Raw genomic sequence first — 115,091 nt, 5'->3', positions numbered from 1 at the left:
CGCCCATTCCTGCGCGTGCGGGTAGGGAGTATCCCAACCGGTCACGCGCTCGACGGGCGCCTCCAGGTGATGGAAGCAATGCTCTTGGACCAGCGAAATCAGTTCCGCGCCGTACCCGCAGGTGCGCGTGGCTTCATGCACCACGACGCAGCGGCCGGTCTTCTTCACGGAATTGACGATGGTTTCCAGATCCAGCGGCCACAGGCTGCGCAGGTCGATGACCTCGGCGTCGATGCCGGTTTCTTCGGCGGCGGTCAAGGACACATAGACCGTGGTGCCGTAGGTCAGCACCGTCAGCGCATTGCCCGGCCGCACGATGGCGGCGGAGTCCAGCGGCACGGTGTAGTAACCGGTGGGCACCACGCTGCCGGGGCGGCCAGTCCATGGCGTCACGGGGCGATCATGGTGGCCGTCAAACGGGCCGTTATACAGCCGCTTGGGTTCCAGGAAGATCACCGGGTCATCGTTCTCGATGGACGCGATCAACAAGCCCTTGGCGTCGTAGGGGTTGGACGGCATTACCGTGCGCAGCCCGCAGACCTGCGTGAACATGGCCTCGGGGCTTTGGCTGTGGGTCTGGCCGCCGTAGATGCCGCCGCCGCAGGGCATGCGGATCGTCATCGGGGCGATGAATTCGCCCACCGAGCGATAGCGCAGGCGCGCGGCTTCGGACACGATCTGGTCCGAGGCGGGGTAGAAATAATCCGCGAACTGGATTTCGCAAACGGGCCGCAAGCCGTAGGCGCCCATGCCGACGGCGACGCCGACGATGCCACCTTCGGAAATGGGCGTGTCGAACACGCGCGAGCTGCCGTACTTGGTTTGCAGCCCTTCGGTGCACCGGAACACGCCGCCGAAATAGCCGACGTCCTGGCCGAACACCACCACGTTGTTGTCTCGCTCCAGCATCACATCCATGGCCGAGCGCAAAGCCTGGATCATGGTCATCGGCGCCGAGGCCGGACCAGCGTTGTTATCGATTGCCATGGTCAGACTCCGAGCTGCTGGCGCTGCCGGCGCAGATGCTCCGGCATGTCCTTGTAGACGTCTTCAAAGATGCTGGCGGCGCTGGGGACGTGGCCGTCCACCAGGGTGCCGTAGCTTTCCGCTTCCTTTTGGGCGGCAACGATCTCGGCGTCGAGCTCGGCGCGCACGGCGTCGTGTTCGGCGTCGGACCAGATGCCAAGGCCGATCAGGTGCTTCTTGAAGCGCTCGATCGGGTCGCCCAGCGGAAAGTGCGCCCAGTCATCGCCAGGCCGGTACTTGGAAGGGTCGTCGGAAGTCGAGTGCGGGCCGGCGCGGTACGTGACCCATTCGATCAGGGTCGGGCCCAGGTTGCGGCGGGCGCGTTCGGCGGCCCAGCGCGAAGCGGAATACACCGCCAGGAAATCGTTGCCGTCCACGCGCAGCGACGCAATGCCGCAGCCCACGCCGCGCCCCGCGAAGGTGGCGCCTTCGCCGCCGGCAATCGCCTGGAACGTCGAAATGGCCCACTGGTTATTGACCACGTTCAGGATGACGGGCGCGCGATACACGTGCGCGAAGGTCAGCGCGGTGTGGAAGTCGGCTTCGGCGGTGGCGCCATCGCCAATCCAGGCCGAGGCGATGCGGGTATCACCCTTGATGGCCGACGCCATCGCCCAGCCCACCGCCTGGATGAACTGCGTGGCCAGGTTGCCGGAAATCGTGAAGAAGCCGTTGGGTCGGTCGGAATACATGACCGGCAGCTGGCGGCCCTTGAGCGGGTCGCGCTCGTTGGACATCAGCTGGCACATCATCGTCACCAGCGACACATCGCGCGACAGCAGGATGCTTTGCTGGCGATAGGTGGGAAAACACATGTCGCCCTGTTCCAGCGCCAGCGCGTGGGCGGAGCCGATGGCTTCCTCGCCCAGGCTTTGCATGTAGAACGAGATTTTTTTCTTGCGCTGGGCCGTCAGCATGCGCCCGTCGAAGATGCGCGTCTTCAGCATGGCGCGCATGCCGGCACGCATCAGATCGTTGCTGATCTCGGGCGCCCATGGCCCGACCGCGCGGCCATCGTCGTCGATCACGCGCACCAGGCTGTACGCCAGCGCGCCGGTATCGACCGGGGCAACATCAATGGGGGGTTTGGGCACCTCGCCGGGCGGCGATAGATGCAGATAGGAAAAGTCTGTCTTGCAACCCGGACGCCCCGTGGGCTCGGGGACGTGCAACTTCAACGGCCCATACTGGCTCATATATTGTCTCCACGCTTGATCGTGTCACGCGTTTTCTTCCTACCAAGGCATTGCCAAAGGCGTGTGACCTCAAGCGCAGCCATCGTCGGCACGCGCATAGGGATAAATATGCGTGGCCGTCGACGAGATTAGCACAGGGGACAGGGTCGTTGAGAGGGCCTTGGCGGCCTGCCGGCCCGCGTTGCGCTAGGGGTTTTCCACGGTTTACCAGCGATAGCTCAGGGTGGCATACAGCGTGCGTGGCTCACCGTAACGGCACCCTGTCGCGCCGGCGCACGCCAGGTATCCGCGGTTGAAAAGGTTGCGCGCGTTCACCGTCAACGACAACCCCGACATGGACGGATCCAGGGCGCCGAAGTCATAAGCCGTCATCGCGTCGACCAGGAATTGCCCCGGCACGTTGGCGGGATAGCCGGGCAGGTTCGTCGAACTGGCGTAGCGCACACCCGCGCCGACGGTCAGACCGGTCACGCCGATGGCGCTCAGGTTGTAATCGGCCCAGACCGAGGCGCTGTGCAAAGGCACCAGCGCGATGCGCTGATCCACCAACGAGGGCACGGTGCTGCGCCTGGTGCGCGCATCGGTGTACGCGTAGCTGGCGGTAAGGTTCATGGCGCCAAGGCGCGCCTTGGCCTCCAGTTCCAGGCCGCGTGATCGGGCACGCCCGCTTTGCACGGAGTACGTGGCGTCGGTCGGATCGCTGGTCAGTGCATTCGTCTGCGTCAGGTCGTAGACGGCGGCGCTGTAAAGCATGTTGCGGCCAGGCGGTTCATAGCGCAGGCCCAGTTCAAATTGCGTGCCTTTGGTGGGTTTAAAGGCGTTGCCCGCCCGGTCAACACCCACGGTCGGCGCGAACGACTGGCTGGCGCTTGCGTATGGCGCCAAGCCGTTGTCGGCCACATAGACCAGGCCGACACGCCCGGTCGTGGCGGTATCTCGCAAGCGCGTGGTGGCGCCGGTGGTGTAGCTCTTTTGGTCCGTATCGGCCCAATCCTGGCGGCCACCCAGCACCAGCACCCATTTGTCCTGGATCTTGATCTGGTCTTGCAGGTACAAGCCCAGCGAACCGCTGCGCGTGTTGATCCCGTAATCGGCTGCGGTGTTGATGATCGGAACCGCGCCGTAGACGGGGTTGTAAATGTTGGCCAACGGGGCCACCGTACCTGCATGACGGTGCGAATCGTAGCCGCTGCGGTAATAGTCCAGGCCGGCCAGGACCGTGTGCTGGAGGGCTCCCCCGTCCAGCTTCAGTTCCAGCGATGTATCGGTCGCAACGCCGTAAGAGTGTTCGTCGCGGCTGACGACGCCGCGTCGCAACGTCTGGCCGTTGGCCTGCAAGGCGCCGAAACTCAGGTAGTCCCAATTGCCGTCGGCCGTGAAATAGCGGGCGCTTTGGCGCAGTTTTACGCGGTCGTTGAAGGCGTGTTCGAACAGATAGCCGACCGTGTAGGTGTCGGTGTCGTAGCGGTCGAAATCCGGCTCGCCGATGAACAGGTCGCGCGGCACCTGGCCGTTCAAGGTGTTGGCGGCGGGCATCGGCGCGGAAAAGCGCGTGCGAATGCGCTGGTAGCTGGCCAGCAGGGTCAGCGATGTGGCCGCCGAAGGCTGCCATGTCAGCGCGGGCGCCAGATACGTCCGGTCGTCCGGCACATGGTCCACCCAGTTGTCGGCATTGCGCGCAAGGCCGGTCAAGCGGTAGCTCCATGCACCGTCTTCAGACAGTGCGCCGGCGAAGTCGCCCGAGACCTGGCGGCGGCCGTAACTGCCGCCCTCTACGTTCAGTTCGCGCAGCGTGTCGGCCGTTGGCCGCTTGCTGACCGTGTTGACCACGCCGCCCGGGCTCAACTGCCCATACAGCACCGACGAGGCGCCGCGCAGCACTTCAACACGCTCAAGCCCATAGGGTTCCTGACCGCCATCGTAGACGCTGGATTGCAGCTTCAGGCCGTCGCGCAGTTGCCCCGAATTGCCGGCGGCCACGTTAAAGCCGCGCAGCATCAGGTCGTCCACCATGCGGCTGAACGCGGGCGATTGCGCCGACACGCCCGGCGTGTAGCCCAAGGCGTCCGCCACCGAACCCGCCTTGATGACGCGGATCTGGTCGCTGGTGACGACGGATACCGATTGCGGTGTTTCGATCAGCGCCGTGTCGGTCTTGGTGCCGGCCATTGCGCGCTGCGCCACGTAGCCGTCAACGTGACCGGTGGGAGACTCCAGCATCCCTGTGACGCGCACGGGTTCAAGCACCGTGGTGCCTTCCAGCACGCGCCGCGCGCTCAAGGTGCCGTTGGCCGTGACGGCCAGCTCCAACCCGCTGCCGGCAAGCGCGCGCCGCACGGCGTCTTCGGCCGAGTAATCGCCCACGATAGCCGGCGCATTGCGGTCGGCTACCAAGGCAGGGTCGACGGACACCGCGCGGCCGCTCTGGCGCGCGATGCGGGTCAGCGTGTCGCCCAGCGCGGCCGGCGGCAAATCAAAATGCAGGGCGGCCGGGGCCGACGCGGCGGGCGGCCTTGTCTGGGCATACGCCGAGGGAAGGGTCAGGACAATGAACAGCGCGGCAGCCAGCGGCCGCAGCGGGGGACGATAAAACATGGATTCTCCTGCAACAGTGTGGTGTTTCAGGAGGGATGTCGCACGACGCGGGCAAAAGTGTTCATTTATTTTCAGGACGCGCGAGGCACCACGTCGATGCTGACGAACCAGCCGCCCAGCGAACTGACGTCGATCGGCAAGGTCTGGCGCAACGATTCCAGCGCGCGGTCGGTGTCGTCCAGCGGAAACGCGCCCAGTACACGCAGCCGTGCGGCCGCCGGCGTTATCCGGATGATGCCGCGTCGGTAAGGCCGCAGCGCGTCGACCACTTCGCCCAAGGACCGGTCATGAACCACCAGCATGCCCGCGTGCCAGGCGGCGGCGTCCCGCAGTGCGGGGTCCGGCGAGCCCAGGCCGTGCAGATCAAAGCGCACGCCCTCGCCCGCTTGCAGGGTCCGGCGCTGGCCCGCCGCGCGTACCTCGACGCTGTGTTCGACCACGCTGGCGATGCAGGCCTCGGCCTCGCGCGCCACACTGAAGACAGTGCCCAGCGCCTGCACTTCACCATCGCGGGTGGCGACGATGAACGGACGCGCCGCATCCGGGGCCACCCGCGCATAGACCGCGCCTGCCCGCAAGCGCACCCGCCGCACGCCCGCGCTGAAATCCACGTCCACGGCCGACCGCGCGTTCAGCGTCAGCTGACTGCCATCCGGCAAGGTATAGGTGCGGCGTTCGCGCGTGCCCGTGCGCAAGTCGGCGGCCAGCGTGCGCAGGGGAATCTGGCGGTCGACCAGCGCCGCCATGCCGCCCGCGGCCAGCGCCACGGCCAGCGCATTGCGCAACGCCCGGCGCCGCGCCGGCGCGGTAAGCAAGGCCGCGCCGGCAGCGTGACGCTGCTGCACGTCGGTCAGCGTGGCAAAGGGGTCTTTGACGGCGGCGTTGACGGTTTCCCAGGCTGCCTCGTGCCGGGGATCGGATTGTTTCCATTGTTCGAAACGCGCCCGGTCGGCGCGCGGCACGCTACCGGAGGACAGCAGCACCATCCAGTCCACGGCCGATTGCAGGTCGGCGGGCAACACCGGCATGGGGGACGTCATGCAGCCAAACGCGCCGTCACGCACAGCGTGATGGCCTGCTTCATATAGCGGCGCACCGTCATCACCGATGTGCCGATGCGCGCGGCGATCTCGCTGTAGCTGAGCTCATCAAGCTGGCTATACAGGAAGGCCTGGCGCGCCTTGGGCGGCAGGCGTTGCAATGCGCGGTCGATGTGTATCAGCGCTTCGATCACCTGGGCGCGGGATTCTTCGCTGGGTACGCTGGCTTGCGGCATGGCGGCCAGGCTATCGAGATACGCGCGTTCCAGTTCGCGGCGACGCCAGAAACTGAAGAGCGTGCGTTGCGCCAGCGTGGTCAGGAATGCGCGCGGTTCGCGGATGGCGTCGGTATGCCGGCCAGCCAATACGCGCACGAACGTATCGTGCGCCAGATCGGCGGCATCATGGCGGCAACCCAGTCTGCGCCGCAGCCACTCTTGCAACCAGGAGTGATGCGCTCGATACAACTCGGCAGGGGAATGCTCCGAGGGCTGCGCGGAGGAAGACATGGAAAAACGCCAGGCAATAAATAACAATAAGAATTATTGTTATTTATTGCCTGGCGCGCAAGCGCCTCGTAAGGCGCCCTGCCAAACAACCCGCCCTTAGACGGGTCCGGTCCACTCCGTGACGAATTCGCGGAAGTCCGGGCGGTTGGCGGGCGGCACGGCGCAGCCCGGCGTGCCGATGGCCAGGTAACCCAGGAAGCGGTAGTCCAGCGAATCCAGGCCCAAGGCGTTCTGCACGTCTTCGACGTAGGTGCCCACGCCGGTGCTCCAGAACGCGGCGTAGCCCAGCATGTGCGTGGCGTTCAGGATGTTCATGACCGCGCAGCCGGTGGCCAGCAGTTGTTCGTGTTCGGGGATCTTGGTGTTGTCGTGGGCGATCTTCTGCGCCACGCCAATGAACAACGGCACGCTGGCCATCCATTCGCGCACCGACTTTTCTTTCTCGGGCGTCATGCGCGGGTCGCCGCTGCGCTTGACCGCGTCCAGTGCCACATCCGCCAGCTTGCCAATGGCCTCGCCCTGGATCACGACAAAGCGCCACGGGCGCAGCGCGCCGTGATCGGGCGCCGACATGGCGGCTTGCAGAATCTGTTCCAGCTCGTCCGGCTTGGGGGCCGGCGCGCGCAGAAATTTGAAGGAACGGCGCGAGGTCAGCGCGTGCAGCGGGGTGGCGGTGGGAGTGGTGGCAGCAGTCATTGATTCAGGCGCTTTTGTAAAAAAGACAGATTCTCATATTACGCGATGGCGTCGGGCGGATTGGGGTATCCCCTGACCGGCGGCAAGGGCATCGCGGCGAATGGAGGGTGGTTGCCCGGGGGTTCAGCCAAGATGCGTATGCCGTTCCTGGCGCTCTTCCACCTGCATTTCAGACAGGCCGTGCAAGATGCCGCAATCGTCCGTATCCGGCCGCGCCGACAGGCAGCGCTGGCGCAGTTCGGTCAGTTGGGCTTTCAGTTGCAGAAGTTCGGCGATACGTTCATCCACATGCGAGATGTGTTCGTCGAACAGCTCATTAATAGGGCCACAACCCTTTTGGTGGTTGTCGGCCAGGGACAGGATGGCGCGGATTTCGTCCTGCGTCATGTCCAGCGCCCGGCAATTGCGGATCAGCCGCAGACGCTCCAGATGGGCCTGGCCGTAACTGCGGTAATTATTAAGCCCGCGGTCGGGCGCGGGCAAAAGGCCTTCTTTTTCGTAATAACGGACGGTTTCGACCGTAGTGCCGGCCGCCGTCGCCAATTCGCCGATTCGCATGACGCCTCCTGGAACGCATTCCGAGTGAAATTTTGGGCTTGACCCTATAGTAACTCCAAGGTGTGCAATGGCGTCATCCGTTTCAACAAGGCGCAGAAGATGGCTTTTCCTCCGATCAAATCGCACGATCACCGCGCTGCCGGGCAGCCCGACGCCTGCTGCGGCGGCCATGACCATGACCACGGGGATAAGAGGCGCGACCACGCCACGCATGATCACGGCGCGCATGGCCACGCTGCGCACGGCCATGATCACAGCCAAAAACACAGCCATGACCATGGCTCGGGCAAGGATGGCCATGACCACAGCCCCGGCCATAGCCACAACCACGACCACGGGCCTGGCCACAGTCACGCCCCCGCCCCCGCCCCCGCCGCCTGCTGCGGCCATGACCATGGCGGCCAGGCCTTTGCCGCGTCGGCCGGCAGCGCGGCGACGCTTACGGCCGGCCCCGGCCAGGCGCTGGCGCGCTTGCGCATCGGGCAGATGGACTGCCCCACCGAAGAAACCCTGATCCGCAAAAAGCTCGACGGCCTGGACGTCGTGCACGCGCTGGACTTCAACCTGATGCAGCGCGTGCTGACGGTGGTGCACGCCGAAGGCGCGCTGGACCGCGTCATCGCGGCCATCAAGTCGCTGGACATGACGCCGGAACCCCTGGCCGACGGCGCGGCGGGCACCCCTGCCCCCGCTGCCAGCCGCGTGAACTGGTGGCTGATCGGCGGGGCCGGCGTGCTGGCCGCGCTGTCCGAGTTTTCGCACTTCGCGGGCTGGCATTGGGGCGTGACCGCCGCGCTGGCCGTGGCGGCCATCCTGGCTTGCGGCGTCACTACTTACCGCAAGGGCTGGATCGCCGTGCGCAACGGCAACCTGAACATCAACGCGCTGATGAGCATCGCCGTGACCGGTGCGGTGCTGATCGGCCAGTGGCCCGAAGCGGCCATGGTGATGTTCCTGTTCAACGTGGCCGAGTTGATCGAAGCCCGGTCGTTGGACCGCGCCCGCAATGCCGTGCGCGGCCTGCTGGACCTGGCGCCCGAAACCGCCACCGTGCGTCAGGCCGATGGTGCCTGGCACGAGGTGCCGGCCGCACAGTTGAACGTGGGCGACGTGGTGCGAGTACGCCCCGGCGAACGCATCGCGGCCGACGGCATCATCGTCAGCGGCCGTTCCACCGTGGACCAATCGCCGATCACCGGCGAAAGCCTGCCCGTGGAAAAAGCACAGGACGACCCCGTCTACGCGGCCACCGTAAACGCCGCCGGTTCGTTCGAATACCGTGTCACCGCGGCCGCCGGCAACACCACGCTGGCCCGCATCATCCATGCCGTTGAACAGGCGCAAGGCGCGCGCGCGCCCACGCAACGCTTCATCGACCGCTTCTCGCGCATCTACACGCCCGCCGTGGTGGCGGTGGCGCTGCTGGTGGCGACCGTGCCCCCATTGCTGTGGGGCCAGCCCTGGTTTGACGCCATCTACCGCGCACTGGCGCTGCTGATCATCGCCTGCCCCTGCGCCTTGGTGATCTCGACGCCGGTCAGCATCGTCAGCGGCCTGACGGCGGCCTCGCGTCGGGGCATCCTGATCAAGGGCGGCGTGTATCTGGAAGAAGGCCGCAACCTGAAGTGGCTGGCGCTGGACAAGACCGGCACGCTGACCCACGGCAAGCCGGTGCAGACGGACCTGCAAGACTGGGACGTATCCGACGCCACCCGCCACCCCGCGGCGTTGATCGCGGCAAGCCTGGCGGCGCGCTCGGACCACCCGGTGTCGTTGGCCGTGGCGAACGCCGCGCGCGATGCGGGCAAGACGCTGCTGGACGTGGACGCCTTCACCGCCCTGCCCGGCCGTGGCGTCAGCGCGCGGATCGACGGCGTGACCTTCCAATTGGGCAACCGCCGCCTGATGCGCGACGCGGGCGTGTCCAGCCCCAAGCTGGAAGCCCGTATGGACGAATTGGAACGCCAAGGCAAAAGCGCCATCGCGTTGACCGACGGCCAGCGGGTGCTGGCGCTGGCCGCCGTGGCCGACACCGTCAAGCCCAGCAGCGCCGAGGCCATCGCCGACCTGCACGCGCTGGGCGTGCGTACGCTGATGCTGACGGGCGACAACACGCCCACCGCGCAAGCCATCGCCCAGCAGGTGGGCATAGACGAAGCGCGGGGGGATCAGTTGCCGGAAGACAAGCTGGCCGCCATCGAAAGCAAATTGAAGGCCAACGAGGCAAGCGCCGGCAAGGTGGGCATGGTGGGCGACGGCATCAACGACGCCCCGGCGCTGGCGCGCGCCGACATCGGCTTTGCGATGGGCGCGGCTGGCACGGGAACGGCAATTGAAACGGCGGACGTCGCGTTGATGGACGACGACCTGCGCAAGATCGGGACATTTTTGCGCCTGTCACGCGCCACCCATCGCGTGCTGATCCAGAACATCGTGCTGGCGCTGGGGATCAAGGTGGTATTCCTGGCGCTAGCCATGACGGGCAACGCCACGCTGTGGATGGCCGTGTTCGCCGATGTGGGCGCCAGCCTGCTGGTGGTGGCCAATGGGTTGCGCCTGCTGCGCGCCGCGCAGTGATGCAGGCGCAGCAGCGTCGCAGTGATGCAGTGGCCCAGTGACGCAGTAACGCAGTGATGCAGTGATGCAGTGACGCGTTCGGCGGGACGGGCTTGCTTAGCCCGTCTGCTCTTCCTGCGGCCAGTCGCGCAGCACCGGCGCGTCGGGTGCGCCGGGGCCGACGTCGCGCAGGTGCTCATGTTGCAGCAGCGCCATGCGGTAGGCGTCGCGATAGGCGCCGTTGGAAAAGAACTCTTCTTTCATCAGCCCTTCGATCTGGAAGCCGCAGCGTTCGTACACGTGCACGGCGGCGGTGTTGTCCTTGTCGACAACCAGATAAACCTTATGCATGTTCAGCACGCGAAACGCATAGCCCACGGCGATGCGGGTGGCCGCCTTGGCGTAACCCCGGCCCTGGTAGCTGGGCGCAATGATGATCTGGAATTCGGCACGGCGATGGATGTAGTCGATTTCAACCAGTTCGACCAGGCCGGCGGGCTGCCCGGTATCGTGCTCGATGATGAAGCGCCGTTCGTTTTGATCGTGCAGGTGGCGGTCATAGAGTGCGACCAATTCGTCATAGGCCTCGTAAGGCTCTTCGAACCAGTAACGCATGATGACGTCGTTGTTGTTGATCTTGTGCACAAAGTGCAGGTCGCCGCGCTCTAGGGGGCGAATTTTGATATCGGATATGACCGACATAGGAACCTCCGAAAGTGTCGATATTGTATTCCGATTCGCCTCGAAACCGCCGCGCAATGGGAATTTCAGAAAATTCTTGAGTGTTCATGCGGCTTTCCGGGCGTTTATGCCTGGAAAGCCTTGTCTCTGCTGCATTTAACTATCAAGAATTTCTAAATACACCTTGCCGGCGGGCCTGGCGCGGCAGTCGGGCAACCCGGACGGCGCGGCGCTGTGTGGCGCTATTGCCAAACCCCGGCACGTCTCCAATAATCGTCCGGTCGGCAACGGCTACGCCGCAAGGCCACGACACAGATTCAAAAATCCAAGAGGAAGAAACATGCACATCCTGGTGGCTGGATTCCAGCACGAGACCAATACCTTTGCGCCGTCCAAGGCGGGGTATGACAACTTTGTCCGCGGCGAGGGTTTTCCCGCGATGGTGCGCGGCCAGGACATGCTGGCGCTGCGTTCGGTCAACATTCCGGCCGGCGGCTTCTTCAACGCCATTCAGGCAGCGGGCCACACCGTGCACCCGGTGATCTGGGCCGGCGCCAGCCCATCCGCGCACGTGACGCGCGATGCCTTTGAACGCATTGCTGGTGAAATCCTGGACGCCGCGCGGGCGGGCGGCTACGACGCCGTCTACCTGGACCTGCACGGCGCGATGGTCACTGAACACCTGGACGACGGCGAAGGCGAACTGCTGGCGCGCTTGCGCCAGATCGTCGGCCCCGCGGTGCCCGTGGTTGCCAGCCTGGACCTGCACGCCAACGTCACCGCGCAGATGCTGCAACAGGCCGACGCGCTGGTCGCGTTTCGCACCTACCCGCACGTGGACATGGCCGACACGGGCGAACACGCGGCGCGCCTGCTGCTGGCGCGTATCGCGGCGGGCGACCACTGGGCGATGCACGTGCGCCGCCTGCCCTTCCTGATTCCGATCAACGGCATGTGCACCATGCTGCAACCGTCCAAAGGCGTGTACGACGCGTTGGCGCACCTGGAGCAAACGCCGGGCGTCACATCGATATCGTTCGCGCCGGGTTTTCCGGCAGCGGATTTTCCGGAGTGCGGCCCCGTAGTGTGGGCGTACGGCACCGACGCGGCGGCCGTCGAACACGTCACCGAAACCCTATACCGGCAGGTGCTTGAGCTGGAACCGCAATGGTCGCCCGACTTCCTGGAGCCAGCCGACGCCGTGCGGCGCGCACAGGCGCTGGCCGTGGGTGCGTCGCGCCCCATCGTCATCGCGGATACGCAAGACAACCCGGGCGCGGGCGGCGACGCCAACACCACCGGCATGCTGCGCGCGCTGGTTGAGGCGGATGCACAGAACGCCGCGCTGGGACTGCTTTACGACCCGGACGCCGTGCGCGCCGCCACCGCCGCCGGCATCGGCCAGACCGTCACGTTAAGCCTAGGCGGGCAGTCCGGCGTTGCGGGCGATTCCCCGTTTACCGGGGACTTCGTCGTGGAAACGCTATCGCCCGGCAAGCTTCGTTTTGATGGCCCGATGATGCACGGCATGGACGTGGATCTGGGCGCCGTGGCGTGCTTGCGTATCGGCGGCGTGCGCGTGGTGGTCAGCGCCAGCAAGGCGCAGATGCTGGACCGCAACCTGTTTCGCGTGGGCGGTGTGCAGCCAGAGGAAATGGGGATATTGGTCGTGAAAAGCTCGGTGCACTTTCGCGCCGACTTCCAGCCGATTGCGCACGAAGTGCTGGTGGCCAAGGCGCCCGGCCCGATGCAGGCCGATCCGGCGGATTTGCCCTGGAAGCGCTTGCAACCGGGCATCCGCGTACGCCCCGAGGGGCGGCCGTTCGGGCAATGAGGCTAAAAAAAACCGTCCGGGGCGCGCGCCCCGGCCACGTTATTTCAGCTTGCCCTGCGGGCTGACAAAGTCTTCCAGCGTCAGCCCCTTTTCCTTCAGGATGGCTTCCAGCAGCGGTTGCAGCTTGCCCAGGCTTTCCTGCACCGTTTCACGCACCGTATCGACCATGACCTGCGTGCTGCGTTCGATTTCAATGTTGACGAAGTCGCCCACCTGCTTGTCTTCAAACACGGTCATGCGGCGCGTTTCGGGAATCAGCCACACTTCAAACCAGCCTTCGGTGCGGTTCACTTCCGACACGGTCAGGCTGGCGCCGTTGATGGCGATATAGCCCTTGGCGAAGACGTATTTGCGGAAGGCTTCGGGAATGCTGAAACGCATCAGGCGATTGGTGTCGGACGACTTCACCATGATGACTTCAGAGGTGAAATCCACATGGCCCGACAGCGGATGCCCACCGATCTCGGCCCCATCCTTGGCGGCGCGCTCGACGTTGGCGCGGTCGCCTTCGGCGTAGCTGCCCAGCGTGGTGATTGCCAGGCTTTGCAGCATCACGTCGAACGTGGCCTGGTTTTCGGACAGTAGTTCAGTGACGGTCAGGCAGACGCCGTCCGTCGATACGCTGGCGCCGATGGCCAGGTCAACGCAGAAACCAGGGGGAAAATCCAGCGTGAAGGTGCGCAGGCCTTCGCGGTCCGCGATCTTTGCGATCGTCGCGGTGCCTTGAACAATACCGGTGAACATACGGATCCTGAATACGGGGCGGCGGGCCCCAGAAGCAAAACATCAACGTTAACCGATATTTTGCTGCGGGCCGCCGCGCCGCATGCGGGTGGCGAGCGCCACCCGGCCGGCCATCAATGACGGATGGCGATGGTCTTCAAGGTGGTGAAGCCATACAGCGCTTCAAAGCCTTTTTCACGGCCATAGCCCGACTGGCGCGAGCCGCCAAACGGCAGTTCCACGCCGCCGCCGGCGCCGTAGTTATTGATGAAGACCTGGCCGGCGCGCAGTTGGCGGGCCAGACGCATCTGGCGGCCCCCGTCGCGCGTCCAGACGCCCGCCACCAGGCCGTACAGCGTGCCATTGGCGATTTCCAGCGCCTCTTGCTCGGTGTCGAACACCATGGCGGCCAACACAGGGCCAAACACTTCTTCCTGCGCCAGGCGGCTGTTGGGCGGCACGTCGCGGAACAGCACGGGCGGCTGGTAGTAGCCCGACTCGGGCGCACCGTCCTGAAGCTGGCCGCGCGCGGCAACCTTCAATCCTTCCGCTTCCGCTTCGGCCAGGAAACCGCGCACGCGATCGTGCTGGCGGCCGCTGATCAGCGGACCCACGTCCAGGTCCTTTTCAGCCGGGCCGGTAACGGTTGCGGCGAAGGCGTCCGACAGGCGCTTGAGCACCGTTTCGTACACGCCACGCTGAATCAATACACGGCTGCCCGCCGAGCACGTCTGGCCTGCGTTCTGGATGATGGCGGCCAGCAGCACCGGCATGGCGGCGTCCAGGTCGGCGTCATCGAACACGATCTGGGGCGACTTGCCGCCCAGTTCCAGCGTCACCGGCACGTGGTTGTCGGCCGCGGCGTGGGCCACCATCTTGCCCGTCTGCGGCGATCCCGTGAACGAAATATGGTCGATGCCGGGATGCGCCGACAGCGCCGCGCCCGCTTCATGACCGTAGCCGGTGACGATGTTCAGCGCGCCCGCCGGCAGGCCGACTTCAGCGGCGATCTCGGCCAATTTCAGCAGCGACAGGCACGCGTCTTCGGCAGGCTTGACCACGCAGGCGTTGCCGGCGGCCAGCGCCGCGCCCACGCTGCGGCCAAAGATCTGCAGCGGGTAGTTCCAGGGCACGATGTGGCCCGTCACACCATGCGCTTCGCGCACGGTCAGCACGGTGAAGCCCGGGGTGTAGGGAATGGTCTCGCCATGCAGCTTGTCGACAGCGCCGGCATAAAACTCGAAATACCTCGCCACGGCGGCGGCGTCGGCGCGCGCCTGCTTGATCGGCTTGCCGGTGTCGGCGGATTCCAGTTGGGCCAGTTCTTCCTGGCGGTCCAGCAGGGCGAAGGCGATCTTCATCAGCAGGCGGCTGCGCACGGCGGGCGCCATCTGGCCCCACTCGCCCTCAAATGCCTGGCGCGCGGCCTGCACGGCTTGGTCCACGTCCGCCTGGCCCGAGCGGGCGATCGCTTCGAAGGGTTTGCCATCGGACGGGTTCACGACGGCAATGGTTTCACCGGTGGCGGAGGCCACCCATTGGTTGGCGATAAAGTTCTTCTGAGTCACGATGTGCGGAGTAAAGTAGCGGCCGAACGGCCAGTTGCGGGAAAGGCGCCGACGCGCGCGCAGCGTTCCTGGCGCGATAAAAAGTGCCGGGTAGCAGTAGGTGTGCGGCAGCCCATATTGGCGGTGATGCGTGTTGTCTCGGATGCAGCCAGGCGGTCAGTCCGGGTTTGCCGGTTTTTGCCGAGGGCCAGGCGCCGCGGGAAACCCCGTGTCGCCGTCCGCGCGTCAGCGGCGCGGGCGATGTCGTTTACGGCAAATTACGGGAGGCCGGCATAACTTGTCAATTGAATTGACAGCTTTCTTCCCAATGCTGGGAATTTATGACTGAAGATTCGGGTAATCCCTTATCTATCAGAGGGTTACTGATCTGTACTTGCCCAGGGTCTTTGCCCGAGCGCCGCGGTGTTGTCATGGCGACTGACAAACTTCCGTTTTCTTCACGCCATTCACTTTCAGGAACGCGCCAATGAGCAACGAGCGTGACACGCAGTGGGATGCACTGCTGGAATCCGCCTCCCGCCCCCGCCCTGAGCTGGACGTGCTGGCGGACGTGGCATCCGGCCTGGGCTATGTACGCGCCGAGCGTTTTGCCGAGCGCGTCTACGAAAGCCTGTTCTATGCCATCGCCACCGGCAAGATCGCGCCGGGCAACAAGCTGCCCACCGAATTGGAACTGGCCGCGCTGTTCGAGGTGTCGCGCCCGGTGGTCCGCCAAGCGCTGGACCGCCTGCGCGAAGACCGGTTGGTGGACTCCATCCGAGGCTCCGGCACCTACGTGCGCGCCAAGCCCGATTTGATGGGCGGCATGCCCGCCGTTGACCCGGCGCGCCGCGTCGGCCACATCCTGGAAGGCCTGGAACTGCGCATGGTGATCGAACCCGAATGCGCCTACCTGGCCGCCCTGCGCCGCGGCAGCGACGACTTGCACGACATGGACCGCATGCTGACAGGCTACGAAGAGGCCGACGCCTCCGGCGCCATCGCGCATCACTACGACTACGGTTTCCACCAAGCCATCGCCGCCGCCACCAGCAACCAGCGCTTCGTGCAAGTGCTCAAGTCACTGGAGTACGACGTCAGCCACGCCGTCAACGTCATGCGCCACCTGGTCCACAGCGAACCCTGGAAACGCACCCGCGCCGCCATCGACGAACACCGCCACCTGTACCGCCTGATCCAGGCCCAAGACGCCGACGGCGCCCGCAACGTAATGCGCGCCCATATCGAAAAGGCCAAGAGCCGCATGCTGAATAGCGGGTCCGAGCATTGACTGCGTCACGACAGGCCAGTGGCGACCGCGTGTCACGCCCGGGGTCCCAGGCCCCAGGCCCCAGGTCCCAGGTCCCCATCCGGCCTTCCGCCTTCCGCGTTCCGAGCCGTCGCCACGGTATCATCTGCCCCTATTCCTGGCGCCCGCCGACGCCCCCGGAAAACTGGCCAGTCAAGTGACTGGCCCGGCTTCGGGAGGGCGGCATCGCCAAGACTCGCATGAATAAATAAAGGCCCTACTAGACACATGAAATTAGCCACCTGGAACGTGAACTCCCTGAACGTACGCCTGCAGCAGGTGCTGGATTGGCTGGCTGCCAATCCGGTCGATGTGCTGTGCATTCAGGAACTGAAGCTGACCGACGACAAGTTTCCCGAGGCGGCGTTCAAGGAAGCCGGTTACCACGCGGTCTGGGCGGGGCAGAAGACGTATAACGGCGTGGCCATTGTGTCGCGCGTGCCGGGTACTTCGATGGTGCGCAATATTCCCGGCTACGAAGATCCGCAGCAGCGGGTGTTGGCGCTGACGTTTCCCAGCCCCGAAGGCGACGTGCGGGTCGTTTGTGCGTACTGCCCCAATGGGCAGTCGGTGGATTCGGACAAGTATTTGTACAAGCTGGCCTGGTTCGATGCCATGCGCAACTGGCTGGCCGAGGAAATCAAGCAGTATCCCCGCCTGGCGGTGCTGGGCGACTACAACGTCGCCCCGGCCGATGAAGACGTGCACAACCCCGAAAAATGGGAAGGCCAGGTGCTGGTGTCCGAACCCGAACGGGCGGCCTTGCGCAGCCTGATGGAGTTGGGCCTGACCGATTCGTTCCGCCTGTTCGAGCAGCCCGAAAAGTCGTTTTCCTGGTGGGATTACCGTCAATTCGCCTTCCGCCGCAATGCCGGCCTGCGGATCGACCACGTGTTGTTGTCGGCCCCGCTGGTCAAGCGCTGCGTCGCCTGCGTCATCGACAAAGAGCCGCGCCGCAACGAGCAGCCGTCGGATCACGCGCCGGTGGTGGCCACCCTGGAATTCGTCTGAAAATAATTGCCGCACGCCGTATTGCGCGGCGCTTTATTGTTCAGGTATAGTTTTGCTCTTGCTTCATTGGGGCGGTAGCTCAGCTGGGAGAGCGTCGCGTTCGCAATGCGAAGGTCGGGAGTTCGATCCTCCTCCGCTCCACCAATATTCCAGACAAGAAAGCCTTGGACACCGCAACGTGTTCCAAGGCTTTTTTGTTTTGGCTGCCCGCCCCGGGGTCAGGCCGGAACTTAGGCCGGAACTTAGGCCGGAATTTAGGCCGGAATTTAGGCCGGATTTCAGGCCGGATCTCAGGCCGGAATTCAAGCCACCATCAGGCCGGGTCCTTGTCCAAACGGCGCACCGCCGCGCTCAGCGTAGACAGATCAAACTCCTTGGCGCCGCGACGCATGCAGCGCATCACCGCTGTGACCAGCACCGGAACAAACGCGGCAAGCAGGAACGATTCCAGCAAGAACGTCGGCTTGTCGCCCGGCGCCGGAAAGCAGAACAGGCCGGCCGCCAGCCCCGCCACGGTCGCGGTTGTTGCGGTGGCGCCATCGTGCTTGCGGCTGAACAGGCCATAGAACACCGGAAAGGCAGCGGCCGAGCACAGCAGGTCGGCCAGCAGGAACAGATACAGCACGCTGTAGCCCTGCGAGGCCACGATCATCACCGGAATCGCCAGCAGCAACACCGCCCAACGGGCAAGACGCTTCATATCCATGCCGGTGGCGCGCGGCATCAGGCGGCGCATATCCACCGCCACGATGCTGGACACGGCGCTGATGGCGGTGTCGGCCGTGCTCATGACCAACGACAGGCCCAACGGGATCAACGCAATCACGAACCAGGCGGGCGCGTGCGGCATGATGACGCTGAACAGCGCGATGGAACTATCGCCCTGCGGCGCCAGCCCCACGAACGCCAGGCCGAACAAGCCCATCAGGAAGATGAACGGCGCGGCCAGGATGCCCCCCAGCAAAAAACCATTGCGCATCGACCGCGTGTCTTTGGCGGCATAGATGCGCTGCCAGTTGCCCTGGTGAAAGATGCCGGTCAGCAAAATCGCCACGAAGAAGGTCAGGCCGGCTTTCACACCCACGGGATCGGTCAGATCCAGCAACTGTGGCGCCTTGGCTTGCAACGCTTCGATCGTCGGTAACGCCCCGCCCGCCGCCTGCCAGCCGACCACGCAAAGCAACACCAGCAGCGGCACGATGACCATCATCTGCACCTGATCGGTGAAGATCGATGACCGCAGGCCGCCATACGTGGTGTAGAGCAGCGTCGTGCCCATCACGATGGCGGCCGTGGCCCACAGCGGCACGGGCGCCAGCATGGTGACCAGCTTGGCAATGGCCGTGACCTCGGCGGACAGCGCGATGAACAGGTAGAACAGCATGATGAACAGCGCCAGCCCGTACATGGGCCGACCGTAGCGCGCCATCAGGAATTCGGTCAGCGTGTGACCATGCGGGATCAGTTCGCGCATGCGCCGGCCCAACGGAATCATGACCAGGCGCGGCGACATGGACCCCAGCGCGTAGCCGATGACCGCCGCCAAGCCGCCCCAGGTGGCGGCCTGCGCCGGCGAAAACAGAATCCACGCACCCAGCGTTGACGCCATCAGCGTCAGGATGGTGCCAAAAGCGCCCTGGCTGTTGCGCGCCACGATGTAGTCTTCCAGGGTGCCGCGCTTGCGTCGCGTATACAGCACGCTGGCGGCGGCAAAGCCACCCGAAAAAAGCAGCAGCCACATCAAGGCCGTGGTTTGGGTCAGCATGGAAAGCGGTCCTCCCTAGCCCGGCAAACGGCCGGACGCGCGTCGCGGCACCGTTCGCAAGGCGGGCCGCTGATGGATCAAAGCACTAGGGAGGGCGCGCGAGTGGCGCGATGTCCTTCCCTTCGCCGGCATTACCCGGATCAGGTTCAAAGGGTTACCGCGACGACGCGGAATCTCAGCCAGACAGGCTCCCCCAGGAATTGCCGCAAGATTAGGGTCGCGGCAAGGCATTGTCAACGCATCGATTTATGCTAAGTTCGCCCGCTTGCGGCACCTGATTGCACGCGTGCCGGTGAACCGACGAGCCCACCATGCCCATTGCCCACCCCGCCCCCGCCTTGAATGAACAACTGGTTATCGTGACGGGAGGCGCCCGCGGATTGGGCGCGCACATCACGCGGGCCTTTCTGCGAGAAGGCGCAAAGGTGGTCATCAATTACCTGAACAGCGCGCAGGCCGCACAAGCGCTGGCCGCCACCGCGTCCGACCGGACGCTGGCGGTTCAGGCCGACGTGCGCGACGCGACGGCGGTGGCCGCCATGATCGCGCAGGCGCAAAACCACTTCGGCATGCCCGTCACGACGGTGGTCAACAACGCCCTGCCCGCCTTCGCCTTCAACGGCGACGCGCGCCCGCATGCCGACACCTTGACGTGGGACCACTTGAACCAGCAGATCGAAGGTAGCGTGCGCGGCGCCCTGAACACGACGCAAGCCGCCCTGCCCGGCATGCGCCAGGCAGGGGTGGGCCGCATCATCAACATCGGCACCAACCTTGTTCAGAACCCGGTGGTGCCGTATCACGACTACACCGCCGCCAAGGCCGCGCTGCTGTCGTTCACGCGGACGCTGTCGCAGGACCTGGGGCCGGACGGCATCACGGTCAACATGGTGTCCGGCGGCCTCTTGCGCACCACCGACGCGTCGGCCGCCACCCCCGAAGCCGTGTTCGACCTGATCGCCGCCAGCACGCCGCTGCGCGCCGTCACCACGCCGGAACAATTCGCCGATGCCGTTCTGTTCTTTGCCAGCCCCTGGTCGCGCAGCGTCACCGGCCAGAACCTGGTCGTGGACGGCGGCCTGGTGAAGAACTGATCACCATGTTGCACCTGAACCTGTTCATCTTCGGCTGCGGCCACCACCGCGCGGCTTGGCGCCATCCGGCCTCGGCTGCTGAACGCCTGGGCGACATCCGCTATTACGAATCGCTGGCGCGCACGGCGGAGCGCGGCAAGCTGGACGCCATTTTCTTTGCCGACGGCCAGTCCACCGACAACATCGGCGACGGCCCGCGCTGGTACCTGGAGCCGCTGACGACCATGGCCGCCATCGCGCGCGCCACCACGCACATCGGCTTGATCAGCACGGTATCCAGCACCTTTTTCACGCCGTTCCACGCGGCGCGCATGGTGGCGTCGCTGGACCACATATCGGGCGGACGCATGGGTTGGAACGTCGTCACCTCGATGTTCGACGCCGAAGCCCGCAACCACGGCTTTGAAGCCATGCCGGGGCACGACTGGCGCTACGCGCGCGCCGAAGAATTCGTGGACGTGGCATTGCGCTTGTTCGATTCGTGGAAGGATGACGCCCTGGCCATCGATCGCGACGGCGTCTATGGCGTGCCCGAGCGCGTGCGCCCGATCCACCACCACGGCGACCACTTCGTGGTAGACGGCCCGCTAACCGTGCCGCGCCCGCCCCAAGGCCACCCGGTCCTGTTCCAGGCCGGCGCATCGGACCAGGGCCGTGACTTGGCCGCCCGGCGAGCTGAAGCGATATACGCCGTGGCCTACGACCTGCCGGCCGCGCAATCGTATTACCGCGACATCAAGCAACGCGTACGCGCCGCCGGGCGCACCGCCTTCGTGCCCATCATGCCGGGGCTGGTTACGTACGTGGGATCAACCGAAGCCGAAGCCCGCGCCAAGCAGCGCGAACTGGACGAGTTGCTGCCCAGCGACGCGTCGCTACGGCAGCTGGGCACCTTTGTGCTGCAGGATTGCAGCGCCTGGGAGCTGGATGCCCCCGTGCCCGCGCTGGTACCGCTGCCTGAGTTCACGGGCCCCAAGGGCCGCTACGCCACCATTTTGCGCATCATCGAAACCGAACAACCTACCGTGCGGCAACTGCTGGGACGCCTGGCGGCGGGCGGCGGCCATTGCACGATGGTGGGCACGCCGGAGCAAATCGCGGACCGGATGGAGCATTGGTTCCGCAACGAAGGCGCCGACGGTTTCAACCTGATGCCGCCGTCGTTGCCGGCCGGCATCGACGACTTTGTGGAACAGGTGGTGCCGGTGTTGCAGCGGCGTGGCTTGTTTCGTACGGACTACGAACACACAACGCTGCGGGGACATCTGGGGCTGGAACGGCCGGCGGGGTAGGCAAAATCGACGCCCGAAACATCATGCGTTGACGGCGGTGTAAACCGCTTGCAACGCGTGGGGCTAGCCGACGGAAGGCGCCGGTGCCGGCTGCACGTGCTTGGGCAATTGCGCTAGACGCCGCCGCTCTTGGGCGGCCGCTTTTCGATTGACCCGTTGCGTCGCGAGCAGGTCGTACAACACGACGCCAGGGTGACGGAACAGCATGGCGCCAATGGCGACCGCAAGAATGCAGGTAATGACCAGCGTCAGCCAAAGCATCTGACGCCCTCCTTAAAAAACCTACCGGTTCGGATACCGGATGAAAAATCGCGTTCAGAAAATTAACATCTGCACGCTGGAAGGTAATTTACTGCATAACCATGAAATTGGCGTGAAATGTGCACTGGAAAACACTGTTCCGTAACGCGGAGAAACTGCTCCCTTGCGCGGAGGGGTCGTCAACGGCGCTACGGACCTTCGCTTCTGATCCGCCTCGAAAACCCCACCGCATCGTCACCCGGCGCCGACAGAGCCCCTACCGCCGCCCGCTTGCGTAGCATGTCCAGCGGCCCGTGGGTGTCCAGGCCGCCCTGCTCGTAGAGGTATTCGGGCAGATAGCCCGACAGCAGCAGCCGGTAGTCCAGCGGCAGGCCGGGCACGATGGCGTTGACCATGTGATAGACCAGCGTGGTGCAGTTGGCGGTGACCGTGTGGTAGAAGCGCGGCGTGGTGGTCAGGGCGTTGGCCGTGTCCACGTAGGACAGGAACAATTGGCGCATGGCGTCGGGTGGCATTTGTACCGGGTACAGGTAGACGCTTTCGCCACGCGGCCCGGCTCGGACATACAGGATGTCGCGCTCTTCGGCGGCCACGACGCTGAGTTCGAATTGCTTGAAGAAGCCGCCTATTTCCGAGAACTGCTCGCCGCGTTCCTTGCGGATTTCAACCGAGAAGACAACGTGGCGGCCGTCGGCAAAGCCGAAGGACACCAGCGTATGGGCAATGGCCGGGCCGTCCCAGTACGACAGCGCCATGTCGACGGACACCAGCTGGTTCAGATCGTATTGGCGCGTTTCCCAGCGCACGGTGTAGTCGTCGTCGGCACGCCAATCAAAGTTGCGGACGTTTTCCAGGGTGACGACGGAGCCTTGCACGGACCCGCGCAACATGCGGGCCACGTCGTCGGCCCAGATGCGGTCGTTGGATGGCGCCAGCGTTTGCCACCAGGCACAGAGCAACGCCAGCCCGACCACGTAGGCCCAGCCGGCACGCCGCCGCCACGCGGTGGCGCGCCACACGGCAGCGATCGCCGCCACGCAAAGCGCCGTCCACGCGACGCAGGCGACGCCCTTGCCCCAGGCGCCGCCGGGCGCCTGATAGGCCAGCGCCAGGCATCCCCACAACGCGGACGCGGCCAACAGCAAAGTCAGCAACGCGCGTCCCACCATGGCCGCCGCGCGGCGCACCGCCCGCTTAGCCAACGGCATGACCACCCACGATTTCCATGACGCCGTTGATGACGAATTGCACGCCCATGCACACCAGCAAAAAGCCCATGACGCGGGAAATGGCCTCGACGCCGCTTTGTCCGATCACGGCAACGATACGGCCCGCTGATCGCAGGCACACCCAGAACAACAGGCCCAGCAACGCGAACACGATGACCGGCGTCACGGCGACGACCCACGGCGCGTATTGCGGCGTGATGGAAGCATCCACCGACGCCGCGCCGCTGATGATCATGGCGATGGTTCCCGGCCCCGCCGTGCCGGGCAAGGCCAAAGGCACGAAGGCGATGTTGGGCGTTTGCCGTGTCTGGGCGTCGGCGGCGGCTTCGGCGGCCAAAGTGCGCGGCTCGGCGGGCGGAAACAGCATGCTGAAGCCGATACTGACCACGATCAGGCCGCCCGCGATGCGCAAGCCGGGAATCGATATTCCAAAGGTATGCATGATCCACGCGCCGGCGTAGTACGTGACCAGCATCACCCCCACCACGTAGAACGCCGCTTGCGTGACCTGGCGTTCGCGTTCCTTGTAGGGAATCTGCGCGCCCAGCGACAGCAGCAGCGTCATGGAAGTCAGCGGATTGGCCAAGGGCAGCATCAGCGCCAAGCCCAGGCTGATCAGCTTGCCCAGTTGGATCAGGTCATCAATCATGGAACTCCTGATAAAAAAATGCGCAATTCGCGACAGGCGCCTTGCCGGGCGCAACGGTTCAATCGTGTAGTGCCCGCTACCTTACACACTTCCGGCTGCGTACGGCGCCATGTCAGGCGCCCTGCCAGGCGCAATGGCGGCCCGCCTCGCACCGATCCGCTTCACGAATCCATGATTATCAACGTCTATTAAACTGCTGCAATTGTCGCGGTGGCGCGCGTTGCCCAGGACCGGCGCTAAACACAGGCGCGAAATACAGGCGCAACACACGGGCGCCAGACACGGGCGCCAGACACGGACGCCAAACACGGGCGCTAAACACGGCGCCAAACACGGCGCCACACCGCAACCGTGAAGCTTGCCGCATTTTTATTTTGTGACCCGGAGTTTTCCCTTGAGCGATCTTTTTCATTTCAGCCGTGGCACCGCTCCCCTGCTGATCTCCATTCCTCACCTTGGCAGCCAGATTCCCGATGCGCAGCGCCCGCAGATGACGCCGCTGGCCTTGCAGTCCGGCGACACCGACTGGCATCTGGATACGCTGTACCAATTTGCGCAGGCGCTGGGGGCGTCGGTGCTGGGCGCGCGTTATTCGCGCTACGTGGTGGACCTGAACCGCCCGCCCAACGATGAAAGCCTGTATCCCGGCCAGACCAAAACCGGCCTGTGCCCGACGCAGACCTTTCGCGGCGAAGCGCTGTACCAGAACGAAGGCGTGCTGACCGACGCCGAGCGCGCGCACCGCCTGCAAACCTATTGGCAGCCGTATCACGCCCAGCTGCGCAGCGAACTGGATCGCATCAAGGCCGAGCACGGCACCGTGCTGCTGTGGGAGGCGCATTCCATCGCCAGCGTGCTGCCGCGCCTGTTCGAAGGCAAGCTGCCCGACCTGAACATCGGCACGTCCGACGGCGCGGCCTGCGCGCCCGACATCCTGGCCGCCGTGCAGGCGCAACTGGACAGCTGCAAGGACTACACCTGGGCGGTGAACGGACGCTTCAAGGGGGGCTACATCACGCGTCACTACGGTTCCCCGGGCGACAACGTGCACGCCATCCAACTGGAAATGTGCCAGTCCACCTACATGGACGAAACGTATCCCTACGGCTACCGCCCCGACCTGGCCGACAAGGTCATCCCGGTGGTGCAGGCGATGGTCGGCGCTGCGCTCAAGCAGACGACGGCGCGTCGCGGCTGAGCGCTGACTTTGGCTTCCTGGCCGGCGGGCGCGGCCGGCTCGTCGCCTGCACCGGACGTGGCGCCGCTTGATGCGCGCGCATGATGGGCGCGCATGATGGGCGCGCATGACGCCGCGCATGAACCGGGTGTCGGACCCGGGCGTCGGACCCGGGCGTCGGACCCGGACGTCGGACCCGGGCGTCGGACCCGGGCGTCGGACCCGCGCTAGGGACTCTTGCGGATGATGCCGACGCTGACGTTGAAGCTGGAAATCTGGCCCCACTGTTCGCGCGGTAAGCGTGGCGTTTCGACGCCCATGCCGATGTCGTAGGCCACGCCGCCGGGTCCCGCGCGCCAAGCGAACGGGGCCGGGCTGGCCCAGCCGCAGCAGACATATTCCAGCGCGGGCATGCCGAATTCGTGCATCAGATAGCCTTCCAGCTTGGCGGCGAATGAACCGCTGACGCGATAGTGCGCCTGCATCGGCTGGATGTAGGAATCGTCGTCCTGCTCGCAGCCCAGGTATTCAAGATAGACCGGCTTTTTGCCCAGGGTTTGCAGAAAGTCCTGGCACGGCGTGTCGGGCGGCGCCACGCCGGCGGCTTGGTCGCTGGCATCCCACCGTACCAACGCAACGTCGGAAGAAGCGCCGTCAGTTGCGCCGTCAGTTGCGCCGGCCGTTGCGCCGGCCGTTGCCCCGCCCGCCGCAACGCTCAGCCACAACCCGAAACACCCGACTGCCAGCGCCCCGCGAACGTGGCCCGCCCCATACCCGTTCGATCTCATCGTCATTTCCTTGCAGCGCCCGCCGCATCTCCCACACGCCAGCCCTGCGGCGCCCCATGATGCTGCGCATCAAGCTTGCCGCGCCCTTCCTCGGCCAGGAATTCCACCAGCGCGGGCAGCGATGCGTCCATGGGGCGATTAGCGTGCACCCGCATGACATAGCCCCACGACCCAGGCATCCGCAAATGCGGCACCAGCGGCACCAGCCGGCCGCTGGCCAGGTCTTCGTCGATCAGCGGCGCTCGGCCCAAGGCAATGCCCACGCCCGCGGCGGCGGCGGCCACCACGGTGCTCAGCCCGCTGAGCACCATCGGTTCCTGCCAATCGGACTCCGCCAGCCCCAGGCGCGGGCTCCAGGTTCGCCAATCGGTTTCGGGGCTGTCAATGTGCTTTTCCTCCAGCCAGCGATGCCGCAGGAACACGCGCGGGTCGTTGCGGTCGGCTTCGGGGATCAAGGCCGGGCTGCACACGGGCACCACGGTTTCGGTCATCAGCGCGATGTCGCCGGCCTCGGCCACATGCGGCCCGCCGGTGCGCACGTGCAGAAACGCCAGGTCGATGTCCTGGCTTTTCCAGGCGGGATCCTGGCTGGCGTGCAGATAGACCTGCACGCCGATGTCGGGGTGCAGTTCGATGAAGCGGCCGATGCGCGGCGCCAGCCACAGCGCCGCCAGCGACGGGTTGGCCGACACGTTCAATGTGTAGCGGCGCTTGCCCCGCGCCGTGGCGCGGACCTGGCGGCAGGCGGTGTCCAAAAGGGTCAAGGCCTGTTGTACGGAAGCCAGAAGCTCGCCGCCCGCCGGGGTGGTTTCGGCGCGGCGTACGGTGCCGCCGCGCCGCAACAGCGATACGCCCAGATCCGCCTCCAATGCCCGCAGCTGATGGCTGACCGCGCTCTTGGTGACATGCAGTTCGGCAGCCGCGCGGCTGAGGCTGCCCAGGCGGGCAACGGCTTCAAAGGCACGCAGGGCGGCCAGGGGCGGCGTGTGGCTGGGCTGATCGGACATGGGTTGAGTTTATCTCAACCCATGATTGAAAAACACTCGCTATCGCGAAGCCGGCGGATCAGCGACCATGCTGGCTCTGGATGGAGCATAGACATGTATTTCGACTCTCGGTTGTGGCGCTTGACGGCAGGATTGCGCGCCGGCATGGCGGGCGGCATTTTCCTTGGCCTGCTGGCGCTTGGCGCGGGCATTGCGCGGTATGTCTTCCTGGGCCAGTTGCTGGCCCGCGTGTTCAACGGCGCACCCTGGCAAGACTGGATCACGCCCGCGCTGTGCGTGGGCGCGATGGTGCTGCTGCGCGCGCTGTTCGACCACTGGCGCACCGTGCAGGCCAACCACACGTCTGCGCAAATACAGCAAAGCCTGCGCGGCAAGCTGTATGACCGCATCGTCGCGTTGGGACCCGCCTGGTTTGCCAACCAGCGTACCGGCGGCGTCATGTTGACGGTGGTCGATGGCGTCGAGCAGCTGCAAACGTTTTTCGGCCAGTACCTGCCGCAAGTGGCCATCGCGGCCGTCGCGCCCTTTGCGATCTTTGCCGTGATTGCGTTCTGGGACGTGCCCACGGCGCTGGTGTTTCTGGCGGCGGCACTGTTCGCCCTGTTCGGCCCCATGGCCGTGCACATGCTGGACCGCCGCGCCAGCCAGGCACGCACCCGTGCGCTGAATGCGTTCGGCGAAGACTTTCTGGATGCGGTGCAAGGCCTGCCTACCTTGAAGTCTTATGGGCAGGGCAAGGCGTGGGGCCGGCGGTTGGCCGAGCGCGCCCGCAGCCTGTCCGACAACACGTTCTGGGTGCTGTCGGTCAGCTTGCTGACGCGCGGCATCAGCGATCTGGGCGTGGCCCTGGGCGCCGCCCTGGCGCTGACCCTGGGCGCGTGGCGCGTCGCCGCCGGTGACATGAGCGTGGAAGCGCTGCTGATCGTGCTGATGGCCGGCACCGAGATTTTCCGGCCGTTGCGTGACCTGCGCTCGGTCTTGCATCGCGGCATGCTGGGCCAATCCGCGGCGGTCAGCATCCATGCGTTGATGGATGCGCAACCGCTTACGCCCGTGCCTGTGGCCGCCACCTCGTCCGTGCCCGCCTCCGTGCCCGGCTCCGTGCCCGCCTCCGTAGCCCGAGACGGCGCACAAGGCGACCGCGCCGTCGCCGCCGCTCCGGCATCCGGAAAGCTGGCGCCCACGATCGAATTCGACGACGTGGCGTTCGCCTACACGCCCGAACGCCCAGCGCATCAGGGGCTGGCGTTCAGCATCGCGGCCGGCGAACGGGTCGGCGTGGTGGGCCCCAGTGGCGCGGGCAAGTCGACCATCGTGCGCCTGCTGCTGCGCGAATGCGTGCCGCAGGCGGGCGTCATCCGCGTCGGCGGGCACGACGTCAACACGCTGGACACCCAAACGCTGCTGTCGCAGATCGCGCTGGTCAGCCAGGACATCACGCTGTTTCACGGCACCATCGACGACAACCTGCGGCTGGGTCGGCCGGACGCCACGCATGAACAGGTGCGCGCCGCCGCCCGCGCCGCGAATATCGATGACTTCATCATGGCGCTGCCCGCCGGATATGCCACGCGTATCGGCGAGCGCGGCCTGCAATTGTCGGGCGGCCAGCGCCAGCGCGTGGCCATTGCCCGCGCCCTGTTGCGCGACGCGCCGATCCTGATCCTGGACGAAGCGCTGTCATCGGTGGACACCGAAAACGAAGCGCTGATCCAGCAGGCGCTGGACCGCCTGATGGCGGGCCGCACCACGCTGATCCTGGCGCATCGGCTGGCCAGCGTGATCGGCGCCGACCGCAACCTGGTGCTGGACCACGGGCGCATCGTTGAAGCCGGCCCGCACGCGCAGTTGATGCGGCAGCGCGGGTTGTACTACCGGCTGATGCACGAACAAGCCGAGGCGCACGAGAACCCGTCGGCGGGGGTGGGGTTCGCGGCGCGGCAAGGCATGGAAGCGGGCAATGACGCAGCCGCCAACACCACCCACACCCGCGCCGCCGACCCCGCCAACCCCGTGCAAGACAACGACGACCGCACCCAAGGCCCTGCCCTGCGCCCGCTGGACGCCGACGCCCAACAAGTCGGCTGGCGTGCCACGCTAGGCACACTGTTGTCCGTGGTCAAGCCATGGCGCGGCACGTTGACGGCCACCATCCTGCTGGGCGTGGCGCGCGTGGCGGCCTTTATCGGCGTCGGCGTGTTCAGCGCCCTGATCGTGGCCGCAATCCGCGACGGCCGCGATATCGGCGGCCTGGTGGCGGGCCTGCTGGTCTGCGCGCCACTGGCCGCGCTGTTCCATTGGCTGGAGTCATGGTTGGCGCATGCGATGGCGTATCAGTTGCTGGCCGACATGCGGGTCAAGCTGTTCGACAAGCTGGAACGGCTGGCGCCCGCCTACCTGTTGCAGCGCCGTTCTGGCGACCTGGTGGCACTGGCCACGCAGGACGTCGAAATGGTCGAGTATTTCTACGCGCACACCATCGCCCCGGCCATCGTGTCGGTGCTGGTGCCGCTGTCGGTGCTGGGCTTTTTGGCCGTTTACAGCTGGCCGGTAGCGCTGGCGCTACTGCCCTTCCTGGCCTACGCGCTGATCTCGCCCGTGCGCGGCCGCCGTCACGTTGACGCCCTGGGCGACAAGGCGCGCCAGGCCTTGGGCGAAATGAGCGCGCACGCCACGGACACCATCCAGGGGCTGGCTGACCTGACCGCATTCCAGGCCACCGGCCGCCGCCGTGCCGAATTCTTGAAAGTAGCCGACGCCTACCGCGTGCGGCGCCTTGCCATCCTGCGGGACCTGTCCAAGCAGAACGCCTGGTTTGAAGTGGCGATGGGCCTGGGCGGCTTGGCGGTGGCGGTGGTGGGCGCGTTGCAGGTGTCAGCCGGCGCACTGTCGGCCGGCATGCTGCCGTTGCTGGTGCTGATCGCCATGGCGACCTTCCTGCCCGTTTCGGAAATTTCGCAGGTCAGCCGCCAGTTGGCCGACACCATCGCGGCCACGCGCCGGCTGCACGTGGTCAGCAACGAACCCGAGCCCGTGGCCGACGGACCGCTGTCGCCACCTGTCGCTACACACGGCCTGGCGCTGGCGTTTGAACACGTCAGCTTCGCGTATCCCGGCAAAGCGGAAGACACGCTGAAGGACCTTAGCTTCAAGGTGCCGGCCGGCGCCACGGTGGCCATCGTGGGCGCATCGGGTGCGGGCAAAAGCACGGTGGCCAGTCTGTTGCTGCGCTTCTGGGACCCCCGCCTGGGCGCGGTCAAGCTGGACGGCATGGACGTGCGTCAACTGCAACTGGATGGCCTGCGCGAACGCGTGGCCCTGGTTACCCAGGACACCTATCTGTTCAACGACACGCTGGAAGCAAACATCCGGCTGGCGCGGCCCGAGGCCACGCCCGACGAGGTGGGGCGCGCGCTGGCCCAGGCGGCGCTGACCGACTTCGTCAAGCAGCTGCCCGACGGCCTGGCAACGCCCGTCGGCGAACGCGGCATGCAGTTATCGGGCGGCCAGCGCCAGCGCATTTCGATTGCGCGGGCCTTCTTGAAAAATGCACCCGTGCTGATTCTGGACGAAGCGACCTCGCACCTGGACACCTTGTCCGAGCTACAGGTGCGAGGCGCGCTGGACGCGCTGATGCAGCACCGCACGACGCTGGTGATTGCGCACCGCCTGTCCACCATCCGCAATGCCGACCTGATCCTGGTGCTGGACCGCGGCACGCTGGCCGAGGCCGGCACGCACGACCAATTGCTTGCCAGGCAAGGGGCTTATGCGCGCCTGGCAAGCCACCAGGGTGGGTACGCGGTCAGTAGCGCAACGTCTCTACCGACTTAGCGTTGGCGCGCACTTCGGCGGGCGTGAACCAGACACGCTTGCTGCCGAAGTCCCGATACATGTCGAACTGGTCACGCGTGTGCGCCGACGCCGTGCCGTCCGGGGCGACAAAGCCGCTTTGGCCCGGCGCCACCACGTCCACCGCCCGCACGCCCTTGCCGTCGAACACCGTCATGTTGTTTTCGGTGCCCCGGTTCTGGGTGGACGGAAAGCTCAGCACCGCCTTGTCGTCCGCCTGCGGCACGCCCAGGAAGTTCTTGGGCGCAAACACCATCGGCGCGGCCGGGATGCGCCACGCGGCCGGGTCCTGTCCATAGGTCTTTTGCAAGTTGGCCAGGGCTTCGTCCAGTGCGGCAAGGGTCACGGATTCCGGGCGCTTGCCGTTGAAGAAGTCGTAAGTTTGCGGCACGCCGGCAGCGGGGCCGGCCAGCGCGTTGAACAACACCTTCACGCCCACCGTCAGGTTCAGTGACCCCACGGCCGGCGCGGCCGGCGTGGGGTACCCGGTAGCGCTGTACCACTTGAAGAAGTCGGCCGGCATGTCGTCGGCCAAGGTCGCGCGCAGCATGGCGCGCAGCCACGCGTCCATCACGGCCGGGCCGTTGTTGTCGTAGTAGCCCGGCTGCTTGTCGCTGGTGCCCATGCCGTCCCAGGCGGTCAGCCCGGCCACCAGCTTGGCGCGGGCATCATCGGCCGGCAAGCCCGCCACCGCCCGTTGCAGGAACGGCAGGAAATGGCGGCGGTTCACGTCGGCGTAGCTGGTGGTGCGGATCAGGTCCCACATCTGCTGCGCGCTGACCTTGCCGCCGTTGGCCGTCATGGCTTTCAGCCGCGTTTCGATTTCGGCGTAGCGGTCGGCCTGGCCCCATACGATGGCGAACAGGTCGGTTGAAGGATAGCCGCGCATGGGCTGGTTGTTCCAGTTGCCGATAAAGCCCTGGCGCGGGTTGTAGACCTGCGGATTGGTGGCAAACGGCAGCATGCCGTCCCAGTCCATTTCGCCGGTGCCGGGCACGGGCAGGCGCGGGTCGTGGCCGGGTTTGCGCTTGGGATAAAAGCCGGTGTGGGCGTAGCCGATGTTGCCGCGATCGTCCGCGTAGTACCAGTTGATGGTCAGCGCGTGGCGCGCGGCCTGCTGCTTCCATTCGTCCCAATTGCGCACCTGCGTCTTGTGCGTCCAGGCCATCAGCGATTGCAGCTCGTAGCCTTCCCAGGCGCGCGCCTTGGCGTAGGCCACATGCTGCTTGTCGTCGAACTTGGTGACGATGCCGTGCACCGTGCGGTAGACGTCCATCAGCACCGGCTGGCCGCCCTTGACCAGGATAAGCTCGGTGCGCTTTTCCATCGTCTTCCATTGGCCGTCATGGAAATAACGGGTGCGGTCGGCGGGGTCGAGCTTTTCGGCATAGATGTCGACGTCGTCGCCAAAGCCTGCCGTCGAGCCCCAGGTGACGTGGGCGTTGTGGCCGAACAGGATGCTGGGATAGGCGAACGGGGTGTTGCCCACCACGTCGAACCCTGCGCCGTGCAGGCCGATGCCATAGGTGTAGGCGGGGTTCCACCAGCCGAATTGCGGGCCGTTCAACAAGATGGACTTAGCGTCCTTGGCGTGCTCGCGGCCCACGATCCACATATTGCTGGTGGTGGGAAAGCCGGCGATGCCGGGTTGGCCTGATTCAGCGAACTGCGCCAGCATGCGGGCTGGCGCGTCGGTGGCCACGTCGTTGGACTGGTCGGACAGCACACCGCGCGTTTGCGGGTCGCGCGCCACGCGTTCCAGCATGGGCGGCGTGCCGTCGTAGCGCGGCAAGGCGTACGACAGCTTGGCCGGCGCCGGCGCCCCGGCGGACGGGGTTCCCGGCTGATACACGCCCTCTTCTTCGGGCACGGTGGTGGGCGCGCGGCTGTCGGTCATCCAGCGCAGCTGGTTGAAGATCTGCATCGCGCGAGCCTCGCCGTGCCTGTCTTTCAAGGCGGTCAGCAGGGCAAGGTTGTCGACTTCGCTGTTGGCATCCGAGAACCGGTTGGCCATGGTGCCCACAAACACCATCGCCACGTCATAGGCCGTCCAGTTGGCCGGCTGAAATTGCAGGTCGTTGAATTCCTTGGGCATCAACGTGCCGGGATCGGCCCGCACGCGCGCGATCCACGCATTCATGCCGGCGGCATAGCCGTCCAGGATCTGGCGTTCGGAATCGGGCAGCGCGGCAAGCTGGCGCTGGATGCGTTCGGGCGAAAAGTTGCCGCGTATGGATTTGTCGAACGCCACCATTTTTTCGCCCAGCACTTCTGCGACCAGGCCCTGCGTGCTGCGGCGCGCCATCTCCATCTGGAACAAGCGGTCTTGCGCGACCGCGTAGCCGTAGCCGTAGAACAGGCCATACACCGTGTCGGCGTACACGTGGGGCATGCCGTAGCCATCGCGACGGATCGTGACGGCCTTGGACGCGGCGCGGGGCGCCTGACCGGTGGCGGCGGATACGGGCGCCGAGCCTTGCATGGCCGGCGGGGCGGAATTCGCGTTCCGGGATGGCTCCAGGGCCCAGGCCGGGGCCGCGCCCACGCTGGCGCAGGCCGCCAAGACGGCGGCCGACAACAAATGCTGCTTCATTGAATCTGTCTCCAAATTGATAAGCCGCGCCCATCGTGCGAGTGCCCGGGCGCGGGATGCGGCGCCTCTGCCGAGCGCCGTCGGGGACCATGATAAGAAGGCATTACTTATAATGCCAATGCATTTATGTCATGACTTTGATGCGGAAAGGTTATGGATTTTCAAAAGCTCAAGCACTTGCTGGCGGTGGTGGAATACGGCACTTTTTCGCTGGCGGCGCAAAAGGTGAATTTGTCGCAGCCCGCCTTAAGCCGCAGCATCCAGGCGCTGGAGGCCGAGCTGGGCTTGCCGTTGCTGGACCGTGGCACGCGCCAGGTCCACCTGACGCCTTATGGCGCCTGCGTGGCGGAACGCGCGCGCCGCATGCGCTTCGAAGAAGCCGAGCTGCAACGCGAACTCAAAGCGCTGCATAGCGGCGATTCCGGCACGTTGACCATCGGGCTGAGCCCAACGCCGGCCTCGTTGCTGCTATCGCCTTTTCTGGCGCACATGGCGGCCAATCGCCCGCAGGTGCGCGTGGGCGTCGAACTGGGCGCCACGGCCGCGCTGCTGGACATGCTGCGCGCGGAACGCATCGACGCCATGGTCTGCGATGCGCGCATGCTGTATGACGCCGCCGACATCGACACGCGCCCGCTGGCGCCGCTGCGCGCCGGCATGGTGTGCCGCCCCGGCCACCCGATCCTGGCGCACAAGCACGTGGGCATCGAACACATACGGCAGTACCCGGTGGCGTCCAGCACGTTAAGCCCCGAAGTATCGCTGCGGCTTGCCGAGACGCTGGGCCCGGGCGGCGCGCCCGAACAGATGGTCACCTTGCGTTGCGAAAACCTGGACCCGCTGGTGGACCTGGCGCTGCACACCGACACGCTGCTGCTGGGCGTGATTTGCGTAACGCAGCGTGAACAGCAAGCGGGGCAACTGGTCGAAGTGCCGCTGCCGCCCGACCCGCAGCGCCAAGGCCATTACGTATTGGCGCGCCTGGCCGGGCGCACACCGTTGACGGCGCAAGATGCGCTGTACGACTTCACGCAGCAATGCTGGGCCGGCTTCGCCGCCTTCCAGCCGCGCACCCGTCGCCGTTGAAAAAAACCCACATCGAAAGCGTGTGCGCGCGGCGCCCCGTTGATTCCCTTAACTCATCTCTATAGAATCAGCAATTCGGGCGTTTGCCCATTTCTTTTTCCCTCACTTCACTTACCGCCAGGGAGGCCGCATGATGTATCACCCCATGCCGTACGCCGTCCCGCGCGTGTCCCCGCGACGCCATTAAGTCGTCGCCCGCGCGGACCCATCGCTAGACCGTTACCTAGCGACTGGTCCTCCGTGCCCGCCCCAAACACATAAACGCAGTCGCCGGCGCTCATTGCGCCCGGCATGTCATTCCCTCTTTCATCACAAGGACATCCTGGCGTGTCTTGTGCCGCCAGGCCATTGTTATGGCTAGAAAAAAAATCGACTTACGAGGACAGGCCTTCAAGGACGTCCTGGGCTTTACCTTTCGGCATTGGGCCTTCCAACCGTGGCGCACGGTCGTCATCGTGCTGCTGGCCTTGCTGTCGGCCGTGGCCGACATTCTGACGCCGATGTATGCCGGCCGCCTGGTTGACGCCGTGGCGTCCGGCTCGTCCGGCGACGAACTGGCCTGGAGCGCCGCCATCACCGCCTTCTGGCTGTTGGTGGCGCTGGGCGTGGGCGGCACGCTGCTGCGCCAGGCGGTGTTCCAGAACATCATCACGTTCACGTTGAAGATGATGAACGGCATTGTGTCGAACGCCTTTTACCGGGTGCAGCGCTTTTCGACGGATTGGCATGCCAACAGCTTTGCGGGTTCCACCGTACGCAAGATCACGCGCGGCATGTGGGCCGTGGACATCCTGAACGACACGCTGCTGATCGCGCTGTTGCCGTCGGTGGTCATGTTGGTGGGCGCCACGGCGTTGTTGGGCGCGCACTGGCCGGTGATGGGGCTGGTGGTCGGGCTGGGCTCGGTGCTGTACATCGCCGTCACCGTGGCGCTGTCGCTGGGTTATGTGGCGCCGGCCGCGCGCCTGGGCAACGCCTGGGACACGCGCATGGGCGGCGCGCTGGCCGACGCCGTCAGCTGCAACGCGGTGGTCAAGGCATTTGGCGCCGAAACGCGTGAAGAGGTGCGGCTGGATCGCGTGGTGAACAAGTGGCGCAACCGCACGCGCCGCACCTGGGTGCGCGCGACGCTGAACGGCGGCATCCAGGGCGCGATGCTGGTGGCGATGCAGGCGGCCATCCTGGGCGCCTCCTTGCTGCTGTGGTCGCGCAACCAGGCCACGGTGGGCGACATCACGTTCACGCTCACGATGTTCTTCGTGCTGCAAGGCTATCTGCGCGACGTGGGCATGCACATCCGCAACCTGCAACGCTCGGTCAACGACATGGAAGAACTGGTGGCGATGGAACGCCAGCCCTTGGGCGTGGCCGACCGGCCGGGCGCGGGAACCATCCAGGTCAAGGCGGGCGAGATCCGTTTTGAAGACGTGACCTTTCGCTATGGCGCACACAACACGCCGCTGTACGACAAGTTCTCGGCGCGCATCGCGCCGGGCGAACGCGTCGGGCTGGTGGGCCATTCCGGGTCGGGCAAGACCACGTTCATCAAGCTGATCCAGCGTCTGTATGACGTGAACGAAGGCCGCATCACAATCGACGGGCAGGACATTGCCCAGGTGAAGCAGGCGTCGCTGCGCGGCCAGATCGCGATCGTGCAGCAGGACCCCGTGCTGTTTCATCGCACGTTGGCGGAGAACATCGCCTATGCCCGCCCCGGCGCCACGCAGGCCGACATCGAAAAAGCAGCCCGGCTGGCCAGCGCGCATGATTTCATCATGTCGCTACCGAAGGGTTACGACACGCTGGTGGGCGAACGCGGCGTGAAGCTGTCGGGCGGCGAGCGCCAGCGCGTGGCGATTGCGCGGGCCTTCCTGGCGGATTCACCCATCCTGATCCTGGACGAAGCCACGTCCAGCCTGGACAGCGAAAGCGAGGTGCTGATCCAGCAGGCCATGGACCGCCTGATGGTGGGCCGCACGACGCTGGTGGTGGCGCACCGGCTGTCGACGGTGCGCGCGCTGGACCGACTGCTGGTGATGGACCATGGCCGCATCATTGAAGAAGGCAGCCATGACCAGCTGATTCGCTTGAAGGGTGGCCTGTACCGGCGCCTGTTTGAACGCCAGGCCCTGGAACTGACCAAGGGCATGACGCCGGCTGAAATGCTGCAAGACGGCGCCACGCCCCCGCCCGTGCAAGAACAGGTGGACAACGACGACGTGGACACCGGGGAATTTGCTTTCGGCAAGTAAGGGGCAAGACGCGGAAAGCGGCCGGCGCGGGGCGTCTGGCCAATGCCCAACGTCCGCCCCGCTTCCCGGCTTCAGGCCGGGCGCTGCGCGAAGGTCAGGCGCAGGCCGAAGGCAATCAGCGCCGTGCCGAAGACCATGCCTTGCACCTTTTGGGCACGGGGGCTGGCAGACATCCAGCGCCCCACCGCCCCGCCCGCCAAGGCGCATATCACATCGAACGTCAGCCCCAAGCTGACGAGTATGACGCCCAGCACCGCAAACTGTTGCCCGATGGACCCATGCGCGGGCGACACGAACTGCGGCAGCAGCACCGAGCAAAACAGCAGGGCCTTGGGGTTGAGCACATTGGTCAACACGCCGCTTAGCAAGGCGGCGCCCAGGCCCTTGCCGCGCGCGGCCGGCTGGCCGGTGGCATCAAGCACGACTGGCTTGGCGCGCAACAGCTTCACGCCCAACCACATGAGATAACAGCCGCCCACCGTGCGCGCGGCGTCGAAGGCCCAGGGATGGGTCTTGAACAAAGCTGCCAGGCCCAACGCGGCCAGGGTCACGTGCGCGGCGCGTGCAAGGGCCAGCCCCACGGCCACCGCCAGCGCCTGCCCGCGCCCGCGCAGCACGCCCGTTTCCAGCAACAGGATCATGTCCGGGCCCGGCACCACGTACACAATCAGCAACGCCCCAAGAAACAACGCCATATCGGCCATATCCGCGCTCCCGCGTATGCTCTTCAACGCGGTGATTCTAGAGAAATCGGGCTAGCATGTGCTTGCGATTCATGCCAAGCAAACTATGATGGTTGGCACATTGCGCTAATAAACTATCCCTTTGCTAAATTCCATGCCAAAACATGAACTGGACGCCTACGACCGCCGCATTCTTGAAGCCTTGCAGAAGAACGGCCGCCTGACCAATGTTGAGCTGGCCGAGCAAATTGGCCTGTCGCCATCGCCCTGCCTGCGGCGGGTGCGCATGCTGGAAGAATCGGGCGTCATTCAGGGCTACGAAGCCCGGCTGGCGCCCGACGAAGTGGGCCTGGGCCTGACCGTATTCGTTGGGGTGAAGGTCGAGCGGCACCACGAGCGCGACGCCGAGCAGTTCCGCAAGGAAGTCAGCGCCCTGCCCGAAGTCATTGCGGCGCACCTGGTATCGGGCGAGTCTGACTTCCTGCTGCAAGTGGTGGTGCCGGACCTGCGCGGATACGAGCGCTTTTTGCTGGGCACGCTATTGAAGCTGACCGGCGTGAAAGACATCCGCAGCAACTTCGCCATTCAAACCGTCAAGCCCCAAAGCCCGCTTCCGCTGGACCACCTGAGCAAGTAGCCCACGCTGTCTTCACGACGGCATATTGGCCGCCGCCTGATCCACCCGCGCGGCGCGACGGTCAAAGCGCGCCTGCGACATCGCCAGATAACGCTCGACCACGGCGGGCTCGGAGGTGCGGGGCGTGCCGCCGGGGAACGGCGGTTTGGGGTCGTATTCGATTTGCAACTGGATCAGCTTGGCGACGTCTTCCCCGCATAGCGCCGCCACCACCTTCAAGCCCATGTCGATGCCCGACGTGACGCCACCGGCCGTGTAGATGTTGCCGTCCACGCACAAGCGTTCTTCGTTGGGGATCGCACCAAAGCGCGACAGCAGTTCGCGGGCGCGCCAGTGGCTGGACGCGCGCTTGCCGCGCAGCAGCCCCGCCGCGCCCAGCAACAACGAACCGGTGCAGATGCCGAACAAATAGCGCGCCGCCAAGCCCTGCTGCCGCGTGAAGGCCACCCAATCGGCATCGACGATGGCATCATCCGTGCCCGGCCCGCCCGGCACCACCAGCAGGTCGCATTGCCGTGCCGACGCCAGCGTTTGCGTGGGCACGAATTGCAAGCCGCGATCGCACCGTACCGGATCGCGGGTTTTTGCGACAAAATCCACCGTGAAGCCCGGCGCGTTCGCCAAGACCTCGTAGGGCCCGGTCATATCCAGCTGGGTCAGCCCTTCGAACAAGAGAAAATTCACATGCATGACGATGCTCCCTTGAAAACGCCAGCGTCCAGCATAGGCGGACGCGCCCGCGCCGGTGCGCCAGAAGCGGATGAATTTGCGCCACAACGCGTGCTGTTCCTGCTGTACGACGGCTTCCAGCCGCTGGATCTGGCGGGCCCCTGGCAGGCATTCACGTCCGCCAACGAAGAGGCCGGCAAACCGCTCTACCAACTGCGCACCATCGCGGCAACGCCGGTGGTCGCCACCTGGGAACAGGGCCTGCGCATGCAGGTGGATGGCACCTTCGAACACGATGCCGATGCACCGATCGACATGATGTTCGTGCCGGGCGGCCCGGGGGTGGACCGCGCCAGCGCCCACGCCGAAACCATGGCCTGGCTGCGACGCCGCGACGCCCTTGCCCCGCGTACGTGCAGCGTTTGCACGGGCGCCTTCGTGCTGGCCGCCGCCGGCCTGCTCAATGGCCGCGCGGTCACCACGCATTGGCGGTCCGCGGACCGACTCCGGCTGATGTATCCCGCGCTGCGCGTGCAAGACGACCGCATCTTCATCGAAAGCGGCAAGTACTGGACGTCGGCGGGGGTGACGGCGGGCATCGACCTGGCGCTGGCGCTGATCGAACGCGACTTTGGCGCGGCGCTATCGCAGCAGGTGGCGCGGCGGCTGGTGGTCTTCATGCGGCGCGATGGCGATCAGCGCCAATACAGCCAGACGCTGCGCTTGCAGGACCGCGTGTCCGCGCCGTTCCGGGACCTGGTCGAGAAGATCGAGGCAAAGCTGTCGGCCCGCTGGACAGTGGACGACATGGCCGATGCCTGCCATATGTCGCGCCGCACGTTCCAGCGTAAATTTGCCGCGCACTTCGGCGTGGCGCCCACCGAAGTGCTGCGGCGCTTGCGCCAGGAACGGGCCAGCGCGTTGCAGGCGACCGGTAAGATGTCGAAAAAATCGGTCCGGCAACTTGTCGGGCCACTCCACAACAGGCCCGCTCCATGACCACACCCGCTGCCCCTTACACGCCCTTGCGCCGTGCCGTTGCGCTGTTGGCCGTGGGCCTTGCCCTGCCGCTGCTGGCCGGTTGCGATGACCCCGCCGGCCCGCCCAAGCTGACCCTGGAACAGCGCTTGTTCAAGGACCTGACGCCCAGCCGCGAGTTCAAAGGCGATCTTAACGGCCAGCCGGTGCACCTGATCGTCAACGATTGCGAGGTCTACCTGAACGAAGCCGATCCGGAAAGTTCATCCGGCGCGCGTCGCTGGACCAAGGTATTGGAGCCGGAGTTCTACCCGTCGTTCATGGACTGCCAGCGGCAGTCGCTAAGCCGCGTGGGCAAGATGGTGGAAGCCGAGATCGGTGAAATGGCGATGGGCGCGGGCGGATGCTGCGCGACCGGCGGCCGCTTCCGTTCCTCGGATGGCCGCGTATGGAAGCCGCAATAGGCCGCGTGCGCCGCGCCCGGATGCCGGGCCGCGCCGCGCCGCGACCCCGGCGCCCCGACCCGCGTCAGCCGGCCAGACCCACCGACATCCCGCCGCAGACATACAGCAGTTGCCCGGTCATGAACCCCGCCTGCCGGTCCAGAAACATCGCGACGCTGTGCGCAACTTCTTCCGGCTGACCCACCCGCTGCACCGGAATGGACGCTTCCAAGGCCAGCGTCTTCGGCGCCCCCGGGGGGTTGGACTGGTTGAACAATTCAGTGGCGATCGGCCCGGGCGCCACGGTGTTCACCGTGATGCCGTCCGCCGCCAGTTCCAGCGCCCACGTGCGCGTCATGCCGGCCAGCCCGGCCTTGGACGCGCCATAGACCGTGCGCCCGCCCTTGCCCAGCGCCGCGCGGCTGCCGATATTGACCACGCGCCCGTACTTCGCCTCGCGCATCGCAGGCAGCAGCGCCTGTAGCAGCAGCACGGGCGCGGTCAGGTTCAAGGCCAGCGTGCGCTGGAGATCGGCCTCGGTCACGTCTGCGATATCCGCCACCTGAATCATGCCGGCGTTGTTCACCAGGTGCAGCACACGGCGCTCGGCCGCAAGCGCTTGCGCGGCCTGGCGCGTGGCGGCCGCATCGCCCAGGTCGACCGAACGGAAAGTCTCGCCCGGCAGCACCGCATCGGGCGGACGGCGGCTGAAATTGACGACCTGATAGCCGTCGCGAAGCAGGCGGGCGACGATGGCGCGGCCGATGCCGCGGCTGCCGCCGGTGACAAGTGCGATGGGCGTGTTCATTGCGCGGTGATTCCTTGGTCTTTGATGAGCCCGCCCCATTTCTTGCGCTCGGCGCGTTCGAAGGCGGCCAGGTCAGGGCCGAAAAGCGTACCGGGTTTTGCACCCATGGTGGCGAAATTCGTCGCCACGGCAGCGCTTTGCAAGCCGCTGCGCGCCGCCTCGATCAGCTGCTTGACCACCGGCGCCGGCGTGTCGCGCGGGGCATACAAGGCGAACCACGCCGTCACGTCAAAACCGGGCAAGCCGGATTCGGCAACGGTCGGCAGATTGGGCACCGACGCGTCGCGTTCGGCCGACGTCACGGCCACGCCGCGCACCAGGTTGCCGTCCTTGATCTGCGCCAGCGCGCCGGGCAGGTTGTCGAACAAAAGGTCCACCTGCCCGCCCGCCACGGCCGGCAGCGACGCCGACGTGCCCTTGAACGGCACGTGCAACATCATCACGCCCGCCATCGCTTCGAAGTAGGCGCCGGTCAGGTGCACCGACGAGCCGATGCCCGGCGACGCGTAGGTCAGCTTCTTGTCGGGCGACTGCTTGGCCGCGCGGATGACGTCGGCCACCGTCTTGTAGGGCGACTTTGCGCTGACGGCAATCACGTTGGGCGTGGTGGACACCAAGGCAATCGGCACCAGATCGCGTTCGGGATCAAACGCCATGTTGCTGTACAGGAACTGGTTGATGGTCTGCGTGCCGATGGTGCCCAGGCCCAGCGTGTAGCCGTCGGCCTTGGCGCGCGCCACGTAAGCCATGCCGATGTTGCCGCCCGCGCCGGGCTTGTTTTCGACCAGCACCGTCTGCTTGAGCCCGGGTTGCAAGGCATTGGCGATGGCGCGACCAAAGATGTCGGCGCCGCCGCCCGGGGGATACGGCACCACCACGGTCACAGGGTGGTCGGGATAGCCCGCGGCATGCGCCACGGGCAACGCCAACAGCGCCAGGGCGGCCAGCGCCAGCCGGCGCCGCCCGACGCGCGGGGAAACGGATTGGGTCATGAACTTGTCTCCTGTCGAACCCGCTGTTTGCGGATTTCTTTTGAATTGAACGAGGGCGAAAACGGCAGCTTGTTACGACGCCCGCTCAAAGTACGTAAATACGTACTATAGTTATAAAAACATAGAAATCGAATAGGAGACAAGCAATGAAACGCTGGACGCAACGCCCCGAAGGATCGACCTGGGGCGACTTCGGCCCCGACGACGAGTTGGGTCGGCTGAACCTGCTGACCGAGGAAAAGGTTTTGCAGGCGGTGCGCGAAGTGCGCGCGGGCAAGGTGTTCTGCCTGTCGCTGCCGCTGGACCTGCCTGGCGGCAACGTGCTCAACCCCCGCCGCCATGCACCCACGCTGAAACCCACGTTCCGTGAAGGCACGCCGTACCTGAACTTTGCGATGTCGCAGTTGCAGCCCGAGGCCGTTGACGTGCTGTCCGACGACCAGGTCACGCTGTCGATGCAATATTCCACGCAATGGGATGGCCTGTGCCACGTCGGCGCGCTGTTCGACATCCAGGGCGACGGCGAAGCGCGCCGCGTCTACTACAACGGCTACGCCGCGGGCGTGGACGTGTTTGGCGGCACTGACCCGGATACGTCGGCCGACGCCTGCTGCCCACCCGGCGGCTCGTTCGCGCGCAAGCTCAGCGTCAGCCGCTATGCCGAAAAGGGCATGCAGGGGCGCGGCGTGCTGGTGGACCTGGAACGCGCGTTCGGCCCGGGCCGCACCTTGGTCGGTCATGAGCAGCTGCAAGCGGCCATGCGCGAACAGAATGTGCAAGTAGAAACGGGCGACATGCTGGTGCTGCGCACCGGTTTTGCCGAACGCCTGATCGAAATGAACGGCCAGCCGGACCCGCACGCGCTTGAACAGACCGGCGCGGTGCTGGACGGCGCCGACAGCGCCTTGCTGGACTGGATCAGCGCCAGCGGCGTGGCCGCCATCTGCGCCGACAACTACGCCGTGGAATCGTACCCGGCCCGCACATCCGGCCCCGGCCATTCCATCCTGCCGCTGCATCACCATTGCCTGTTCAAGCTGGGGGTGCCGCTGGCCGAGCTTTGGTATTTGAAGGACCTGGCCGATTGGCTGCACGCCAACGGGCGCAACCGCTTCCTGTTGACCGCCCCGCCGCTGCGCATGCCCGGCGCGGTGGGTTCACCCGTGACGCCCATTGCCACGGTGTAAGCCATGACGCAGCCTTTTTCGACCTTTGCCGCGCACCTGGACGCGCTGGCAGACCGCCGCCCCGACGCCAGCCTGCTGATCGACCAGAACGTGCCGATCAGCGCGCGGCAGCTACGCGATCAAAGCCGCGCGTTGGCGGCGGGCCTGGCGCATATCGGCGTGCGGCCCGGGCACCGCGTGGCGCTGTGGTTGCCCAACTGCGCCGCCTGGGTAGAGTCCTTTCTGGCGTGCGCGCATCTGGGCGCGCTGGTGCTGGCCGTCAACACGCGCTTTCGCGCGCTGGAAGTGGCCGACATATTGGGACGGGGCCAGGCAGACTGGCTGGTGTTCTGGCCGGGGTTCAAGGGCATTGATTTCGCGGGCATTCTGGCCGACGTGCCGGCACAGGAGTTGACGCGCCTGCAAGGCGTCGTGGCCATTGCCGACTCTGACGCGGGCGCCCCCTTCGCATCCCTGCATGGCAAGCCCGCGCATCGCTATGCCGACCTGCTCGCCACCCAGGCCCGGCCCCCTTCCCCGCACGGCAACGCCGGGGTGCTGTGCTTCACCACGTCCGGCACCACGTCCAAGCCCAAATTCGTATTGCACGACCAGCAAACGCTGCTGCGCCACGGTGCCACGGTGGCTGACGCTTTCGAGTACGACGACGACAGCTGCATCCTGGCCAGCGCACCGTTTTGCGGCGCGTTCGGCTTTGCCACCTTGGTGGGTGGCCTGGCGCGGGGCGTGCCGGTGGTATGCGCGCCCGTATTCAACGCCGCCGAATCGGCCGACGCCATCGCCCGCCATGCCGTCACGCACACCTATGCCAACAATGAAGCGTTGGTGGGCATGATGCAGGCGGCGCCGGCCAGCGCGTTCCAGTCCGCCCGGCTGTTCGGCTTTGCCAGTTTCACGCCCGCGCTGGACAACATGCTGGACCTGGCGCGCCAGGCCGGCGTGCCCTTGACCGGCCTGTACGGCTCCAGCGAACTGATCGCGCTGGTGGCGGGCCAGCCCCGCGATCCGGCCCAGGGCGACGTGGCGGCCCTGCACCAGCCCGGCGGCACCCTGATCTACCCCGACGCCCGCGTGCGCGCCCGCGACCCGGACAGCGGCCAAGTGCTGCCGCACGGCCAATCGGGCGAAATCGAAATCCTGTCGCCCAGCCTGATGCAAGGCTATCTGGACAACCCTGAGGCGACCCGCAACGCCGTCACCGCCGACGGCTATTTCAAGACGGGCGACCTGGGCTACACGCTGACCGAACGCCAGTTTGTGTTCCAGACCCGCATGGGCGATTCGCTGCGCTTGTCGGGCTTTCTGGTGAACCCCGTGGAAATCGAACAGGTGGTTGAAACCCTGCCTGGCGTGCGCGCCTGCCAGGTGGTGGGTGCCATGCGCCATGGCAAGTTCGTGCCCTACGCCTTTGTGCTGCTGCAAGACGGCGCGCATGCCGATCCCGCCGCCTGGACCGCCGCGTGCAAGGCGGCGATGGCCGGCTTCAAGGTGCCGGTGGGTTACACGGTGCTGGACGCCTTTCCCTCGGTGGAAAGCGCCAATTCGGTCAAGATCCAGAAACATCGGCTGCGCGACATGGCAAACGCTATGCTCTCGGATCCCTCCTCACCGCCCGCGCCCTGACCCCATGCCCGCCCGCAAGCTTTTTTCGCGCAGCCCCCAGCCGCTTTACCTGCAAGCGGCGGCGCTGTTTCGCAGCCATATCCAGAATCGAACCTGGCGGCCGGGGCAACAGATTCCGCCGCTGGAATCGCTGATGGAAACCTATGGCATCTCGCGGGCGACCATCCGGCAGGCGTTCGGCCTGTTGGAACAGGACGGGTTGATCCGGCGTTCACGCGGGTCGGGCACCTTCGTCAACGCCGAACTGCCGGAAACGCCCACGCTGCTGATACCCAAGACCTGGGCCGAAACGGTAGAACTGAGCAACCAGCTGGGCACCGTGTCGCTGGTGGAATCCAGCGCCGATTCCCCCTTGCCCGACACGCTGGGCATGCCTTGCGAGGCAGACCGCAGCGGGCTGTTCCAGTATTTGCGGCGCGTGCACACCACGGATGCCGGCCCCTTTTGCTACAGCGAAGTGTTCCTGGAAAGCGGACTGTTTCGCAAGCATCGCACCCGCATCCAGAAAAGCACCGTGGCGCCCGTGCTGGACCAGTTCTACGGCACCCGCATCACCGAAGCGCGCCAGGTGTTGAACGTGATTGAAGCCGGCCAGGAGTCGGCCGAATCCTTGCAGATTCCCGTGTCGTCCCCGGTGGCGGAGCTGCGTCGCTACGCCTGCATCGACGGTCGCGTGGTGTATTTCGCGCGGCTGGAATTTCCGTTTCGCAAAGTGCGGATGGAATTCGATTTGCTGGCCCAGCGCTGACGGGTCAAGGCCCAGGCCCCGCCCCGCCCTCGCCACCATCGCCCAAGGAGCCCATCGCCCGTCCACGCCACTTTCGCGGCCCGCCCCAAAAAAGCCAGAGCGCCATCAAGGCGCCAGCAGGTTTTCACATGATCCGGCACAAGAGGAGACAAACCATGGCTTACGCCAAGATGCCCCGGATTTCCATGCAATGCCGCAGCACGATTACCCGTTTGTTCGCCGCTTCCGCCCTGGCGGCGGCGGCTGCCACCCCGGCGTGGGCGCAGCAGCCGGCCGCCATCTCTGACGACATCGTCAGGCTGGGCCTGATCCTGGACATGAGCGGCGTGTACGCCGACGTGACGGGCAAGGGCAGCGCCACCGCCGCCGAGATGGCCATCGCCGATTTCGGTGGCACGGTGCTGGGCAAGAAGATCGACCTGATGGTGGTGGACCACCAGAACAAGGCCGACATCGCCGCCGCCAAGGCGCGCGAGTGGTACGACACGCAGAAAGTGGACGCCATCATGGACGTGGCGGGGTCCGCGCCCGCGCTGGCCGTGCTGGAAGTGGCCCGGGAAAAGAAGAAGATCGTGGTGTTCAGCGGCCCAGGCACGGAACGCATCACCAACGATTTATGCTCGCCTTATTCGGTGCACTACACCTACGACACCTGGTCGCTGGCCAACACCACGGCGCGCGCCACCGTTGAAAAGGGCGGCAAGAGCTGGTACTTCCTGACGGCCGACTACGCCTTTGGCCACACACTGCAAGCGTCCGCCACCGAGGTCGTCAAGGCCAACGGCGGCACGGTGCTGGGCGCATCGCGCCACCCTTTGGGGTCCAGCGATTTTGCGTCCTATCTGCTGCAAGCGCAGGCCAGCAAGGCGCAAGTGGTCGGCCTGGCGAACGCGGGCGGCGACACGGTTAACGCCATCAAGGCGGCCAGCGAATTCGGCCTGACCAAGGGCGGCCAGAAAATGGCCGGCCTGCTTCTGTACATCAACGACATCCACGCCATCGGCCTGGACGCCGCCGCCGGCCTCACCTTGACCGAAGCGTTCTACTGGGACATGAATGACCAGACGCGCGCCTGGTCGCAGCGCTATTACGACAAGCTCAAGAAGATGCCCAACATGAGCCAGGCGGGCACGTATTCGTCGGTGATGCACTACCTGAAGGCGGTGCAGGCGGCCGGCACCGACGCGCCGGAAGCCGTGATGAAGCAGATGAAGTCCATGCCCATCAACGACTTCTTCGCCACCAACGGCCGCATCCGCGAGGACGGGCGGATGGTGCATGACATGTACCTGTTCGAGGTCAAGCAGCCGTCGGAATCCAAGCGGCCGTGGGACTACTACAAGCTGGTCGCAACGCTGCCGGGCGACCAGGCGTTCATGCCCTTGTCGAAGTCGACCTGCCCGCTGGTGAAGAAGTAGCAAGCCCGCTCCAGGCGGTGGCGCGTCCGAATACGCTAGGATGAGCGCCACCGCTTGGAGATTTCCGCATGCCCACCGCCGCGCCGCCCCCCGGTTCCCCTTCCAACGCCGCCCCCCCTTCATCCGCTGCCCAGCGTGCAAGCGCGGCCTCGGGTTCGTCCACGGCGACCCCGTCATCCGATCCCGCCGCCGCCGCTGCGCCCGAGCCGGCGCGTGGCCCCATCGCCGCCACCATCGCCGCCGTCATCCGTGATGGCCACGTGCTACTGGTGCGCCGCGCCAACCCGCCCGACGAAAATTGCTGGGCTTTCCCCGGCGGCAAGATCCACGCCGGCGAGCCATTGGAAATCGCCACTGCGCGAGAACTGCTGGAAGAAACCGGTGTGGTGGCCGAGCCGCTGCTTGTGTTCGACGCCGTCGACGTCTTCGACCGCGACGAGGCCGGCGTGCTGCGCCGCCATTTCATCTTGATCGCCATGCTGTGCCGCTGGCAGTCCGGCGAGCCGGTCCCGGGCGACGATGCGCGCGACGCGCGGTGGGTCCCGCTGTCGGACCTGGAAGGCCACGAGCTGGCCACCAGCTTCGGCGTGGCGCGGCTGGCGCGCAAGGCGGCGGCATTGATGTCAACGTTGTGAATCCCCGGCGAAACCTCGTCGATGTTTGAACCCTATTTGTCTCGCTGGAATCTCGTGCCTGACGGCGCCCCTATCCAGACCCATGCGGCGCGCCTGCTGCGATGGGTGGTGGGCGAGGTGCGGCTTGCCGGAATGATCGGGTAAGGTGTATGCCCTTCACCCCTTATCTCTTCATTCCTGGAGTCCTGAATGACCGGATTGTTTATCGTGGTGGCGGCGCTGGCGTTTCTGATGCTGGCGGCGTATCGAGGCTATAGCGTCATTTTGTGCGCGCCCATCGCCGCCATGGGCGCGGTGCTGTTGACGGACCCTTCCGCGCTGGCCCCGGTGTTTTCGGGCATCTTCATGGAACGCATGGCGGGGTTTGCCAAGCTGTATTTCCCCGTGTTCCTGCTGGGCGCCGTGTTCGGCAAGCTGATCGAGCTCTCCGGCTTTTCGCGCGCCATCGTGCAGGCCGTGCTGCGCATGATCGGGGCCGAACGCGCCATCATCGCCATCGTGCTGGTCTGCGCGGTGCTGACCTACGGCGGCGTATCGCTGTTTGTGGTGGTGTTTGCCGTTTACCCGTTCGCGGCCGAAATGTTCCGCCAGGGCGGCATCCCCAAGCGCCTGATGCCGGGCGCCATTGCGCTGGGTGCGTTCACCTTTACGATGACGGCGCTGCCGGGCACGCCGCAGATCCAGAACATCATCCCCACCACCTTCTTTGAAACCACGACGTGGGCCGCGCCATGGCTGGGGCTGATCGGCGCTGCCTTCACGCTGACGGTGGGCGTGACGTACCTGGAATGGCGCCGCAAGCGCGCGGCGGCGGCCGGGGAAACCTATGGCACTGAACTGCGCAACGAACCCACCACCCCGGCCACGGAACGCAACCACCACCCGCTGATCGCGCTGCTGCCGCTGGTGGTCGTGGGGGTGATGAACTTCTTGCTGACGCGCTGGATTCCGGGCTGGTATCCCGCCGGTTCAGAAGTGGACCTGCCCGGCCTGGCCAAACCCATGCCCATCAACGCCGACGACCAGGTCGCGCTGTGGGCCGTAATGGGCGCGCTGATTGCCGGCATTGCCACCATCCTGCTGTTCTCGTTTTCGACCATCAAGGCGCATTTTGCCGAAGGCAGCAAAAGCGCCGTGTCGGGCGCGCTGCTGGCGTCCATGAACACGGCGGCCGAATACGGCTTTGGTGGCGTCATCGCGGCGCTGCCCGGCTTCTTGCTGGTGGCCGACGCGCTCAAGGCCATACCCGATCCGCTGGTGGGCGAAGCCGTGGCGGTGACGTCGCTGGCGGGCATCACCGGGTCCGCCTCGGGGGGCATGAGCATCGCGCTGGCCGCGATGGCGCAGACCTTTATCGACGGCGCGGTGGCCGCCGGCATCCCCATGGACGTGCTGCATCGCGTTGCCGCGATGGCCAGCGGCGGCATGGACACCTTGCCGCACAACGGCGCCGTCATCACGCTGCTGGCGGTTACCGGCCTGACGCATCGCCAGTCGTACGGCGACATCTTTGCCATCACGCTGATTTCAACGCTGTCGGTGTTTGTGGTGATTGCGGTGTACTACCTGACCGGCATCGTCTGATCGAATGCGGTGGCGAACACCTGGACCAGCCACTGCGTGAAAACGCGCACCCGCGCGGACACCTGCCGGTTCTGCGGATACAGCACCGACACCGGCATGGGCGCGGGCGGCAGGTGCGACAGCACGATGCGCAGATGGCCGGCCGCCAGTTCGCGCTCGACGCGATAGCGCGGCACCTGCACCAGGCCCAGCCCGGCCAGCGCCGCGCTGGTGTAGAGCTCGGCGCCCGTCACGCTGACCACGGACGCGGGCCGCGCCGTGACGTTGCGCCCGTCCACCATGAAATCCAGCGCAATGGCGCGCCCGCTGGCGCTGGACACATAATCCACCGCGCGGTGGTGCGCCAGATCATCCAGGCTGGCGGGGGTGCCGAAGCGCGCCAGATAGGCGGGGCTGGCCACGGTTACCTGCGGCATCAGCGCAATCTGGCGGCCCGCCAGCGAAGAATCCTGCAAGGCGCCCGCGCGCAACACGCAGTCCACGCCTTCGCGCACCAGGTCCACCAGCCGGTCGTCTTCGCCCAGGTGCAGGACAATATCGGGATAGCGTTCCAGAAAGCCGGGTAGCCCCGGCATCACGAAATACTTGGCCAGCGTGCCCTGCGCGTTAACGCGCAGCAGCCCCTTGGGCGCGGTGTTCAGGAATGCGCCGTCGGCCTCTTCCAGGTCGGCCAACAGGCGCACGCAACGCTGGTAGTAAGCCTCGCCGTCGTGCGTCAGCCGGACCTGCCGCGTGGTGCGTTCCAGCAACCGTGCGCCCAGCCGCTGTTCCATGCGCTTGATGAGGTTGGTGACGGTGGCGCGCGGGATGCGCAGGTCTTCGGCCGCCAGTGAAAAGCTGCGCCGCTCGGCGATGCGGACGAACACCTGCATTTCCTGGAATCGGTCCATGTCTTGGCGGGGATTATTAATGCAAATGAAATGAAGTTAGCGATTATCGGGTAATTATTTTCGGTTTGGAATAGTTCATGATTCGTCCCAAGCCGGGTGTTTAAGCCGAATATCACACCCGAACATCGCAGGCCGATATCCGAAGCTTCGCCTCTAGCCCAACGCCCTACGCCCTACGCCCCACGCCCTTTTTTGAATCGGAGATTCCCAATGAACAAGCAAGCCCCCGAACAAGCATCTCGACGCGTCGCCCTGGTCACTGGCGGGTCGCGCGGCATCGGCGCCGCCATCGTGCGCCGCCTGGCCGCCGACGGGTACGCCGTGGCCGTCAACTATGCCTCCAGCGCGGCGCACGCCGACACCCTGGTCAGCGACATTCGCCAGGCCGGCGGCCACGCGTTGGCGGTGCAGGCGGACGTGGCGCGCGCCGACCAGGTGCGCGCGATGTACGACAAAGTGGAAGCCGAGCTGGGCACGGTACACGCGCTGGTCAACTGCGCAGGCGTGTTGATGGTGCAGCCGCTGGCGGATACCACCGACCAGGCCTACGACCAGACGTTCGACATCAATACGCGCGGCACGTTCAACACGCTGCGCGAGGCCGCCACGCGGCTGGCGGACGGCGGCAGCATCATCAACGTGTCCAGCACCACCGTGGCAACGAACCTGCCCGGTTACGCCATCTACATTGCCAGCAAGGCGGCAGTCGAAAGCCTGACGCGCGTGTTTTCGAAGGAATTGCGCGGCCGCCGCATCACGGTCAACGCCGTGGCCCCCGGCCCCGTCGCCACCGAGCTGTTCCTGAAAGGCAAAAGCCCTGAGCTGATCGAGCACTTTGCCAAGATGCCGCCGCTGGAACGGCTGGGCCAGCCGGACGACATTTCCGGCATCGTGTCGTTCCTGGCCGGCCCGGATAGCGGCTGGATCAACGGGCAGGTGCTGCGCGCCAACGGCGGGCTGGCATAGCGATGCGCCGGCGCGGGCGGGCGGCCAGGCGCGTGCCTCGTGATAATGCGCGCGCCGCGATATGGCCACTCTGCCCCGCGCCGGCCGTGCCTTTTCAGAACCGATACTGTGCGGTTGCGACCACGGTGCGCGGCTCGCCCACCTGGATCTGCCCCGCGCTGGTGGCGGAGCCGTAGTAGGTCTTGTCGGTGATGTTGCGCATCGCCAGGCGCCAGTCCCACTTGCCTGTCCGGTAACCCACCAGCGCATCCCAGCGCGCGTAGCCGGGCAACGTGGTCAGGTTGGTGTTGTCGGCGTAGCGTTCGCCCACGAACGTCAGCCCGGTTTCGCCATACAGGCCGTCGGCCGGCTTGTAGGTCAGGAACACGCTGCCGTTGCGCCGCGCCACGTTGCTGACGCGGTTGCCCGCCATGCCGTTGTTGTCTTCGATGATGGACGCGTTCTGCAAGCCGATTCCGCCCCGCAGATACCAGTTGCCCATCAGCCGGCCGGCGGCGGTCAGCTCAATACCGCGCGACCGCTGCTTGCCGGTCAGCAGCACCAGCGTGGGGTCGTTGGGGTCGGTGGTGCGGCGGTTATAGAGTTCAAGCTGGTACAGCGCCAGCGTGGTGCTCAGTTGCCCGTCCAGCCAATCGCTTTTGACGCCCACTTCCGTCTGGCGCGTGTGTTCGGGGTCCAGGTCATTGGTGTTGCCGCGCGCGTTCGGCGTGATGCCGATGGTGCCGCCGCCCGTGGGCGAAAACGTCTTGCTATACGACGCATAGAAAGAATGGTCGCGCAGCGGCGTCCACACCAGGCCCACGCGCGGGCTGACACCGCTGCTGTCGTGCGAGGCCGATGCGTCCAGCAGGCGGTTGGTGGAATCGATGCTGAAACGATCCATGCGCACGCCCAACAGCACCTGCCATGCGTCATTCAGACGGATCTGGTCCTGCACGTAATAGCCCTGGCTCTTGACCTTGTGCCGCGCATCGCTGCTGACGGCCATGCGGCCGTTGTGCTGCAAGGACAAATCCGGGTCGTACAGGGCCAGCGCCGGAACAGGTTGCGCGCCGGGGCCGCTGGTGGCCGCGGTATACAGGGTGGGCGAACGGTCCTGCTGCGCCAGTTCCACCCCGAACAGCACGCGATGCTCGATGCCGCCGGTATGGAACAGGCCTTCCGTTTCCAGGTTGTTGGTGATGTTGCGGGTGCTCAGATCCTGCTGCCAGCGGGTGCGCGTGACCTTGCCCGTGGCGGCGTTGTAGCCGGTCAGGTAGGTGTTGTCGAAGTCGCTGTCCAGCTTGAAGACGCCCAGCGTGTAGCGCAGTTGCCAGTCGGGCGCCAGCGTGTACGCCAGCCGTGACCGGAACGACTGTGCGCGGTCGTCGATGTAGTCGCGGTCGGGGTCGCCGTAAACCGTGCCGCGGCCCACGTCGGCCGGGCGGCCATTGACGCTGGGGATGCCGCGATCCGGTGTGCGGTCGTAGCGGCTGTATTCGTACTGCACCAGCCAGTCCAGGTTGGGCGTGATGCGCCAGTTGATGGCGGGCGCCACCAGCTGACGCGTGCCGCCGATCTTGTGGCGGAAACTGTTGCTGTCTTCCTGGCCCACGTTCAGGCGCACGCTGACGTTGTCGGAGGGGTCGGCGCTCAGGTCGCCGTAGACGCTGCGCAAGTCCCAACTGCCCGTCTGCGCTTCGATGCTGGATTCACGGCCGGGCTGCGGCGCCTTGCTGACGCGGTTGACGATGCCGCCCTGGCTGCCCCGCCCGTACAACACGGCGGCCGGCCCTTTCAGCACTTCGATGCGTTCAATGTTGTGCAGGTCGCGCACGTACTGGCTGTCGTCGCGGATGCCATCCAGATAGAAGTCGTTGCTGGCGTCAAAGCCGCGTATGCGCACGGAGTCGAACCGCGTGTCCTGCGCGCTGGATACGTTGGGCATCCCGGATAGCGCGTCGCTGATCGTCGTGATGCCGTAGTTCTGCACGTTTTCAACCTTGACCGTGTCGATGGTCTGCGGCACGTAGCGGGCCGGCGTCTGCGTGCGCGTGGCGGTGGTGACTTCGGGCACGCGCGGGTCGTCGGCATTGGCCCCTTCGACACTGATGGCCGGAAGTTGCGCCGTCTGGGCTAGGGCCTGCGGCAGGGCGGATGACAGGGCCAGGGCAAGTGCCCAGGACAGGCGGCGGGGGACAAACGGCGGATGCATCGCAAAGCCCTTGATCGATTCAGGTTAACGAAAGCCGCGATGCTATCGAGAATCGATTCTATTTACAAATGAGAATTATTTTCCGTTGCCCAAGGGCAACAAGCTCATCCGTCTGCATGACGCGTCCGCCGGCACGGACCTGCCCCGCGCCCCCCCGGAAACTCGCGAATTTGCGAGCTTGCTCATCCGTTGCGGCGATGCGCCCCCTCGCCCGAGAGGGCGAGTCTTGCCATGCGTTGTTGTGGATTTTGCTTTCTTCACTCCGGAGTTTGACCTACGGCCAAGTCTGGCCAGCCGGACGAGATTTGCATGAGACGGCACCCGGAAGGTCTGGTTTAGGCTGACCCGGCAGTACTCCGACTCACCTTGATCGATTGGACGAAAGCAAATGAATCAACTCATTCATACAGACTGCCATCCCTTCACCGCCGCGGGAAACATGAAGCAGATATCCGCCTTTTATGAGGAGGGACGTCGAGTCATGTGGATGATGCTGCGTGCGCAACCGCGGCCGTGCTTCAACCACGAACTTATCGACGAAATCATGACCCTGGCGCGCGCCGCCAAGGATTCCGGCCTGCCGATCGACTTCTGGGTCACGGGCTCGCTGGTGCCGCAGATCTACAACGTGGGCGGCGACTTGAACTTCTTTGCCGAAGCCATCCGCACCGGCAAACGCGAAGCGCTGCGTGCCTACGCCCGAGCTTGCGTGGACTGCGTACACGCCGCCTCGCGCGGTTTCGATACAGGAGCAATCTCGCTGGCCATGATCGAAGGCACGGCGCTTGGCGGCGGCTTTGAAGCCGCGCTGGCGCACCACTTCGTGCTGGCGCAGAACAATGCGCGCATGGGCTTTCCGGAAATGGCGTTCAACCTGTTCCCCGGCATGGGCGGCTATTCACTGGTGGCGCGCCGGTCCGGCATGAGGCTGGCCGAAGAGCTGATCAGCTCGGGCGAATCGCACACGGCGGAATGGTTCCACGGCAAGGGGCTGGTGGACACGTTGTTCGAACCGGGCGAGGCGTATCGCGCCACCCGCACGTTCATCGACGTGATGCGGCCCAAGCTGAACGGCATACGCGCCATGCTGCGCGCTCGCCAGCGCGTGCTCAACCTGTCGCGTTCCGAACTGATGGACATCACCGAGGACTGGGTGGAAGCCGCGTTCTCGATTGACCCGAAGGACCGCGCCTACATGGAACGCCTGGTGCTGGCGCAGAACCGTCGCAGTGCCGTCAGCAGCGACGCGGCGCAGGAAGCCACCATGCACTAAGCAAGCCTGCCGCGGCGCGGGCGGCATCAAGCAATCAGATGCAGCCGGCGCCGTTGGGCCAACCAGGTGACGAATTCGGACGCGGGCATGGGCTTGGCGTACAGGTAGCCCTGCTTGGCGTCCACGCCCAGCGTGTCCAGGAACCCGGCTTCTTCGGTGGTTTCCACGCCTTCGGCGATCACCTTCAATTCCAGCGTGCGCGCCACCGCCACGATGGCGCGGGCCAACGCCTGCGACACCGGATTTTCGTTCACGCCGCGCACAAAGCTGGCGTCCAGCTTGATGGCGTCCAGCGGTATGCGCGCCAGTTGCGACAGCGACGAATAGCCGGTGCCGAAGTCGTCCAGGTGCACGCGCGCGCCCAGTTGTCGGAACTGCTTGATAAGGTCGATGGCGGCGCCCTCGTCTTCGATCAGGCAGCTTTCGGTAAGCTCGATATCCAGCATGCACGGGTCCAGCCCCGCGTCGCCGATGGCACGCATGAAGTCGCTGACCACGCCCTTGTCATCCAGCTGGCGGGCCGACATGTTGATGGCGATGCGGATGTTCAAGCCGTCGCGTTTCCAGGCGGCGGCTTGGCGCGCCGCTTCGCGCATCACCCACACGCCCAGCGGCGAGATCAGGCCGGATTCTTCGGCATAAGGGATGAAGGTGCCGGGGCAGACCATGCCGCGTTCGGGCGAGCGCCAGCGCAGCAAGGCTTCAACGCTGTGTACTTCGCCGGTGCGGCCGACCAGCTTGGGCTGGTAGTACAGCATCAGGTGGTTCTCGGCCAGGGCCTTGCGCAGGTTGGTGTCCAGCCACACGTAGTCGGCGTTGCGGCGGTCCATGTCAGGCTGAAACACGCGGTAGGTGTGGCGCCCTGCTTCCTTGGCCACGTACATGGCGATGTCGGCGCTGCGCACCACGCTGTCCAGGTCGGCGCCGTGATCGGGGTACATCGCGATGCCGATCGAACAACTGGTGTAGACCTCGATCAGGCCTTGCCGGAACGGCTCGCGCAAGCGTTCGATGATGCGTTCGGCGGTGGCTTCCAGTTCCCAGGCCTGCGCTTGTTCCTGCAACACGATGAATTCGTCGCCGCCCAGGCGGGCCAGCGTCTGGCCGGGCGACAGGCAGGTTGAGATCGCCACCGACACGGCCTTGAGCAAGCGGTCGCCAAAGCCGTGGCCGTAGTGGTCGTTGATGCGCTTGAAGTTGTCCAGATCCAGGAACAGCACGCCGCCGCGCCCCTCCTGCCCCGCCGCCAGCGCCGCCTTCAAGCGCGCGGTGATCGCGTGGCGGTTGGGCAGGTTGGTCAGCATGTCGGTGTTGGCCAGCACGCGCAGGCGTTCCTGCGCCGCGCGTTCTTCGGTAATGTCGGTGCCCGAGCAGATCAGGTAGACGCGCTTTTCACCGCTGCCGCTGGTGACGAACTTATTGCGGAAAAGGAATAGGCGCGGGCCCTTGACCGTGTTGATCAGGCGTTCCACTTCGTACGACTGCCCGCGCTTGTAGAACTCGGCGATATTGCGGCGCGAGGCAATGGCCTCTTCGCGCGTCATGAACATTTCGAACACGCTGCGTCCGACGATGTCCTGTTCGCGCTTGCCCGTGTATTCCTCGCTAAGCTTGTTGAAGCGTTGCACGCGGCCGTTCTGGTCCACGATGACGATTACCGAATTGGCCTCGGACACTACGGTTTCGGCAAACGACAGGCCTTCAACCAGGTCCTTGGCGACCGACTCGGTATCGGAATGGGCGGACGCGGTGCCGGCCCATTCATTGGGATTGATCTTGCGGCCCACCAGGTGCAAGCGCAGCACGTCGCCATACAAGGCGATGTCGATGCGTACGCTGGAGGTAATCCCCGTCAGCTTTCGAACAATGTCAGCCTGATCCGGCCTGAGCGCCATCGCGACATTCGTCGCCCCCTTGATGGCGGCCAATTCCATGGCGTCGCTATCGGCCGACAGACGCCAATAAGGGCTGTGCGTACCGAAGTGCGTGTACAGGATCGACTTTTCGTCTTGATTCTCTGTCATCGTGGTATCCCCCCACTGTCCTAGGCTGGACCGCAAAGAACATTACGGCCTAGTCCGAACAGGGTCAATACCCGTGTGCGGCGCACAAATCCTGTATTGCGAATTATTGCATCGGCTTTTCCGCCGACCGGCCGCACGAAGCACTTCCCATCGGCAATTAATGCGTGGTTTCCCCTTTGCACGAACGTGTTGTTGCGCGATGCCCGGTGGCGTTGCACAAAAAATAACGCCGAAGATTCGCGAGAATCTTCGGCGTGCGATCAACAACAATAAGGCGACACCAGGCCAATGTCCCGGTCGATGTCCCGGGCTATGTCCTGATCAATAAGGCGGGATCAGTCCCCCTTCACACCCGCCTCGTCGATCACCTTGGTCCAGCGGGCCAATTCGGCAGACACCCGGGCGCTGGCATCGGCCGGCGTCGTCCAGGTGGCGATGGCGCCCTGGTTCAACAACGAAGCCTGCACCTGCGGCTTGGCCAGAATCTTCTTCAATTCGCCGTTCAGGCGGTCGATCACCGGCGCGGGCGTATTGGCGGGCGCAACGATGCCGAACATCGAGCTGACTTCAAAGTCCTTCAGGCCCGCTTCGGCAGCAGTCGGCACATCAGGCAGCGCGTCCACGCGCTTGGGCGAGGTCACCGCCAGCGCGCGCAGCTTGCCCGCCTTGATGTTGGCCTGCGCGGCCGGCACGGTTTCGATCATGCTGAGCACCTGGCCGCCCATCAGATCGGTCATGGCGGGGCCGCTGCCCTTGTACGGCACGTGCAGGATGTCGACACCCGCCGTTCGCTTGAACATTTCGCCCGCCAGATGCTGCGGCGACCCGTTGCCGGCCGACGCCATGGTGATGTAGCCGGGCTTGGACTTGGCCAGCGCGATGAATTCGGACAGCGTCTTGGCCTGCACCGACGGGTTCACCACGAACACCAGGGGCACGGTGCCTACGATGGACACCGGCGCAAAGCTCTTTTCCACGTCATACGTGACGCGGCCGCGATACAGCGCGGCGTTGATGGAGTGGCTGGTCAGCGCGCCCATCAACAGCGTGTAGCCGTCGGGTTGCGCCTTGGCGACCTGGTCCGCGCCGATGTTGCCCGCCGCCCCCGCACGGTTTTCCACGATGACCGATTGGCCCAGCGCGCCCGTCAGTTCCTGCGCCAGCACGCGGCCGATCACGTCGGTGGCGCCTCCGGGCGGGTACGGCACGATCAGGCGGATGGGCTTGTCGGGATAGGCATCGGCCGACAAAGCTGGGGCGGACACGCCGGCGCACAAGGCCAGCAGGGAAAACAGGACGGCACGGCGCGGCCGCAGACGCAGGTCTGACATATAGGTCTCTCCAGCCGGGATGAGTATAGGAATGGACGGACGCCCGGCTCGTCAACCGCGCCAGTGTAGGAGCCGAAACTTGATTGAAGAATCAGAATTTTTCTATCGACTGATCGGAAATTTCGATCAGTATTTTGGGTTGCAGAAACCGCTTGCAGCCGCTTTCAAAGGCTGGCTATGATCTTGCACCTGGATTATCAATAATATTATCGGGACTGAATATGACGGACGAGACCAAGGGCGCCAAGCCCGCGATGGGCCCTTTTGACAGCGACAGCGCAACCGCGCAGGGCGTGGCGCGCGGGCTCACCAACTACGGCGACAAGGGCTTCTCGCTGTTCTTGCGCAAGGCGTTCATCAAGGGCGCCGGCCTGTCGGATGACGCACTGGCTCGTCCCATCATCGGCATCGTCAACACGGGCAGCAGCTACAACCCGTGCCACGGCAATGCGCCGCAGCTGATCGAAGCCGTCAAGCGCGGCGTCATGCTGGCGGGCGGCCTGCCGATGGACTTCCCGACCATCTCGGTGCACGAGAGCTTCTCGCAGCCCACCAGCATGTACCTGCGCAACCTGATGTCGATGGACACCGAGGAAATGATCCGCGCGCAGCCCATGGACGCCGTGGTGCTGATCGGCGGCTGCGACAAGACCGTGCCCGCGCAGCTGATGGGCGCCGCCTCGGCCGGCGTGCCCGCCATTCAGTTGGTGACGGGGTCGATGCTGACCGGCTCGCATCGCGGCGAACGCGTGGGCGCCTGCACCGATTGCCGCCGCTACTGGGGCCGCTATCGCGCCGATGAGATCGACGCGCCGGAAATCGCCGACGTCAACAACCAGCTGGTCGCCAGCGTGGGCACCTGTTCCGTGATGGGCACGGCCAGCACCATGGCCTGCATCACCGAGGCGCTGGGCATGATGGTGGCGGGCGGCGCGTCGGCTCCCGCCGTTACCGCCGACCGTGTGCGCGTGGCCGAACGTACCGGCGCCACTGCCGTGGCCATGGCCGCATCGCGCCTGACGCCCGACCAGATCATCAACGGCAAGTCCATCGAAAACGCCTTGCGGGTGCTGTTGTCGATCGGCGGGTCCACCAACGGCATCGTGCACCTGACCGCCATCGCCGGCCGCCTGGGTATCGACATCGATTTGGCCGGGCTGGACCGCATCAGCCGCGAAACCCCCGTGCTGGTCGACCTGAAGCCGTCGGGCCAGCACTATATGGAAGACTTCCACGACGCCGGCGGCATGCTGGCGCTGCTGCGCGAGTTGCGGCCTTTCCTGCACCTGGACGTAATGACGGTATCCGGCCGCACGCTGGGCCAGGAGCTGGATGACGCACCCGCGCCCTTCAAGCAGGACGTGATCCGCACGGCCGCCGCCCCCATCTACCCGGTGGGCGGCCTGGCCGTGCTGCGCGGCAATTTGGCCCCGGGCGGCGCCATCATCAAGCAGTCGGCCGCCAACCCCAAGCTGATGGAACACGAAGGCCGCGCCGTGGTCTTCGAAGACGCCGAGGACATGGCGCGCCGCATCGACGACGACGCGCTGGACGTGACCGCCGACGACATCCTGGTGCTCAAGCGCATCGGGCCGACCGGCGCGCCGGGCATGCCGGAAGCCGGCTACATGCCGATCCCGAAAAAGCTGGCGCGCGCCGGCGTCAAAGACATGGTGCGCATTTCGGATGGACGCATGAGCGGCACGGCGGCCGGCACCATCGTGTTGCACGTCACGCCCGAATCCGCGATCGGCGGCCCGCTGGCTTACGTGCAAAATGGCGACCGCATCCGCCTGTCGGTGGCCAACCGCGAAATTGCGCTGCTGGTGGACGATGCCGAACTGGCGCGCCGCGCGGCGGAAAAGCCCATCACCCGGCCCACCGCCGACCGAGGCTACCGCAAGCTGTTCCTGCAAACCGTAACGCAGGCCGACCAGGGCGTGGATTTCGACTTCCTGCGCGCTGGTGTTACGCATGACACCGTGCCGAAGAAATAAGTGGGCCCGGCGTCAATTACCTGGCTTGAAACCCCTGGCGTAGATCGCCGTAAAGCAAACCGACCCGGCAACCTTCCGACATGAACGCCATCACGCCCGACGCCCTGCAAGCAGAGGCCCCCGACGCCACGCAATCCGCGGTGGCAGCCCTGGAAGAAGACATCGTCTTCGGCCGGCTGCACCCGCGCGAACGCCTGACCGAAGACGAGCTGATGGCGCGCTTTTCCATGAAGCGCCATGCGGTGCGCCAGGTGCTCACCGAGCTGGAACTGTTGGGCGTGGTCGAAAAAAAGCGCAATGTCGGCGCCGTGGTGCGGACATTTTCCGCACGTGAAGTCATGGAGCTGTACGCGTTGCGCGAGGTGCTGGAAGTTCACGCCGCCAGCCAGATGCCGCTACCCGTTCCCGAAGCGCGGCTGGCGGCTTTGATCACGGTCCAACGCGAACACGACGCCGCCGTGGCCGACGGCGACGCACGCCGCGTGTTCCGCAGCAACCAACGCTTTCACCGCGAATTCTTCGGCCTGCTGGACAACGCGGTGCTGGGCCAGGCCATCGAGGAATACGCCCGCCGCACCCACCCGATCCGCTTCGGCACCCTGGTCGCCGCCGGCCCTCGCGAACGCGCCAGACAAGAACACTGGGCCATGATCCACGCACTGCGCGACGGCGACCGCGAGGCGCTGATGACAGTCTGCCGCGAACATCTGCTGCCTTCGCGCGACGCGTATCTGGCGTCGGAGCAAACGCGGCTGCGAGCGTGATGCGCGGCGCAGGCAGGGCCGATTCGGCTTAAGCCCCCGGTTCGGCCAGGACGCACGGCCTGACTGTTACCCAAGTTGGCGACTCGCATCGCAAGCCCTACTTGGAAATACGGTTAACAAGTATGTCGATGATGCCCAAGGGTAAGGTTCAGAAGCCAGTCCTCTGACTTTCCTATTCGCCCTATAGCCACTGTCTGAAAGGCCATGCGCTTTTCGTAATCGTCCTATAGCCCTGTCCCGGCGACGTGGCCGACCATGTCGGCATCTCACGTCCCGGGGGGGCTATCGTGACTCATCTGTGCGACCTGCGCTTTACCTTTGGCGTCGTCGGCGGCTTGGATTTCGAGCTTGTCGAGTTCACGTTTGACGAGGCGCTTTCCGAACCGTTTCGCCTGCACCTGGAACTGGCCAGCGCCGATGCGTCGATCGACTTTGCCCGGATCCTGGATCAACCCGCGCTGCTGACCATTTGGCGCGACGATGCCCCGTTGCGGTACATCCACGGCGTCGTGTCCCGTTTCGAACAAGGCACGACCGGCTTTCGCCGCACGCGCTACCGCGCCACCGTGGAACCGCAGCTGGCCCGCGCGGGCCTGTGTTCCGATTGGCGCATCTTCCAGCACCAGTCCGTGCCCGAAATTCTGCAAAGCGTCCTGAAAGAGCACGGCATCCTTGATTACGAGCAGACGATCACGCATGAGCACCTGACACGTGAATACTGCGTGCAGGCCGGCGACACGGACCTGCACTTTGTTGAACGTCTGGCCCGAGAAGAAGGATTCTTCTACGCCTTTCACCACCACGCCAAGGGCCACCGGTTGATACACAGCGACCGCCTGCAAATACACGGCCGTATCGACGGGGATCCCGTGCTTTATCAACCGGCGCCCGGGGGTGACCAAACCGAACCCGCGCTGCGCCGGTTCTCTTATGCCGAACAAGTCCGTACCGCCCGGCAAACCCAGCGCGACTACACCTACACCCATCCGCGGTACGACCAGGAACACAGTCACGACGGCAGCGACCTGCAACATCAGCACGCCCATTACGAACGCTACGACTACCCCGGTCGCTACAAGCGCGACGAAGCGGGAAAACCCTACACAGAAAACCGATTGCGCGGCCTGCGGCGTGACGCGCGCGTCGCGACTGTCGAGGGCGACGATCCTCGTCTGGAGCCAGGACTTTCGTTCGAACTGGTCGGCCACCCACGCAACGACTTGAACCAAGGCTGGCGTCCGATACGCATGCGCCATCATGGCGTCCAGTACACCAGCCAACAAGAAGACGGCGCCGATGCGCAACGCGGCACGCAATACCGCTACACCGCGGAACTGGTGTCAAAGCACGCCGAATGGCGAGCCGAACCGTTGCCCAAGCCTCGGATCGACGGGCCGCAGATCGCCACCGTGACGGGCCCCGCGGGCGAGGAGATCTATTGCGACAACTACGGACGCGTCAAGGTGCAATTCCCCTGGGACCGCTTGGGCAAGCATGATGAGCACAGCTCATGCTGGATCCGGGTGTCGCAAAACTGGGCGGGCGCCACGTGGGGTCACATGGCAATACCCAGGATCGGACAGGAAGTCATCGTGAACTATCTGGACGGCGATGCGGACCAGCCGGTCATCACCGGCAGAACGCACATGGCGCTGCAGCTGCCGCCGTATGAGCTGCCCCGCCACAAGACACGCATGACGATCAAGAGCCAGACCCACAAGGGCCAGGGCTACAACGAACTGCGATTTGAAGACGAGCGGGACCAAGAAGAGATATACGTCCACGCGCAGAAGGACCAGAACATTCACGTCAACCACGACGAGAACACGTTTGTCGGCCATGACCGCAGCGAAAAAGTGGAAAACGACGAAACCATCGTGATCGGCCATGACCGCGAGGAAACGGTGGGCAACGATGAACGCGCCGACATTGGCCGGGATCGCCGGCACCGGATCGGCCAGGACGAGGTGCTGGAAGTCGTACGGGACCACAGCATCATCACTGGCAAGGACCGAACAGACGAAGTGGGGAACAATCGTCGCGACAAGACGTTTGCCCATCACTGGATTGAAACCGGCGGTCACGTCGAACACCGGATTCAAGGGCATCACCGCATCGAAGCCGGACAGGCGATTGAACGCGCCACCACCGTCTACCGCCTTCAAACCCGCGAGCGGATCGTATTGCAAAGCCCCGGTGGCTCGATCACGCTTGATGAAGGCGGCATCACGCTGGACGGTGTCGCCGTCAATATCAAGGGCCCGCTTAATCAGCGAGGCTCGGGCGCGGGCGTCGCGCTCAACATTGACGGCACGCCAAACGCCGACGAACCCATTTGCCTAAGCTGCTGGCTCAAGGCGGCAAAAGAGCGCACGGCCCTGATGAAGGTGGGCCCATGATTCCGTCCCAACTGCAACGGGCTCTGGCAGAAGACATACACGGCGCGCCGCCCGGGCAAGCGCGTTATTCGATGGTGTTGATCGATATGGCGGCGTTATCCGACGCGCAACGCGACAAAGTCCAGCGCGCCATGGCTGGCAAGCTCCATCCGCTCTTGCTGGACCCTGAGTTCGCGATCTTACGGCCGCTGGGCGCGATGCTGGCCGGCCCGAGCGAAGGCGGTCTTTCTTCGCTGAACGGTTTGGCATCCATAGCGAGCCCCTACGACACCGACATCGCCCAAGCCTGGATCACCAGCACCCTCAGTCCGGCCGACCTGGCCGTCCATTTAAGCCAGGCCAGTTTCGCGGTGGATCAAAACGGCGAACGTTACCTGCTGCGCTTCTACGACCCGTTGATCACCCCCGTTTTGCACAGGCAAGCCGACGCTGCCTGGGTAGACGGCGTGTTTGCACCCATCATTTCATGGTGGTTTACCGGTGCCGATCTCAAGCATCCGCAATGGCACCGCATTCCGGGCGGTGCAAATGCCCAATGCCGTCCGCCCACGCCCCTGGTGTTGACGGAGGCGCTGTGGACGGCCCTGGCGGCGAATCCGCTTGAGCACCGCTTGCTTGACGCGCTCGAACGAGCCACGGCTGACCTGTTCTCTTCCCCGTGCCGCGGGGTGCGTTTGGCGCATATTCGGACCCATCTTGCGTCGGCCCATCAGATCGGGCTGCGCCGCCATGACGATTTGATCGCCTTCGTATTCACGGCCTTGTCGCGGCCGGCCGCCAGCCTTCAGGCCGACCGCGCATGGCAGCAGGCGCTGCAGCATGCCGTCGCTGGCGGAACACCCCTAGCCGTCGCCACCTCGATCCCTACTCCGCGCAACAGGACTTCCCGATGACGATGCCGACCCTTGAATCCCCGGTGCCGGAAATTCTCCGCATCGCTGATCAGACGCGCTGCGACGCGGGCCCCAGCGCCGTGGTCGCGTGCAAGAGCGAAGTCGCCATCTTGCCCCTGCGCTATGCCGTTGTGACCGACGCCGGCCCGGGCCTGGATACCTTGGCGCCTGCGCTACCGCCCCACCTTGTCGCCGATTTTCCGCCGCTACAGGGCAAGCACGCGCGCTATGCCGTACGCACGATGCGCAGAGGCTATCTGTACCTGTTCACGAAGCGCTACACGAAGGACTGGTTCTGCGAAAGTGCCTATCGCACCTATGACACCGGTCTGTTCAAGCGTGTCTTTCCCTATGCGCCCCAGCATCACGCTCTTGAGCCGATCCATGAACCCACAGCCCGTGTGCACGATCTGCACGGCCCGGCCGAAAGCGGCCCCGGTGCCTGGACCGTGTGCCTGAAAGCCCCCGAAGACATCGAAGAACTTCGCGCGCTGTTCACGCCCGATCCCTTGACCAAGCGCATGCTGGACTTGATATCCAGCTTCAGCCCGCTACGCAATCAACTACAGAACTTCGATATCCGAAAGCTGCTGATGTCGTGCTCGCGTACGCCGGACGTGCTGGACCCCAGCATCATCGACGACACGCTGGCGGACGCCATCGCGCAAGGTCAGCCCGACACCGCGTCCGTCCTGGCAGGCCAGCTTTATTCCGATCCCGAGAACCGCTACGCGCGCCAAATCGTCGCCCTGGATCTGAAGGAAAGCGCACGCCGTGCTCGCGGCTTTGGCATCGTGCTGCACGACGCCATCGGGATCACGCAGCAGCTCAATAGCTGGCGCAACGACGCCTATGTAGCCGTGCAGCGGTACTTGGACAAGAAGGACGGCAATGGCGTCGAGAACCAGCGCAAGGTCTTGGTGGCCCAGGCGTTTATCGACGTCAAGCAGCAGTTCGAAACCCGCTCGGCCGCGCTGGAAGCCCAACATTTCATCGACATCGAGCGCGCAAGGATTTACGACCCCGGCATGGCGGTGGGCCGCAACTGGGTCTTGAACGACGACGAGCGTGAACGCTGGGACAGCGCAGCAGACCAGTACATCACCCAGTTCGAAGGCGCGATGCGCGCCAAGATGCAGGCGAAGCTGGACAGCGGTGAGTACCGGCGCAGGTTCGACAGCAAATATCTGTCTCCGGCAAAACCGGGGCAGGCGGTGCGCGTGGCGGACATGGAGGTGGAGTTGAAGACGTTCGACACGGTGTCGGCGGCCGCCGAAAACGTCGGTGCCAAGCGCGCCAAGGATCACGAACGCTGGCTCACCAGCGAACAACTGCTGAGCGCGCTGGACGTCTACGACGACCGGGATCTGACCAGCGGCTGGCGCTTTGCGGGCCAGACAGGCTTGTGCGTGCTGGGCGCGGACGGATGTTCCAGCACGGCGGACCTGATCCAACAATGGTGGACGGGAAACCCGACAGACCGCGCCAACCTGGCGATGCGCGGCTTTGCGCTGAATCAAACAGAGATTCAGGCGGAATTGCAACGCACGCTGGACGCAGCGCGCCTTCAAGCGCAAACCCAGGCGCGTGATCCTATTCTGTCTAACGACAGGATGATGCAGCAGGTGCAGGCCTGGTTCGTCGCCGTTCAACATCTGGCTGATCTATTCGACAAGGCGAACGGGTTGTTCGAAGCCTTGTCGGCGGCTGGCGAAACGAATCTGGCGGGCGGCGCCCTGGCCTGGTATTCCAGCCTGGGCCGCCAATCCCTGCGCTACGGCTCGACCGGCAAGGAATGGGCCTTCCATGGCATCACCCGAAGCTGGCTGGCGGCCAGCGTCAGCAAACGGGCGACGAACTTGCGTATCGACGAACTGACCAAGTTAGGGCGCAGCGCGGATCCCAAGCAATTGCGCGCGCAGATTGGCCGGAACACTAGATTCGCATTTGCCACCGAACTTGTGGACGCCCATCGCAGCGACTTTTACAAGCTGCGCGCCAGCAGTTGGTTGTTGTTTTTTGAAGCGGCGTTGATTGCACTGCGGGTGCGGGATATGCCCGACGATGAACGCGGCGCGGGGGAGTTGGTCGCCCATGGGCTGCTGGCCGGCGCTGCGGGGACGGAAATACTGGCGGCCGGGACGGAGCTGGTATTGCAGCATTACAGCGCCGCCAGCGTCACTGGGCGCGGCGCGACGGTGTTTCTGGGGCAGTTGAAGCTGGTCGGTGGAACGCTCGCGGCGGTGGGTGGGGTGGTGTTGATGGGGTATGACCTCAAGGATGGCCTGGGAGCATTGAAAGAAACCAAGCATGAGTTGGCATTTGCCCATTACCTTAGATTCCTGGCCGCTATTGCGATGGTGGGCAGCCAATCCAGCATTGCCTTCGCCGCCGCCGGTCCGATGCTGAAGATCCTGGCAGAGCGAGGAGGAAAATCATACGCGTTGACCTCGCTCCTTCTCGTGGCGGCAAGGGCTTCCTCATTCCTGGGAAGGCCCGCCATGTTCGCACTATTGCGTAGTCTGCTTCTGCGCAGCACGTTGATTGGGATTGCCGCCACCTTGGCTATAGCCGTTTTTGATGACGACGCGCTAGAAAAATGGTGCAAGCGCTCTACCTATCGCGGCATCGAGTACCAAGGCAACAGCCCGCACAACGAACTGGAGAATGAGTTGGCCGATTTGTACAGCGCCTTGTTGGAGATAATCTGATGTACCTGATGGAATGGATTTTGTGGCTTTCCGTCATCAAATCCGATGCCTGGCTGCAGGAACAGGCGGACGAGAATCCGAACGACCTTGCCAGCAGGCCTTTGGAACCGGTCTATGAGGATCTACTCGTCGCGGAATATGCACGATTGCGTGCCGCGCGATCTGACCACGCCGAATCCAGAAGCCCGGTATATGCCTGCGACAACACCATCCTGGAGATGCGTTGCGGCGCTATGGAAGAAAAGCGGGGATTCATGACTCTCATGTCCGCGTTTTTCTTTTGGCCCACTCTCGTCGCCATCGAGGGCATTCCTATACTTTTTACTGAGCCAAACGCTGGCCACTGGAGTATCAGCAAGGCGGCCGTTTTTCTTCTTCTTGTCGTAATGAGCGCAGCATCGCTCTACATCTACTTCAAATACCTCTTCCGCTTCACCCGCCTGGAATCCCTTACGTCCCGCCACCTGCTCATCCGATTCAACCGCATCACCCGCCAGGTCTACCTGCACCGCCCCCCCAGTTGCGGCGGTATCGCCGTGCTGCCTTGGGACGACATCCATCACGATGCAGTCCCCGGCGTGAACCTTGTCGTTGGCTGGTACCCGCCCTATTCCCCGCTGCCTTTTCCCAACATGGTTTTCGTCGGCAAGAAAAGCGTCAGCGAATTCGATATGAAAGCCGAATGGGAGTACATCCGCCGCTACATGGATGAAGGCGGTCTGGATGCGGTATCCCCGCCGCGCCTGAGTTCGCACCTGCCCTTGCCTTGGGCCGCCTTCGCGGCGCAGTTTGAGGCGTTGGGTCCGTACCTGCGTCACAGCGGCCCACTGACGTGGCTTGGAATGCTATTGATATCTCCGGCCCTGCTGGTTATCGGCCTGGGACATTGGGTGTCGCTCATATTGTGCTGGCGTCCGCGTTGGCCAAAGATCATTCGGGAAGCCGGCTTGCCCGGCAAGCCGACCCCGCCGTTGACCACCATCGACGACTACCCGCCGGACGTTCGTGCGGCGCTGCTGGAGAATGCACATCGATGGGTCGTGCGGCCCGGTTCGCCGCCACCCCGGCCCAAACGATTTTCCCTTAAGGAAAGCTGGGAAAACCGCAAGCGCTGACTGCCAATCGCTTGCCGCTAACGACCGGCAACCGACGTTGACGCCGCCCCACGAATTCCCCATGAATTCCCCATGGACGCGCCCCGTAAACGCGCTCCACGAACGCGCCCCACGAACGCGCCAAGAACACCCCCCACGAACGCGCCCGACGAACGCCCCATCACCGCCCTCTCACCTGCCCTGCAACGCCAGATATTCCCTCAGCGTCCCCACCAACGCCGCCGCCGCTGGCGACAAACTACGGTTGCGTGACGTGACCAAGCCAATCGACCTTTCCGCCACCGGCCCGATCAATGGGCGTTGCACGATCCCCGTCTGCGATACCGCGCCGGCGGCGATTTCGGGCAGGGCCGCCACACCGAAGCCGCATTCCACCATCGCCACAATGGTCGTCAGGTGCTCGGCTTCGAACGCGGGCGTGAAGCGGATGCGGTTTTGCAGGAAGGCCCATTCCGTGTATTGCCGCACGCTGCTGGGCTGCACCATCGACACGTGCGCGGCGTTGGCGGTGTCGGCCCAGCGCAGCGGACCGCCTGATTTTGCCAAGGCGTGCGACTTGGGGATCAGCAGCAAAAAGCTGTCGGACATCAGCGGCACGTAATGCAGGTCGGCGTGTTGGGGGTCGGCGGCGGTCAGGGCGAAGTCCACCTCGCCCGCGCGCACGAGGTCGAACGCGGGGCCCGACAAGGTGTCGCGCACTTTCAGGGCGACGTGGGGGTGTTCCTGCCGATAGGCCATCAGCACGCGGGGCAGCAGGCGCGCGGCCAGCGACGGCAAGGCGGCGACCGACACCTGGCCCTGTTCCGCGCTGGTCACGCCGCTGACGGCGGCAATGGCATCGCGGAAGGCGACTTGCAAGGTGGCGGCCTGCTGCATGAAGACTTCGCCCGCGGCCGTCAGCCGCACGGTGCGCGTCGTGCGGTCGAACAGGCGTACGCCCAACGCCTCTTCGATGCGTTGTATCTGCGTGGATAGCGCCGACTGCGACAAATGCAATTGGGCCGCCGCCTGACGGAAGTTCAGCGTGCGGCCCAGCACCAGCGTGGTATCGATGTCGCGCATCGAAAGATTGATCTGCATGTCCCCAAAACCTCGGTTTGTATTGATCGGGTTTGTCGATCATTCTATCCAAAAAATCTGATTCATCTATCAAACCGGCTTCTCTACACTCGCCCCCAACGACGATGCAATAACAGGAGCAAACCATGCAGACGGACGCAACTGCGCTGCCCAACCCGGGCGCGGCGCATGCAGTGGTGGTGGGTGGCGGCACGATGGGCGCGGACGTGGCGGTGGTGCTGACGCGCGCCGCCTGCCGCACCACCGTGATCGAATCGAACGCCGAACGCGCGGCGGGCCTGCCCGCGCGCGTGGCCGAAAACCTGAAAACGATCGGGCGCGAGGCCAACGCCCCGCTGCTGGCCACGGCTGCCAGCCTGGACGACGTGGACTGGTCCACCGTGGACCTGGTCATCGAATGCATACCCGAACGGCTGGACATCAAGCAGGCACTGTTCGCGGACCTGGCGCGGCGCGCGCGCCCTGACGCCATCCTGGCCAGCAACAGTTCCAGCTTTCCGATCAGCGCCATCAGCCAGGGCCTGGACACGCGCGGCCGCATGTTGGGCCTGCATTTCTTCATGCCCGCGCACCTGGTGCCGCTGGTGGAAGTGGTGCTGGGCGAAGCCAGCGATAACGCCTGCGCCGATTCGTTGATAGCTTTCATGCGCCGTTGCGGCAGCGTGCCGGTCAAGGTCAAGCAGGATTTACCGGGCTTTCTGGCCAACCGCTTGCAGCACGCGCTGTCGCGCGAGGCGTTTGACCTGATCGACCGTGGCATCGCGTCCCCGGAAGACGTGGACGCCGCCGTACGCTTCGGCTTTGGCTTTCGCTTCCTGGCGGCCGGCCCCGTCATGCAGCGCGACCACGCCGGCATCGACGTACACGCCGCCGCGGGCGCCACGATGTATCCCACGTTCTGCAACGCCGACCACCCCGCGCGCTGCCTGACCGAACGTGCCGCCGATGGCCGCCACGGCATGAAGGCGGGCGAAGGCTTCTACGCCTGGACGCCCGAAACCATTGCCGCCGAACGTGCCCGCTACGACCGTTTGCTGCGCGCCGGCCTCGACCTTATCAACCCGGAACTGCCGGAGATCCAGCCTTGAACGCCCCTGCCCTGCCGCGCGCCGCGCTGGCCGAATCCCCCGTCATCATCACCGTGGCGCCCAACGGCGCCTACAAGAAAGCCGCCGACCATCCGGCCGTGCCGCTGACCGCCGACGACTTGGCGCGCGAAGCACGCGCCTGCCTGGATGCCGGCGCCGGCATGATGCACATGCACGTGCGCAAGCCGGACGGCAGCCACCTGCTGGACGCCACCGCTTACCGCGACGCCCTGGCCGCCGTGGAACGCGCGGTGGGCCGCGAGTTGCTGGTGCAGGTCACCAGCGAAGCCGCCGGTGTGTACAAGGCGGCCGAGCAGATTGCGTTGGTGCGCGAACTGCAACCCGAAGCCGTGTCGATCGGCCTGCGCGAAATCGCCGTGCCGGACATTCCCGAGGCCGAGCTTGCAGCGTTCCTGGCCTGGTTGGCCGAGCGCCGCATCATGACGCAGATCATCCTGTACGACGAAGGCGACGTGCGGCGTTGGTTGTCGTTGCGCGCGCGCGGACTGGTGCCGCCGGGCGCGTGGTCGGTGCTGTTTGTGCTGGGACGCTACAGCGCCGGGCAGACCTCGTCGGCGTATGACCTGCTGCCCTTCCTGGGCGCGTACGATCAGTCCTTGCCCTGGGCGGTGTGCGCGTTCGGCCCCGAGGAAAACGCCTGCGTCACAACGGCGGCGGCGTTTGGCGGCCACATGCGCGTGGGCTTTGAAAACAATTTGAAGCTGCGCGACGGCAGCATCGCGCCGGACAACGCCGCGCTGGTGCGTCAGGCAGCGGACGGCGCACGCGCGCTGGGCCGCCCTATCGCCACCGCCGCCGACGCGCGCCGCATCTACGGGGCCATTGCCTGAACCCGTAGACGTATCCCCGCCGCTGCCGGATTGTGGATGGCGGATCGCGTGCCTGATGCCTCGCCGGATCAATCCGGCCAGCGCGTCCGGCACGCTTTTTTTATCGCCCGGCAATCGCGCGTGCGTCGCCGCGCCATTGCAGCGTTCTTGCCTGCCCCCGCCGCGATAGCGCCGCGCCGGGCTTGCTTATTGCAGCGCCGCAAAAGTGTTTCGCCGTCATGCAACATTGACGCAATGTAAAAGCACTGCTAAAAACTTCGACATCCGCACGTTCAATGCAATACCCCGACTGTTCAAGTGAGGTGGTGTGTGCAAAACGAGTCTGATGGCTACACCAAGCCTCAGGAGCTGCGAAGTTTTCTGTTCCTGACGGCTGTCATGGCCCCCGTCCTTACGGTCATCATCGTGGCGGGCTACGGGTTCATCGTCTGGTTCTATCAGCTGATCGCCGGCCCCCCGGGCAGCTGATGCCACGCGACGGAAACCCTTCCATGTCCGCGCTCCCCCCCAATGCGCCGCCCCCGGCGCCGCCCGAGCTGCACATCGCCAGTCTGGTTGTGCATGCCCTGCCCCACCGCCTGCCCGACGTGCGCGCCGCCATCCTGGCGATAGCGGGCTCGGACATCCACGGCGCGTCCGACACCGGCAAGCTGGTCGTCACGCTGGAAGCGCCCACCACCGACGACATGATGGCGCGGATCTCCGAGATCCAGCGCCTGGATGGCGTACTGGCTTCGGCGCTGGTCTACCAGCATGCCGACACGCTGGCCGCGATGAACGAGGAGATTGGCGATGCCCATGGCTCGTAGAGATTTCATCAAGCAATCCGCCGCCGCGGCCGCCGCCACCGTGGCCGGCATTCCCATCGTCGGCATGACGCAGAACATCGTGACCGAATCCGAGGCGGCCAAGCTGAAATGGTCGAAGGCGCCCTGTAGGTTCTGCGGGACCGGCTGCGGCGTGAACGTCGCGGTCAAGGACAACCAGGTCGTGGCCACGCACGGCGATTTCAATGCCGAGGTGAACAAGGGGCTGAATTGCGTCAAGGGCTATTTCCTGTCGAAGATCATGTACGGCAACGACCGGCTGACCACGCCGCTGTTGCGCATGAAAGACGGCAAGTACGCCAAGGACGGCGAGTTTGCCCCCGTGTCCTGGGACCAGGCCTTTGACGTGATGGCCGAACAGTTCAAGCGCGTCCTGAAAGACAAGGGACCGACCGCGGTTGGCATGTTCGGCTCGGGCCAATGGACCATCTGGGAAGGCTACGCGGCACTCAAGCTGATGAAGGCGGGGTTTCGGTCCAACAACCTGGACCCGAACGCGCGCCATTGCATGGCGTCGGCGGCGGTGGGTTTCATGCGCACCTTCGGCGCCGACGAACCCATGGGCTGTTATGACGACATCGAGAACGCCGACGCCTTCGTGCTGTGGGGCTCGAACATGGCCGAGATGCACCCCATCTTGTGGACCCGCGTGACCGACCGCCGGCTGTCCGCGCCCAAGACGCGCGTGGTGGTGCTGTCCACCTTCGAGCATCGCTCGTACGAACTGGCCGACCTGACGCTGACCTTCACGCCGCAGACCGACCTGGCCATCCTGAATTACATCGCCAACTACATCATCCAGACCAAGCGGGTGAACCGCGATTTCGTCGACAAGCACACCGTATTTCACGAAGGCAATACCGACATCGGCTATGGCCTGCGCCCCGACCATCCCTTGCAAAAGGCGGCCAAGAACGCGGACAAGGCGGGGGGATCCAAGCCCATCACCTTCGATGAATTCGCCAAGTTCGTCTCGAAATACGACTTGGAATATACGTCCAAGCTGACCGGCGTCCCGCAAAAGCAATTGCAGGATCTGGCCGAACTGTACGCCGACCCGAAAATCCGCGTGACTTCGTTCTGGACGATGGGTTTCAACCAGCACACGCGCGGCGTCTGGGCCAACAACATGGCCTACAACATCCACCTGTTGACGGGCAAGATCTCGACACCCGGCAACAGCCCGTTCTCGCTGACGGGCCAGCCGTCGGCCTGTGGCACGGCGCGCGAAGTGGGCACGTTTTCGCATCGGCTGCCGGCCGACCTGGTGGTGACGAACCCGAAGCATCGCGCCCACGCTGAAGAAATCTGGCAGCTGCCCGCCGGCACCATCCCCGACAAGGTGGGCGCGCATGCGGTGTTGCAAAACCGCATGTTGAAGGATGGCACCATCAATGCCTATTGGGTGATGGTGAACAACAACATGCAGGCCGCCGCCAACCTGATGAACGAAGGGCTGCCCGGCTACCGCAACCCGGCCAACTTCATCGTGGTGTCGGACGCCTACCCCACGGTCACGACCATTTCGGCCGACCTGATCCTGCCCACCGCCATGTGGGTGGAAAAAGAAGGCGCCTACGGAAACGCCGAACGGCGCACGCAGTTCTGGCATCAACTGGTGAACGCGCCCGGCGATGCGCGTTCCGACCTGTGGCAGCTGATGGAGTTTTCCAAGCGCTTCAAGGTGGAAGAAGTCTGGCCGGCTGACTTGCTGGCCAAGAAGCCGGAGTATCGCGGCAAGACGCTGTTTGACGTGCTGTACGCCAACGGCAAAGTCAACAAATTTCCCAATAGCGAATTGAATGCGGAATATGAAAACCAGGAAGCCCGGGCATTCGGCTTCTATGCGCAAAAGGGCTTGTTCGAGGAATATGCCGAGTTCGGCCGGGGCCATGGCCACGACCTGGCACCCTTCGACACCTACCACGAGGTGCGCGGTTTGCGCTGGCCGGTGGTCAACGGCAAGGAAACCCTGTGGCGCTACCGCGAAGGCAGCGACCCCTACGTGAAGGCGGGCGCGGGCTTTGAGTTCTACGGCCACCCGGACGGCCGCGCCATCATCTATGCCCTGCCTTACGAGCCGCCGCCTGAATCGCCGGACAAGGAATACCCCTTCTGGCTGTCTACCGGCCGCATCCTGGAACACTGGCATTCGGGGTCCATGACGCGGCGCGTGCCCGAGCTGTACCGCGCCTTTCCGAACGCGGTCTGTTTCATGCACCCGGACGACGCGCAGGCCATGGGATTGCGGCGCGGCGTGGAAGTCGAAATCGAATCGCGCCGCGGCAAGATGCGCACCCGGCTGGAAACGCGCGGACGCAACAAGCCGCCGCGTGGCCTGGTGTTCGTGCCCTGGTTCGACGCCGGCCAGCTGATCAACAAGGTGACGCTGGACGCCACCGACCCGATCTCGTTCCAGACCGACTTCAAGAAGTGCGCGGTCCGGATCGTCAAGGTTTGACGGCCACGGGGAGACAGCCATGAACCACCGCGCCGCCGCCATCGCCATCGCCCTAGTTGCGGGTGTGCTGTTGACTTCCGCCGCCCGCGCTGCCCCGCCGCTGGAGGTCGAAGACCCCATGCGGGGCCCCACGCCCATTGCCGACGAGACCGACCCGCCCTTGATCAGCCCCATCGAGAACAAGGACATCAAGCGCATGCGGACGTATTCGATGCAGCCGCCCACCATTCCGCACAAGATCGATGGCTATCAGATCGACAAGAACTACAACCGCTGCCTGTCCTGCCATGCCCGCGTGAACACCGAGGAAACCCAGGCGCCGCCGCTCAGCGTCACGCATTACATGGACCGCGACAGCAACGTGCTGGCCGAGGTGTCGCCGCGCCGGTATTTCTGTGTGCAATGCCACGTGCCGCAGGCCGAGGCCAAGCCGCTGGTGTCCAACACCTATGAGGACATCGACGTGATCCTCAAGCGCCTGACCGCCCCCGCCACAGGCAAGAAGTAACGGACAGGATGCCGCCATGGTCAAGCTTCTGAAGCGCTACTGGAACATCATCCGCCGCCCCAGCGTGCATTTCAGCCTGGGCTTTCTGACGATAGGCGGCTTTATTGGCGGCATCCTGTTCTGGGGCGCCTTCAACACCGCGATGGAGCTGACCAACACCGAAAAATTCTGCACCGGCTGCCATGAAATGCGCGACAACGTCTACGCGGAATTGAAAGGCACCATCCACTTCACCAACCGCTCGGGCGTGCGCGCGCTGTGCTCCGATTGCCATGTGCCGCACAACTGGACAGACAAGATCGCGCGCAAGATGCAGGCGTCCAAGGAAGTGTGGGGCAAGATCTTCGGCACCATCGACACGCGCGAAAAGTTCGTGGACAAGCGGCTGGAACTGGCGCAGCACGAATGGGCGCGTTTCAAGGCGAACGATTCGCTGGAATGCCGCAACTGCCACAACTACGAATACATGGACTTCACGCGCCAGAGCGTGCGTGCGCAGAATATGCATTCCACGTATCTGGCGGACAAGTCCAAGACCTGTATCGACTGCCACAAAGGCATCGCGCATACGTTGCCGCATATCCCGCCGGCGCAAACATCAAACGCAGCGCCGGCGGCCGGTGCCACCCAGGAAATCGCCAAGGCCGGGCCAGCCAAGGTGGAGCCCGCCAATGCGGCCCGCTGACGCGCCCGCGCCCCTGCTGGCCGCCAACGGCCTGTGCTGCCCGCGCGGCGGTGTGCCGGGGCAAGGCGTGGGCCCGTTGCACTTTGACGTGCATGCCGGGCAGTTACTGCATCTGCGCGGCGCCAACGGCAGCGGCAAAAGCAGCGTGCTGCGCATGCTGGCCGGTTTGCTGCGGCCCATGGCCGGCGCGTTGCAGGCGCTGGGGCGGGACGTGTTCCGCGACCCGTCGTCGTACCACGCGCGCGTGGCGTATCTGGGCCACGCCAACGCGCTGTGCGGCGACCTGACCGCGCTGGAAAATCTGCGCTACTGCCTGCATGTGGCGGGCGTGCCGCAAAGCGATGACGCCATCACGGCAGGGCTGACGGCCTGGCGCCTGAACGCCTGCCTGCACACACCGGCGGCCCGTTTGTCGCAAGGCCAGGCGCGCCGGGTGGCGTTGGCCGCCGTCATGCTGGGCGGCAAGCCGTTGTGGCTGCTGGACGAGCCCGATGCGGGGCTGGACGCGGCCAGCCTCGAACAACTGTGGACCGAACTGAATGCGCACCTGGACGATGGCGGCGCGGCGGTGGTGGCCTGCCATCGGCAGCCCGCCACCGCTTCCAATCGCTTGCAAACCCTGAACATGGATGACTACGCGGATGCTGGCTACGCTGTCTCAGTTGGTGTTGCGTGACATCCGGCTGGCCTGGCGGCGACCCGCCGACACGCTGGGCGCGACGTTGTTTTTCGTGGTTGCCGGATCGCTGTTTCCGCTGGCGGTCGGCCCCGACCCGGCGCTGCTGCGCGCCATCGGGCCCGGGGTGCTGTGGGTGTGCGCGCTGCTGGGCATCCTGCTGAGCCTGCATCGCCCGTTCTCGCAGGACCACGACACCGGCGCGCTGGAACAGCTGCTGGTCTCGCCGCATCCGTTGCCGCTGCTGGTGGGCGTGAAGCTGGCGGCGCACTGGTTTAGCGGCTGCGTGCCGTTGATACTGGCCAGCCCCATCCTGGCATTGCAATTCGATCTGCCGCCGCAAGCCATCGGCGTGCTGGTGTTGTCCCTGCTGCTGGGCACGCCCACGCTGGCGTTGGTGGGCGGCCTGGGCGCGGCGCTGACGCTGGGCCTGCGCGGCGCTGCGCTGTTGCCCCTGCTGGTGTTGCCGCTGTATGTGCCGGTGCTGATATTCGGCGCGGGCGCGGTGTCTGCCACGCATGCCGGGTTGGGCGCGGGGCCGCAGCTATCGCTGCTGGGCGCATGCCTGTGCCTGGCGATTCTGCTTTGCCCCTGGAGCGCGTCCGCCGCGCTGCGCGTGGCGTTGGAATGAGGAACCCCATGCAGAAGCGACCTGTCTTCGATTCCGGTTCCATTGCAAGAGCGGAAGCAAGCGCCGGCTATGGCTGGATGCGCTATGCCTCTGCCGCGCTGTTCTACCCGCTGGCCGGTCGGCTGATTCCCTGGCTGGCGCTGGCCGCCGCATTGTTCGGCGCGGCGGGCTTGGTCGTGGGGCTGGTCATCGCGCCGCCGGACAGCCAACAGGGCGAGGTCTACCGCATTCTGTTCATACACGTGGCGGCCGCCTGGATGTCGATGTTCCTGTACCTGGTGATGGCGGCATATGCCACGCTGGGCCTGGTCTACAACACGCGCCTGTCCTTCATGATGATGCGCGCGCTGGCGCCCACCGGCGCGCTGTTCACGTTCCTGACCTTGTGGACCGGCGCGCTGTGGGGCAAGCCCACCTGGGGCGCGTGGTGGGTCTGGGATGCGCGGCTGACCTCCGAGCTGATTCTGCAATTTCTGTACCTGGGCTTCATCGCGCTGCAAGCGGCCACCGACGATGTGCGCCGGGCCGACCGCGGCGGCGCCATCCTGCTACTGGCCGGCGTGGTCAACGTGCCGATCATCTATTTTTCGGTGCAATGGTGGAGCACCTTGCATCAGGGCGCATCTATCAGCCTGACCACCGCGCCCAGCATGGCGCGCATCATGGTGGCCGCCATGCTGCTGATGGTGGCGGCGTTCTGGCTGTACAGCGCGGCGGTGGCGCTGGCTCGCGTGCGTGGCCTGATCGCGCAACGCGAACCGGGCGCCGTGCGCCCCAGCCGACCGGAGGCGCCATGAGCTGGGACGCGTTGTTCTCGCTGCAAGGCCATGGCCCTTACCTGCTGGGCGCCTACGGCGTGACGGCGGCGTTGATGGCGCTGGAGGTATTTTCGCTATGGCGCCGCGCGCGCAAGCGGTCCGGCATGCGCAGGCCGCGCCAGCAGTTCAGCCCGCCCCCATCGCGCGGTTTGTCCGACCCACCCGCTTCGTCGGGGCGCCCATGAGTCCGTCGAAGCCCCGGTCCATGAGTCCCGCACCTGCTCCCGTCCATGAGGCCGTCCATGAGGCCCGTCCATGAGGCCGTCCATGACCCCGCGTAAGCGCCGCGCATGGGCCATCGCGGGCGGCCTGGCGTTGTTGGCGATGGCCACGGCGCTAGTGTTGAACGCGCTGCAATCGAACCTGGTGTTCTTCTTCAGCCCCAGCCAGGTCGTGGCCAACGAGGCGCCACGCAGCGGCAGCTTTCGCGTGGGGGGTTTAGTCGAACAAGGCTCGGTGCGGCGCGAACCGGACGGCGTCACCTTACGCTTCATCGTGACCGACACCGCGCACACCGTGCCCGTCACCTACCAGGGCCTGCTACCCGACTTGTTCCGCGAAGGCAAAGGCGTGGTGGTTGCCGGCAAGCTGGATGCCGACGGCGTGTTCCGCGCCACGCAGGTACTGGCCAAGCACGACGAAAACTACATGCCGCCGGAAGCCGCCGACGCGCTCAAGCGCGCGCGCAACGCCCCCAGTGGCGTCGATGGCGGCGCCGGCAAGGCCGGCGGCACGCCGGGCAGCGCGGCCAACAACCTTGCCGCTGCCGGCACCTTGCGCCCGGAGGCCCGATGATTCCCGAGATCGGCCTGTTCAGCCTGATCCTTGCCCTGCTGGTGGCGTTGGCGCAGGCGACGCTGCCACTGATCGGCGCGGCCACCGGCTGGCAGGCGGGGTTGCGCGTGGCACGCCCCGCCGCCGTGGGCCAGTTCTGCCTGACAACGCTGGCCTTCGGCTGCCTGGCGTGGTCGTTCGTCGATAACGATTTTTCGGTGTTGTATGTGGCGGGCAATTCGCATGCCGACCTGCCCGCGGCCTATCGCTTTGCCGCCGTGTGGGGCGGGCACGAGGGCTCGCTGCTGCTGTGGCTGTATCTGTTGTCTGCCTGGACGCTGGCGGTTGCGGTCTTCAGCCACCGCCTGCCCCTGCCCTTTACCGGCCGCGTGCTGGCGGTCATGGGCTGGATCAGCGTGGGCTTTCTGCTGTTCATGCTGTTCCTGTCCAACCCGTTCGAACGGTTGATGCCGCCCGCCATGGCCGGCCGCGACCTGAACCCGCTGCTGCAAGACCCCGGCATGATCGTGCACCCGCCGATGCTGTACATGGGCTACGTGGGCTTTTCCGTGGCCTTCGCGTTTGCGATTGCGGCGCTATTGTCCGGTGAGCTGGACGCGCTGTGGGCGCGCTGGGTGCGGCCCTGGACATTGGCCGCGTGGACGTTCCTGACCGTGGGCATCCTGCTGGGCAGCGCATGGGCCTACTACGTGCTGGGCTGGGGCGGCTGGTGGTTCTGGGACCCCGTCGAAAACGCGTCGTTCATGCCCTGGCTGGCCGGCACCGCGCTGATCCATTCGCTGATCGTCACCGAGCGCCGGGGCGCATTTCGCAGCTGGACGGTGCTGCTGGCCATCTGCACGTTTTCACTCAGCATCCTGGGCACGTTCCTGGTCCGGTCGGGCGTGCTGACATCCGTGCATGCGTTTGCCGTGGACCCGGGACGCGGCCTGTACATCCTGGCCTTCATGACGGTGATCGTCGGCGGCTCGCTGGCGCTGTACGCGTGGCGCGCGCCATCGGTGGGCCTGGGCGGCGGGTTTGCATTGCTGTCGCGCGAATCCCTGTTGCTGTCCAACAATGTGGTGCTGACGGTGGCGGCGGGCGCGGTGCTGTTGGGCACGCTGTACCCGGTGGTGCTGGACGTATTGGACTGGGGCAAGATATCCATCGGCCCGCCTTACTTCGAAGCGGTGTTCGTGCCGCTGATGACGCCCGCGATCTTCCTGATGGGCGTGGGCCCGGTAGCGCGCTGGAAACAGGCCGAAGTACCCGACCTGGCGCGCCGGCTGCGCGTGGCCTTCGCCGTCAGCGTGGTGACCGCCGTGGTCCTGCCGTTGGCCATGCCCGGGCCGGCGCGCCTGGGCTCGCCGCTGGTCATGCTTGGACTGTGGCTGGCCGCCTGGTCGGTGGCATCCTGCGGCGCGCACGCGTGGCAAAGGTTGAACGACGGCGCCAACGGGCGATGGCTGCGCCGCCTGGCACGGCAGCCGCGATCCTGGTATGGCATGTTGCTGGCGCACGCGGGCATCGGCGTCTTTATCGCGGGCGTCACGTTGGCCAACGGCTATGAAGTCAAGCACGAGATCCGGATGGACGTCGGCGCCACCCAGGAAGCGGGCGGCTATGCATTCACCTTTGCAGGCATCGCGCCCGCCACCGGCCCCAACTACACCGCCCAGCGCGCCCGGTTCACCGTCACGCGCGACGGCCAACCGGTGGTGACGCTGTATCCCGAAAAACGCCTGTACACCGTGCAGGACATGGCGCTAAGCCAGGCCGACATCGACACCGGCCCCACGCGCGACCTGTTCGTGGCGCTGGGCGAACCGGTGGACGATGCCGGCGGTAACACGGCCTGGACGGTGCGCATCCAGGTCAAGCCCTTCATGACGTGGATCTGGGCCGGGTGCCTGTTGATGGCGCTGGGCGGCTTGCTGGCGGCGGGCGACAAGCGCTATCGCCGGCAGCAGGAAGCCGTCGCACGCCAGAACCCGCCCGCCGTGGCACCGGCCCGGCGTCAAGCCCGGGAGGGCTATTGATGCGCTACGCGCTGCCGCTGGCTGTCTTCATGGCAATGGCCGTGTTCCTGGCGATGGGGCTGTCGCGAGACCCGCGCGCCGTGCCATCGGCCATGATCGACAAGCCCGCCCCCGCCATCAACCTGCCCGTGCTGCAATCGCCCGGCGAACGGCTGGACGTGCAAGCGCTGCGCGGCCAGGTCTGGCTGCTGAACGTGTGGGCCTCCTGGTGCGCGCCGTGCCAGGAAGAAGTGCCCGTGCTGCGCGAGGCCGCCCGGCAATATGCCATTCCGCTGTACGGGCTGAACTACAAAGATCAGCCGGACGACGCCGCCGCCTGGCTGGCACGCAACGGCAACCCGTACGTCGCGTCGGCCAGCGACACGGACGGGCGCGTGGGCATTGAATATGGCGTGTACGGCGTGCCGGAGACCTTCGTGATCGACGGCGCGGGCCGCATCCGCCACAAGCATCTGGGCTTGATCACACCCGACATCTTTCGGTCGCGGATATTGCCGATCATCGAGGCGCTGAAATGAGACGGCGGCATAAAGCCGGGATAGCAGGATTGACGGAGCTAAGGCCAACGCTGCCGTCGGAACCGGCGCGAACATCGACGGCCGTCTTGGCGTTCTTGCCGCCGTTCTTGCCGCCGTTCTTGGTGTCGTTCGTGATGCCACTCGTGATGTCACTCGTGATGCCAGTCTTGATGTCGCTCGTGATGTCATTCGCGTTGTCATTCGGCGCATCAGCTGTGCAGGCCGCTTCGCCCCCCGCCCCTGCCGCCCTGCCCGCGCTATCGCCCGCCGACCAGCAACGCGCCGACAAGCTGGCGCACGGGTTGCGCTGCCTGGTCTGCCAGAACCAGAGCCTGGCTGACTCCAACGCGCCGCTGGCGCATGACATGCGCAAGCTGATCCACGCGCAATTGGCCGACGGCCGCAGCGACGCGCAAATCATGCGTTTCTTTGAAGACCGCTATGGCGACTTCGTGCGCTACGACCCGCCCTTCAAGCCCATTACGTGGCTGCTGTGGCTGGGCCCGTTCGCCCTGCTGGCGTTGGGCTTCTGGGTGTTGCTGCGCACCCTGAAGCGGCGCGCCGTGGCGCGCGCACCGCTGACGGCCGACGAGCGCGCACGCGCCGCGAACTTTCTGGACACCGGCCCATGACCACGCTTTGGATCATCGTCGTGCTGCTGTTGCTCGCAACCTTGCTATGCCTCATCCCACCTCTGCTGCGCCGCGCGCCGTCCACCGCGCCCGCCGCTGACGAAAGCCTGCGCGCTTTCTATCTGGCGCAGCGCGAGCAATTGCAGCGCGACGTGCGCAGCGGCAGCCTGACGCCCCAGGCCAGGCTGCGCGCGGAAGAAGAATTGCAGCGAGAACTGCTGCAAGACCTGGCGGCCAGGCAGCCCCGCGTGGGGCCGGCGGGCGGCCAGCGCGCCGCCTTGGCCGCCGCCTGCCTGTTGAGCGTGCTGGTGCCCATGGCTGCCGTGTTGCTATACGGCAAGCTGGGCAATCCGCGCGCGGTGGCGGACCTGACGGCCACGCGCGCGGCGCCCGCGCATGCCAACATGGCGCGCGGCAACGCGGCGAGCGGTGTACAGAACGGTGCGGGGATCGACCCGTCGATTGGTTTGCAGAACGGTGCTGCGAGCGACCCGGCAATCGGTGCGGCGCCGAATAATCCGGCAGCCAATGACAACGACAGTGACAGCGCCAACGACATGGCCGTGGCCATCAACGCCTTGGCCCGGCGGCTGCGCGCCGCCCCGGACGATGCCGACGGCTGGTACATGCTGGCGCGGTCCTACGAAACGCTGGGGCGCTACACGGACGCCGTGGCGGCGTATCGGCAGGTGTTGCGCCGGGTGCCGGGCCAAGCCGTCGTGTTGGCGGACCTGGCCGACGCGCTGCTGTCCGCCAATCAGGGCAAGCCCGAGGCCAACGCCATCGCGGCGGTGGCCGAAGCGCTGGCCAATGACCCGGACCAGCCCAAGGCGCTGGCACTGGCCGGCATGATGGCGTTGCGCCGGGGCGACGCGGCCGAGGCGCTGGGCCATTGGCAGCGGCTGCAAGCGTTGCTGCCGGCGGACTCCGACGCGGCGCGCCAGATCCAGTCGAACATCGCGCAGGCACGCGCCATGGCGGCCGGCGCATCGGTCTTGCCGACGACTGGCGTCAAAGACGGAGCACCGGTCATGCCGGCAACTGACGCCAAAGACAACGAACCGAGCATGCCGACCCGTGGCGCCCCAGGCGGCGAACCCGTCATGCCGGCCAGCGGCCTTCAGGCCGGCGCACCGTCGGCCAACAACGCAGGCGGTAATGGCAACGCCACGGCTAGCCCCGCCCGTCTATCCGGCACGGCGCGCATCGCCGACGCCCTTCGCGATCAGGTGCAGCCCGGCGATACGGTCTTCATCCTGGCGCGCCCGGTCTCGGGCTCGCGAATGCCGCTGGCCATCACGCAGTGGCGCGTCTCTGATCTGCCGCGCGCCTTTGTGCTGGATGACGCAAGCGCCATGTCGCCGGACGCGACGCTGTCCAAGGCAAGCCGCGTCCGCGTCGAGATCCGCGTCAGCCGCTCGGGCAAGGCCGCGGCGCAGCCCGGCGACCTGTCGGGCGTGCTGCCCGACGTGGACATCCGGGCCAGCGACCTGGAGCTGGTGGCAGACACCGTGGTGCGCTGACGCGCGCCTCAGACCCGCTCGATCCGCGCCGGCAAGCCCTGGCGCACGGCCGCGCCGGAGACCCAGTCGATCCACACGTTGGCGTGCGCGCCACGCGTGGCGTCGCCAAAGCCCAGGTCGTTCAGGTTCACCCCCGCCGCCAGCGACGCGTCGTGCGGCATGGGTTTGCCGTCAATGAGGTGCGCCCGCGCGCCCAGCTCGGTATGGCCGTATCCGTGTTCGATGCCGACGGCGCCCGGCTGGATGCCATCACGCAACAGCGCCAGCCCGCTCACCGCCCCGCCCGGCGTCACGATGCGCACCGCATCGCCGTTGCGGATGCCCAGCCGTTCGCCGTCCTGGCGGTTGATCGACACGGGATTATGCGGATGCACCTGCCGAAGCCGGTTCACGCCGATAGACATCGAACTCATCAGGTTCGACTTGAACGAAGTCAGCAAGAACGGCCAATCCTGCGGGGAATACTCGGCGCGCACGTCGCGCCCATCCGCCAGGCGCGCCGGATACCACGTCGGGCAACCGCTATAACGCTCGCCCGTCATGGCGTGGCGGAACCCGGCAAGGTCTTCGCTCCATACGTGCAGCGGCTTGGTGTACGCGACGCGCGTCTGCCGGCCCGTGGCGCTTTGCACCCAGGCGTCGTCCATTTTGTCGAAGCGCCCGCCCCGGCTCATCAGCATCGCCACCTGCCGCCATTCACCAGGTTGCAGCTTGTGTTGCAGCAGGTCGCGATAGCGGTCCACACCGGTCAGGGCCATGTCTTCGTCGGTGGCCTCGGGCACGGCGCGGCCGCCCGCGAACGCGATGTTGGCCATGCCGCGCAAAAAGAAATCCTCGGGCGTGTCCAGCGCATGCTTGCCGCCGTCCTTGTCCGTGATGGCGTTGGCGCCGAAGCCCGGCATGCCCAGGCGCTTGGCGCAGGCGATCAAAAAGGTTTCCAGGCAGACCGGTTCATCGGTTGCCGTGCGCGCCACCAACGGCTGCACGGCGGGCCAGCGCACAGTGGACGCCTTGGCGACCACGTCGGCCCACGGCGCCGACACGCCCCAGCTTTCATAGGTGACGGTGTCGGGCACGATGTAGTCGGCCAGCGCGTTCGTCTCGTTGATGAACGGGTTGATCGACACCGACAGCGGCAGGATGCGCGGGTCCTTCATCTTGTCGGCCAGCAGGGTCTTGAAGCCCGCGATGCCGTAGACCGGGTTGCTCATGTGGTTGAACCACACCTTGGCGCGATACGGGTACCCCGCGAGCGCGGACGCCAGCATTTCGGAACTTAACCCGCCGGTGGCCGGATACCACGGCGCCGACGCCGGATACGCGGGCTGGCCCGCCGCCTTCTTGCGCGAAAATTCGCTGGACTTCTCGTAGGGAAAACGGTTGCGCGACAAGGCAACGCCCTTGGGCGCGGCGCGGTTGGCGAAGCCGGCGATGTTGTAGCGCGGGCCCGGGCCATAAGGCGGGAACGGGCCCGCGTCCAACACCAGGCCCCCGTCCACGTTCAGGTTGCCCACCAGGGTGTTGAGCATGGCGATGGCGTAGGCGGTGTAGAAGCCCGCGCCGCTCATCGTGCCGCCATGCGCGTCGGCCACGGCGCGCTTGCCGTAGCTGGTGAAGCGGTGCGCCAGCTGGGCGATCTTTTCCGCCGGCACGCCGCACAGGCCGGCGTATTCATCCAGCGATTTGCGATGCGATTCCTCGCGCAGCAGGGTCAGCGACGAACAGACACGCAGCGAATCGGGAGCGCCCGCCATGCCCGGGGCGGCGATGCGTTCGTCCACGAACAGCGTCGCGGGCGACGCGTCCGTGTGCGGGGCCAGCGTGCCGTCATCACGACGCACCACGTACACGTCTTCCCACTTGTCGCCGGCGTCCACGGGGCGTGGCCAGCCCAGGTCGGCGCCACGCAAAAAAGTGCCCAGGCGCGGGTGGCCGGGTTCGGCCACGACCAGATGCGTGGCGTTGGTCCACGCGGCCTCGCCCGCCGCCTTCATGGCCTGCGGGCCGGGCTGTGCCAGCGCCTTGGCGTCAAAACGTTCGTTGTCCAGAATCCAGCGGATCAAGCCCATGGCAAGAGCCAGGTCGCTGGCGGGATTCACGGGCACCCATTCGTTGCCGGAACCAGCCGACAAGCTGGACGAGGCCGGCAAGACCGGCGACACGACCACGTAGGTGAAGCTGTCCGCCTCCGGGCGCACGCGCGCTTCGGCCAACTGCCGGGCCTGACGCTGAAACGGATTGCCGGCCTGCGCGGGCGCCGCGCCGATGAAGAGGCCGAAGCGCGCATTGTCCCAGTCCGGCTTGCCGTGCGGCATGCCCTTCAGGTCGCCCAATGCGGCGCCCGCGCCCACCCGAAAGCTCTGTCCGCAATACGACCCGTGATTACTGAAATTGACCGTGCCGAAAGACTGCGCGGCAAAGCGCTGGATCAGCGGCGTGCGGCCTTCGTTGGACGCATCCGTGAACAGGAATTGGTTGACGCGCGCGCCGTACTCGGGGTTTTCCGGGTCCAGCATCGTGTCGCGGTCATAGATGGCGCGCAGCCCGTCAACGTGGCCTTCGCCGAACAGGTCGCCGCCTTCGCACACTTCCTGCACCAGCTGCTCGAACGAAATGCTTTGCCACTTTCCTTCCCCGCGCGCACCCACGCGCTTTAGCGGTTGCAGCACGCGGTACGGGCTGTGCATCTGTTCAAGCATGGCCGAGCCGCGCGCGCAGGATGTGGCGCGCCCTTCCAGCCCGTTGTCGCCGCCCAGCTGCGCGTAGACCTCGCGCACGGGCGCTTCCATGGCCGCCGGCCGCGTCGTGGCCAAGGGGTGGTATGGGTTGCCGGCCACACGCAGAATGCGGTTTTGCGCGGTGTCCACGCGCAGGCGCACGCCGCACTGCGTCCAGCAGCCCAGGCAGCTGGACGGGCTGACTGTCTGGCCCGGCTGGGCGCTTAAGACGCCGGTCAGCGGGTCGATGCGAAATTCGGGCGTCAACGAGTTGCCGCGCACCGCGTGCGCGGTCGGCACGCCGGCCGTGCCCTGGGCCAGGCCCTTGACGGCCCGCGCCACCGTTTCGCCGTAGCCCGCCGCAAAGGCGGCCATGCCACCGGCAACCATGCCGCCACGCACCATCAGCTTGCGCCGGGCGGCGTCATCCGGCGTATCCACGCCGGGCTTGTCGTCTTCGTGTTGCTTGTTCATTGCTTTGTGTTCCATGGCGGTCAGCCCGCCAAGCCGCGCTTGCGCGCCGGGTAGCTTTCCAGGGCCCAGGTCACCGCCGTGATCAGCGCCACGCACAGCCCCAGCACCCCAACCATGCCCAGCAGCCCATCGCTGCCCCACGGCATGTCGTACAGATACAGGCCCGCGCCATACTTGGGCACGCCCTGCACGCTCATGAAGACCACCCAGCGGAAGATCCAGGCGGCGCCCAGCATCATCAGCCCCAACGTGGCCGAGGGCAGCGGTGCGGCAAGCGCTTGGGCCGGCCGTTGCAACAACGCAATCATGCAAAGGCCCGTGATAACCGCGCCCGCCAGGCTGATGCGCCAGATGGGAAAGTCGGCGAACAGCCGCAACGCCGCGTCAAACGACGGGTCCGCGCCCAACAGGCCCAAGCCCGCCCAGGCGCCCGCGCCCACCGCCATCAAAATCACGGCGGACAAGCTCAGCCCGCGCAACGTCTCCACCGGCAAGGCCTTCATGCCGCCGGGCAACCAGCGGCCCACCAGGAACATGGCGCCCAACGCGCCCAGCCAGGCCGTCAACGCGAAGTTCACGGGCAGGAACGCCGTGTGCCACAGGGGCCGCGACCGCAGCACCATGACTTCGGCGCCGGTGTAGACCAGGATGGACGCGGCAGACAGCGCCAGCCCGACCGCCAACACGCGCAGCCAACCGATGCGCCCCCACCACCACGCCGCGCAAAACAGCACCGACAGGCCGACGAATACAGGCAGCAACAAGGCGCCCAGCCACATCCACGACCAGGGCGTCAGGTGCGCATAGAAGTGCCAGAATCGGCCGGGCTGATGCAAGTCGGCCAGTAGAGAAACTGGCGCGGCGATGGCGCTGACCAGCAGCACGGCCACGGCGGCTGGCAACAAACGGCGCAACGGCGAACCCGCCTGGCCGAAAGCGGCAAAGGCGGCGGTCAGCGCCGTGGTGGCCGCGATGCCGATAAGAAAGAAATACTGCACGGCCCAAGGCAGCCAGGCGGCGTCGTAAACCGGCGTGAGCAATTCCGAGATCTGCATGAAAGTCCCCTTCGATGGCTCAATGTCCGCCGGCCAGGCGCACGCCTGCCTGGCCGTCGACCTGGTGAACGAACGCGTCGGGCAAGCCGATGTAATAGACGTGGGGGTCAGTCTTCATCTCAGGTTTCAGCACCTTGATGTCGGCCTTGTGTTCCACCAGCAGCTTCGAAATGGCGCTGTCCGGGTCGTTCATGTCGCCGATGACGCGCGCGCCGCCCACGCAGCTTTCCACGCAGGCCGGCAGCAGCCCGGCTTCCAGCCGGTGTTCGCAGAACGTGCACTTGTCGGCCGTTTGCGTGTCGTGGTTGATGAAGCGGGCGTCGTACGGACAGGCTTGCACGCAATAGGCGCAGCCCACGCAGCGTTCGTTGTCGACCAGCACGATGCCGTCTTCGCGCTGAAACGTGGCCTGCACCGGGCAGACCGGTACACAGGGCGGGTTGTCGCAGTGGTTGCACAGGCGCGGCAGCATCACCATGGCGCAGGGGCCGCCATCGTCGGGAGTCACTTCGTATTGCAGGACGGTGGTGCGGAACTGGCCGATGGGCGGCAGGTTTTCCAGGGAACAGCTGACCGTACAGGACTGGCAGCCGATGCACTTGCGCATGTCGACGACCATGCCGTAGCGCCTGCCCGCCATGCCGGGGCGGCGCGGCGGCTGGCCGTTCAGGCCGGTGGCTTCGGCGTGGATGGGGATAACGGTGGCGGCGGCGCCAAGGCCGAGCAGCCCTTTGAGGAAACCGCGTTTACCCCGTAGAGGGGGTTCGGAAGAGACGGGGGATGGGGGCATTGCGGACAACTCCGGACAGGTAACTTCTTGTTGTTATTACCTTATCACCGGAAGTTATATAGACCGTTGATCTGTATCAAATCGGGGACAGAGATCCTGGCATCGTGCCCCGATGGCCCTGTTACGGCGTCAACGCGGCACGCCACGCGGCCAGCTTCATGTCGAAGGACGCGGCGGCATGGGCCGGGCTGGTGGATGGCAGATCCAGGTAGTCCAGCGCGCGGGCCTGCGGTGGCAACACCGGCAGCACGTAGCGGCGATACAGCGTCGCCGCCTTGGCGCCGTTGAAGCACACGCGGACGATGGCCGGGTGGCCGTCGAAAAAAGCGGCGAAATCATTGGGCACCAGGGTGTCGTGGCGGATGTCGGCATCCAGGCTGCCCGGCCGCTCGCAGGCATGCAGCACGTCCCACAGGGCGACGCCGGCGGCGCGTAGGGCGTGCAGCCGCAGCGGATATTCCAGCGCGGCATCAAAGCCCAGCACCTGCGCCGCAATGGGCCAGAACGCATTGCGCGGATGGCCGTAATAGCGCGCCTGACGTAGCGAGGCCACCCCCGGCATGGAGCCCAGCACCAGGACCCGCGCATCGGGCGCGGCAACCGGGGCAAAGCCCCAGACGTGGTCGGTGGCGCCGTCGGGCGCGAGAGTCTCGTCAGGTTTCATGGCGGCAGGATACGCCAGGCGACTGAAGGCGGGTACGCCGGTTGGCTCTGGCGGGACACGCCAACTGGCTCAGGCCGGCTTCAGGACAGCGCCTGCCACAGCATCCAGATCTTGCCGCTCAACACCCCCACGGCAAGGGCGACGGCCGCTACGGACAGATGCCCGGCGTGGGAACGAAGGCGGGAAAACAGAGGTGAAATCATGGCTGGAAGCATCGGGGTATCGGGTATCGAATATCGGGTGGCAGGAAGAAAAGCCGGGCCGGGCAACATCGTGCTTCCGGCGGCAAGGCTTCACGATAGGGAGACAAGCCTGCTCAAAAAATCGGATTATTCTTAAAAAACAGCGCCTCATCCTTCTGGCGGATGGCCCTTGGGATGATTCGACATTCTTCAGAATCCGCGCAAAGCACGGCTGGCTGTCGTCCGATTTATGGAACAGTCCTTATCAAAATCCGAACTACTGAAAGCGCTGTTCCGCCCTAACCTTTATCCCCATGACGAACGGCTCCGAAGGGGCCGCGCAATAGGAATAGACGCCATGAAAAAGATCCTCGGCCTGCACGCCGCCCCCCGCCCCCACTGGGTGGGCGACGGCTTCCCCGTGCGCTCGATGTTCTCGTACAACGACAAAGGCAAGAATGTCAGCCCCTTTCTGCTGCTGGATTACGCCGGCCCGGCAAAGTTCGAGCCCGCCGACCACCCGCGCGGCGTCGGCCAGCACCCCCATCGCGGTTTTGAAACCGTCACCATCGTCTACAGCGGCGAGGTGGAACATCGCGACTCCACCGGTAACGGCGGCGTCATCGGCCCCGGCGACGTGCAATGGATGACGGCCGCCTCGGGCATCTTGCATGAGGAATTCCATTCCCCGGCGTTCACGCGCACCGGCGGCGAGCTGGAAATGGTGCAGTTGTGGGTCAACCTGCCCGCCAAGGACAAGGGCGCGGCGGCGGGCTACCAAGGCATCTTGAACGCCGACATCCCGGTGGCGGTATTGCCGGACGACGCGGGCAGCGTGCGCGTCATCGCCGGCAACTTCAACGGCCACGCCGGCCCTGCCCGCACCTTCACGCCGATGGACGTGTGGGACGTACGCCTGAAGGCGGGCAAGTCCGCCACCTTCCCCGTGGCCGCCGGCCGCAACAGCATGCTGGTGGTGCTGCGCGGCACCCTGCTCATCAACGGTGAATCGGTGGCGCGTGACGCGCAGCTGGCGTTGTTTTCGCAAGACGGCGAGGACATCACCGTTGAAGCCAACAACGACGCGGTGTTCCTCGTCTTAAGCGGCGAGCCCATCGATGAACCCGTGGTGGGCTATGGCCCCTTCGTGATGAACACGCAAGCACAGATCGTCGAAGCCATCCAGGACTTCAACGCCGGGCGCTACGGGCAGATGCATTGATACAGAAGGGGTGCCGCTAAAGCAGCATGGGGTCGCGGCTGGTCACCACGATCAGCCCCACCCCTTCTTTTTTGCCTACGGACACCAGCTTGTGCGGCATTGATGAATTGAACTGGACGCAATCGCCCACATCCAGGATTTCCTTTCTGTCGCCCACCGTCAGTTCCAGCTTGCCCGCCAGCACGTACAGGATCTCCTCGCCGTCGTGATGGCTCAGAATCCGCTTTTTGGCCCGCCCGCCGTTGAACTGGCCAGGGCGGATGACAAAGGCACGCATCAGCCGGTTGCCGTTGGCACCGGCCACCAGCGACAGGTATTCGCTGGCTTCGTCGGGTCCGGCATCCTTGGCGCGCACGATGGAAAATTCGTCGCGCTGTTCCGACTTGCCGAACAAGCGATCCACGTTCACGCCCAATGCATGGGCGAGCTTGAACGCGGTTTCGATCGACGGCGTGGAAATTCCCCGCTCGACTTTGGATATGTAGCTACGCGTCAGCCCACAGGACTGTGCCAACTGCTCCAAGGTCAGGCCTGCCTGCACGCGAAGAAGCTTCAGTTTTAGCGCCACGTAGAAATCCTTCAGGATGGGTATCGGCACCGCGCGGTGGGCGGCCGGGTTGATATCCTGGGGATTGTATGCAGATTCGTGCGGCCGATCGCGCCCGCCTGCGTTCATGCGTTCAGGCGCTCATTCGTTCCAGGCGAACGGCCGCCGGCTTCCTCAAAGGGCGCTGTGTTGCATCACGCGCCCGCCGGCTCCATAGTGCCGTCTTCGCGGATAACCCCAAGGCGGCAGCCAAACTGAAGCGGCGCCTCAGTCATGGCTTGCAGTGCCTCCGGCGTCAGCCCTTGCCGTACCGCCTCGACGCGCAGGCCATCTGGCTCCACGGCCATGACGCAATAGTTGGTGAATACGCGCTTGACCACGCCCACCGCCGTCAATGGCAAGGTGCAGCGCCTTACCAGGCGGGGCACGTTGTCCTTTGTCACGTGATCCATCATGACCCAGATCTGCCTGGCGCCCACGGCCAGGTCAATGGCGCCGCCGATCGCGGGCGGCGCGCCGTCAACATTCCCGGTATTCCAATTGGCCAGGTCGCCAGATGCGGACACCTGAAAGGCGCCCAGCACCGCCACGTCGATGTGCCCGCCCCGCATCATCGCGAATGCCATGCTGGAGTCAAAGAAGGCTCCACCGGTCTTGATCGTGACGGGGCTTTTTCCCGCATTGATCAGGTCGAAGTCTTCCTCATCCGGGGCCGGTTTGGGGCCCAGGTTGAGCATGCCGTTCTCGCTATGCAGAATCACACCCCGTTCGTCGGGCAGATGATCGGCAATCAGGGTCGGCGCGCCGATGCCCAGATTCACAAAGGCATTGCGCGGCAGGCTGTGCGCGACCATTCTGGCCATGCTGTCTCGGGTCAAGGGGTTCATGCGCGCTCCGCTAGAAAAACCCTGTCTACAAAGATGCAGGGCGTGATGATGGCTTCGGGGTCCAGGTTGCCGGGAGCCAAAATTTCAGCCACCTCCACCACGACGGTGTCGGCAGCGGTGGCCATGACCGCCTGGTGATTGCGGGCCGTCTTGTTGTAGACCACATTTCCCATGGTGTCGGCGGCGCGGCCTCGCAGCAGCGCAAAATCCGCTTTCAGCGGCACCTCCAGCAAGTAGGTCTTGCCGCCGACTTCCAGCTGTTGCTTGCCATGCTCGAACAGCGTACCCACGCCGACGGGGCTCAGGAATCCGCCCAGCCCGGCCCCGGCCGCGCGAATCCGCTCAACCAGCGTGCCTTGCGGCACCAACTCCAGTTCAACCGTGCCTGCTCGATACTGCTCAGCAAACGCCGCGGCGCTTCTGGGGTAAGAGCAGATGATCTTGCGAACGATCTTCGCCTCGAACCACGCCGACAGGTCGCCCGCGCCGGAGCCGGCATTGTTTGAAATCACCGTCAGGTCGCGCACGCCAGCGGCCAAGACGGCTTCGATCAGGCGCCGGGGCAGGCCCGCCCCGCCAAAGCCGCCCACCATCACGGTGTGTCCGTCCTGCAATCCAGATAGGGCCGCGCCGGCCCCGTCCACAACGATGTTTCTCACGTCTATTCCCCTTCCGTCGTCACGCAATAATCTTTGGCCAGGTTCTTTCCGACCCGGTCCAGCAACAGCTGGCCGGTGCCGTCCGTGTAGGCGGCAAAGCGCAGTTCCGCCTGATGCATCGACAAGCGCAACGCGGGCGTGGTGCCGATCGCGCCCACGCAGCGCAGGCACTGGTCCACTCCCCAGATGGCGGTATCCACGGCAAACTTCTTGGCCTGGGCCGCCACCGTCACGGCGTCGTTGCCGTCGTTGAGATGGCGGGCCGCCTGCACCATTAGCGCGTTGGCCGCTTCCAGACGCGTGGCGACCTCGGCCAATTCCCAGCGCAAGCCCTGGTGGCCGATCAGCGGCTGGCCGAAGGTGGTTCGGTCGGCGCAATAGGCAACGGTTTCGGCCAGCGCCGAGTACAGCGTTGCGGTGCACATCGCCGCCACATGAACGCGCGCGGCGTTGATCGTGGCCATCGACGCCTTGAACGCATCGCCAGGCGCGCCCAGCATGGCCCAGTCGGGCACGGGGTGTTCCCGCAGTTCGATCTCCGCAAGCCGAAACGACGCTCCGCCCACCGTGCTGATTTCCCGGCGCGACCACGTCGGCGCGGGCGCGCCAAGGTCCACGAGGAAGCTTGCGATCGGCCCCTCGTCCTGCCCAGGCGGCACTGCTTTGGCCATCACCAGCGGCAGGTTCACGATCTGCCCATTGGTCACCCAACGCTTGGTGCCCGACAGCAGCCAACGCTGGCCAGAGCGCTCGGCGCGCATCGACAAGGCGGAAAGATCGCTGCCCGCCTGGGGTTCGGACAAGGCCGGCGCGCCCAGCAACTGCCCGCTTGCCAGCCCGGCAAGGTAAGCCTGCTGTTGCCTGGCGCTGCCCCCGCGCGCGACCCGCGTGACGGAGCCCTGAAGGTTGTTCAGCGAAAAGGCCGTGGCAAAGCTGTGTCGCGCGACCTCTTGGGCCAAGCGGACCTTGCACAGAAACGACGCGCCGAGCCCCCCCGCCGATTCGGGCGCCTGCAAGGCCAGAAAGCGTTGCGCGGCCCAGTCATGCAGGATCGTGATCGGATACGGCTCGCCCAATGTAAACGCGGCATGGGCGGCTGCGGCTACGTGCTGGTGGCAAAAGGCCCGGGCTTGTTGAATGGCACGTTGTTCGGCGTCATTGAGCAATGCGTCCAATGGGGCAAAGAACCCTAATTTTCCGGCCAGACTGGCGCCGGTCGAGGAAGAGGCAGTCATCATCGTGCTCGTTCAGGGTGCTCAGTTGACGGGAATGTTGGCGTCGACCACGAAGGTCTTCCAGTACGCGATTTCCTGGTTCACGTCTTTCTGGAATGCCTGCGGTGTTGAGCCCGGGATCGGCACCGCGCCGATCGTTGCCAGTTGCGCCTGAAAGGTCGGGCTGCGCACCAGCGTCGACACGGCCTGGCTCAAGCGCTGAACCACGCCCGCGTCCATGCCGGCCGGGCCGGTCAGGCCGAACCAGGGCGACAGTTCCATGGGGCGGGCGCCCGCCTCGGCCAACGTGGGCACGTCCGGGAAATCCGGCGACCGCTCGGGCGCCGCGATGGCCAACGCCTTCAGCCTTCCCGACTTCACGTGCGCGGCAATCGTGGCTTCGGTGAAGAAACCCACCTGCACGACGCCCGCAATCAGGTCAGTGATTGGCTGCGCGCCCCCGGGATAGCTCACGAAGGTCATCTTTACGCCGTTGTCCATATCGAACAAGGCGCCGCCAATGTGCGACGTTGCGCCGTAGGTTCCGCTGTAATTCAGCTCGCCGGGGTGTTTCCTGGCGTAGGCGATCAAGCCCTTGACATCGGGTATCGGCAGCTTGGGATCGATGACGACCAGGTTGCGCTGTTTGGCTATTTTTCCGATGTAAGTGAAGTCCTTGGCGGCGTCGTACGGCAACGTCTTGTTCAACGCTACCCCACGCGTCTGCGACGATTCCACGCTGACCAGCAAGGTGTAGCCATCAGGCGCGGCCGCGGCCACTGCCCGTGCAGCGATCACCCCACCGGCCCCGCCGCGATTCTCGACCACGACTGGCTGGCCCAGTTGTTCCGACAGGCCCTTGCCGATCAACCGCGCGATGATGTCCGTCGGCCCGCCGGGCGGAAAACCGACAAGCAGGCGAATGGGCTTGCCGGGATACGCGTCGGCCAACACATGGGAACTGGAGCCCATCGCCACCACACAAAAGCTCGCCGCCAACAGTCGTGACAATCCAAATTTCATGAACTTCCCCTTTTGTTGGCCTTGGCGTCAACGCACCGACCGTGGGGAAAGTATCGGCGCATGTACACTTTGTGTCATTAGGGAAACTACCGGGGCGCCGAAAATATTTGGTCCAAAGGCCGCCACAGACCGTGGTATCGATAACGAAAAAATCCCTAAATTCCCTGATAAAACGGGGTTTTATGCGAATTTTCAGGACCCAAGCAAGGAGTCATTGCGCGGCAAACGGCGCACTTGAAATAAGAAACGATCGGTCTATACTGCGCCAATGAACACGACACCCCCTGCACGAACCGGCCGCAGAACGCGTGCCCAGGCGTCCTTGGCGCTGGTCGAAACCCGCGACCTGCTGATCCGGGTCGGCATGCAGTTGTTGACCGAACGGGGATTCACCTCCACGGGACTGGACGCCATCCTCAAGCGCGCCACCGTCCCGAAAGGCTCCTTCTATCACTACTTCAAGAACAAGGAAGACTTCGGCCTTCAAGTGATGCAGGCTTACGACGACTACTTCGGCAGGAAGCTTGACCGCTGGCTGCTTGACGAATCCACCCCGCCCTTGCAACGCCTGCGCAATTTCGTTGACGACGCCAAGCAAGGGATGGCGCGGCATGGCTACGCTCGCGGCTGCCTGATTGGAAACTTCGGCCAGGAAGTGGGCGCGCTGCCGGAGCCGTACCGCCAGGCCATGAACGGGATTCTTCAGGAGTGGGAAGCGCGCGTGGCGGCCTGCCTGATAGCCGCCCAAGAGCAAGGCGCCCTCGGCGCGCAAGCGGATTGCGAGTCGCTTGCCCGGTTCTTCTGGATTGGCTGGGAAGGCGCGGTTCTGCGCGCCAAGATGATGCGCAGCGCCGCGCCCATGGACATCTTTCTTGATGGTTTTCTTGCGGGTCTGCCAGGCTGATCCCGCTTACGCCGGCCGACCGGCCCGGCCCCTCTTACGGAGCTTCCATGTTTAATGGCATCTTGATCGAGAAAGACGACAGCGGCTACCGCACGTCGATTCAACAGATGGAACAAAGCCGCCTGCCGCAGGCGGACGTGCTGGTCAAAGTGGACTACAGCACCTTGAACTACAAGGACGCGCTGGCCATCACGGGACAGGGCCCGATCGTACGCAGCTTCCCGATGGTGCCGGGCATCGACTTGGCCGGGGTGGTTGAACACAGCGACCACGCGGATTTCAAACCCGGACAACGCGTCATCCTGAATGGTTGGGGCGTGGGAGAGCAGCACTGGGGCGGCCTGGCCCAGTTCGCGCGGGTGGATGCGCAGTGGCTGATACCCGCGCCCGACAGCATATCGAGCCGGCAGGCAATGGCCATCGGCACCGCCGGTTATACGGCGATGCTGTGCGTCATCGCGCTGGAAAAGGCCGGCATCCGGCCGGACGCCGGCGACATCCTCGTGACCGGCGCCAATGGCGGTGTCGGCGGCTACGCCATTGCCATCTTGCACAAGCTGGGATACCGCGTCGTGGCCGCTACCGGCCGACCCAATGAACGCGATTACCTGACCGCTTTGGGCGCGGCGGACATCATCGACCGGTCGACCCTTTCCGCGCCCGGCAAGCCGCTGCAAAAAGAGCGTTGGGCCGCCGGGGTCGATTCCGTCGGCAGCCACACACTGGCCAACTTGTGCGCCAGCGTAAAGGCAGACGGCGCCGTGGCTGCCTGCGGCATGGCGCAAGGCCTGGACTTTCCGGCGTCGGTCGCACCGTTCATTCTTCGCGGCGTCAGCCTGTTAGGGGTCAATAGCGTGACGCGCCCGCGCGCCGAACGCATCCAGGCATGGAGCCGGCTTGCCACGGACTTGCCCGCCGACATCATCGACCGCATCAGCCGCGACATCCCCCTGCGCGAAGCCGTCGCCACCGCGCACGACCTGATGGCAGGCAAGGTGCAGGGGCGCGTCGTAGTGGACGTCAACGCCTGACGCGTAGGCGTTTGAACTGGGCCAGTTTGCGCGAATTCTTCCGTACCAGAATGCGCCCGACAATTACCGGGACGCGCGGCCGCTATCGCTTTTCATAGGAGCAAAGCGGCTGTTCCCGCGCCCGGGAATAGCCCCGGATTCGGCAGCGGAGGAACCGCTAGCGTATACCCGCATGGACACTTTGAGTCATAAACGACACATTACAAGCGTCCTGCGGAGCGCCGATCAGACGTCTCGCCCACCCCCTCCGGGAGCCCTGCCTTGAGAATCCTGCCGATCCTTAGCGCCTTGAGCCTTGCCGCGCTGTGCACGCAAGCCGCCCATGCCGGCGCCACGTTCGAGAACATCAAGAAGCGCGGCTTTGTCCAATGTGGCGTCACGACGGATCTGCCCGGCTTCGCCTACACCGACAGCCGCGGCGTGTGGCAAGGCATCGATGTGGACACCTGCCGCGCGATTGCAGCGGCAATGTTTGCCGACCCAGGAAAATCCAAGATCGTTCCGTTGACCACACAAGCCCGCTTTACCGCGTTGCAGTCGGGCGAGGTTGATGTGCTGACCCGCAACACGACGCAGACCATGACGCGAGACACGTCGTTGGGGCTAATTGGCGCCGGGGTCAATTACTACGACAGCCAGGGGCTGATGGCCAAGACCGCGATCGGCATCAAGAGCGCGAAAGCGCTGGATGGCGCGACGATCTGCGTTCTGCCCGGCACGACAACCGAGCTGAACCTGGCCGATTGGTTCCGAGGCAATGCCATTACCTTCAAACCGGTGGTGCTGGACAAGTTCGATGAGATCCTGCGTGCCTTCTCGGCAGGCCGATGCGATGCGATCACTGCCGACAAATCCATGCTTGCCGCCACGCGCCGCAACTTGGGCAGCGATGCCGAGTACATCATCTTTCCGGAATCGCTGTCCAAGGAACCGCTTGGGCCGATGGTGCGCCAAGGCGACGAGCAGTGGTTCAACACGGTGCGCTGGACGTTGAACGCCTTGCTGGAAGCAGAGGAATACGGCATCACGCAGGCCAATGTGGACGACATGCTGAAAAGCGCAAACCCCAACGTGCAGCGAATCCTTGGCGTCGTTCCCGGCATGGGCAAGAACCTGGGACTGGAGGACAAATGGGCCTACAACATCGTCAAACGGGTCGGCAACTACGGCGAGATCTACGAGCGTACGCTGGGAATGACAAGCGCCCTGAAACTGGAGCGTGGCATGAACGCGCTCTACAGCAAGGGCGGCATCATGTATGGCTGGCCGATCCGGTAGGCCTGGCGGCTCCCGAATCCAATCGAATCGAACCAAACCACCGAACCGACAGGACATCTCCCAGGACGCAATGATGAAAGACCACGCCAAAGACACTCGCCCGCCGGGCTTTGCCACCAAGGCGATCCACCACGGCTACGACCCTGTGGCCTTTGAAGGCGCCGTGTCGCCCCCCATCTTCCTGACATCGACCTACGCATTTGAATCCACCGAGCAATTTCAGGCGGTGTTCTCGGGCGACAGCGACCGCTGCGTATACGGTCGCCAACAAAATCCCACGCAAAAGCTGCTGGAAGATCGGCTGGCGGCGCTGGAGGGCGCCGAAGCCGCCATTGTGACGGCCTCGGGCATGGGTGCCATTGCCTCCACGTTGCTGACCTTGCTTGCGGCCGGTGATGAAATCGTCGTGCACCACACCATCTACAACACCGCCGGCGCCTTGATGGATGAGGGGCTGCCCAAGTTCGGCGTAAAAGTGGTGCGCGCCGATCTGAGCACAGCGGCCGGCACCCAGGCAGCGATCACGCCGGCCACCAAGCTGGTCTATTTCGAGACGCCCATCAATCCGTCTTGCGAAGTGCTGGACATCCAGCGTATTGCTCAGGCGGCAAAGCGCGTTGGCGCCATGGTGATCGTGGATTCAACGTTTGCATCGCCCGCGCTTCAACGCCCCATCGAACACGGGGCCGACCTGGTTATCCATTCCTTGACCAAGTACCTCAACGGGCATGGCGATATTCTGGGCGGGGTGGCGATCGGACGTCGCGACACCATTGAGGCCATACGCGCGGCCGGGGCCAAGTACCTGACCGGCGCCACGCCGTCACCGATGTCCTGCTTTCTGGTGCTGCGCGGGCTGAAGACGCTGGATATCCGCATGGAGCGCCATAGCAAAAACGCCTTGGCGGTGGCCCAGATGCTGTCCGCGCACCCGGCCGTGGCCCGCGTTATCCACCCCTTCCTGCCCGACTTTGCCGACCGCGATATCGCCCGCCGGCAGATGTCGGCCGGCAGCGGCATGGTGTCGTTCGAACTGAAAGCCGGCTTTGACGGCGTGGCGCCGATGATTGACAAGCTCAACATCATTGCGCGCGGCATCAGCCTGGGTGACACGGATTCGCTGATCTATCACACGGCGGGCATGGTCGACGCGCGCAAGAAGATCAATCCGAATCTGCGCCTGAGCCCGGGCGTGAGCCCTGGGCTGGTGCGGCTGTCGGTTGGCCTGGAAGACATCGACGATCTGCTGGACGATCTGAGACAAGCGCTGGCTTGATCCTTCGCCAGCAACACGCCGGGGCCGCGGGCGGCCGCCGGCGGCCTGCCAGGCGACCGCCCCGGTGTCGGGGTCAGCCTGCGCGTTCAAGCGTGATCGCGCGGTCCAGCATATCCAGGCGATCCTGCCCCCAGAAGACCTCACCGTCATAGACATAACTGGGCGACCCGAACACGCCCGCCGCGACCGCGTCGTCGGTGTTCTTTCTATAACGGGCTTCGATGTCCGGCTGCGCCGCCCGGTCAAAGATCGCCTGCGCCGCGTATCCCTGCTCGGCCAGAATGCGGCGCAACACCGTGGGGTCGGAAATGTCCTCGTCGTCACACCACTCGGCTTGCAGTATCCGCGTGTACAGCGGTGTGATGGGCTGGGGCACTTCCAGGGCCGCGATCACCAGTCGCGACGCCAGGTCCCCGTTGGGACACATGAACGCCGGCTGCGGGTTGACCGGCGTCTCCAACAGCCGGCACCAGCGCTTCAGTTCGGCAATGCGATAGGCCTGCCGCTCGGGCGACCGCTGGCCGAGTAGCACGCCGCCGGTACGTCGATAGACGTCTGGCAGATCGACAAGCCGATAGTTGATGCCGACGCCATGCCGCGCGGCCAGCGCGTCCAGCCGCTGCGCGCCTAGATAGGCCCAGTCGGAGTTGATCCAGAAGTAATAGTCGATGTTCTTGTCCATGGCTTAGCGCGTCGTGATGGGTTGACGGGCGTTGAACCGTTCGGGTCCGTGCATGAACAGCGCGCTGCCCGCTGCGATAACGCCAAGAATGCTCAGGTACCAGACGATGTACTTGGGATTGCCGTCGGCGTAAGCCAGCAGCGACGTAGCGATCAACGGCGCCAGGCCGCCGCCGATGGCGCCCGACACCTGCACGGCAAGCGATATTCCGCTGTAGCGCACTTCCGGCGGGAACTGCGATGAAAACAAGCTGCCCTGCGGCCCATACAAGCAACCATAGATCAAGCCCACCGCAATGATCATCGCCCAATTGATGCTGCTAGGCTGGCCGGTCTGCAGCAGCGTGAAAAAGGTGGGCGCATAGAAGATGATGGCCAGTGACCCCAGGATGAACACCGAGCGATAGCCGACGCGGTCGCCAAGAATGCCGAACAACGGCATGGTGAACAGCGCCGCTGCCGCGCCCCAGATGGTCGCGTCCAGCATCACGGCACGGGGCACGCCCAGGCTTCCCGTCGCATACGCCAAGGCAAAGGTCACCACCGTATAGAACCAGGTCACTTCGGCCAGGCGCCCGCCGATAACGGCCAACACTTCACGGGGATACTTCTTCAGCACGACCTTGGCGGGCACATCGACTTTTTCTCCCTTGTTTTCCATGTTCTGAAAGTCGGGCGATTCCACCACCTTGACCCGGATGAACCAGCCGACCAACAACAGCACGACGCTGGCCACGAAGGGCACGCGCCATCCCCAGGACAACATGTCTTCTTCGGGCAGCTGCGCTACCGCCGCCATCGCCAGCGACGACAGGATCAGTCCCGGCGCCACACCCACTTGCGGCAAGCTGCCAAAGAACCCTTTCTTGCCTTCGGGCGCATGTTCCACGGCCATCAACACGGCCCCACCCCATTCGCCGCCCACGGCAATGCCCTGCAAAAATCGCATGCAGACCAGCAACACGGCCGCCCAATAGCCGATGCTGTCGTAAGACGGGATCAGCCCGATGAGGATGGTCGGTATGCCCATCAAAAACAGCGTAATCAACAGCATGGACTTGCGACCGACCCGGTCGCCGAAATGCCCGAAGATGACGCCGCCCAGTGGCCGGGCAAAAAAGCCCACCGAATAAGTGGCGAAGGCGGCCAGCGTCCCGGTGATGGGATCGAAAGCGGGAAAGAAAATCTTGTTGAAAATCAGCGCCGCGGCGGTGCCGTACAAAAAGTAGTCATACCACTCGATCGTGGTGCCCATGAAGCTGGCAATGCCCGCCGTAACGTGCTGGCGCGACTTCCCCTTGCCACCCTGATTGGATTGGGTGTTCTTGTCGTTCATTTGGTGTTCCTTGCGGAGGTAGGCGCGGCTTATTTCGGGCCGGCAAGCCGGTCCGTCTGACGGGACCAGTAATTGAAAGTGGCTTGGACAATGGAGCGCTTGAGCAGGTAGTCGTGCGCTTCCTTCGCCAGCCTCGCGTCCACCGGCGTCAATGGGCCGAACGCCTGGGCGCGCACCTGCAAGCGCGCGGCGCGTTCCAGGTAAACGGACAGATAGGTGGCTTCCTCGACCGAAACGCCGGCGGTCAGATAGCCGTGATGGGCCAACAAAATAGACTTCTTTTGGCCCAATGCCGCCGAAATGATCACGCCCTCTTCGTCTGCGATCGGCACGCCCGGCCATTCGCCAAGAAAGGCGCAATCGTCGAACAGAGGCGCCATGTCCATCTGCGCCACCACCAAAGGCTGGCGCGCGGTGGCCAGCGTGGTCGCCCAAGGCGAATGCGTGTGGATGATCGATTGGACGTCGGGCCGATTGCGGTACACCCACAGGTGAAAACGGGTGGCCGGGTTGGCCATGCCGGTGCCGGAAATCGTATTCAGGTCCTGGTCGACCTCGATAAAGTCGTCAGGCGTGGCTTCGTCAAAGCCCAGGCCGAAGCGTAGTGTCCAATAGGCATTTGGCGTGTCCGATCGCGCGCTGATCTGCCCCGCCAAGCCCGCTTCTTGCCCCGTCATCGCCAGGATGCGACAGGCGTAGGCCAGGGTTTCATTCAAGGACCGATCCTGGCCTTTGAGGTGTTGCGCCATCTCTTGCGTGGCGCGCTCGTCGAAATACGCTTTGCTGCGGAGCTCGTCGCTCATCTCTTACCCTTTGTGAAGTCGACACGGAGTCGGTGGGCCGAGTATGAGAAGTGCGCAAAGCGACGTCGATGCGTCTGAGGCTATATCAGCTATTCAGTTATTCGGTCATACGCTTGCAAAGACGCTGCGCGATCTGCAACGTCAGCGCCGCCAGCGGAAACAGTGCGTAGCCGTCGCGGTGGATCGCCACTACCTTACGCGCCAGCCGTCCCCCGGTGATGGTAATTTTCTTCAGCCGGTGGTCCTGCAACAGGCGGTCGGGCATGCGGGTCGGCAACAGGCAGTTGCCGATGCCCGCCGACACGAGTTCCAGCGCAGAATCCACCGTGTCGGTCTCGGCCGACACCACATAGTTCAGCCGCGAATGGTGCAGCATTTTTCGCAGTGCGTAGTGCTCGGGAAAGGCCACCAGCCGCAACGGCCGCGACCAGATGTCGGTCGTCTCGTCGTAGGCGTCATCGTCGATCCGGGCGATCAGGCACATCTGGTCTTCAAACAGTGGGACGGACACCAGGCCGGGGCTGGCGACGGCCGAGTCGTACACGAAACCCAATTCCGCCTTGCCCGAGGCCACCAGGTCGACCACTTCCGGCGAACTGCGCGCCATCAAGTGCAGATTGGCATCCCCCCCTTCGTGAGCCACCGCCGACACCAGATCGCCCAGGAAGTAATAAGTCAGCGTGTGCACCGCCGCGATGCGCAGCGACGAAGACCCGGCCGAACTGGAATCCCGCGTCTTGGCAACGGTGTCATCGATCAATTGAAACGCGGGTGCCACCGCGCGGTGCAACGTGCGCCCAACGTCGCTAAGCACCATGCCCCGCCCGTTGCGATCAAAAACCGGGCGGCCCAAATAGGCTTCCAAGGCGGATATCTGCCGGCTAAGACTGGGTTGCGAAATGCCCAGTTCGTCGGCGGCGCGGGACATGGACCCGCACGCGGCAATCGTCAGAAAATACCGCAGCCGGCGATCGGAATCGCCGGTGCCCTTGTCAACGTCGGCATCGACAGGCGGAAGGTTCAATTTAGGCACGGCGCGTTTCCGAGGAGTCGATGCTGAGGCCGGCAGCGGTGCTGCCGGCGCGTAATGTCTGGATGGCGCGAGCCAGCCGCAGCACGCCCTCGTCAATGGCCGCGGGCGCCAGACTGGCGTAGCCCAGAACAAGGCCGGCGCAGCAATGCGAGCGGTGCGCCTCGCCCTTGAAATACAGGGGTGAGATGGGTCGAACGCCCACGCCGTGCTGCCGGGCCAGGCTGACCAGCTCAGGCTCGTCAGCCTCTGCCACCCCGGGCACCCACACCACCACGTGCAAGCCGGAGGCCGAACCCGCCACCTGGACGGCGTCGGGCAGGTGGCGTTCCAGGGCGCGCAGCAGGGCGACGCGGCGCGCTTCGTTTTGCCGCCGGCAACGTCGCACGTGGCGTTCATACGACCCGTCTTCAATTAACGAAGCCAGCGCCGCCTGTTCCAGCCGGGGTGCGTGCCGGTCCATCAGCCGCTTGGCCTCTCGAAACACGCTGACCAGGCTGGGTGGCAGCACCAGATAGCCCATTCGCATCTGCGGGGACAGGGCTTTGGAAAACGTGCCGACATAGATGACGGCGCCTGAATCGTCGATGGATTGCAGCGTATCGACGGGACGCATTCCATAGCGGAATTCACCGTCGTAGTCGTCTTCGACGATCCATGCCCGCTGCCTGGCCGCCCACGCCAGCAGCGCCCTGCGGCGGGCGATGGGCATCACGCCGCCCAAGGGAAACTGGTGCGACGGCGTCACGTAGACCAGGCGCGTGCGTTCTTCGGGCAGGGCCTCGGACAGCAGCCCTTGTTCGTCCACAGGCACTTCGCGCACATCCGCCCCCACGGCCTCGAACAGGCGGCGGGCCATCACGTAGCAAGGGTCTTCGACCAGCACCGTATCGTCAGCGTCCACCAGTACGCGCGCGCATAGATCGATTGCCTGTTGCGAGCCATGCACGATAAGGATCTGGTCGGCGTGACAGGCCAGCCCCCGTGCCCGGCGCAAATAGCCTTGCAGCGCCACACGCAGCGCAAGTTCACCCTGGGGAGCCTGGTAATAAAGACTAGGCTGGCGTTGTACCAAGGCTCGGTTATAGGCTTTGCGCCACGCCAGCACCGGGAAGTCGTCAAAGGCCAAGGCGCCATATAGAAAGTCAATAACGCGCGGATCGGCGCCAAAAACCTGCGGCCCATCTTTGTCGAGAAAGCCGCGCACTTTCTTGCCGTACGCCGACAAGCGCAGCACCGCATCCGGCGCTGCCATGGCCGGCCGTGGATTCACATCGGCGTGGGCGGCGCCGGCCGCCACGCGCGCGCGGCGGCCCAGGCTGGTCTCAACGTAGCCTTCGGCGGCCAGCTGTTCGTAGACCGTCGTGATCGTGGTGCGGGACACCGCCAGGTCCAGCGCCATCGCCCGCGTCGAAGGCAAGGGCATGCCCGCGCGCAAGGTGCCATCAAGGATCTGCGCCCTGATGCGTTCATAGATGCGGCGGCTGGTGTCGGCTGGGGGCTTGGCCGGGGACGTAGGCATGAGCGGCTTAACTGGCTTGAAAAAAATCAATCGGACTGGACGTTTTCATTGTGCCAGATGTGCGTCATAGTCTCGTTTTTTCTTGTCTGTGTCTGCGCGGCTTTGCGCTTGATTTCCGCTTGGCTTCTGCTTGGTTTTTTCCCCTGCCTTTTTCCTTTATGTACACCGCAACCTTCACATTCATGCCCGGGGAGTACGACAGCGCCTTCCACGAAATGGACAACGCCATCGCGGCCATCGCGCGGTCCATTCCCGGCTATCTGGGCGAGGAAGCCTGGGAAAATCCGGCGACGGGCCTGGTATCCAACGTGTATTACTGGAGTAACCGCGAAGCCCTTCAGCAGCTGATCGACCACAAGGACCACCTCAAGGCCAAACGGCAGCAGAACAAGTGGCTACGCGGTTATCAGGTGGTCATTGCCGAAGTCATCACAAGCTATGGCGACGGAGGCATCGCGCATCCGTTGAACCGCCCCGTCCAGTAACCGCGCAAGGCCGTGGAACCGGCTTTGGGCGACCGGCGGCGGGCGACCGGCTTCGGGCGACCGGCTTCGGGCGACCGGCGCCAGGAAGCCGGCAGTTGAACCCGGCGCCCTACCCCGGACGGCGCCATACCGTCGCCAGCCACGGCTGCTGGTCGCGCGGCAGGCCGTCGGGGCGGTAATAGTGTTCCAGTTCTTCGAAGCCGGCACCCGCCATCAGTGCGCGCCAGCCTTCCAGGTCGTGGTAGGCGCCGTAGCGCCCACGGTTCCAGCCTTCCTGGTTGCCGCCACGGGGGTTTGAGCAGAACAGCACGCCGCCGGGACGCAGCGCGGACCATAGCTCGCGCAACACTCGCGGCAGTTCCTGGCCGGGCACGTGGAACAGCACGGCGTTGGCGAAGATGCCGTCAAAACGTTCTGCGGGCAGCGACAGTTGCAGGAAGTCCTGATGCCAGACCTCGCAGCCGGACGCGGCGCGGGCCATCTTGACGAAGCTATGCGTGCCGTCCAGCCCCACCGGCCGATGGCCCAGCGCGGCAAACGCCATCAGGTCGCGGCCGGGGCCGCAGCCCAGATCCAGGATGTCGTACGGCGGCTCGACATGGATGTGGCGCATCAGCGCGGCGATGTTCTGCGTGACGTCGTGCCCGCGCGTGTTGGCCGCGAACGCCTCGGCGTTCTCTTCGTAGTTCGCCAAGGTCAGCGCGGTGATCTTGGCCAGGTCTTCCGGGTCGAGTTTCATCACGGCATTGTGCCTGGATTGCGGCGCGCGTTGCTCGATTCGCGCGCGGGAGCGCCGCGCGGCTTGCTGCAAGCGCTGCGCCAGCACCGCGCGGGGCGGCAGGTCGGTGGGATATTGCGCCGCTTGCACGCCGGATGGCGTCAGTTCAAGCAGCTGGATGTATTCGGTTTGCGTACCGGCGCACATGATCATGCCCAGCGGCGTCGCTTCTTCGGCCTGGCGGTCGGATTTGTCCAGCCGGCGCAGGCAGGATTCCACCTGCGGCTGGCTGATCACGGAGAACTCGTCCAGCGTCATCACAATGGCCACCAGCCGCCGAAGCTTGCGGTGAAAGAACAGCAAGTCCAGCGTGTGTTCGTCGTTGTCGATGCGCAGGCGCTTTTGCCGGGCCACGAACGCAAGGCCGACGTCCAGCTGCATCAGGAAGGACTCCATATCCGCCACGATGGCCATATGCAAGTCACGCGCCGGTGCTGCATCGGCGGGCATTGCGCACCCTGCCCGACTGCCGGATTCGCCCAGATTCCACTTCGTCACGACGACTACTCCTTAGAGACCCCAACGAAGTGTTCATCATGAAATAGAAAAGCCCGCGCGCCTACTGGGCACGCGGGCTTCTAGGACCAAGTCAGACTCAGGCGGCCAGACGGCCTTCGATTTTGGTCTTGGTGGCGGGCAGGTCTTCCGGCAAGCCTTGGGACAGTTGGCCGAACAGTTCGTGGTGCAGCGCCAGCTCGTCGCGCCAGGCGTCGGCGTCCACCGACATGACCTGCTCGAACTTGTCGGGCGTGAACTCCAGGCCAGTCCAGTCGATGTCCTGGTAGCTGGGCGATACGCCGAACACCTGGTCCACACCCTTGGATTCGCCGTCGATACGGCCCAGCATCCAGCGCAGCACGCGCATGTTTTCACCAAAGCCCGGCCAGACGAACTTGCCATCGGGGCCCTTGCGGAACCAGTTCACGCAGTAGATGCGCGGCAAGGTGGCGCCGGTGGCTTCCAGTTGCTTGCCCAGCTTGAGCCAGTGGTTGAAGTAGTCGCTCATGTTGTAGCCGCAGAACGGCAGCATGGCGAAGGGGTCGCGGCGCACCACGCCCTGCTGGCCGACGGCGGCAGCGGTGGTTTCCGAGCCCATGGTCGCGGCCATGTATACGCCTTCGACCCAGCTGCGGGCCTCGGTCACCAGCGGCACGGTGGTCGAGCGGCGGCCGCCAAAAATGAACGCGTCGATGACCACGCCCTTCGGGTTTTCCCATTCGGGGTCGATGGACGGGCATTGCGCGGCCGGCGCGGTGAAGCGCGCGTTCGGGTGCGCGGCCTTGCGGCCGGTTTCGCGGGCGATGGCGGGCGTCCAGTCCTGGCCTTGCCAGTCGATCAGGTGCGCGGGCGGCGTGTCGGTCATGCCTTCCCACCAGACGTCGCCATCATCGGTCAGCGCCACGTTGGTGAAAATGACGTTGGCCTTCAACGTGGCCATCGCGTTGAAGTTGGTCTGTTCGCTGGTGCCCGGGGCCACGCCGAAATAGCCGGCTTCCGGATTGATGGCGTGCAGGCGGCCGTCGGGGCCGGGCTTGATCCAGGCGATGTCGTCGCCGATGGTGGTGACCTTCCAGCCGTCCATGCCTTGCGGCGGGATCAGCATGGCGAAGTTGGTCTTGCCGCAGGCCGACGGGAATGCCGCCGCCACGTGGTACTTGCGGCCCTTGAGCGAGGTAACGCCCAGGATCAGCATGTGTTCGGCCAGCCAGCCCTGGTCGCGGCCCATGGTGGACGCGATACGCAGCGCAAAGCACTTCTTGCCCAGCAGCGCGTTGCCGCCATAGCCCGAGCCGAAGCTCCAGATTTCGCGGCTCTTGGGGAAATGCACGATGTACTTGGTGGGGTTGCACGGCCACGGCACATCGGCTTCGCCGGCGGCAAGCGGCTTGCCCACGGAATGCACGCAGGGCACGAAGTCGCCATCGGTGCCCAGTACGTCGTACACGGCCTTGCCCATGCGCGTCATGATGCGCATGTTCACGACCACATAGGGGCTGTCGGACAGCTCAACGCCGATGTGGGCGATGTCCGAGCCCAAGGGGCCCATCGAAAACGGCACGACGTACAGCGTGCGGCCGCGCATGGCGCCGTCGAACAGGCCGTTCAACGTGTCGCGCATTTCAGCCGGATCGGCCCAGTTGTTGGTGGGGCCGGCGTCTTCGGCGCGGTCGGAACAGATGAAGGTGCGGTCTTCCACACGCGCCACGTCGGACGGGTCCGAGCACGCCAGGAAGGAATTCGGCCGCTTGGCGGGATTGAGCCTGCGCATCGTGCCGGCCTGGACCATCTGTTCGCACAGGCGGTCGTATTCTTCTTGCGAGCCGTCGCACCAGACCACACGGTCGGGCTTGGCCAGTGCTACAAAACTGGCTACCCAGTCGATCAGGCCGCGATGCTTGACGTAGGCGGGCACGTTCAACGCTGCCAACCCCCCATCCAATGGCTTATTCATTGGGGCTATCTCCATGCTTAGACGAATGGTGATACGGCCCCAATTGCGTGGGGCCGTATGTAATTTGCGCCATCATACTTGCAGCGCGGGGCAACCCGTCAACCCATCCTCATGGACGAGATTGTCACGGGTTGAGACGAGCTCAACGGTAGCTCCCGTCGCGCAACTCTCGGCGGATGATCTTGCCGGTCGCCGTGGTTGGCAAACTGGTTACAAACCGGATGGCGCGCGGGTATTCATGGGCGGCCAGACGGGTGCGTACATGCGCCTGCAAGTCGCGCACCAAGGCGTCGTCGCCGGTGACGCCGTCATTCAACACAACATAGGCCATGACGATCTCGGTGCGTTGTTCATCGGGCACGCCCACCACGGCCGCCATGCGTACGGCGGGGTGGCCGATCAGGCAGTCTTCGATGGGCGCGGGGCCGATGCGGTAGCCCGCACTGGTGATGACGTCGTCGTTGCGGCCAACAAAGCGGATAAAGCCGCGCGCGTCGCGCACGCCCACGTCGCCCGTCAGGAGATAATCGCCCACGAACTTTTCGGCGGTGGCCCCGGGGTTGTTCCAGTAGCCCAGGAACATGACGGGGTCCGGGCGCAATACGCCGATGTTGCCCTCCTGTCCATCGGCCACTTCTACGCCCTGGTCATCCACAATAGCCACCCGGTGGCCCGGCGCGGCGCGGCCGATGGAACCGATTTCCGGGTCGAACAGCGACGAGCACGATGACACCAGCATGTTGCATTCGGTCTGGCCGTAGAACTCGTTGATGGTTACGCCCAGCACGCGGCGGCCCCAGTCGATGAGCTCGGCGCCCAGCGATTCCCCGCCGCTGGCCACCGAGCGCAGCGCCAGCGCGCCGGCGCCGTCCGGGTAGGCGGCCCCGCGCATCATCTTCAGCGCGGTGGGCGGCAGGAATGTGTGGGTGACGCCGTGGCGCGCCATCAGCTCCAGCGCGGCGCTGCCGTCGAACTTTTCAAAGCGGCGCGCCAGCACCGGCACGCCGTGGTGCCACGCGGGCAGCAGCACATCCAGCAGCCCGCCGATCCAGGCCCAGTCGGCCGGCGTCCACATCAGGGCGGCGTTTTCGGGAAAGAACTCGTGTGACATTTCCACGCCGGGCAAGTGGCCCAGCAGGACGCGATGCGCGTGCAGCGCGCCCTTGGGCTTGCCCGTGGTGCCGGACGTGTAGATGATCACGGCGGGGTCGTCGGCGCGCGTGGAGACCGGTTCGAAAACGTCCGATTCCGCGGCCAGTGCCGGATGGAACGGCACGGCGGCGCCGTCGCCATCCCCATCAATGCAATAAATGACCTTCAGGCCGGGCAGGCTGGCGCGTATCTCGCGCAGCTTGCGGCAGCCCTCGGTGTCCGTCACCAGCGCCGCCGCGCCGCTGTTGGCCAGCCGGTACTGAATGGCGTCCACGCCGAACAGCGTGAACAAGGGCACCGCCACCGCGCCCATTTTGTAAACGGCGATGTGGGTAACCGCCGTTTCAGGCGCCTGTGGCAGGTACACGGCCACGCGGTCGCCGCGCCGCACGCCATGGCGGATCAGGCTGTGGGCAAGGCGGCTGGACTGCGCCTTGATGTCATCGAACGAGTAACGCGTTTGCGCACCGTCGCTTTTTTCGAAGATCAGCGCCAGGCGGCCGCTGCCGTCCGCCCATTTGTCGCAGGCGTCCACGCCAATGTTGTAGGTGTCCGGCACCTGCCATTGGAATTCGGACACAAGCTGCTTGTAGGATTCCTTTCGGGACAGCATGGTTTTGTCTCTGATGTTGTTATGGAAATCGCCCGGGGCTTGCTGAACTTGCTTGACCCTGGCTCAATAATAAGCCTCGCCCCACCGCCCTTTTGCCGTCCGCATGGAAAAAACCCCCGTCGTTCCGATCCGCCGCCCGCCTGCCAGCGCCAAGTCCGAACAGCGCATACGCGACATCCTGCACATGGCGCGGCAGGTGTTTTCCGAGGCCGGCTTCCAGGCCGCCACCACCACCGAGATCGCCCAGCGCCTGGGCGTGTCCGAAGCCACGATCTTCACGTACTTCGGCGGCAAGCGTGAATTGTGCGTGCGGGTGATCGGCGACTGGTATGACGAAATCATCGCCAAAGTGGAAGACAACCTGCCGCACGTGCACGGGGCGCGGGCGCAGCTGCATTACCTGGTGCATACCCATTTGCGGCATCTGCTGGCCGAAGGCCCGGGGCTGTGCGCCTTCATCCTGTCCGAAGGGCGCGCGCGTAACGACGATTTCGGCGAGGTCTACGCGGGGCTGCAACGGCGCTATACGGCGCCGCTGATGCGCATCCTGGCACAGGGACAGGCCGACGGCGACATCCGGCAAGACATGCCGCTGCGCTTGCTGCGGTCCACGGTGTATGGCCCGATGGAGCACGTGCTGTGGGATGCGATGCTGCGCGGCGCGCGGGTGAACGTGGCCGCCACCGCCGACCAGTTGGTCGGGTTCTTGTGGCAGGCCCTGCAACCGCCGCACCGCGACGCGCTGGCGCTGGCGCAGTTCCGGGGCGAGGTGCGCGACGCCCTGCACCGGCTTCACGCGTCTGAAGAGACGGCCGAAGGGCTCGCGTCGGCTGCATCGCCCGCATCGCCAAACAAGGACGGCGGCACGTACTGAGGAAAGCCGTTGTAGACCTCGCCCCGTTCGGCCGCCTGCAAGGTCCAGGAATGGCGCGCGTTCGGCACGCCGCCATCCACGCGAATGACCGTGCCGTTGATGAAGGCGGCTGCGGGCGACAGCAGGAACACCACGGCCGCCGCCAATTCGGCCTCGGTGCCAAACCGTTGCAACGGCACCTTGGTCTTCAGTTCACGCAGCACCGCGCGGTAGTGGTCGTCGTAGCTGTCCATGCCGCTGGAGGCGATCCAGCCCGGCGCGACCGCATTCACGCGCACTCCCGCATAGGCCCACTCGCACGCCGCGGTTTCGGTCAGGTTCCAGACTCCGGCGCGCGCCGCGCCTGAATGCCCCATGCCGGGCATGCCACCCCAGATATCGGCCAGCATGTTCACGATGGACCCGCCGTGCTGGCGCATGTGCTGGGTGTAGACCTCGCGCGCCATCAGGAAGGTGCCGTGCAGGTTGTTCTGCACGACCGCGTTCCAGCCGTTCAGGCTGATGCGGTCCAGCGGCGCGGGGAACTGCCCGCCCGCGCAATTGAACAAGCCGTCGATAGCGCCGTGCCGCGCCAGCACGTCCGCCACCGCGCCGCGCACGCCGGCTTCATCACGGATGTCGCAGGCATGCAGGCTGAGTCCGCCGGCGGCCTCGGGGTAGATGCGAGCGATTTCCGCGCCCGCCGCTTCCAGCTTTTCCAGCTTGCGGCCCACCAGCGCCAGGTTCGCGCCCAGCGACGCCAGCTCGTGCGCGGTGCAACGGCCCAGACCGCTGCCGCCGCCAGTCACCACGACGGTCTTGCCATCGAAAAGCCCCGGTCTGAACACCGAGGCATAGCGCGACGTGGCGGCTTGGCCGCCCGCTGTCGCGCCGGACGTAGAGCGCGACGCGGGGTCCGCCTGCGCATTCGATTCTGGGTTCATGCCTCGCTCCATTATTTTTTTGAAGGTATTTTTTTAAGGATATTTTTTGAGGATAACTCAATATTTCTTTCCAACGCATCCCAGAAATCCCGATTCCGTCCTAGAATTATTGGATTGCAGCACCCCACTTCTTGAGCACAAATCAACAACCGGGAGACCCGCATGACTTCGACTGCCCCGCTGAATGTCGCGCGCGATGGCGCCATCGTTCGACTGACCCTGAACCGGCCGGACATGCGCAACGCCTTCGATGAAACGCTGATCTCCGCGCTGACCGGCGCCGTGCGTGATGCCGCGCAAGATCCCGGCGTGCGCGTGCTGCTGCTGACCGGCGCGGGCAAGGCGTTCTGCGCGGGCGGTGACCTGAACTGGATGCGCAAAATGGCCACGCACACGGATGTGGACAACCGCCAGGATGCGACCCGGCTGGCCGACATGCTGCACACGATCTGGGCGTGCCCGAAGCCCGTGGTGGCCTGCGTGAACGGCGACGCCTACGCGGGCGGCATGGGCCTGCTGTCGGCCTGCGACATCGCTATCGCGGCCGACGGCGCGCATTTCTGCCTGTCTGAAACGCGCTTGGGGCTACTGCCCGCCACCATCAGCCCGTACGTGATCCGCGCCATGGGCGAGCGCGCCGCCAACCGGTATTTCCTGACCGCTGAACGCTTCGACGCCGCCACCGCGCTGCGCTTGGGGCTGGTGCACGATGTGGTGCCGGCCGACGCCCTGGCCGACGCCGCCGACGCCATCTGCCGCGCGCTGTGCGCCAACGGGCCGGACGCCGTCAAGGCCAGCAAGCGGCTGGTACGCGATTTTGCGGGCCGGGCCATTGACGCCGAATTGATCGCCGACACGGTCGAGCGCATCGCCGCGTGCCGCGCCACCGATGAAGCGCGCGAAGGCGTGGCGGCTTTCCTGGAAAAGCGCGAGCCGTCCTGGCGACAGCTCCCTTGAGACCATGGCGGGGATAGCGGCTACACACGCCATGACATAATCCCTGGCGCATCTTCAGGAATTTTCATGCCGCACCCGACTTCCCCCTCCCCCGCCTTCCCGCCCCTCAATGCCGACCGCCTGTGGTCCCGCGTTGAAGCCTTGTCCCGGTTCACCTTGCCCGACGTCCCCTGGACACGACGGGCCTTTTCGCCCTTGTTCGACGACGCCCGCGCCTGGTTGCGCGGCCAATTCGAAGAGGCCGGCCTGGCCACGCGTCTGGACGCGGGCGGCAACCTGGTCGGCACGCGCGCCGGCCGCGACCCGGCGCGCAAGCCCATCGCCACCGGCTCGCACTGCGACACCGTGATGGAAGGCGGACGCTTTGACGGCATCATCGGCGTGCTGGCCGGCATCGAAGTGGCGCACACGCTGAACGAGCACGGCATCGAACTTGACCACCCCTTTGAAGTCATCGACTTCCTATCCGAAGAACCCAGCGACTACGGCATCTCGTGCGTGGGCAGCCGCGCCCTTAGCGGCCAGCTGTCGGCGGACATGCTGGCCGCCTGCAACCCCGCCGGCGAATCGCTGGCCCAGGGCATTGCCCGCATCGGCGGCGACCCCGCCGCGTTGACCGCGCCGCTGCGTGGCGCGGGCGGCACGGCGGCCTTTGTTGAACTGCACATCGAACAAGGCCCCGTGCTGGAAAGCCGTGGCCTGCCGATTGGCGTGGTCACCAATATCGTGGGCATCCGGCGCGTGCAGATCATTGTGCAAGGCCAACCCGACCACGCCGGCACCACGCCGATGGACATCCGCCGCGACGCCCTGGTGGGCGCGGCGCGCATCATCGACGCGGCCAGCCGCCAGGCCAGCGCCGCCAGCGGCAACCCGCATTACGTGGTGGCCACCGTGGGCCGGCTGTCGATGACGCCCAATGCCGCCAACGCCGTGCCCGGCCGCGTCGAGATGACGCTGGAAGTGCGCAGCGACAGCAACGCCGTGCTGGACAGCTTCCCCGAAACGCTGATGGACGGCGTGGCCGACGACCTGAAGGCCTTGCGCCTGACGGCCGGCTTCTCGCCACTAAGCCGCGCCCAACCCACCGACTGTTCACCCCTGGTGATGGACGCCGTGAAAGCGGCGGCGGACCAGCTGGGCTACGCGTCCATGCGCCTGCCCAGCGGCGCCGGCCACGATGCCGTGTACATGGCGCCCACCGGCCCCATCGGCATGATCTTCATCCCCTGCCTGAACGGCCGCAGCCACTGCCCCGAAGAATGGATCGAACCGTCGCAGCTGCTGGACGGCACGCGCGTGCTGTACCAGTCCGTGCTGGAACTGGACCGCGTGCTGCGCGGCGCCTGACGCGCCACACCCATTCCGCCCCCACGGTTATCGCCGGCCACGGGGCGGCGCGCTGCCATAATGGCTGCCTTGCCCCGGATGAATCCCATGGAACAGATAGAACTGAACGACAGCACCGCCGACCGCTTCCTGCTGGACGCGCCCGGCTTGTCGCTGCTGGTCTTCCATAGCCGCACCTGCGGCACCTGCCGCATTGCGCGCGAACAGCTGCCGGCGCTGGAACTGCCGGTGGAAAGGGTCTGCTGGGTGGACGCCGGGGACAACCGTGGCCTGGTCGAGCGCTACGAAGTCTTTCACCTGCCCGCCATGTTCGTGACACGCGACGGCGCCTTTTTCGGGCCGGTGCAATCGACGCTGGCCGAGTGGGACTTGCGCCAACAGATCGGCCTGGCGCTGGACAGCTACCCCGCCGAATTGCCGTGACGGCGCCCGCGTCCAAACCGCTGCGCCTGCCGCTGGACACGCTGGCCACTACCGGCATGCTGGCCCTGTGCGTGTGCTGGGGCTTTCAGCAGATCGCCATCAAGCTGGTGGCCGCCGACATCGCGCCCATCATGCAGATTGCGCTGCGATCAAGCTTTGCCGCGCTGGTGCTGGCGGTGGTGGTGTGGCGAGCCGAAGGGCTGGGCGCCGTGCGCGACGGCACGGCGCTGCCGGGCCTGCTGGTAGGCTTGCTGTTCGGCGCGGAATTCCTGTTCGTGGCCCAGGGGCTGCTGTACACAACGGCCTCGCACATGTCGGTGTTTCTATATACCGCGCCGATTTTTGCCGCGCTGGGGCTGCATTGGCTGCTGCCCGAAGAACGCATGCAGCCGCTGCAATGGCTGGGGGTCGCGATTGCTTTCGGCGGCATTGCGGTGGCGTTCCTGTTCAAGGGCGACGCGCCGCGCGAAGCGGCAGGCGCCGCCAACATGCTGCTGGGCGACGCCATGGGGTTGGCGGCGGGCTTGCTGTGGGGCGCCACCACGGTCGCCATCCGCGCAACGTCGTTGTCCGAAGCGGCCCCGTCCAAGACCTTGCTATATCAGATGGCGGTGGCGGCGGTGGGCCTCTTGGCCTATGCCGTGGCTACCGGGCAGCACGCCATCCGCCCCACGACGGCGGCCTTGACCAGCGTGGCGTTCCAGGCAGTGGTGGTGGCCTTGTCCAGTTACCTGGCGTGGTTCTGGCTACTGCGCCGTTACCTGGCGTCGCGCCTGTCGATCCTGTCGTTCATGACGCCGCTGTTCGGCGTGAGCTTCGGCGTGCTGATCCTGGATGAACCGCTGGACGCGGGCTTTGCCATCGGCGCGGTGCTGGTGCTGTCCGGCATCACGCTGGTCAGCGGCGGCGAAGTGGTCAGGCAGTGGCTGCGCGGGCGGCGGGACTGATTTGGCGGTCAGGGCGCGGGGCGCTCTATCCCGCCGCCCGATCCCGCTGCCCGATCCCGCTGCCCTGCCCCGATGCCCTGCCCCCCGGCCCCGCCCCTTTACCCGCGGGCCCGGCCCAGGTTCAGCACGATCAGCGCGGCGCCCGCCAGCACGAAGGCAAACCCCCACCAATCGGCAATGGCCGGCCGGTCGCCCACCAGCGCCATCGCCCCCAGCACGCCCACCACCGGCACCATCAACGTGGTCAACGCGGCCACCGTGGCGCTGACGCGCTCGCTCAGCACGAACCACAGCCAATAGGCCACCGCCGTACCCAGGATGATGTGAAACGACAGCGCCGCCACGATGCGGCCGTTCCAGCCCTGGGTGGGGAATGACTCGCCCGCGATCAACACGCCCGTCAGCGCGCACGCGGCGCCCACGGCCAACTGCCATGCCGT

Annotated in this window: 101 protein-coding genes, 1 tRNA gene, 1 pseudogene and 1 riboswitch (2 of these 104 only partly in view); of the genes and pseudogenes, 56 read left to right on the top strand and 47 right to left on the bottom strand. The window is 65.3% G+C overall.

The features are described from left to right. The 7 genes from V6F88_RS01085 to cadR form a co-directional block, all read right to left on the bottom strand. Positions 1–987: the 5' portion of an alpha-ketoacid dehydrogenase subunit beta gene (locus tag V6F88_RS01085; protein ID WP_183015013.1), read on the bottom strand. The gene continues 57 nt to the left of window position 1, outside the view; only the first 987 of its 1,044 coding nucleotides appear in the window; its start codon is at positions 985–987; its stop codon lies off the left edge, out of view. A gap of 2 nt (positions 988–989) precedes the next feature. Further along, complete coding sequence (locus V6F88_RS01080; protein WP_046804594.1) at positions 990–2,222, bottom strand: 3-methyl-2-oxobutanoate dehydrogenase (2-methylpropanoyl-transferring) subunit alpha; 1,233 nt, start codon at positions 2,220–2,222, stop codon at positions 990–992. A 204-nt stretch (positions 2,223–2,426) separates the two neighbouring features. Further along, positions 2,427–4,817, bottom strand: coding sequence for a TonB-dependent siderophore receptor (locus tag V6F88_RS01075; RefSeq protein WP_332607526.1), 2,391 nt, complete (start codon positions 4,815–4,817; stop codon positions 2,427–2,429). 71 nt (positions 4,818–4,888) lie between these two features. Further along, positions 4,889–5,857, bottom strand: coding sequence for a FecR family protein (locus V6F88_RS01070; protein WP_332607525.1), 969 nt, complete (start codon positions 5,855–5,857; stop codon positions 4,889–4,891). Next, the gene (locus V6F88_RS01065) at positions 5,854–6,366 is read right to left on the bottom strand and encodes a sigma-70 family RNA polymerase sigma factor (RefSeq protein ID WP_332607524.1); all 513 of its coding nucleotides are present in this window, start codon (positions 6,364–6,366) and stop codon (positions 5,854–5,856) included. The genes V6F88_RS01070 and V6F88_RS01065 overlap by 4 nt, the downstream gene beginning before the upstream one ends. Before the next feature lie 96 nt (positions 6,367–6,462). Next, on the bottom strand, positions 6,463–7,062 hold the full coding sequence (locus V6F88_RS01060; RefSeq protein WP_332607523.1) for a nitroreductase family protein: 600 nt from the start codon (positions 7,060–7,062) through the stop codon (positions 6,463–6,465). A 123-nt stretch (positions 7,063–7,185) separates the two neighbouring features. Then, positions 7,186–7,620 carry a Cd(II)/Pb(II)-responsive transcriptional regulator gene (gene cadR / locus V6F88_RS01055; RefSeq protein WP_046804592.1) on the bottom strand — a complete coding sequence of 145 codons (435 nt, stop codon included), beginning with the start codon at positions 7,618–7,620 and terminating at the stop codon, positions 7,186–7,188. A 99-nt stretch (positions 7,621–7,719) separates the two neighbouring features. Here cadR and V6F88_RS01050 point away from each other — a divergent pair, with 99 nt between their 5' ends. Beyond that, positions 7,720–10,197, top strand: coding sequence for a heavy metal translocating P-type ATPase (locus tag V6F88_RS01050; RefSeq protein ID WP_442880115.1), 2,478 nt, complete (start codon positions 7,720–7,722; stop codon positions 10,195–10,197). A 96-nt stretch (positions 10,198–10,293) separates the two neighbouring features. Here the strand turns inward: V6F88_RS01050 and speG are convergent, their stop codons facing one another. After that, complete coding sequence (gene speG / locus V6F88_RS01045; RefSeq protein WP_006218930.1) at positions 10,294–10,878, bottom strand: spermidine N1-acetyltransferase; 585 nt, start codon at positions 10,876–10,878, stop codon at positions 10,294–10,296. Between the two features lie 319 nt (positions 10,879–11,197). On the opposite strand from speG, the gene V6F88_RS01040 reads away from it, so the two are divergent. After that, positions 11,198–12,691: a M81 family metallopeptidase gene (locus V6F88_RS01040; protein WP_332607521.1), complete on the top strand. Its 1,494-nt coding sequence runs from the start codon at positions 11,198–11,200 to the stop codon at positions 12,689–12,691. Positions 12,692–12,730: 39 nt separating this feature from the next. Here the strand turns inward: V6F88_RS01040 and V6F88_RS01035 are convergent, their stop codons facing one another. Then, on the bottom strand, positions 12,731–13,435 hold the full coding sequence (locus tag V6F88_RS01035; RefSeq protein ID WP_332607520.1) for a riboflavin synthase subunit alpha: 705 nt from the start codon (positions 13,433–13,435) through the stop codon (positions 12,731–12,733). Between the two features lie 113 nt (positions 13,436–13,548). Then, positions 13,549–14,985: an aldehyde dehydrogenase family protein gene (locus V6F88_RS01030; protein ID WP_332608909.1), complete on the bottom strand. Its 1,437-nt coding sequence runs from the start codon at positions 14,983–14,985 to the stop codon at positions 13,549–13,551. Between the two features lie 463 nt (positions 14,986–15,448). Here V6F88_RS01030 and V6F88_RS01025 point away from each other — a divergent pair, with 463 nt between their 5' ends. The 3 genes from V6F88_RS01025 to V6F88_RS01015 all read left to right on the top strand — a co-directional run bounded on the left by V6F88_RS01025 (position 15,449) and on the right by V6F88_RS01015 (position 17,425). Then, positions 15,449–16,252, top strand: coding sequence for a FadR/GntR family transcriptional regulator (locus V6F88_RS01025; protein WP_332607519.1), 804 nt, complete (start codon positions 15,449–15,451; stop codon positions 16,250–16,252). 246 nt (positions 16,253–16,498) lie between these two features. After that, the gene (gene xth / locus V6F88_RS01020) at positions 16,499–17,281 is read left to right on the top strand and encodes an exodeoxyribonuclease III (RefSeq protein WP_332607518.1); all 783 of its coding nucleotides are present in this window, start codon (positions 16,499–16,501) and stop codon (positions 17,279–17,281) included. A 68-nt stretch (positions 17,282–17,349) separates the two neighbouring features. Beyond that, positions 17,350–17,425, top strand: a tRNA-Ala gene (locus V6F88_RS01015). A 169-nt stretch (positions 17,426–17,594) separates the two neighbouring features. On the opposite strand, the gene V6F88_RS01010 is transcribed toward V6F88_RS01015, so the two are convergent. Further along, the gene (locus V6F88_RS01010; protein WP_332607517.1) at positions 17,595–19,046 is read right to left on the bottom strand and encodes a sodium:solute symporter family protein; all 1,452 of its coding nucleotides are present in this window, start codon (positions 19,044–19,046) and stop codon (positions 17,595–17,597) included. 100 nt (positions 19,047–19,146) lie between these two features. Then, positions 19,147–19,251, bottom strand: a riboswitch (TPP riboswitch). A 106-nt stretch (positions 19,252–19,357) separates the two neighbouring features. On the opposite strand from V6F88_RS01010, the gene V6F88_RS01005 reads away from it, so the two are divergent. Together V6F88_RS01005 and V6F88_RS01000 are read left to right on the top strand one after the other, a co-directional pair. Further along, positions 19,358–20,140: a 3-oxoacyl-ACP reductase gene (locus tag V6F88_RS01005; RefSeq protein WP_332607516.1), complete on the top strand. Its 783-nt coding sequence runs from the start codon at positions 19,358–19,360 to the stop codon at positions 20,138–20,140. Positions 20,141–20,145: 5 nt separating this feature from the next. Beyond that, a complete protein-coding gene (locus V6F88_RS01000) occupies positions 20,146–21,432 on the top strand; it encodes an LLM class flavin-dependent oxidoreductase (RefSeq protein ID WP_332607515.1) in 1,287 nt (428 codons plus the stop codon). A 63-nt stretch (positions 21,433–21,495) separates the two neighbouring features. On the opposite strand, the gene V6F88_RS00995 is transcribed toward V6F88_RS01000, so the two are convergent. The 3 genes from V6F88_RS00995 to V6F88_RS00985 form a co-directional block, all read right to left on the bottom strand. After that, the gene (locus V6F88_RS00995; protein WP_332607514.1) at positions 21,496–21,693 is read right to left on the bottom strand and encodes a hypothetical protein; all 198 of its coding nucleotides are present in this window, start codon (positions 21,691–21,693) and stop codon (positions 21,496–21,498) included. A gap of 188 nt (positions 21,694–21,881) precedes the next feature. Further along, positions 21,882–22,901, bottom strand: coding sequence for a lipoprotein N-acyltransferase Lnb domain-containing protein (locus tag V6F88_RS00990; RefSeq protein ID WP_332607513.1), 1,020 nt, complete (start codon positions 22,899–22,901; stop codon positions 21,882–21,884). Beyond that, entirely contained in the window at positions 22,888–23,571 is a 684-nt protein-coding gene (locus V6F88_RS00985) for a MarC family NAAT transporter (RefSeq protein WP_332607512.1), read from the bottom strand. Before V6F88_RS00985 ends, V6F88_RS00990 begins: the two co-directional genes overlap by 14 nt. A 394-nt stretch (positions 23,572–23,965) precedes the next feature. On the opposite strand from V6F88_RS00985, the gene hutG reads away from it, so the two are divergent. Beyond that, a complete protein-coding gene (gene hutG, locus V6F88_RS00980) occupies positions 23,966–24,769 on the top strand; it encodes an N-formylglutamate deformylase (RefSeq protein WP_332607511.1) in 804 nt (267 codons plus the stop codon). Positions 24,770–24,975: 206 nt separating this feature from the next. On the opposite strand, the gene V6F88_RS00975 is transcribed toward hutG, so the two are convergent. Together V6F88_RS00975 and V6F88_RS00970 are read right to left on the bottom strand one after the other, a co-directional pair. Further along, complete coding sequence (locus tag V6F88_RS00975; protein ID WP_332607510.1) at positions 24,976–25,536, bottom strand: DUF4952 domain-containing protein; 561 nt, start codon at positions 25,534–25,536, stop codon at positions 24,976–24,978. A 2-nt stretch (positions 25,537–25,538) separates the two neighbouring features. Next, positions 25,539–26,543 carry a LysR substrate-binding domain-containing protein gene (locus V6F88_RS00970; RefSeq protein ID WP_332607509.1) on the bottom strand — a complete coding sequence of 335 codons (1,005 nt, stop codon included), beginning with the start codon at positions 26,541–26,543 and terminating at the stop codon, positions 25,539–25,541. A gap of 93 nt (positions 26,544–26,636) precedes the next feature. Between V6F88_RS00970 and V6F88_RS00965 the strand changes: the two genes are divergently transcribed. Continuing rightward, positions 26,637–30,377 (top strand): ABC transporter ATP-binding protein/permease, encoded by a 3,741-nt coding sequence (locus V6F88_RS00965; protein ID WP_332607508.1) that lies wholly within the window; start codon positions 26,637–26,639, stop codon positions 30,375–30,377. Here the strand turns inward: V6F88_RS00965 and V6F88_RS00960 are convergent. Continuing rightward, positions 30,349–32,988, bottom strand: coding sequence for a penicillin G acylase (locus V6F88_RS00960; protein ID WP_332607507.1), 2,640 nt, complete (start codon positions 32,986–32,988; stop codon positions 30,349–30,351). The genes V6F88_RS00965 and V6F88_RS00960 overlap by 29 nt on opposite strands. Positions 32,989–33,141: 153 nt before the next feature. On the opposite strand from V6F88_RS00960, the gene V6F88_RS00955 reads away from it, so the two are divergent. Together V6F88_RS00955 and V6F88_RS00950 are read left to right on the top strand one after the other, a co-directional pair. Then, a complete protein-coding gene (locus V6F88_RS00955; RefSeq protein WP_332607506.1) occupies positions 33,142–34,074 on the top strand; it encodes a LysR family transcriptional regulator in 933 nt (310 codons plus the stop codon). 353 nt (positions 34,075–34,427) lie between these two features. Next, positions 34,428–36,326 (top strand): ABC transporter ATP-binding protein, encoded by a 1,899-nt coding sequence (locus V6F88_RS00950; RefSeq protein ID WP_332607505.1) that lies wholly within the window; start codon positions 34,428–34,430, stop codon positions 36,324–36,326. A gap of 71 nt (positions 36,327–36,397) precedes the next feature. On the opposite strand, the gene V6F88_RS00945 is transcribed toward V6F88_RS00950, so the two are convergent. Next, on the bottom strand, positions 36,398–37,021 hold the full coding sequence (locus V6F88_RS00945; protein WP_332607504.1) for a LysE family translocator: 624 nt from the start codon (positions 37,019–37,021) through the stop codon (positions 36,398–36,400). Between the two features lie 142 nt (positions 37,022–37,163). Between V6F88_RS00945 and V6F88_RS00940 the strand changes: the two genes are divergently transcribed. Next, positions 37,164–37,646 (top strand): Lrp/AsnC family transcriptional regulator, encoded by a 483-nt coding sequence (locus tag V6F88_RS00940; RefSeq protein WP_046804771.1) that lies wholly within the window; start codon positions 37,164–37,166, stop codon positions 37,644–37,646. Positions 37,647–37,658: 12 nt separating this feature from the next. Here V6F88_RS00940 and V6F88_RS00935 read toward each other — a convergent pair whose 3' ends face one another. Then, entirely contained in the window at positions 37,659–38,336 is a 678-nt protein-coding gene (locus V6F88_RS00935) for a DJ-1/PfpI family protein (protein WP_332607503.1), read from the bottom strand. A 90-nt stretch (positions 38,337–38,426) separates the two neighbouring features. Between V6F88_RS00935 and V6F88_RS00930 the strand changes: the two genes are divergently transcribed. Then, the gene (locus tag V6F88_RS00930) at positions 38,427–39,314 is read left to right on the top strand and encodes a GlxA family transcriptional regulator (RefSeq protein ID WP_332608908.1); all 888 of its coding nucleotides are present in this window, start codon (positions 38,427–38,429) and stop codon (positions 39,312–39,314) included. Next, positions 39,311–39,757, top strand: a complete 447-nt coding sequence (locus tag V6F88_RS00925; protein WP_332607502.1) for a hypothetical protein — start codon at positions 39,311–39,313, stop codon at positions 39,755–39,757. Before V6F88_RS00930 ends, V6F88_RS00925 begins: the two co-directional genes overlap by 4 nt. Positions 39,758–39,821: 64 nt before the next feature. Here the strand turns inward: V6F88_RS00925 and V6F88_RS00920 are convergent, their stop codons facing one another. Together V6F88_RS00920 and V6F88_RS00915 are read right to left on the bottom strand one after the other, a co-directional pair. Continuing rightward, positions 39,822–40,544, bottom strand: coding sequence for an SDR family oxidoreductase (locus tag V6F88_RS00920; RefSeq protein WP_332607501.1), 723 nt, complete (start codon positions 40,542–40,544; stop codon positions 39,822–39,824). Beyond that, on the bottom strand, positions 40,541–41,536 hold the full coding sequence (locus V6F88_RS00915) for a Bug family tripartite tricarboxylate transporter substrate binding protein (protein WP_332607500.1): 996 nt from the start codon (positions 41,534–41,536) through the stop codon (positions 40,541–40,543). The genes V6F88_RS00920 and V6F88_RS00915 overlap by 4 nt, the downstream gene beginning before the upstream one ends. A gap of 146 nt (positions 41,537–41,682) precedes the next feature. Between V6F88_RS00915 and V6F88_RS00910 the strand changes: the two genes are divergently transcribed. The 6 genes from V6F88_RS00910 (at position 41,683) to V6F88_RS00885 (ending at position 48,731) form a co-directional block, all read left to right on the top strand. After that, on the top strand, positions 41,683–42,723 hold the full coding sequence (locus V6F88_RS00910; protein WP_332607499.1) for a cyclase family protein: 1,041 nt from the start codon (positions 41,683–41,685) through the stop codon (positions 42,721–42,723). Positions 42,724–42,726: 3 nt separating this feature from the next. Then, positions 42,727–44,346 carry an AMP-binding protein gene (locus V6F88_RS00905; RefSeq protein WP_332607498.1) on the top strand — a complete coding sequence of 540 codons (1,620 nt, stop codon included), beginning with the start codon at positions 42,727–42,729 and terminating at the stop codon, positions 44,344–44,346. Positions 44,347–44,350: 4 nt separating this feature from the next. Next, complete coding sequence (locus V6F88_RS00900) at positions 44,351–45,094, top strand: GntR family transcriptional regulator (protein ID WP_332607497.1); 744 nt, start codon at positions 44,351–44,353, stop codon at positions 45,092–45,094. A 155-nt stretch (positions 45,095–45,249) separates the two neighbouring features. Next, complete coding sequence (locus tag V6F88_RS00895) at positions 45,250–46,512, top strand: ABC transporter substrate-binding protein (RefSeq protein ID WP_332607496.1); 1,263 nt, start codon at positions 45,250–45,252, stop codon at positions 46,510–46,512. Positions 46,513–46,733: 221 nt separating this feature from the next. Next, a complete protein-coding gene (locus tag V6F88_RS00890) occupies positions 46,734–47,147 on the top strand; it encodes an NUDIX hydrolase (RefSeq protein WP_332608907.1) in 414 nt (137 codons plus the stop codon). A 189-nt stretch (positions 47,148–47,336) separates the two neighbouring features. Then, positions 47,337–48,731, top strand: a complete 1,395-nt coding sequence (locus V6F88_RS00885) for a GntP family permease (RefSeq protein WP_332607495.1) — start codon at positions 47,337–47,339, stop codon at positions 48,729–48,731. Here the strand turns inward: V6F88_RS00885 and V6F88_RS00880 are convergent. Continuing rightward, entirely contained in the window at positions 48,710–49,621 is a 912-nt protein-coding gene (locus tag V6F88_RS00880) for a LysR family transcriptional regulator (protein ID WP_332607494.1), read from the bottom strand. The two genes, V6F88_RS00885 and V6F88_RS00880, sit on opposite strands and share 22 nt — an antisense overlap. A gap of 210 nt (positions 49,622–49,831) precedes the next feature. Between V6F88_RS00880 and V6F88_RS00875 the strand changes: the two genes are divergently transcribed. After that, on the top strand, positions 49,832–50,587 hold the full coding sequence (locus V6F88_RS00875; RefSeq protein ID WP_332607493.1) for an SDR family oxidoreductase: 756 nt from the start codon (positions 49,832–49,834) through the stop codon (positions 50,585–50,587). 94 nt (positions 50,588–50,681) lie between these two features. On the opposite strand, the gene V6F88_RS00870 is transcribed toward V6F88_RS00875, so the two are convergent. Continuing rightward, entirely contained in the window at positions 50,682–52,781 is a 2,100-nt protein-coding gene (locus V6F88_RS00870; RefSeq protein ID WP_332607492.1) for a TonB-dependent receptor, read from the bottom strand. 388 nt (positions 52,782–53,169) lie between these two features. Here V6F88_RS00870 and V6F88_RS00865 point away from each other — a divergent pair, with 388 nt between their 5' ends. After that, entirely contained in the window at positions 53,170–54,054 is an 885-nt protein-coding gene (locus V6F88_RS00865) for a crotonase/enoyl-CoA hydratase family protein (protein WP_332607491.1), read from the top strand. Positions 54,055–54,080: 26 nt separating this feature from the next. Here the strand turns inward: V6F88_RS00865 and pdeR are convergent, their stop codons facing one another. Both pdeR and V6F88_RS00855 read right to left on the bottom strand, forming a co-directional pair. After that, positions 54,081–56,078 (bottom strand): cyclic di-GMP phosphodiesterase, encoded by a 1,998-nt coding sequence (pdeR, locus tag V6F88_RS00860; protein WP_332607490.1) that lies wholly within the window; start codon positions 56,076–56,078, stop codon positions 54,081–54,083. 335 nt (positions 56,079–56,413) lie between these two features. Beyond that, positions 56,414–57,409: a Bug family tripartite tricarboxylate transporter substrate binding protein gene (locus V6F88_RS00855; RefSeq protein ID WP_332607489.1), complete on the bottom strand. Its 996-nt coding sequence runs from the start codon at positions 57,407–57,409 to the stop codon at positions 56,414–56,416. Positions 57,410–57,630: 221 nt separating this feature from the next. Here V6F88_RS00855 and V6F88_RS00850 point away from each other — a divergent pair, with 221 nt between their 5' ends. From V6F88_RS00850 to V6F88_RS00825, 6 genes are all read left to right on the top strand, one after another. Further along, positions 57,631–59,406 (top strand): IlvD/Edd family dehydratase, encoded by a 1,776-nt coding sequence (locus V6F88_RS00850; RefSeq protein ID WP_332607488.1) that lies wholly within the window; start codon positions 57,631–57,633, stop codon positions 59,404–59,406. 80 nt (positions 59,407–59,486) lie between these two features. Then, entirely contained in the window at positions 59,487–60,170 is a 684-nt protein-coding gene (locus V6F88_RS00845) for a GntR family transcriptional regulator (protein ID WP_332607487.1), read from the top strand. A gap of 287 nt (positions 60,171–60,457) precedes the next feature. After that, positions 60,458–62,569: a type VI secretion system Vgr family protein gene (locus tag V6F88_RS00840; protein WP_332607485.1), complete on the top strand. Its 2,112-nt coding sequence runs from the start codon at positions 60,458–60,460 to the stop codon at positions 62,567–62,569. Next, positions 62,566–63,462, top strand: coding sequence for a DUF4123 domain-containing protein (locus tag V6F88_RS00835; protein WP_332607484.1), 897 nt, complete (start codon positions 62,566–62,568; stop codon positions 63,460–63,462). Before V6F88_RS00840 ends, V6F88_RS00835 begins: the two co-directional genes overlap by 4 nt. Beyond that, complete coding sequence (locus tag V6F88_RS00830; protein ID WP_332607483.1) at positions 63,369–66,173, top strand: T6SS effector BTH_I2691 family protein; 2,805 nt, start codon at positions 63,369–63,371, stop codon at positions 66,171–66,173. The genes V6F88_RS00835 and V6F88_RS00830 overlap by 94 nt, the downstream gene beginning before the upstream one ends. Then, positions 66,173–67,288 (top strand): hypothetical protein, encoded by a 1,116-nt coding sequence (locus V6F88_RS00825; protein ID WP_332607482.1) that lies wholly within the window; start codon positions 66,173–66,175, stop codon positions 67,286–67,288. The genes V6F88_RS00830 and V6F88_RS00825 overlap by 1 nt, the downstream gene beginning before the upstream one ends. Before the next feature lie 171 nt (positions 67,289–67,459). Here V6F88_RS00825 and V6F88_RS00820 read toward each other — a convergent pair whose 3' ends face one another. Further along, positions 67,460–68,368, bottom strand: a complete 909-nt coding sequence (locus V6F88_RS00820) for a LysR family transcriptional regulator (protein ID WP_332607481.1) — start codon at positions 68,366–68,368, stop codon at positions 67,460–67,462. Positions 68,369–68,493: 125 nt separating this feature from the next. On the opposite strand from V6F88_RS00820, the gene V6F88_RS00815 reads away from it, so the two are divergent. The 16 genes from V6F88_RS00815 (at position 68,494) to ccmI (ending at position 82,402) form a co-directional block, all read left to right on the top strand. Beyond that, a complete protein-coding gene (locus V6F88_RS00815) occupies positions 68,494–69,456 on the top strand; it encodes a 3-hydroxyacyl-CoA dehydrogenase family protein (protein ID WP_314357095.1) in 963 nt (320 codons plus the stop codon). Continuing rightward, entirely contained in the window at positions 69,453–70,307 is an 855-nt protein-coding gene (locus V6F88_RS00810) for a 3-keto-5-aminohexanoate cleavage protein (protein ID WP_332607480.1), read from the top strand. Before V6F88_RS00815 ends, V6F88_RS00810 begins: the two co-directional genes overlap by 4 nt. A gap of 309 nt (positions 70,308–70,616) precedes the next feature. Beyond that, entirely contained in the window at positions 70,617–70,775 is a 159-nt protein-coding gene (napE, locus tag V6F88_RS00805) for a periplasmic nitrate reductase, NapE protein (RefSeq protein WP_035212934.1), read from the top strand. Positions 70,776–70,798: 23 nt separating this feature from the next. Then, entirely contained in the window at positions 70,799–71,116 is a 318-nt protein-coding gene (locus tag V6F88_RS00800) for a chaperone NapD (RefSeq protein ID WP_332607479.1), read from the top strand. Next, positions 71,100–73,595, top strand: coding sequence for a periplasmic nitrate reductase subunit alpha (gene napA, locus V6F88_RS00795; protein ID WP_332607478.1), 2,496 nt, complete (start codon positions 71,100–71,102; stop codon positions 73,593–73,595). Before V6F88_RS00800 ends, napA begins: the two co-directional genes overlap by 17 nt. 19 nt (positions 73,596–73,614) lie before the next feature. Beyond that, the gene (locus V6F88_RS00790) at positions 73,615–74,103 is read left to right on the top strand and encodes a nitrate reductase cytochrome c-type subunit (RefSeq protein WP_332607477.1); all 489 of its coding nucleotides are present in this window, start codon (positions 73,615–73,617) and stop codon (positions 74,101–74,103) included. 16 nt (positions 74,104–74,119) lie between these two features. Then, positions 74,120–74,788: a cytochrome c3 family protein gene (locus V6F88_RS00785; protein ID WP_332607476.1), complete on the top strand. Its 669-nt coding sequence runs from the start codon at positions 74,120–74,122 to the stop codon at positions 74,786–74,788. Further along, on the top strand, positions 74,775–75,464 hold the full coding sequence (gene ccmA, locus V6F88_RS00780) for a heme ABC exporter ATP-binding protein CcmA (protein ID WP_332607475.1): 690 nt from the start codon (positions 74,775–74,777) through the stop codon (positions 75,462–75,464). The genes V6F88_RS00785 and ccmA overlap by 14 nt, the downstream gene beginning before the upstream one ends. Further along, positions 75,430–76,095: a heme exporter protein CcmB gene (ccmB, locus tag V6F88_RS00775; protein WP_046804576.1), complete on the top strand. Its 666-nt coding sequence runs from the start codon at positions 75,430–75,432 to the stop codon at positions 76,093–76,095. The genes ccmA and ccmB overlap by 35 nt, the downstream gene beginning before the upstream one ends. 8 nt (positions 76,096–76,103) lie before the next feature. Beyond that, positions 76,104–76,892, top strand: a complete 789-nt coding sequence (gene ccmC / locus V6F88_RS00770; protein WP_442880111.1) for a heme ABC transporter permease CcmC — start codon at positions 76,104–76,106, stop codon at positions 76,890–76,892. After that, positions 76,889–77,098, top strand: a complete 210-nt coding sequence (ccmD, locus tag V6F88_RS00765) for a heme exporter protein CcmD (RefSeq protein WP_046804574.1) — start codon at positions 76,889–76,891, stop codon at positions 77,096–77,098. The genes ccmC and ccmD overlap by 4 nt, the downstream gene beginning before the upstream one ends. An 82-nt stretch (positions 77,099–77,180) precedes the next feature. Continuing rightward, complete coding sequence (ccmE, locus tag V6F88_RS00760) at positions 77,181–77,708, top strand: cytochrome c maturation protein CcmE (RefSeq protein ID WP_332607474.1); 528 nt, start codon at positions 77,181–77,183, stop codon at positions 77,706–77,708. Next, complete coding sequence (locus tag V6F88_RS00755; RefSeq protein ID WP_332607472.1) at positions 77,705–79,729, top strand: heme lyase CcmF/NrfE family subunit; 2,025 nt, start codon at positions 77,705–77,707, stop codon at positions 79,727–79,729. The genes ccmE and V6F88_RS00755 overlap by 4 nt, the downstream gene beginning before the upstream one ends. Further along, the gene (locus tag V6F88_RS00750) at positions 79,726–80,247 is read left to right on the top strand and encodes a DsbE family thiol:disulfide interchange protein (RefSeq protein WP_082134458.1); all 522 of its coding nucleotides are present in this window, start codon (positions 79,726–79,728) and stop codon (positions 80,245–80,247) included. Before V6F88_RS00755 ends, V6F88_RS00750 begins: the two co-directional genes overlap by 4 nt. Before the next feature lie 170 nt (positions 80,248–80,417). Continuing rightward, positions 80,418–80,879 (top strand): cytochrome c-type biogenesis protein, encoded by a 462-nt coding sequence (locus tag V6F88_RS00745; RefSeq protein WP_332607470.1) that lies wholly within the window; start codon positions 80,418–80,420, stop codon positions 80,877–80,879. Beyond that, the gene (gene ccmI / locus V6F88_RS00740) at positions 80,876–82,402 is read left to right on the top strand and encodes a c-type cytochrome biogenesis protein CcmI (RefSeq protein ID WP_332607468.1); all 1,527 of its coding nucleotides are present in this window, start codon (positions 80,876–80,878) and stop codon (positions 82,400–82,402) included. The genes V6F88_RS00745 and ccmI overlap by 4 nt, the downstream gene beginning before the upstream one ends. Before the next feature lie 8 nt (positions 82,403–82,410). Here ccmI and V6F88_RS00735 read toward each other — a convergent pair whose 3' ends face one another. From V6F88_RS00735 to V6F88_RS00715, 5 genes are all read right to left on the bottom strand, one after another. Then, positions 82,411–85,593: a tetrathionate reductase subunit A gene (locus V6F88_RS00735; protein ID WP_332607467.1), complete on the bottom strand. Its 3,183-nt coding sequence runs from the start codon at positions 85,591–85,593 to the stop codon at positions 82,411–82,413. Positions 85,594–85,613: 20 nt separating this feature from the next. Then, on the bottom strand, positions 85,614–86,648 hold the full coding sequence (gene nrfD / locus V6F88_RS00730; RefSeq protein ID WP_332607466.1) for an NrfD/PsrC family molybdoenzyme membrane anchor subunit: 1,035 nt from the start codon (positions 86,646–86,648) through the stop codon (positions 85,614–85,616). Positions 86,649–86,667: 19 nt separating this feature from the next. After that, positions 86,668–87,438, bottom strand: coding sequence for a sulfate reduction electron transfer complex DsrMKJOP subunit DsrO (gene dsrO, locus V6F88_RS00725; protein WP_332607465.1), 771 nt, complete (start codon positions 87,436–87,438; stop codon positions 86,668–86,670). Positions 87,439–87,559: 121 nt separating this feature from the next. Further along, positions 87,560–88,102 (bottom strand): DNA-deoxyinosine glycosylase, encoded by a 543-nt coding sequence (locus V6F88_RS00720; RefSeq protein WP_332607464.1) that lies wholly within the window; start codon positions 88,100–88,102, stop codon positions 87,560–87,562. Positions 88,103–88,182: 80 nt separating this feature from the next. Next, the gene (locus V6F88_RS00715) at positions 88,183–88,305 is read right to left on the bottom strand and encodes a hypothetical protein (protein WP_332607463.1); all 123 of its coding nucleotides are present in this window, start codon (positions 88,303–88,305) and stop codon (positions 88,183–88,185) included. Here V6F88_RS00715 and V6F88_RS00710 point away from each other — a divergent pair. Together V6F88_RS00710 and V6F88_RS00705 are read left to right on the top strand one after the other, a co-directional pair. Then, complete coding sequence (locus V6F88_RS00710) at positions 88,296–88,568, top strand: hypothetical protein (RefSeq protein WP_332607462.1); 273 nt, start codon at positions 88,296–88,298, stop codon at positions 88,566–88,568. The two genes, V6F88_RS00715 and V6F88_RS00710, sit on opposite strands and share 10 nt — an antisense overlap. A gap of 74 nt (positions 88,569–88,642) precedes the next feature. Further along, positions 88,643–89,506 (top strand): pirin family protein, encoded by an 864-nt coding sequence (locus V6F88_RS00705; protein ID WP_332607460.1) that lies wholly within the window; start codon positions 88,643–88,645, stop codon positions 89,504–89,506. 16 nt (positions 89,507–89,522) lie between these two features. On the opposite strand, the gene V6F88_RS00700 is transcribed toward V6F88_RS00705, so the two are convergent. The 5 genes from V6F88_RS00700 to V6F88_RS00680 all read right to left on the bottom strand — a co-directional run bounded on the left by V6F88_RS00700 (position 89,523) and on the right by V6F88_RS00680 (position 93,836). Further along, positions 89,523–90,074, bottom strand: coding sequence for a helix-turn-helix domain-containing protein (locus V6F88_RS00700; RefSeq protein WP_046804642.1), 552 nt, complete (start codon positions 90,072–90,074; stop codon positions 89,523–89,525). A gap of 173 nt (positions 90,075–90,247) precedes the next feature. Next, entirely contained in the window at positions 90,248–90,940 is a 693-nt protein-coding gene (locus V6F88_RS00695; protein WP_332607457.1) for a 3-oxoacid CoA-transferase subunit B, read from the bottom strand. Next, entirely contained in the window at positions 90,937–91,599 is a 663-nt protein-coding gene (locus V6F88_RS00690; protein WP_332607456.1) for a CoA transferase subunit A, read from the bottom strand. Before V6F88_RS00690 ends, V6F88_RS00695 begins: the two co-directional genes overlap by 4 nt. Positions 91,600–91,601: 2 nt before the next feature. Further along, the gene (locus tag V6F88_RS00685; protein ID WP_332607454.1) at positions 91,602–92,834 is read right to left on the bottom strand and encodes an acyl-CoA dehydrogenase family protein; all 1,233 of its coding nucleotides are present in this window, start codon (positions 92,832–92,834) and stop codon (positions 91,602–91,604) included. A gap of 21 nt (positions 92,835–92,855) precedes the next feature. Continuing rightward, positions 92,856–93,836, bottom strand: a complete 981-nt coding sequence (locus V6F88_RS00680) for a Bug family tripartite tricarboxylate transporter substrate binding protein (protein WP_219992186.1) — start codon at positions 93,834–93,836, stop codon at positions 92,856–92,858. A 268-nt stretch (positions 93,837–94,104) separates the two neighbouring features. On the opposite strand from V6F88_RS00680, the gene acuR reads away from it, so the two are divergent. The 4 genes from acuR to V6F88_RS00660 all read left to right on the top strand — a co-directional run bounded on the left by acuR (position 94,105) and on the right by V6F88_RS00660 (position 98,325). Next, positions 94,105–94,740: an acrylate utilization transcriptional regulator AcuR gene (gene acuR / locus V6F88_RS00675; protein ID WP_332607453.1), complete on the top strand. Its 636-nt coding sequence runs from the start codon at positions 94,105–94,107 to the stop codon at positions 94,738–94,740. Between the two features lie 47 nt (positions 94,741–94,787). Continuing rightward, the gene (gene acuI / locus V6F88_RS00670; protein WP_332607452.1) at positions 94,788–95,771 is read left to right on the top strand and encodes an acrylyl-CoA reductase (NADPH); all 984 of its coding nucleotides are present in this window, start codon (positions 94,788–94,790) and stop codon (positions 95,769–95,771) included. 270 nt (positions 95,772–96,041) lie between these two features. Beyond that, entirely contained in the window at positions 96,042–97,049 is a 1,008-nt protein-coding gene (locus V6F88_RS00665; RefSeq protein WP_370512741.1) for an amino acid ABC transporter substrate-binding protein, read from the top strand. Positions 97,050–97,122: 73 nt separating this feature from the next. Beyond that, positions 97,123–98,325: a trans-sulfuration enzyme family protein gene (locus V6F88_RS00660; RefSeq protein WP_332607451.1), complete on the top strand. Its 1,203-nt coding sequence runs from the start codon at positions 97,123–97,125 to the stop codon at positions 98,323–98,325. A gap of 73 nt (positions 98,326–98,398) precedes the next feature. On the opposite strand, the gene V6F88_RS00655 is transcribed toward V6F88_RS00660, so the two are convergent. The 5 genes from V6F88_RS00655 to pdxR form a co-directional block, all read right to left on the bottom strand. Continuing rightward, on the bottom strand, positions 98,399–99,007 hold the full coding sequence (locus tag V6F88_RS00655) for a 2-hydroxychromene-2-carboxylate isomerase (RefSeq protein ID WP_046804560.1): 609 nt from the start codon (positions 99,005–99,007) through the stop codon (positions 98,399–98,401). Between the two features lie 3 nt (positions 99,008–99,010). After that, the gene (locus tag V6F88_RS00650) at positions 99,011–100,342 is read right to left on the bottom strand and encodes an MFS transporter (protein ID WP_332607450.1); all 1,332 of its coding nucleotides are present in this window, start codon (positions 100,340–100,342) and stop codon (positions 99,011–99,013) included. 29 nt (positions 100,343–100,371) lie between these two features. Continuing rightward, positions 100,372–101,145, bottom strand: coding sequence for an aldolase (locus V6F88_RS00645; protein ID WP_046804558.1), 774 nt, complete (start codon positions 101,143–101,145; stop codon positions 100,372–100,374). A 97-nt stretch (positions 101,146–101,242) separates the two neighbouring features. Continuing rightward, a complete protein-coding gene (locus V6F88_RS00640; protein ID WP_219992182.1) occupies positions 101,243–102,178 on the bottom strand; it encodes a LysR family transcriptional regulator in 936 nt (311 codons plus the stop codon). Continuing rightward, complete coding sequence (gene pdxR / locus V6F88_RS00635) at positions 102,171–103,697, bottom strand: MocR-like pyridoxine biosynthesis transcription factor PdxR (RefSeq protein WP_332607446.1); 1,527 nt, start codon at positions 103,695–103,697, stop codon at positions 102,171–102,173. The genes V6F88_RS00640 and pdxR overlap by 8 nt, the downstream gene beginning before the upstream one ends. Before the next feature lie 158 nt (positions 103,698–103,855). Here pdxR and V6F88_RS00630 point away from each other — a divergent pair, with 158 nt between their 5' ends. Beyond that, a complete protein-coding gene (locus tag V6F88_RS00630; RefSeq protein ID WP_332607444.1) occupies positions 103,856–104,182 on the top strand; it encodes an antibiotic biosynthesis monooxygenase family protein in 327 nt (108 codons plus the stop codon). Between the two features lie 109 nt (positions 104,183–104,291). On the opposite strand, the gene V6F88_RS00625 is transcribed toward V6F88_RS00630, so the two are convergent. The 4 genes and pseudogenes from V6F88_RS00625 to V6F88_RS00610 form a co-directional block, all read right to left on the bottom strand. Continuing rightward, entirely contained in the window at positions 104,292–104,921 is a 630-nt protein-coding gene (locus V6F88_RS00625; RefSeq protein ID WP_332608905.1) for a class I SAM-dependent methyltransferase, read from the bottom strand. A 99-nt stretch (positions 104,922–105,020) separates the two neighbouring features. Beyond that, a pseudogene (locus V6F88_RS00620) lies at positions 105,021–105,410 on the bottom strand (PDDEXK nuclease domain-containing protein); the annotation flags it as partial. Between the two features lie 145 nt (positions 105,411–105,555). Continuing rightward, positions 105,556–107,412, bottom strand: a complete 1,857-nt coding sequence (locus tag V6F88_RS00615; RefSeq protein ID WP_332607443.1) for a phosphoenolpyruvate carboxykinase (GTP) — start codon at positions 107,410–107,412, stop codon at positions 105,556–105,558. Between the two features lie 142 nt (positions 107,413–107,554). Beyond that, positions 107,555–109,177 (bottom strand): acyl-CoA synthetase, encoded by a 1,623-nt coding sequence (locus V6F88_RS00610; protein ID WP_332607442.1) that lies wholly within the window; start codon positions 109,175–109,177, stop codon positions 107,555–107,557. 103 nt (positions 109,178–109,280) lie between these two features. Between V6F88_RS00610 and V6F88_RS00605 the strand changes: the two genes are divergently transcribed. Continuing rightward, on the top strand, positions 109,281–110,051 hold the full coding sequence (locus tag V6F88_RS00605) for a TetR/AcrR family transcriptional regulator (RefSeq protein WP_332607441.1): 771 nt from the start codon (positions 109,281–109,283) through the stop codon (positions 110,049–110,051). Here the strand turns inward: V6F88_RS00605 and V6F88_RS00600 are convergent. After that, positions 109,970–110,974, bottom strand: coding sequence for an SDR family oxidoreductase (locus tag V6F88_RS00600; RefSeq protein WP_332607439.1), 1,005 nt, complete (start codon positions 110,972–110,974; stop codon positions 109,970–109,972). The two genes, V6F88_RS00605 and V6F88_RS00600, sit on opposite strands and share 82 nt — an antisense overlap. A 162-nt stretch (positions 110,975–111,136) precedes the next feature. On the opposite strand from V6F88_RS00600, the gene V6F88_RS00595 reads away from it, so the two are divergent. The 4 genes from V6F88_RS00595 (at position 111,137) to V6F88_RS00580 (ending at position 114,651) form a co-directional block, all read left to right on the top strand. Further along, positions 111,137–111,931 (top strand): enoyl-CoA hydratase/isomerase family protein, encoded by a 795-nt coding sequence (locus V6F88_RS00595; RefSeq protein ID WP_332607438.1) that lies wholly within the window; start codon positions 111,137–111,139, stop codon positions 111,929–111,931. A 66-nt stretch (positions 111,932–111,997) separates the two neighbouring features. After that, positions 111,998–113,281, top strand: a complete 1,284-nt coding sequence (locus V6F88_RS00590; protein WP_332607437.1) for a Zn-dependent hydrolase — start codon at positions 111,998–112,000, stop codon at positions 113,279–113,281. Positions 113,282–113,368: 87 nt separating this feature from the next. Further along, positions 113,369–113,704: a thioredoxin family protein gene (locus V6F88_RS00585; protein ID WP_046804551.1), complete on the top strand. Its 336-nt coding sequence runs from the start codon at positions 113,369–113,371 to the stop codon at positions 113,702–113,704. Between the two features lie 56 nt (positions 113,705–113,760). After that, the gene (locus tag V6F88_RS00580) at positions 113,761–114,651 is read left to right on the top strand and encodes a DMT family transporter (RefSeq protein WP_332608904.1); all 891 of its coding nucleotides are present in this window, start codon (positions 113,761–113,763) and stop codon (positions 114,649–114,651) included. 98 nt (positions 114,652–114,749) lie between these two features. Here V6F88_RS00580 and V6F88_RS00575 read toward each other — a convergent pair whose 3' ends face one another. Next, positions 114,750–115,091, bottom strand: partial view of a DMT family transporter gene (locus V6F88_RS00575; RefSeq protein WP_332607436.1) — the end only. 543 nt of this gene lie beyond the right edge of the window; only the last 342 of its 885 coding nucleotides appear in the window; the start codon falls outside the window, past its right edge; its stop codon occupies positions 114,750–114,752.

The sequence above is a fragment of the Achromobacter sp. ESBL13 genome, assembly GCF_036668755.1.
Lineage (GTDB): Bacteria > Pseudomonadota > Gammaproteobacteria > Burkholderiales > Burkholderiaceae_B > Achromobacter.
This window is presented reverse-complemented; position numbering and strand designations above follow the sequence as displayed.

Bases quoted from the DNA above. Each gene is read 5' to 3' on its own strand.
- V6F88_RS01080 (WP_046804594.1), bottom strand. From the start codon at position 2,222: ATGAGCCAGTATGGGCCGTTGAAGTTGCACGTCCCCGAGCCCACGGGG.
- V6F88_RS01075 (WP_332607526.1), bottom strand. From the start codon at position 4,817: ATGTTTTATCGTCCCCCGCTGCGGCCGCTGGCTGCCGCGCTGTTCATT.
- V6F88_RS01070 (WP_332607525.1), bottom strand. From the start codon at position 5,857: ATGACGTCCCCCATGCCGGTGTTGCCCGCCGACCTGCAATCGGCCGTG.
- V6F88_RS01065 (WP_332607524.1), bottom strand. From the start codon at position 6,366: ATGTCTTCCTCCGCGCAGCCCTCGGAGCATTCCCCTGCCGAGTTGTAT.
- V6F88_RS01060 (WP_332607523.1), bottom strand. From the start codon at position 7,062: ATGACTGCTGCCACCACTCCCACCGCCACCCCGCTGCACGCGCTGACC.
- cadR (WP_046804592.1), bottom strand. From the start codon at position 7,620: ATGCGAATCGGCGAATTGGCGACGGCGGCCGGCACTACGGTCGAAACC.
- V6F88_RS01050 (WP_442880115.1), top strand. From the start codon at position 7,720: ATGGCTTTTCCTCCGATCAAATCGCACGATCACCGCGCTGCCGGGCAG.
- speG (WP_006218930.1), bottom strand. From the start codon at position 10,878: ATGTCGGTCATATCCGATATCAAAATTCGCCCCCTAGAGCGCGGCGAC.
- V6F88_RS01040 (WP_332607521.1), top strand. From the start codon at position 11,198: ATGCACATCCTGGTGGCTGGATTCCAGCACGAGACCAATACCTTTGCG.
- V6F88_RS01035 (WP_332607520.1), bottom strand. From the start codon at position 13,435: ATGTTCACCGGTATTGTTCAAGGCACCGCGACGATCGCAAAGATCGCG.
- V6F88_RS01025 (WP_332607519.1), top strand. From the start codon at position 15,449: ATGAGCAACGAGCGTGACACGCAGTGGGATGCACTGCTGGAATCCGCC.
- xth (WP_332607518.1), top strand. From the start codon at position 16,499: ATGAAATTAGCCACCTGGAACGTGAACTCCCTGAACGTACGCCTGCAG.
- V6F88_RS01010 (WP_332607517.1), bottom strand. From the start codon at position 19,046: ATGCTGACCCAAACCACGGCCTTGATGTGGCTGCTGCTTTTTTCGGGT.
- V6F88_RS01005 (WP_332607516.1), top strand. From the start codon at position 19,358: ATGCCCATTGCCCACCCCGCCCCCGCCTTGAATGAACAACTGGTTATC.
- V6F88_RS01000 (WP_332607515.1), top strand. From the start codon at position 20,146: ATGTTGCACCTGAACCTGTTCATCTTCGGCTGCGGCCACCACCGCGCG.
- V6F88_RS00995 (WP_332607514.1), bottom strand. From the start codon at position 21,693: ATGCTTTGGCTGACGCTGGTCATTACCTGCATTCTTGCGGTCGCCATT.
- V6F88_RS00990 (WP_332607513.1), bottom strand. From the start codon at position 22,901: ATGCCGTTGGCTAAGCGGGCGGTGCGCCGCGCGGCGGCCATGGTGGGA.
- V6F88_RS00985 (WP_332607512.1), bottom strand. From the start codon at position 23,571: ATGATTGATGACCTGATCCAACTGGGCAAGCTGATCAGCCTGGGCTTG.
- V6F88_RS00975 (WP_332607510.1), bottom strand. From the start codon at position 25,536: ATGAGATCGAACGGGTATGGGGCGGGCCACGTTCGCGGGGCGCTGGCA.
- V6F88_RS00970 (WP_332607509.1), bottom strand. From the start codon at position 26,543: ATGTCCGATCAGCCCAGCCACACGCCGCCCCTGGCCGCCCTGCGTGCC.
- V6F88_RS00965 (WP_332607508.1), top strand. From the start codon at position 26,637: ATGTATTTCGACTCTCGGTTGTGGCGCTTGACGGCAGGATTGCGCGCC.
- V6F88_RS00960 (WP_332607507.1), bottom strand. From the start codon at position 32,988: ATGAAGCAGCATTTGTTGTCGGCCGCCGTCTTGGCGGCCTGCGCCAGC.
- V6F88_RS00955 (WP_332607506.1), top strand. From the start codon at position 33,142: ATGGATTTTCAAAAGCTCAAGCACTTGCTGGCGGTGGTGGAATACGGC.
- V6F88_RS00950 (WP_332607505.1), top strand. From the start codon at position 34,428: ATGGCTAGAAAAAAAATCGACTTACGAGGACAGGCCTTCAAGGACGTC.
- V6F88_RS00945 (WP_332607504.1), bottom strand. From the start codon at position 37,021: ATGGCGTTGTTTCTTGGGGCGTTGCTGATTGTGTACGTGGTGCCGGGC.
- V6F88_RS00940 (WP_046804771.1), top strand. From the start codon at position 37,164: ATGCCAAAACATGAACTGGACGCCTACGACCGCCGCATTCTTGAAGCC.
- V6F88_RS00935 (WP_332607503.1), bottom strand. From the start codon at position 38,336: ATGCATGTGAATTTTCTCTTGTTCGAAGGGCTGACCCAGCTGGATATG.
- V6F88_RS00925 (WP_332607502.1), top strand. From the start codon at position 39,311: ATGACCACACCCGCTGCCCCTTACACGCCCTTGCGCCGTGCCGTTGCG.
- V6F88_RS00920 (WP_332607501.1), bottom strand. From the start codon at position 40,544: ATGAACACGCCCATCGCACTTGTCACCGGCGGCAGCCGCGGCATCGGC.
- V6F88_RS00915 (WP_332607500.1), bottom strand. From the start codon at position 41,536: ATGACCCAATCCGTTTCCCCGCGCGTCGGGCGGCGCCGGCTGGCGCTG.
- V6F88_RS00910 (WP_332607499.1), top strand. From the start codon at position 41,683: ATGAAACGCTGGACGCAACGCCCCGAAGGATCGACCTGGGGCGACTTC.
- V6F88_RS00905 (WP_332607498.1), top strand. From the start codon at position 42,727: ATGACGCAGCCTTTTTCGACCTTTGCCGCGCACCTGGACGCGCTGGCA.
- V6F88_RS00900 (WP_332607497.1), top strand. From the start codon at position 44,351: ATGCCCGCCCGCAAGCTTTTTTCGCGCAGCCCCCAGCCGCTTTACCTG.
- V6F88_RS00895 (WP_332607496.1), top strand. From the start codon at position 45,250: ATGGCTTACGCCAAGATGCCCCGGATTTCCATGCAATGCCGCAGCACG.
- V6F88_RS00885 (WP_332607495.1), top strand. From the start codon at position 47,337: ATGACCGGATTGTTTATCGTGGTGGCGGCGCTGGCGTTTCTGATGCTG.
- V6F88_RS00880 (WP_332607494.1), bottom strand. From the start codon at position 49,621: ATGGACCGATTCCAGGAAATGCAGGTGTTCGTCCGCATCGCCGAGCGG.
- V6F88_RS00875 (WP_332607493.1), top strand. From the start codon at position 49,832: ATGAACAAGCAAGCCCCCGAACAAGCATCTCGACGCGTCGCCCTGGTC.
- V6F88_RS00870 (WP_332607492.1), bottom strand. From the start codon at position 52,781: ATGCATCCGCCGTTTGTCCCCCGCCGCCTGTCCTGGGCACTTGCCCTG.
- V6F88_RS00865 (WP_332607491.1), top strand. From the start codon at position 53,170: ATGAATCAACTCATTCATACAGACTGCCATCCCTTCACCGCCGCGGGA.
- pdeR (WP_332607490.1), bottom strand. From the start codon at position 56,078: ATGACAGAGAATCAAGACGAAAAGTCGATCCTGTACACGCACTTCGGT.
- V6F88_RS00855 (WP_332607489.1), bottom strand. From the start codon at position 57,409: ATGTCAGACCTGCGTCTGCGGCCGCGCCGTGCCGTCCTGTTTTCCCTG.
- V6F88_RS00850 (WP_332607488.1), top strand. From the start codon at position 57,631: ATGACGGACGAGACCAAGGGCGCCAAGCCCGCGATGGGCCCTTTTGAC.
- V6F88_RS00845 (WP_332607487.1), top strand. From the start codon at position 59,487: ATGAACGCCATCACGCCCGACGCCCTGCAAGCAGAGGCCCCCGACGCC.
- V6F88_RS00835 (WP_332607484.1), top strand. From the start codon at position 62,566: ATGATTCCGTCCCAACTGCAACGGGCTCTGGCAGAAGACATACACGGC.
- V6F88_RS00830 (WP_332607483.1), top strand. From the start codon at position 63,369: ATGGCAGCAGGCGCTGCAGCATGCCGTCGCTGGCGGAACACCCCTAGC.
- V6F88_RS00825 (WP_332607482.1), top strand. From the start codon at position 66,173: ATGTACCTGATGGAATGGATTTTGTGGCTTTCCGTCATCAAATCCGAT.
- V6F88_RS00820 (WP_332607481.1), bottom strand. From the start codon at position 68,368: ATGCAGATCAATCTTTCGATGCGCGACATCGATACCACGCTGGTGCTG.
- V6F88_RS00815 (WP_314357095.1), top strand. From the start codon at position 68,494: ATGCAGACGGACGCAACTGCGCTGCCCAACCCGGGCGCGGCGCATGCA.
- V6F88_RS00800 (WP_332607479.1), top strand. From the start codon at position 70,799: ATGTCCGCGCTCCCCCCCAATGCGCCGCCCCCGGCGCCGCCCGAGCTG.
- napA (WP_332607478.1), top strand. From the start codon at position 71,100: ATGCCCATGGCTCGTAGAGATTTCATCAAGCAATCCGCCGCCGCGGCC.
- V6F88_RS00790 (WP_332607477.1), top strand. From the start codon at position 73,615: ATGAACCACCGCGCCGCCGCCATCGCCATCGCCCTAGTTGCGGGTGTG.
- V6F88_RS00785 (WP_332607476.1), top strand. From the start codon at position 74,120: ATGGTCAAGCTTCTGAAGCGCTACTGGAACATCATCCGCCGCCCCAGC.
- ccmA (WP_332607475.1), top strand. From the start codon at position 74,775: ATGCGGCCCGCTGACGCGCCCGCGCCCCTGCTGGCCGCCAACGGCCTG.
- ccmB (WP_046804576.1), top strand. From the start codon at position 75,430: ATGCTGGCTACGCTGTCTCAGTTGGTGTTGCGTGACATCCGGCTGGCC.
- ccmC (WP_442880111.1), top strand. From the start codon at position 76,104: ATGCAGAAGCGACCTGTCTTCGATTCCGGTTCCATTGCAAGAGCGGAA.
- ccmD (WP_046804574.1), top strand. From the start codon at position 76,889: ATGAGCTGGGACGCGTTGTTCTCGCTGCAAGGCCATGGCCCTTACCTG.
- ccmE (WP_332607474.1), top strand. From the start codon at position 77,181: ATGACCCCGCGTAAGCGCCGCGCATGGGCCATCGCGGGCGGCCTGGCG.
- V6F88_RS00755 (WP_332607472.1), top strand. From the start codon at position 77,705: ATGATTCCCGAGATCGGCCTGTTCAGCCTGATCCTTGCCCTGCTGGTG.
- V6F88_RS00745 (WP_332607470.1), top strand. From the start codon at position 80,418: ATGTCGCTCGTGATGTCATTCGCGTTGTCATTCGGCGCATCAGCTGTG.
- ccmI (WP_332607468.1), top strand. From the start codon at position 80,876: ATGACCACGCTTTGGATCATCGTCGTGCTGCTGTTGCTCGCAACCTTG.
- V6F88_RS00735 (WP_332607467.1), bottom strand. From the start codon at position 85,593: ATGAACAAGCAACACGAAGACGACAAGCCCGGCGTGGATACGCCGGAT.
- nrfD (WP_332607466.1), bottom strand. From the start codon at position 86,648: ATGCAGATCTCGGAATTGCTCACGCCGGTTTACGACGCCGCCTGGCTG.
- dsrO (WP_332607465.1), bottom strand. From the start codon at position 87,438: ATGCCCCCATCCCCCGTCTCTTCCGAACCCCCTCTACGGGGTAAACGC.
- V6F88_RS00720 (WP_332607464.1), bottom strand. From the start codon at position 88,102: ATGAAACCTGACGAGACTCTCGCGCCCGACGGCGCCACCGACCACGTC.
- V6F88_RS00715 (WP_332607463.1), bottom strand. From the start codon at position 88,305: ATGATTTCACCTCTGTTTTCCCGCCTTCGTTCCCACGCCGGGCATCTG.
- V6F88_RS00705 (WP_332607460.1), top strand. From the start codon at position 88,643: ATGAAAAAGATCCTCGGCCTGCACGCCGCCCCCCGCCCCCACTGGGTG.
- V6F88_RS00695 (WP_332607457.1), bottom strand. From the start codon at position 90,940: ATGAACCCCTTGACCCGAGACAGCATGGCCAGAATGGTCGCGCACAGC.
- V6F88_RS00685 (WP_332607454.1), bottom strand. From the start codon at position 92,834: ATGACTGCCTCTTCCTCGACCGGCGCCAGTCTGGCCGGAAAATTAGGG.
- V6F88_RS00680 (WP_219992186.1), bottom strand. From the start codon at position 93,836: ATGAAATTTGGATTGTCACGACTGTTGGCGGCGAGCTTTTGTGTGGTG.
- acuR (WP_332607453.1), top strand. From the start codon at position 94,105: ATGAACACGACACCCCCTGCACGAACCGGCCGCAGAACGCGTGCCCAG.
- acuI (WP_332607452.1), top strand. From the start codon at position 94,788: ATGTTTAATGGCATCTTGATCGAGAAAGACGACAGCGGCTACCGCACG.
- V6F88_RS00660 (WP_332607451.1), top strand. From the start codon at position 97,123: ATGAAAGACCACGCCAAAGACACTCGCCCGCCGGGCTTTGCCACCAAG.
- V6F88_RS00655 (WP_046804560.1), bottom strand. From the start codon at position 99,007: ATGGACAAGAACATCGACTATTACTTCTGGATCAACTCCGACTGGGCC.
- V6F88_RS00650 (WP_332607450.1), bottom strand. From the start codon at position 100,342: ATGAACGACAAGAACACCCAATCCAATCAGGGTGGCAAGGGGAAGTCG.
- V6F88_RS00645 (WP_046804558.1), bottom strand. From the start codon at position 101,145: ATGAGCGACGAGCTCCGCAGCAAAGCGTATTTCGACGAGCGCGCCACG.
- pdxR (WP_332607446.1), bottom strand. From the start codon at position 103,697: ATGCCTACGTCCCCGGCCAAGCCCCCAGCCGACACCAGCCGCCGCATC.
- V6F88_RS00630 (WP_332607444.1), top strand. From the start codon at position 103,856: ATGTACACCGCAACCTTCACATTCATGCCCGGGGAGTACGACAGCGCC.
- V6F88_RS00625 (WP_332608905.1), bottom strand. From the start codon at position 104,921: ATGAAACTCGACCCGGAAGACCTGGCCAAGATCACCGCGCTGACCTTG.
- V6F88_RS00615 (WP_332607443.1), bottom strand. From the start codon at position 107,412: ATGAATAAGCCATTGGATGGGGGGTTGGCAGCGTTGAACGTGCCCGCC.
- V6F88_RS00610 (WP_332607442.1), bottom strand. From the start codon at position 109,177: ATGCTGTCCCGAAAGGAATCCTACAAGCAGCTTGTGTCCGAATTCCAA.
- V6F88_RS00605 (WP_332607441.1), top strand. From the start codon at position 109,281: ATGGAAAAAACCCCCGTCGTTCCGATCCGCCGCCCGCCTGCCAGCGCC.
- V6F88_RS00600 (WP_332607439.1), bottom strand. From the start codon at position 110,974: ATGAACCCAGAATCGAATGCGCAGGCGGACCCCGCGTCGCGCTCTACG.
- V6F88_RS00595 (WP_332607438.1), top strand. From the start codon at position 111,137: ATGACTTCGACTGCCCCGCTGAATGTCGCGCGCGATGGCGCCATCGTT.
- V6F88_RS00590 (WP_332607437.1), top strand. From the start codon at position 111,998: ATGCCGCACCCGACTTCCCCCTCCCCCGCCTTCCCGCCCCTCAATGCC.
- V6F88_RS00585 (WP_046804551.1), top strand. From the start codon at position 113,369: ATGGAACAGATAGAACTGAACGACAGCACCGCCGACCGCTTCCTGCTG.
- V6F88_RS00580 (WP_332608904.1), top strand. From the start codon at position 113,761: ATGCTGGCCCTGTGCGTGTGCTGGGGCTTTCAGCAGATCGCCATCAAG.